This window comes from Candidatus Nitrospira bockiana, assembly GCF_965152565.1.
In genome coordinates, this window is the sequence record NZ_OZ224215.1 from 2,642,909 (window position 1) to 2,758,251 (window position 115,343).

The 115,343-nt window shown below is 64.4% G+C and carries 99 protein-coding genes and 1 tRNA gene (2 of these 100 running past the window's edge); 30 read left to right on the forward strand and 70 right to left on the reverse strand.

Going from position 1 to position 115,343, the window contains the following annotated elements; translation table 11 throughout:
- The 20 genes from ACWHYV_RS13030 to ACWHYV_RS13125 all read right to left on the reverse strand — a co-directional run.
- Positions 1-1,199: the 5' portion of an NAD(P)/FAD-dependent oxidoreductase gene (locus ACWHYV_RS13030; protein WP_447976923.1), read on the reverse strand. Its footprint begins 55 nt before the window's first position; 1,199 of the gene's 1,254 nt are visible here — the first part of the coding sequence; it begins with the start codon at positions 1,197-1,199; its stop codon lies beyond the left edge, outside the window.
- Between the two features lie 214 nt (positions 1,200-1,413).
- Complete coding sequence (locus ACWHYV_RS13035; protein WP_447976924.1) at positions 1,414-2,367, reverse strand: IS5 family transposase; 954 nt, start codon at positions 2,365-2,367, stop codon at positions 1,414-1,416.
- A 185-nt stretch (positions 2,368-2,552) separates the two neighbouring features.
- Positions 2,553-2,774 carry a YgaP family membrane protein gene (locus ACWHYV_RS13040; RefSeq protein WP_447976925.1) on the reverse strand — a complete coding sequence of 74 codons (222 nt, stop codon included), beginning with the start codon at positions 2,772-2,774 and terminating at the stop codon, positions 2,553-2,555.
- 421 nt (positions 2,775-3,195) lie between these two features.
- Entirely contained in the window at positions 3,196-3,609 is a 414-nt protein-coding gene (locus ACWHYV_RS13045) for a hypothetical protein (RefSeq protein WP_447976926.1), read from the reverse strand.
- The gene (locus tag ACWHYV_RS13050; RefSeq protein WP_447976927.1) at positions 3,599-3,994 is read right to left on the reverse strand and encodes a response regulator; all 396 of its coding nucleotides are present in this window, start codon (positions 3,992-3,994) and stop codon (positions 3,599-3,601) included. Before ACWHYV_RS13050 ends, ACWHYV_RS13045 begins: the two co-directional genes overlap by 11 nt.
- Before the next feature lie 74 nt (positions 3,995-4,068).
- Positions 4,069-4,473, reverse strand: a complete 405-nt coding sequence (locus ACWHYV_RS13055) for a response regulator (RefSeq protein WP_447976928.1) — start codon at positions 4,471-4,473, stop codon at positions 4,069-4,071.
- Between the two features lie 29 nt (positions 4,474-4,502).
- Entirely contained in the window at positions 4,503-4,718 is a 216-nt protein-coding gene (locus ACWHYV_RS13060) for a hypothetical protein (protein WP_447976929.1), read from the reverse strand.
- A gap of 223 nt (positions 4,719-4,941) precedes the next feature.
- Positions 4,942-5,574 carry a response regulator gene (locus ACWHYV_RS13065; protein WP_447976930.1) on the reverse strand — a complete coding sequence of 211 codons (633 nt, stop codon included), beginning with the start codon at positions 5,572-5,574 and terminating at the stop codon, positions 4,942-4,944.
- Positions 5,568-7,424, reverse strand: a complete 1,857-nt coding sequence (locus tag ACWHYV_RS13070; RefSeq protein ID WP_447976931.1) for a PAS domain S-box protein — start codon at positions 7,422-7,424, stop codon at positions 5,568-5,570. The genes ACWHYV_RS13065 and ACWHYV_RS13070 overlap by 7 nt, the downstream gene beginning before the upstream one ends.
- Before the next feature lie 6 nt (positions 7,425-7,430).
- Positions 7,431-7,907, reverse strand: coding sequence for a response regulator (locus ACWHYV_RS13075; protein ID WP_447976932.1), 477 nt, complete (start codon positions 7,905-7,907; stop codon positions 7,431-7,433).
- Positions 7,908-8,250: 343 nt separating this feature from the next.
- Positions 8,251-9,996 (reverse strand): sensor histidine kinase, encoded by a 1,746-nt coding sequence (locus tag ACWHYV_RS13080; RefSeq protein ID WP_447976933.1) that lies wholly within the window; start codon positions 9,994-9,996, stop codon positions 8,251-8,253.
- A 305-nt stretch (positions 9,997-10,301) separates the two neighbouring features.
- On the reverse strand, positions 10,302-15,368 hold the full coding sequence (locus tag ACWHYV_RS13085; RefSeq protein ID WP_447976934.1) for a PAS domain S-box protein: 5,067 nt from the start codon (positions 15,366-15,368) through the stop codon (positions 10,302-10,304).
- A gap of 177 nt (positions 15,369-15,545) precedes the next feature.
- A complete protein-coding gene (locus tag ACWHYV_RS13090) occupies positions 15,546-15,980 on the reverse strand; it encodes an OsmC family protein (RefSeq protein ID WP_447976935.1) in 435 nt (144 codons plus the stop codon).
- Between the two features lie 272 nt (positions 15,981-16,252).
- Positions 16,253-16,726 carry a hypothetical protein gene (locus ACWHYV_RS13095; protein ID WP_447976936.1) on the reverse strand — a complete coding sequence of 158 codons (474 nt, stop codon included), beginning with the start codon at positions 16,724-16,726 and terminating at the stop codon, positions 16,253-16,255.
- 220 nt (positions 16,727-16,946) lie between these two features.
- The gene (gene ppsA, locus ACWHYV_RS13100; RefSeq protein WP_447976937.1) at positions 16,947-19,364 is read right to left on the reverse strand and encodes a phosphoenolpyruvate synthase; all 2,418 of its coding nucleotides are present in this window, start codon (positions 19,362-19,364) and stop codon (positions 16,947-16,949) included.
- Positions 19,365-19,576: 212 nt separating this feature from the next.
- Positions 19,577-21,313 (reverse strand): alpha-glucan family phosphorylase, encoded by a 1,737-nt coding sequence (glgP, locus tag ACWHYV_RS13105; protein ID WP_447976938.1) that lies wholly within the window; start codon positions 21,311-21,313, stop codon positions 19,577-19,579.
- Between the two features lie 109 nt (positions 21,314-21,422).
- Positions 21,423-22,709, reverse strand: coding sequence for an MFS transporter (locus ACWHYV_RS13110; RefSeq protein WP_447976939.1), 1,287 nt, complete (start codon positions 22,707-22,709; stop codon positions 21,423-21,425).
- 121 nt (positions 22,710-22,830) lie between these two features.
- A complete protein-coding gene (locus tag ACWHYV_RS13115) occupies positions 22,831-25,239 on the reverse strand; it encodes a phosphoketolase family protein (protein WP_447976940.1) in 2,409 nt (802 codons plus the stop codon).
- A gap of 156 nt (positions 25,240-25,395) precedes the next feature.
- Entirely contained in the window at positions 25,396-26,061 is a 666-nt protein-coding gene (locus ACWHYV_RS13120) for a response regulator (RefSeq protein WP_447976941.1), read from the reverse strand.
- Positions 26,058-28,433 (reverse strand): PAS domain-containing sensor histidine kinase, encoded by a 2,376-nt coding sequence (locus ACWHYV_RS13125; RefSeq protein WP_447976942.1) that lies wholly within the window; start codon positions 28,431-28,433, stop codon positions 26,058-26,060. Before ACWHYV_RS13125 ends, ACWHYV_RS13120 begins: the two co-directional genes overlap by 4 nt.
- Before the next feature lie 182 nt (positions 28,434-28,615).
- On the opposite strand from ACWHYV_RS13125, the gene ACWHYV_RS13130 reads away from it, so the two are divergent.
- Together ACWHYV_RS13130 and ACWHYV_RS13135 are read left to right on the forward strand one after the other, a co-directional pair.
- The gene (locus tag ACWHYV_RS13130) at positions 28,616-29,140 is read left to right on the forward strand and encodes a hypothetical protein (RefSeq protein ID WP_447976943.1); all 525 of its coding nucleotides are present in this window, start codon (positions 28,616-28,618) and stop codon (positions 29,138-29,140) included.
- A 17-nt stretch (positions 29,141-29,157) separates the two neighbouring features.
- Entirely contained in the window at positions 29,158-29,853 is a 696-nt protein-coding gene (locus ACWHYV_RS13135; RefSeq protein ID WP_447976944.1) for a response regulator transcription factor, read from the forward strand.
- Positions 29,854-29,959: 106 nt separating this feature from the next.
- Here the strand turns inward: ACWHYV_RS13135 and ACWHYV_RS13140 are convergent, their stop codons facing one another.
- Both ACWHYV_RS13140 and ACWHYV_RS13145 read right to left on the reverse strand, forming a co-directional pair.
- The gene (locus ACWHYV_RS13140) at positions 29,960-31,318 is read right to left on the reverse strand and encodes a TolC family protein (protein ID WP_447976945.1); all 1,359 of its coding nucleotides are present in this window, start codon (positions 31,316-31,318) and stop codon (positions 29,960-29,962) included.
- Between the two features lie 175 nt (positions 31,319-31,493).
- Positions 31,494-32,009, reverse strand: a complete 516-nt coding sequence (locus ACWHYV_RS13145) for a hemerythrin domain-containing protein (protein WP_447976946.1) — start codon at positions 32,007-32,009, stop codon at positions 31,494-31,496.
- Between the two features lie 77 nt (positions 32,010-32,086).
- On the opposite strand from ACWHYV_RS13145, the gene ACWHYV_RS13150 reads away from it, so the two are divergent.
- From ACWHYV_RS13150 to ACWHYV_RS13165, 4 genes are all read left to right on the forward strand, one after another.
- A complete protein-coding gene (locus tag ACWHYV_RS13150; RefSeq protein WP_447976947.1) occupies positions 32,087-33,433 on the forward strand; it encodes a DUF3422 family protein in 1,347 nt (448 codons plus the stop codon).
- Positions 33,434-33,500: 67 nt separating this feature from the next.
- Complete coding sequence (locus ACWHYV_RS13155; RefSeq protein WP_447976948.1) at positions 33,501-34,142, forward strand: hypothetical protein; 642 nt, start codon at positions 33,501-33,503, stop codon at positions 34,140-34,142.
- On the forward strand, positions 34,112-35,143 hold the full coding sequence (locus ACWHYV_RS13160) for a substrate-binding periplasmic protein (RefSeq protein ID WP_447976949.1): 1,032 nt from the start codon (positions 34,112-34,114) through the stop codon (positions 35,141-35,143). The genes ACWHYV_RS13155 and ACWHYV_RS13160 overlap by 31 nt, the downstream gene beginning before the upstream one ends.
- The gene (locus ACWHYV_RS13165) at positions 35,140-35,916 is read left to right on the forward strand and encodes a Tll0287-like domain-containing protein (RefSeq protein ID WP_447976950.1); all 777 of its coding nucleotides are present in this window, start codon (positions 35,140-35,142) and stop codon (positions 35,914-35,916) included. The genes ACWHYV_RS13160 and ACWHYV_RS13165 overlap by 4 nt, the downstream gene beginning before the upstream one ends.
- A 52-nt stretch (positions 35,917-35,968) precedes the next feature.
- Here ACWHYV_RS13165 and ACWHYV_RS13170 read toward each other — a convergent pair whose 3' ends face one another.
- From ACWHYV_RS13170 to ACWHYV_RS13265, 20 genes are all read right to left on the reverse strand, one after another.
- Complete coding sequence (locus tag ACWHYV_RS13170; RefSeq protein ID WP_447976951.1) at positions 35,969-37,099, reverse strand: ABC transporter permease; 1,131 nt, start codon at positions 37,097-37,099, stop codon at positions 35,969-35,971.
- Between the two features lie 7 nt (positions 37,100-37,106).
- Positions 37,107-38,240 carry an ABC transporter permease gene (locus tag ACWHYV_RS13175; RefSeq protein WP_447976952.1) on the reverse strand — a complete coding sequence of 378 codons (1,134 nt, stop codon included), beginning with the start codon at positions 38,238-38,240 and terminating at the stop codon, positions 37,107-37,109.
- Entirely contained in the window at positions 38,237-39,214 is a 978-nt protein-coding gene (locus tag ACWHYV_RS13180; RefSeq protein ID WP_447976953.1) for an ATP-binding cassette domain-containing protein, read from the reverse strand. The genes ACWHYV_RS13175 and ACWHYV_RS13180 overlap by 4 nt, the downstream gene beginning before the upstream one ends.
- Positions 39,204-40,160 carry an ATP-binding cassette domain-containing protein gene (locus ACWHYV_RS13185; RefSeq protein ID WP_447976954.1) on the reverse strand — a complete coding sequence of 319 codons (957 nt, stop codon included), beginning with the start codon at positions 40,158-40,160 and terminating at the stop codon, positions 39,204-39,206. Before ACWHYV_RS13185 ends, ACWHYV_RS13180 begins: the two co-directional genes overlap by 11 nt.
- 200 nt (positions 40,161-40,360) lie before the next feature.
- A complete protein-coding gene (locus ACWHYV_RS13190) occupies positions 40,361-41,650 on the reverse strand; it encodes an IS256 family transposase (protein ID WP_447976757.1) in 1,290 nt (429 codons plus the stop codon).
- A gap of 162 nt (positions 41,651-41,812) precedes the next feature.
- Complete coding sequence (locus ACWHYV_RS13195) at positions 41,813-42,835, reverse strand: HlyD family secretion protein (protein WP_447976955.1); 1,023 nt, start codon at positions 42,833-42,835, stop codon at positions 41,813-41,815.
- Positions 42,836-42,997: 162 nt separating this feature from the next.
- Positions 42,998-46,540, reverse strand: coding sequence for an efflux RND transporter permease subunit (locus ACWHYV_RS13200; protein ID WP_447976956.1), 3,543 nt, complete (start codon positions 46,538-46,540; stop codon positions 42,998-43,000).
- 105 nt (positions 46,541-46,645) lie between these two features.
- Positions 46,646-47,581 (reverse strand): efflux RND transporter periplasmic adaptor subunit, encoded by a 936-nt coding sequence (locus ACWHYV_RS13205; protein WP_447976957.1) that lies wholly within the window; start codon positions 47,579-47,581, stop codon positions 46,646-46,648.
- Positions 47,582-47,752: 171 nt separating this feature from the next.
- Positions 47,753-47,941, reverse strand: coding sequence for a YgaP family membrane protein (locus ACWHYV_RS13210; protein WP_447976958.1), 189 nt, complete (start codon positions 47,939-47,941; stop codon positions 47,753-47,755).
- 322 nt (positions 47,942-48,263) lie between these two features.
- Complete coding sequence (locus ACWHYV_RS13215) at positions 48,264-48,875, reverse strand: hypothetical protein (protein ID WP_447976959.1); 612 nt, start codon at positions 48,873-48,875, stop codon at positions 48,264-48,266.
- 147 nt (positions 48,876-49,022) lie between these two features.
- Complete coding sequence (locus ACWHYV_RS13220; RefSeq protein WP_447976960.1) at positions 49,023-49,535, reverse strand: hypothetical protein; 513 nt, start codon at positions 49,533-49,535, stop codon at positions 49,023-49,025.
- 1 nt (position 49,536) lies between these two features.
- Positions 49,537-50,508, reverse strand: a complete 972-nt coding sequence (locus ACWHYV_RS13225) for a formylglycine-generating enzyme family protein (RefSeq protein WP_447976961.1) — start codon at positions 50,506-50,508, stop codon at positions 49,537-49,539.
- A gap of 158 nt (positions 50,509-50,666) precedes the next feature.
- Positions 50,667-51,446 (reverse strand): formylglycine-generating enzyme family protein, encoded by a 780-nt coding sequence (locus ACWHYV_RS13230; RefSeq protein WP_447976962.1) that lies wholly within the window; start codon positions 51,444-51,446, stop codon positions 50,667-50,669.
- Positions 51,447-51,659: 213 nt separating this feature from the next.
- A complete protein-coding gene (locus tag ACWHYV_RS13235; RefSeq protein ID WP_447976963.1) occupies positions 51,660-52,583 on the reverse strand; it encodes a carboxypeptidase-like regulatory domain-containing protein in 924 nt (307 codons plus the stop codon).
- 274 nt (positions 52,584-52,857) lie between these two features.
- Positions 52,858-57,774, reverse strand: coding sequence for a hypothetical protein (locus ACWHYV_RS13240; protein ID WP_447976964.1), 4,917 nt, complete (start codon positions 57,772-57,774; stop codon positions 52,858-52,860).
- A gap of 654 nt (positions 57,775-58,428) precedes the next feature.
- Complete coding sequence (locus ACWHYV_RS13245; RefSeq protein WP_447976965.1) at positions 58,429-58,866, reverse strand: CBS domain-containing protein; 438 nt, start codon at positions 58,864-58,866, stop codon at positions 58,429-58,431.
- 154 nt (positions 58,867-59,020) lie between these two features.
- Complete coding sequence (locus tag ACWHYV_RS13250) at positions 59,021-60,412, reverse strand: sigma-54 interaction domain-containing protein (RefSeq protein WP_447976966.1); 1,392 nt, start codon at positions 60,410-60,412, stop codon at positions 59,021-59,023.
- Between the two features lie 37 nt (positions 60,413-60,449).
- Entirely contained in the window at positions 60,450-60,851 is a 402-nt protein-coding gene (locus ACWHYV_RS13255; RefSeq protein ID WP_447976967.1) for a response regulator, read from the reverse strand.
- A gap of 302 nt (positions 60,852-61,153) precedes the next feature.
- Positions 61,154-63,355, reverse strand: coding sequence for a PAS domain S-box protein (locus ACWHYV_RS13260; RefSeq protein WP_447976968.1), 2,202 nt, complete (start codon positions 63,353-63,355; stop codon positions 61,154-61,156).
- Entirely contained in the window at positions 63,355-64,713 is a 1,359-nt protein-coding gene (locus ACWHYV_RS13265; protein WP_447976969.1) for a sigma-54-dependent transcriptional regulator, read from the reverse strand. The genes ACWHYV_RS13260 and ACWHYV_RS13265 overlap by 1 nt, the downstream gene beginning before the upstream one ends.
- 166 nt (positions 64,714-64,879) lie before the next feature.
- Here ACWHYV_RS13265 and ACWHYV_RS13270 point away from each other — a divergent pair, with 166 nt between their 5' ends.
- On the forward strand, positions 64,880-65,491 hold the full coding sequence (locus tag ACWHYV_RS13270) for a hypothetical protein (RefSeq protein ID WP_447976970.1): 612 nt from the start codon (positions 64,880-64,882) through the stop codon (positions 65,489-65,491).
- Between the two features lie 16 nt (positions 65,492-65,507).
- On the opposite strand, the gene ACWHYV_RS13275 is transcribed toward ACWHYV_RS13270, so the two are convergent.
- The 3 genes from ACWHYV_RS13275 to ACWHYV_RS13285 all read right to left on the reverse strand — a co-directional run bounded on the left by ACWHYV_RS13275 (position 65,508) and on the right by ACWHYV_RS13285 (position 68,745).
- A complete protein-coding gene (locus tag ACWHYV_RS13275) occupies positions 65,508-65,915 on the reverse strand; it encodes a DUF4359 domain-containing protein (protein ID WP_447976971.1) in 408 nt (135 codons plus the stop codon).
- Between the two features lie 157 nt (positions 65,916-66,072).
- Positions 66,073-66,930 (reverse strand): hypothetical protein, encoded by an 858-nt coding sequence (locus ACWHYV_RS13280; RefSeq protein ID WP_447976972.1) that lies wholly within the window; start codon positions 66,928-66,930, stop codon positions 66,073-66,075.
- 69 nt (positions 66,931-66,999) lie between these two features.
- The gene (locus tag ACWHYV_RS13285) at positions 67,000-68,745 is read right to left on the reverse strand and encodes a SagB/ThcOx family dehydrogenase (RefSeq protein WP_447976973.1); all 1,746 of its coding nucleotides are present in this window, start codon (positions 68,743-68,745) and stop codon (positions 67,000-67,002) included.
- A gap of 114 nt (positions 68,746-68,859) precedes the next feature.
- Here ACWHYV_RS13285 and ACWHYV_RS13290 point away from each other — a divergent pair, with 114 nt between their 5' ends.
- The 3 genes from ACWHYV_RS13290 to ACWHYV_RS13300 are packed head-to-tail and all read left to right on the forward strand — an operon-like array spanning position 68,860 to position 71,157.
- Entirely contained in the window at positions 68,860-69,279 is a 420-nt protein-coding gene (locus ACWHYV_RS13290) for a hypothetical protein (RefSeq protein ID WP_447976974.1), read from the forward strand.
- A gap of 10 nt (positions 69,280-69,289) precedes the next feature.
- The gene (locus tag ACWHYV_RS13295; RefSeq protein ID WP_447976975.1) at positions 69,290-70,072 is read left to right on the forward strand and encodes a tetratricopeptide repeat protein; all 783 of its coding nucleotides are present in this window, start codon (positions 69,290-69,292) and stop codon (positions 70,070-70,072) included.
- Positions 70,063-71,157, forward strand: coding sequence for a hypothetical protein (locus ACWHYV_RS13300; RefSeq protein ID WP_447976976.1), 1,095 nt, complete (start codon positions 70,063-70,065; stop codon positions 71,155-71,157). Before ACWHYV_RS13295 ends, ACWHYV_RS13300 begins: the two co-directional genes overlap by 10 nt.
- A 99-nt stretch (positions 71,158-71,256) precedes the next feature.
- Here ACWHYV_RS13300 and ACWHYV_RS13305 read toward each other — a convergent pair whose 3' ends face one another.
- Positions 71,257-71,718: a group I truncated hemoglobin gene (locus ACWHYV_RS13305; protein WP_447976977.1), complete on the reverse strand. Its 462-nt coding sequence runs from the start codon at positions 71,716-71,718 to the stop codon at positions 71,257-71,259.
- A gap of 204 nt (positions 71,719-71,922) precedes the next feature.
- Between ACWHYV_RS13305 and ACWHYV_RS13310 the strand changes: the two genes are divergently transcribed.
- Both ACWHYV_RS13310 and ACWHYV_RS13315 read left to right on the forward strand, forming a co-directional pair.
- Positions 71,923-72,513, forward strand: coding sequence for a sigma-70 family RNA polymerase sigma factor (locus ACWHYV_RS13310; protein ID WP_447976978.1), 591 nt, complete (start codon positions 71,923-71,925; stop codon positions 72,511-72,513).
- 4 nt (positions 72,514-72,517) lie between these two features.
- Positions 72,518-73,516 carry an anti-sigma factor domain-containing protein gene (locus ACWHYV_RS13315; RefSeq protein ID WP_447976979.1) on the forward strand — a complete coding sequence of 333 codons (999 nt, stop codon included), beginning with the start codon at positions 72,518-72,520 and terminating at the stop codon, positions 73,514-73,516.
- 60 nt (positions 73,517-73,576) lie between these two features.
- On the opposite strand, the gene ACWHYV_RS13320 is transcribed toward ACWHYV_RS13315, so the two are convergent.
- Positions 73,577-74,389, reverse strand: a complete 813-nt coding sequence (locus tag ACWHYV_RS13320) for an IS1595 family transposase (RefSeq protein WP_447976980.1) — start codon at positions 74,387-74,389, stop codon at positions 73,577-73,579.
- A 216-nt stretch (positions 74,390-74,605) separates the two neighbouring features.
- On the opposite strand from ACWHYV_RS13320, the gene tadA reads away from it, so the two are divergent.
- The 3 genes from tadA (at position 74,606) to ACWHYV_RS13335 (ending at position 76,857) form a co-directional block, all read left to right on the forward strand.
- On the forward strand, positions 74,606-75,115 hold the full coding sequence (gene tadA / locus ACWHYV_RS13325; RefSeq protein WP_447976981.1) for a tRNA adenosine(34) deaminase TadA: 510 nt from the start codon (positions 74,606-74,608) through the stop codon (positions 75,113-75,115).
- A gap of 82 nt (positions 75,116-75,197) precedes the next feature.
- Positions 75,198-75,287 (forward strand) — tRNA-Ser (locus ACWHYV_RS13330).
- 1,045 nt (positions 75,288-76,332) lie between these two features.
- Positions 76,333-76,857, forward strand: a complete 525-nt coding sequence (locus ACWHYV_RS13335) for a hypothetical protein (RefSeq protein WP_447976982.1) — start codon at positions 76,333-76,335, stop codon at positions 76,855-76,857.
- A 78-nt stretch (positions 76,858-76,935) separates the two neighbouring features.
- On the opposite strand, the gene ACWHYV_RS13340 is transcribed toward ACWHYV_RS13335, so the two are convergent.
- From ACWHYV_RS13340 to ACWHYV_RS13360, 5 genes are all read right to left on the reverse strand, one after another.
- Positions 76,936-78,450 carry a DUF2779 domain-containing protein gene (locus ACWHYV_RS13340; RefSeq protein WP_447976983.1) on the reverse strand — a complete coding sequence of 505 codons (1,515 nt, stop codon included), beginning with the start codon at positions 78,448-78,450 and terminating at the stop codon, positions 76,936-76,938.
- 207 nt (positions 78,451-78,657) lie between these two features.
- Entirely contained in the window at positions 78,658-79,107 is a 450-nt protein-coding gene (locus tag ACWHYV_RS13345) for a response regulator (RefSeq protein ID WP_447976984.1), read from the reverse strand.
- Positions 79,104-80,378: a response regulator gene (locus ACWHYV_RS13350; RefSeq protein WP_447976985.1), complete on the reverse strand. Its 1,275-nt coding sequence runs from the start codon at positions 80,376-80,378 to the stop codon at positions 79,104-79,106. Before ACWHYV_RS13350 ends, ACWHYV_RS13345 begins: the two co-directional genes overlap by 4 nt.
- Positions 80,375-81,550, reverse strand: coding sequence for a sensor histidine kinase (locus tag ACWHYV_RS13355; RefSeq protein WP_447976986.1), 1,176 nt, complete (start codon positions 81,548-81,550; stop codon positions 80,375-80,377). The genes ACWHYV_RS13350 and ACWHYV_RS13355 overlap by 4 nt, the downstream gene beginning before the upstream one ends.
- Positions 81,551-81,717: 167 nt before the next feature.
- Entirely contained in the window at positions 81,718-83,070 is a 1,353-nt protein-coding gene (locus ACWHYV_RS13360) for a 2-dehydropantoate 2-reductase (protein ID WP_447976987.1), read from the reverse strand.
- A 90-nt stretch (positions 83,071-83,160) separates the two neighbouring features.
- Here ACWHYV_RS13360 and ACWHYV_RS13365 point away from each other — a divergent pair, with 90 nt between their 5' ends.
- A complete protein-coding gene (locus ACWHYV_RS13365) occupies positions 83,161-83,889 on the forward strand; it encodes an SIR2 family NAD-dependent protein deacylase (RefSeq protein WP_447976988.1) in 729 nt (242 codons plus the stop codon).
- Between the two features lies 1 nt (position 83,890).
- Here the strand turns inward: ACWHYV_RS13365 and ACWHYV_RS13370 are convergent, their stop codons facing one another.
- Together ACWHYV_RS13370 and ACWHYV_RS13375 are read right to left on the reverse strand one after the other, a co-directional pair.
- Complete coding sequence (locus ACWHYV_RS13370) at positions 83,891-84,187, reverse strand: RNA recognition motif domain-containing protein (protein ID WP_447976989.1); 297 nt, start codon at positions 84,185-84,187, stop codon at positions 83,891-83,893.
- A 232-nt stretch (positions 84,188-84,419) separates the two neighbouring features.
- Positions 84,420-85,136 carry an HAD-IA family hydrolase gene (locus tag ACWHYV_RS13375; protein WP_447976990.1) on the reverse strand — a complete coding sequence of 239 codons (717 nt, stop codon included), beginning with the start codon at positions 85,134-85,136 and terminating at the stop codon, positions 84,420-84,422.
- A gap of 655 nt (positions 85,137-85,791) precedes the next feature.
- Here ACWHYV_RS13375 and ACWHYV_RS13380 point away from each other — a divergent pair.
- The 8 genes from ACWHYV_RS13380 to ACWHYV_RS13415 all read left to right on the forward strand — a co-directional run bounded on the left by ACWHYV_RS13380 (position 85,792) and on the right by ACWHYV_RS13415 (position 95,702).
- Entirely contained in the window at positions 85,792-88,554 is a 2,763-nt protein-coding gene (locus tag ACWHYV_RS13380) for a valine--tRNA ligase (RefSeq protein WP_447976991.1), read from the forward strand.
- Between the two features lie 13 nt (positions 88,555-88,567).
- Positions 88,568-89,452 (forward strand): carboxylating nicotinate-nucleotide diphosphorylase, encoded by an 885-nt coding sequence (nadC, locus tag ACWHYV_RS13385; RefSeq protein WP_447976992.1) that lies wholly within the window; start codon positions 88,568-88,570, stop codon positions 89,450-89,452.
- A 29-nt stretch (positions 89,453-89,481) separates the two neighbouring features.
- Entirely contained in the window at positions 89,482-90,321 is an 840-nt protein-coding gene (locus ACWHYV_RS13390; RefSeq protein ID WP_447980725.1) for a biotin--[acetyl-CoA-carboxylase] ligase, read from the forward strand.
- Between the two features lie 8 nt (positions 90,322-90,329).
- Entirely contained in the window at positions 90,330-91,103 is a 774-nt protein-coding gene (locus ACWHYV_RS13395; protein ID WP_447976993.1) for a type III pantothenate kinase, read from the forward strand.
- 101 nt (positions 91,104-91,204) lie between these two features.
- A complete protein-coding gene (gene grpE / locus ACWHYV_RS13400) occupies positions 91,205-91,816 on the forward strand; it encodes a nucleotide exchange factor GrpE (RefSeq protein ID WP_447976994.1) in 612 nt (203 codons plus the stop codon).
- Positions 91,809-93,722 carry a molecular chaperone DnaK gene (gene dnaK, locus ACWHYV_RS13405; protein WP_447976995.1) on the forward strand — a complete coding sequence of 638 codons (1,914 nt, stop codon included), beginning with the start codon at positions 91,809-91,811 and terminating at the stop codon, positions 93,720-93,722. Before grpE ends, dnaK begins: the two co-directional genes overlap by 8 nt.
- A 72-nt stretch (positions 93,723-93,794) precedes the next feature.
- Entirely contained in the window at positions 93,795-94,925 is a 1,131-nt protein-coding gene (gene dnaJ, locus ACWHYV_RS13410) for a molecular chaperone DnaJ (protein ID WP_447980726.1), read from the forward strand.
- Positions 94,926-94,946: 21 nt separating this feature from the next.
- Entirely contained in the window at positions 94,947-95,702 is a 756-nt protein-coding gene (locus ACWHYV_RS13415) for a 16S rRNA (uracil(1498)-N(3))-methyltransferase (protein ID WP_447976996.1), read from the forward strand.
- Between the two features lie 97 nt (positions 95,703-95,799).
- On the opposite strand, the gene ACWHYV_RS13420 is transcribed toward ACWHYV_RS13415, so the two are convergent.
- The 13 genes from ACWHYV_RS13420 to ACWHYV_RS13480 form a co-directional block, all read right to left on the reverse strand.
- A complete protein-coding gene (locus ACWHYV_RS13420; RefSeq protein WP_447976997.1) occupies positions 95,800-96,756 on the reverse strand; it encodes a WD40/YVTN/BNR-like repeat-containing protein in 957 nt (318 codons plus the stop codon).
- Positions 96,757-96,758: 2 nt separating this feature from the next.
- Positions 96,759-98,432, reverse strand: a complete 1,674-nt coding sequence (locus ACWHYV_RS13425) for an IPT/TIG domain-containing protein (protein WP_447976998.1) — start codon at positions 98,430-98,432, stop codon at positions 96,759-96,761.
- A gap of 165 nt (positions 98,433-98,597) precedes the next feature.
- Positions 98,598-99,065: a RidA family protein gene (locus ACWHYV_RS13430; protein ID WP_447976999.1), complete on the reverse strand. Its 468-nt coding sequence runs from the start codon at positions 99,063-99,065 to the stop codon at positions 98,598-98,600.
- Positions 99,062-100,237, reverse strand: a complete 1,176-nt coding sequence (locus ACWHYV_RS13435) for a phosphopentomutase (RefSeq protein WP_447977000.1) — start codon at positions 100,235-100,237, stop codon at positions 99,062-99,064. The genes ACWHYV_RS13430 and ACWHYV_RS13435 overlap by 4 nt, the downstream gene beginning before the upstream one ends.
- A 119-nt stretch (positions 100,238-100,356) precedes the next feature.
- Positions 100,357-101,046 carry a deoxyribose-phosphate aldolase gene (gene deoC / locus ACWHYV_RS13440; RefSeq protein WP_447977001.1) on the reverse strand — a complete coding sequence of 230 codons (690 nt, stop codon included), beginning with the start codon at positions 101,044-101,046 and terminating at the stop codon, positions 100,357-100,359.
- A gap of 13 nt (positions 101,047-101,059) precedes the next feature.
- On the reverse strand, positions 101,060-102,094 hold the full coding sequence (gene mltG, locus ACWHYV_RS13445; RefSeq protein WP_447977002.1) for an endolytic transglycosylase MltG: 1,035 nt from the start codon (positions 102,092-102,094) through the stop codon (positions 101,060-101,062).
- Positions 102,091-102,561, reverse strand: a complete 471-nt coding sequence (gene ruvX, locus ACWHYV_RS13450) for a Holliday junction resolvase RuvX (protein ID WP_447977003.1) — start codon at positions 102,559-102,561, stop codon at positions 102,091-102,093. Before ruvX ends, mltG begins: the two co-directional genes overlap by 4 nt.
- Before the next feature lie 20 nt (positions 102,562-102,581).
- Positions 102,582-105,215 (reverse strand): alanine--tRNA ligase, encoded by a 2,634-nt coding sequence (alaS, locus tag ACWHYV_RS13455; protein ID WP_447977004.1) that lies wholly within the window; start codon positions 105,213-105,215, stop codon positions 102,582-102,584.
- A 56-nt stretch (positions 105,216-105,271) separates the two neighbouring features.
- On the reverse strand, positions 105,272-105,838 hold the full coding sequence (locus ACWHYV_RS13460) for a regulatory protein RecX (protein ID WP_447977005.1): 567 nt from the start codon (positions 105,836-105,838) through the stop codon (positions 105,272-105,274).
- 63 nt (positions 105,839-105,901) lie between these two features.
- Positions 105,902-107,023, reverse strand: coding sequence for a recombinase RecA (gene recA / locus ACWHYV_RS13465; protein WP_447977006.1), 1,122 nt, complete (start codon positions 107,021-107,023; stop codon positions 105,902-105,904).
- A gap of 211 nt (positions 107,024-107,234) precedes the next feature.
- The gene (thpR, locus tag ACWHYV_RS13470) at positions 107,235-107,840 is read right to left on the reverse strand and encodes an RNA 2',3'-cyclic phosphodiesterase (RefSeq protein ID WP_447977007.1); all 606 of its coding nucleotides are present in this window, start codon (positions 107,838-107,840) and stop codon (positions 107,235-107,237) included.
- Positions 107,837-109,123, reverse strand: coding sequence for a competence/damage-inducible protein A (locus ACWHYV_RS13475; protein ID WP_447977008.1), 1,287 nt, complete (start codon positions 109,121-109,123; stop codon positions 107,837-107,839). Before ACWHYV_RS13475 ends, thpR begins: the two co-directional genes overlap by 4 nt.
- Before the next feature lie 37 nt (positions 109,124-109,160).
- Positions 109,161-109,751, reverse strand: a complete 591-nt coding sequence (locus tag ACWHYV_RS13480; RefSeq protein WP_447977009.1) for a hypothetical protein — start codon at positions 109,749-109,751, stop codon at positions 109,161-109,163.
- A gap of 182 nt (positions 109,752-109,933) precedes the next feature.
- Between ACWHYV_RS13480 and ACWHYV_RS13485 the strand changes: the two genes are divergently transcribed.
- From ACWHYV_RS13485 to ACWHYV_RS13505, 5 genes are all read left to right on the forward strand, one after another.
- A complete protein-coding gene (locus ACWHYV_RS13485; protein ID WP_447977010.1) occupies positions 109,934-110,641 on the forward strand; it encodes a chlorite dismutase family protein in 708 nt (235 codons plus the stop codon).
- Between the two features lie 91 nt (positions 110,642-110,732).
- On the forward strand, positions 110,733-111,374 hold the full coding sequence (locus tag ACWHYV_RS13490) for a hypothetical protein (RefSeq protein WP_447977011.1): 642 nt from the start codon (positions 110,733-110,735) through the stop codon (positions 111,372-111,374).
- Positions 111,375-111,426: 52 nt separating this feature from the next.
- A complete protein-coding gene (locus ACWHYV_RS13495) occupies positions 111,427-111,639 on the forward strand; it encodes a hypothetical protein (protein ID WP_447977012.1) in 213 nt (70 codons plus the stop codon).
- 10 nt (positions 111,640-111,649) lie between these two features.
- Complete coding sequence (locus ACWHYV_RS13500) at positions 111,650-112,738, forward strand: hypothetical protein (RefSeq protein WP_447977013.1); 1,089 nt, start codon at positions 111,650-111,652, stop codon at positions 112,736-112,738.
- Positions 112,739-112,760: 22 nt separating this feature from the next.
- Positions 112,761-113,168, forward strand: a complete 408-nt coding sequence (locus tag ACWHYV_RS13505; RefSeq protein ID WP_447977014.1) for a hypothetical protein — start codon at positions 112,761-112,763, stop codon at positions 113,166-113,168.
- Between the two features lie 6 nt (positions 113,169-113,174).
- On the opposite strand, the gene ACWHYV_RS13510 is transcribed toward ACWHYV_RS13505, so the two are convergent.
- Together ACWHYV_RS13510 and ACWHYV_RS13515 are read right to left on the reverse strand one after the other, a co-directional pair.
- A complete protein-coding gene (locus tag ACWHYV_RS13510; RefSeq protein WP_447977015.1) occupies positions 113,175-113,912 on the reverse strand; it encodes a flagellar motor protein MotB in 738 nt (245 codons plus the stop codon).
- Between the two features lie 42 nt (positions 113,913-113,954).
- The gene (locus ACWHYV_RS13515) at positions 113,955-114,728 is read right to left on the reverse strand and encodes a flagellar motor protein (RefSeq protein WP_447977016.1); all 774 of its coding nucleotides are present in this window, start codon (positions 114,726-114,728) and stop codon (positions 113,955-113,957) included.
- 135 nt (positions 114,729-114,863) lie between these two features.
- Between ACWHYV_RS13515 and ACWHYV_RS13520 the strand changes: the two genes are divergently transcribed.
- Positions 114,864-115,115, forward strand: coding sequence for a hypothetical protein (locus ACWHYV_RS13520; protein ID WP_447977017.1), 252 nt, complete (start codon positions 114,864-114,866; stop codon positions 115,113-115,115).
- On the opposite strand, the gene ACWHYV_RS13525 is transcribed toward ACWHYV_RS13520, so the two are convergent.
- Positions 115,105-115,343, reverse strand: partial view of a chemotaxis protein CheW gene (locus tag ACWHYV_RS13525; RefSeq protein WP_447977018.1) — the 3' end only. 280 nt of this gene lie beyond the right edge of the window; only the last 239 of its 519 coding nucleotides appear in the window; its start codon lies off the right edge, out of view; it ends in the stop codon at positions 115,105-115,107. The genes ACWHYV_RS13520 and ACWHYV_RS13525 overlap by 11 nt on opposite strands.

Genomic DNA, 115,343 nt, shown 5'->3' on the forward strand with positions numbered 1-115,343 from the left:
CGCTCGTAAAACGGTTCGCTGACTCCCCGTTTCATCTTGTGCAGGAAGTATTTTTCGAGCGCGATCTTGGCCAGATGCACCCACTTCCCTTTTCTCGCCCACGTCACGTTGCGCGGCGCCATTTGGGGCATGGCGACGAACGCCATGCCGGTGTCCCCCATGTCGGCAAGGCAAATCGCGTTCCATGTGGCCGTTTCGCGCTTGGCCTCGTTCTCGAGCTCCGCTTTGATGTTATGGACCGCGGCCGAGACCATGGACTCGATCATGTATCCGGTCTTCGGCGCTCCGGTCGGCACCGGCGTCTGTTCGACCGGTGGAATCGCGACGCAGACGCCGACCGCGTAGATGTTCTGGTACTTCGGGTTCGCCTGATAGGCGTCGATGTTCACGAAGCCTTTGGGGTTGCAGAGTCCGGCCGTGCTGGCCACGGCATCGACACCGGTGAAGGGAGGGATGAACATGCTGTAGCGGAATGGAATCTCTTGGCCGTCCTCGAGCAGGAGCTTCCCGGGCTGCACGTCTTTGATGGCCGCATTGGGGATGGCGTTGATCGAGTGCTCTGCGAACTCGTCTTCCATCAGCCGGCGGGACTTCCCCACCCCCGCGAGCCCCATGTGCCCGATGTACGGCTCCGGCGTCACAAAATAGATCGGCACCTTGCGCCGCAGTCGCTTCTTCCTCAGGTCGGCGTCGAGGATGAACGCCATCTCATAGGCGGGTCCGAAGCACGAAGCGCCCTGTGCGGCGCCGACGACGATCGGACCGGGAGCGTTCAGGAACGATTGGTAGGCGCCCCAGGCCTGCTCCGCATGATCGACGGTGCAGACCGACTGGGTATAGCCGCTGGGGCCGAGACCGGGGACGGCCGAGAAATTGAGCTTCGGACCGGTCGCGATCACCAGATAGTCGTAGGGCACCTCACCCTTCGCCGTGATGATCCGATTCTTTTCCGGCTCGAGACGATCGGCGGCCGCATGGATGAACTCGATTCCTTTTTTCTTGAGCACCGGTCCCAAGGGGAACGTGATGTCGTTCCGTGTCCGCCAGCCCACCGCGACCCAAGGGTTCGAAGGGACGAACTGGAAATAGTCGATATTCGAGACGACCGTCACCTGGTGTTTCTTTCCAAGCAGCGCCCGCGCTTCATAGGCGGCCGGCAACCCCCCGATCGATGCTCCGATGACCACGATGCGTGCCATAGATGCTCCTGGATGAGAAGAAGTGTTAAGTCCGTTCGGTCCGTTCAGTCCGTTAATTCAGTTAGGGAAAGTCTGATTAATTCACGTTTCCACTCGGAAATTTGTTCTTGGGCTCCCAGGGTGAATTCGGTGGGCAGCCGCTGGTCCGAGAGCCTGTTCGTGGGGTGCAGCCACCATCCGATGGCCTGTGGCCCACCTCCGGGCACACGCCCTCCTACGTTCCCGCCCACAGTCGCCGTCGCGCCACAGACAAGTTTGCCAACCCGCAACTGATCTGGAGCCAGTGGGTATTCTTCGCCAGCCCCCGGTACCGGACTTTGGCCCAGCCGAAGATCCGCTTGATCACCAAGAACGCATGTTCCACTTTGGCACGGACCTTCGACTGCGTACGATTCCGAGTCCGCTCCTCCTCACTCAGTGGCCGATGGCGATGCGCTTTCGTCTGGATGAAACTCTTGGCCTTGGGCGCATGTTGCCGAATGACGTCGCGTTGCCCACTGTAGGCCGCATCGCCCCACACCCGTGTCTCCTGGCCATGCAGCAACTCCGGTAATACCTGGCTGTCATGCACATTCGCCGCCGTGGCCGCCACGGAATGAATCAGTTTCGTCTGGCTGTCCACGCCAATATGCGCTTTCATGCCGAAGGACCACTGATTCCCTTTTTTCGTCTGATGCATCTCAGGATCTCGCTCCTTCGTCCGATTCTTCGTCGAACTGGGCGCGCTGATGATGGTGGCATCGACAAGGGTGCCTCGACTCACCTGCAACCCCTGCTTTGTCAGATACTCTCCGATCCGGGCAAAGAGCTGTTTCCCCAACTCGTGAGCCTCCCGCAGATGCCGAAACTTGCAGATCGTCGTCGCATCGGGCACGGGCTCACGGCCCAGATCAATCCCCACAAACTGCCGCATGGCGCGGGAGTCATACAGCGCTTCCTCGACCGCCGGATCCGACAGGTTGAACCACTGCTGGAGACAATGGAGGCGCAGCATGCGTTCGATCCCGACCGGCGGACGCCCCGGCCCGTCGGCCTTGGGGTCGACCGGCTCGATCACGGCCACTAATGACGCCCACGGCACCACGCGATTCATCTCATCGAGGAACCGCTCGCGTCGGGTGGACTTGCGATACTGCTCAAAGCTCGCTTCCGCAAAGGTCTGCTGCATGGGGTGCGCCTCCCGTTCCGGGCTGCGCTATCCGGAGCACATCCCGCGAGAAGAATAAATCAGACCTTCCTTAGGCCCGTTAGTTCCGTTCACGGACTAAACGGACAAAACGGACCAAAGCGACTCAACGCTCTTGATACGGACGAAACCGACCCAACCGACCTAACGGACCAAACGAGTTCAGCTTACGCCGCCTTCTTGGTGGTCTTCATTGCGCAGGTGTTGATGCCAAGCAGCATCCATGCCGGGCAGTAGCCGATAGCGCCCGTGAGCAAGGCCACGGCCCCCACGATGTAGAACGCAATCATCCACCCGCTCGGAAGTCCTCCGAACGTCGCAAGCGCCAACAGGACCAGCCCTAGAACCATCCGGATCGGCCGTTCGATTCCACCTACGTTACAGGTCATGGCGCACCTCCTCCTGGGAAAGGTTGAGGCTCAGGTTAAGGTTGAGGGGGGGAAGATCCTTGTCTCTTCACCTCAACCTTAGCCTCAACCCCTCCTGGGGAAGGGGAAGGTTCAGGTTAAGGTTAAGGGGAAGAAGACAACCGAGTCTTCTCCTCCTTTGAGACAAAGGCGCACGTTAGGATTCAGACTTCTTCTCGTAGTAGGAAGGGTTCAGGTTGAGTGGCTCGTCTTGATCTTTTCTCTCCCCCTCAACCTTAACCTCAACCTCAACCTTCTTCCTAAGCCTGTGCCAGGATCGTGCCACATAGCGTCAGTCGAGTTAATGGTGGCAGAAGCGCGACGAATCCGGCGGGCGGACGTGGCATGGCTCTCTCGTGTGTAGATAAAGGCTACAGAGTCGTCCGGCGTGTAGCGCGAGATGCTACAGGCGTGAGGCCGAGGCCGGAGCGGCGCGATCGAGGGGTTCGAGGAGCAGCAGAATACGGGGAGCGCGGAAGCCCAGGAGCCCGACTGCACGAATCAAGATCGGGCCATGAGTGGACTGGACGACACGACGTGCTTCCAGCGTGGGGCCCGCCGCGGTTTGCCCGAGAGTTTGACGACAGACGGCGCCGAGGCTTGGGGGAAGGGATCTGCCCGAAAGGTGGAGCCGGTCTTCTTGCACGATGTCGCGCAACAGGGCACGGCCTCGGGCATCGAGATAATCGATCCGGCACTCCGCTGAGGCGACGATGATCCCTGGCCGGTTGGCGGCTCGTAGACCCGCCGCTGTCCAGCGGGTGCCGGGAGGGTCCGGTGATGCGATCGACCTCGTGCGGTCGCGCTCAGGTGGCATCGAGCACCTCTCGGATCTTCGCGAGCAGCGAATCATGGAGAAACGGCTTCCTCAAGAAAGGCCGGCGGGCCTCGCTCCGGGCCTCCTCGAACAGCGCGACCTCGGAGTAGCCGGACATGAACAGCACCTTCATCGTGGGCCGTTGGGCCGAGAGGCACCGCGCGATTTCCCATCCGCTCATGCGGGGCATGACGACGTCGGTGACGAGCAGGTGGATCGGCGCCGGAAATCGGCTGCTGAGCGTGAGGGCGCGGATGCCGTCCGGCGCGGTCAGGACCCGATAACCCTGCCGCTCGAGAATCTCGCTCACGACCTGCTGGACGGTGTCCTCGTCGTCCACGAGCAGAATCGTTTCCTTGTATGGTCCGTCGCGGCATCGCGTCATGGCGCCCTCCGGGGCAGTCGTTCGAGCCAACGCTGCGGAAACGGTCAAGAGACCGCAGCCCGACGGAGACCGCATCATTGCGCGCCTCCGGGCGCGCACAGCCCCCGGACCTCGGAAGCCAACCAAGGACCGAGCGGCCGGCCGCGCAACGGCTTGACGATGCACGTCGACGGGGCGTCTTCGAGAGAGAGGGCCGCGTCCTCCCTCTCGGCATCGACCATCGTCATCATCGGCAGATGCGGATAACGGCGACGGACGGCGCGAAGCGTGTCCAACGCCGTACCGAGCGGAAGCCGAGAGTCGAGAAGGAGCGCATCGGGATTCACTTCGGGCAGGACCGCCAATCCTTCCTCCGCCGTGGCGACCGCCACCGGCTCACATCCGTCCGCCGCCAGCCAATCCGCCAGTCGAATCGCGCCCCCCACCCCCTGGCCCACCACCAGCACCCGGGTCCTGCTCCGACCCGCATTGTGTTCCATGCGTCACCTCAAGGTTGAATGATGAATAGCTAGGCTCGGATGACCGGCAGATTATGACGCGCGCGGCTCTTCCGGCGGGCGGCGGCCGCTTCCGAGTCGAGACCCCGGTTCTGAAGAATCAACGCGTCCACGATCTCCCCGCACGCGATGCAGCGAAACGCCTTGCAGTTGTCCTGTCCCGTCCCGCTCACCCAGTCGCGCAGGTCGACCGGCGCCATGAGTCCTTTGCATCGAGGGCACATCATGTCTCGTCACCTCTGTGAGAGTGCACTGCTTTGTTGCCGTCCCGCTTCACCGAGAAGGCTCTCGTCAGCGTGGTTCCTTTTACAGACGGGCGGGAACCGACACTATCGACGCCGGTGTGATTTTCTTGTCGAATGTCCCGAGCGGAGGCTGTCCTCGTTTACGCGACAGGAATTTGTCGGAAGGGGAAGCGGCTAACGGAGAGGACGAGGTCAGGAGACGGGATCAGGAGACGAGGCCGGCGTCGACGGCGTAGCGCGTCAATTCGGCGTTGTTCTTCATGTTCATCTTCTCGAGGATCCGGGCCCGGTAGGTGCTGATGGTCGTGACGCTGAGGTTGATCGTCTTGGCGATTTCCCCGACGGTCTTGCCGCTCGCGAGCAGGCACAGGACCTGGTACTCCCGGTCGGACAGCCGCTCGTGGGGCGCTTGGTCGGTCCCGCATTTCACGGTCAGGGCGAGCTTCTCGCCCAGTGATTGGCTCACGTATTGTCCGCCGCCCAGGACCTTCTTGATCGCCCGGACCAGCTCCGACGGGGCGCTGGCTTTCGTCAAATAGCCGTCGGCTCCGGCCTTGAACATCCGGATCGCATACTGATCCTCGGGATGCATGCTCAAGACGAGGATCGGCAATGACGGGCACTGCGCTTTGGCGTCCTTGAGCGCTTCCAAGCCGTTCCGCCCCGGCATCGTGATGTCCATCATCAACAGGTCCCACTTCTTGGCCTTCAGCATCTCGAGCATTTCATTGGCATCGCCGGCTTCGCCGATTTTCACGGCATCCAATCCTTCGGTCAGGATTTCCTTCACGCCCCGCCGGAACGACGGGTGATCGTCGACAATGAGAATCTTCAACACAGTTGCGCCTCCTCACGACGCTCCCGTTGCGGGAGCGAGAGCCTGATCAGGGTCCCGCACTGGGGCTGCCCGGTGATGGTCAGGCGGCCGCCGACCAAATGCGCCCGCTCGCGCATTCCCAGCAGCCCAAACGAGTGTGGGTCGGACACTTTGTCGGCCGGCACCCCGCTGCCGTTGTCCGAGATCTCGAGCACCGTCGAGGTCTGATCCTCGTTCAACAGGACGGTTACGCGCGTCGCCCCTGAGTGACGCGCGACATTGGTCAGGGCTTCTTGGCAGATGCGGAAGACCGCCGTGGCGCGGTCGGGGTCCAGGTGAATGTCGTCCTTCGAGACGATGAGCTCGCAGGCGATGCCCGTCCGGCGCTGAAACTCCTGCGTCTGCCATTCGATGGCGGCCACGATTCCCAAGTCGTCCAATATAGTCGGTCGCAGCTCGGTCACGATCCGATGCACCGCGTCGATCGTCACATCGGTGAAACCGATCATGGCCTCCAGACGGGTCAAGATCTGCTCCTGTTTCACCGGCCCGTCCTCGGCGCCCACGATGGCCTGCAGGCGTGACAGATCGATTTTCAGGCAACTCAGCCCGACGCCCAGCTCGTCATGCACTTCGCGGGCGATGCGCGCCCGCTCCTCTTCGCGGATCCCCTCGAGCCTCGCGGAGAGCGTCCGTACCGTCGCCAGCGTCTCGCGCAGCTGCTCCTCGGCGAGACGGCGCTCGGTGATGTTCTGCCCGACCGCGATGATGCCGAGCGTCCCTCCTTGGGGATCCAGCAAGCGGTTGACGTTCCAACTCACGATGTGTTCGGAGCCATCCCGTGCCCGCACGGTATTCTCGTAGCCTCGCGTCTCCTTTCCGGTCAGGACCCGGCGGATGTCTTCGGCGACGCCCGCCCATTCGGATTCGGGAAGAAACAGGCGGAAATAGTCTCGGCCCAGCACTTCGTCCCGCCGCCATCCATACAGCTCCTCCGCGGCCGGGTTCCACTCCAGAATCGTATGGTCGGGCGAGAGCACGAGGATCACGCTCCCCGCCGTGTCGATCAGAGATCGGTAGCGGTCCTTGCTTTCGATCAGTGCTTCTTCAGCCCGCTTTCGATCGGTGATGTCCGTCGACGTGCCCGCCATCCGGACCGCTCGTCCGGCCGTGTCCCAAACCGCTTGGCCCCGCGATTGAAACCAGCGGTACTCCCCGGCGCCGTGCCGGGCTCGAAACTCGACGGCATACGGGATGCGGTGATCCACATGCGCCTGCAACGCTTCATGGACCCGTTCGCGATCGTCAGGATGGACGAGCGCAAGAAAACCGTCCTGATCGCTGTCGGGGACATCTCCTGCGATCCCGAACAACTCCTTCCAACGGGGCGAGTAATAGCACGTGCGGCCGACCAAGTCCCAGTCCCAGTGTCCGTCGTTCGAGCCGGCGATCGCCAGGGCGTAGCGCTCCTCGCTCAACCGAAGCGCCTCGTCGGCTCGGTGTCGCTCGATCGCGTAATGCAGCGACCGGAGCAGCAGCGGGCCCGTGACCTGCCCCTTGACAAGGTAGTCCTGCGCGCCGGCCTGGATGAGCTGAAGCCCCAAACCCTCGTCCTCGATGCTCGTCAGGACGACGATGGGGAGCTTCGCTCCCGATCCCGCGACGACGCGCGTGACCGTGTCCAGCCCCACACTGTCCGGCAACGACAGATCGAGCAGCACGATGTCGCACGCGTCCTCCGCGAGCCGCGTCAGCGCATCGCGAAGACAGGAAACATGGATGAGCTGAACCCGGACGTCTCGCGCGTCAGCGAGGTGTTCCTTCAGCAGTTGGACGTCGCCCGGGTTGTCTTCGACCAGCAGAACTCGCATGGTCCCTCAGTGGGTGTGGAACCCGCCGAGCCCTTTCAACCCACTCGGCAGGACGACGATGCCCAGCCAGAAGTCCTCGATCGATTTGATCACTCGGATGAACTGCTCGAGATCCACCGGCTTGGTGATGTAGCAGTTCGCGTGGAGGCTGTAGCTCTTCAGCACGTCCTGCTCGTCCTGCGAGGTGGTCAGGATCACCACGGGAATGCGCTTCAACGTGTCGTCGTTCTTGATGTCCGCCAGCACCTCCCGTCCGTCCTTCCCGGGAAGGTTGAGGTCGAGCAGAATCAAGTCCGGCAGCGGGCGATCCCCGTAACGGCCTTGACGGCGTAGGATCGTCAGCGCCTCCATGCCGTCCTTGGCGACCGTGAGGTGGTTGAGCACCTTCCCTTCCTTGAGCGCCTCCATCGTCAGGCGAACGTCGGCGGGATTGTCTTCGATCAACAGAATTTCAATCGGCCTCACTAGATCGGCAACAGCCATGCTTCATCCTTTCTCTGTGGCAGGATGTTGAAAAAGGCCCCCAGCTTTGTTCTCGCATCGCTCAGGACCTCAATGTACCGCACCACGGGAACAGAGCTGTCTTGGCAGCTCGGGTGTGGGCGGGTGAAAAGGAAACGCCTCGGTCAAGACACTGCCGGCTCACCATCTCGCCGGCGCGCACAAACGTGGCGTCACTTATTCGTGACGCCGTGCGCCTCGCTGCGGCCGTGCTGGATGGCCTTTTTGAACATCCTGCGGGTTATTCTGCTCCAACACCATCTCCTGAAGTTTCGAGTTTCCGGATTCTCGAAATAGTTTTTGAACAGCTTGCTAAACTCTGCGGTCAGTGTCCCGGGACCCCATCGCCCGGGACTCCCGGCAGTGTAAAGAAAAACGTGGCCCCTTGACCGGGCTGTGATTCCACCCAGATTCGTCCCCCATGCCGTTCGACGATCTTCTTGCAAATCGCCAGGCCGATGCCTGTTCCCGGGTACTGCGCCCGGGTGTGGAGGCGCTGGAACATCACGAAGATGCGATCCCCAAACTGGGGATCGAGCCCGATTCCATTGTCACGGACCGCGAACTTCCACATGCCGTTCATCGGTTCCGCGGACACGTCGATTTCCGGCGGCCGGGCGCTCCGGAACTTGATCGCGTTGCTCAGGAGGTTTTGGACGAGTTGGACGAGTTGCCGCTGATCGCCCTTGACGGAAGGGAGGCGCCGCCGCATGACGACCGCCCCGCTTTCTTCGACGCTCCGACGGAGGTTCTCCAGGGCCAGATTCACGACCTCATCCATCGCGATCTTCGCCGGCAGGTGGCTCTGGCTGTCGATCCGTGAAAAGGCGAGCAGGTCTTGGATCAGCTTCTGCATCCGGGCCGCGCCGTCCACGGCGTACCCGATGAATTCATCGGCTTCGGGGCCCAGCTTGCCCCGGTACCGCTTCGCGACCAACTGCGTGTAGCTGGAGACCATTCTCAGCGGCTCTTGCAGGTCGTGAGAGGCGACGTAGGCGAACTGCTGCAGGTCCGAGTTCGATCGATGAAGCTCCGTGACCGTCTGCTGGAGCTCGCGCTGGACCGCCCGGAGCCGCCGCTCTTCGAGCACGGTCTTCCAGGAGGACCATACGCCGATCAGCGCCAGCGGCGCCGCCCCCAGGAGACCGACGACTCCCACGGTCACGACGAGGCGGTTGATGGGCGCATAGGCGTGATCACGGTCCATGCGGACCAGCACGGTCCAGTCGAACCCGGTGAATCCTCCGTATCCCCGTAACTTCGCGTAGCCGGTGATCACCGGAACTTGGCGCCGCAGGTGCATTTCTTCGGTATAGCCGACTCGGTTGTGGTCCGATTGCGCGACCGTGAATCCGAGCGGGACCGTCTGCGGCGGCAGCGGCGCCGCCTGCGGCCGGGCATGCCCGATTTCGAGGAGGACGGCGCCGCGCGAGTCCATCAACAACCAGTCGAACGGCTCGCCTTCATGGGACGCCAACTGCCCTTCCCGCTCGAGCACCGTGGGGAGCGCGGCGAGCGACACCCGCGTGCTGACCGCCCCTTGAAACCCGTCGCCGTCGGCTCGAATCGGCGCCGAGAAGCCGATGGTCGGGATCGTCCCGGGTCCCGGCCGGTCGGGCTCATGGACATGGACCCGAGGAGTCCGGTGGATCTCCTGGAACCAAGCCTCTTGGCTCACGTCCTCGGGGACGCGGGGCGCATCGCCGGACGCCGCCGTCGAGGCGAGCAGTCTGCCGTCCGGTCCCATGAGCGCGATCCAGACGTAGTAGCCATACACGTCCTTGTAGAACTCCAACCGTTGCCGTCGTTGTTCGTCGCTTCCAGTACGAAGCGCGAGATCCGAGGCGAAGACCCGAACGTCCCCGGCTCGTTCGAACAGGATGCGATCGAGGATATCGGCCACCCGTGCCGCCGCGCGCGCCAATTCCGTCCCTTTTTCTCGAACGAGGACGTCTCGCAACGTCACGAGGGCATAGAAGCCGATGCCGACCGCGAGGGCCAACGACAGCATCAGGAGCAGGGGCAGCACGGGTACGGACCAGAGCTCTTGCGGCTCACATACGTCCGTCATCGCATGATCACTCTTCACCACGGGGCGTCCATGCAATCATTTGCCCGCGCCGCGTGTACGCCGAGGAGCCCTGTGGGGGCTACCGAGGCCATGGAAGCGGACGCAGGCCGAGCAGGAGGATCAACCGCGAAGCGTCGATTCAGGCGCACATGGTGGGGAAGTGGTGCGGACAACGACAACCTCGTCGGGGTCATGCATCATGGCGACCGGCCCCTGGGTCCCGCGAACGGCTGAATGATAACAAGGGCTTTCCGGGCGAGCAAGACAAGTTTTCGGTTGCCGAACCATCGGGCCGCTGCGGCATGTCACGGCCTTTCCCGGGCGGTGGGAAGCCGGAGGCTGACGGTTGTGCCGCCTTCCGGGCTTCGCCTGACCAAGACCTCCCCGCCGACGAGATCGGCACGTTCCCGCATGCCGAGCAGCCCCAACGAGCGCGGGTCCGCAAGCTTGTCCGGTGGGATGCCCTGCCCGTCGTCCGTGACATCCAGGCAGACGACCCCGTGCTCCTGCGTCAGCCGCACGCGGACCTGGCCCGCCTTGGCGTGGCGGGCGACGTTGGTCAACGCCTCCTGGCAGATGCGGAAGATGGCCGTCGCACGTTCGGCATCGACCGAAATGTCCGCTTCATCGACCTGAAGCCGGCACGGGATGCCGGTCCGTCGCTGAAAATCCTGCGTCTGCCATTCCAACGCGGCGACGAGCCCGAGATCGTCGAGCACGGTGGGACGAAGCTCCGTGACGAGCCGCTGGACCGAGGCGATCGTGGCGTCGACGAACTCGGTCATGGCGTGAAGCTTGTTCAGCAGGTCTTGACGCGACGTACCCTCCGAGACGTGCTCCACCTTGGCCGCCAACCGGCAGAGGTCGATTTTCAAGCAGGTCAGACCGACGCCGAGCTCGTCGTGAAGCTCTCGGGCGATCCGCGCCCGCTCCTCCTCCCGAATGACCTCCAAACGTCCCGACAGCGTCTTGAGGCGCTGCATGGCCTCTCGCCGCTCTTCATCGGCCAGCCTCCGCTCGGTGACGTCCTGGACCGTTCCCAGCATGCGCGCCGGTCTGCCGCCGACGTCCCGCAGCACGGCGCCCTTGCAGGCCACCCAGCGCACGCCTCCATCGGGCGCGAGGATGCGGTGTTCGAGGTCGTAGTCCGCCCCTTCATGGAGCGCCGCGTCGATGGCGTGCAGGACTCGATCTCGGTCTTCCGGGTGAATGCGCGCGACATACGCCTCATAGCGTCCCTCGAACTCCCCGGGCGAAAGACCGAAGATGTCGGCCACGCGGGGGCTCCATACCACGCGGTTCGGGGCGACCTGCCAATCCCAAATTCCGACGCCGGTGGCGGTGACGGCGAGCCGGAGGCGTTCTTCGCTTTCCCGGAGCGCGGCTTCGGCGTGCTTCCGTTCCGTGACATCGATGTGCGAGCCCGCGACGCGGTAAGCCTTGCCGTCGGCGTATCGGAGGCAGACCGCCTGGGAGAGCACCCACCGATACGAGCCGTCCTTGTGGCGAACGCGATATTCGATTTCATAGCGAGGACGTGCGCCGTCGACGAACTCGCTCAAGGTAGACAGCGCCGCCTCGCGGTCGTCGGGATGAATCCGGCTCTCCCACGCCTCCAAACTGGAGTGGACCTCATCGTCCGTGTAGCCGAGCATCGACTTCCACTTGGGCGACAGATACACGCGGTTCGTTCGGAGGTCCCAGTCCCAAATCCCGGCGTTGGACCCGTCGACGCAGAGTCGAAAGCGTTCTTGGCTCTCCTTTAGCTCCGCCTCGGCTTGCTTTCGCTGGGTCATGTCGCTCACGGTGCCGATGACCCCGATGATGCGCCCCTGACCGTCGTCATGGGGGGTGAACCGCGCCGAGAGCCATGCCGACCGGCCGGTCGCCGGTATGCGGACCTCGAGATCGCCGGTGGAGACGACGTCGCCCCCCAACGCCCGCGCCAGCAGGTCGAGCCCGCCTTGCTCGGCCAGGAACGGAAAGATCTCACTTGCGTGTTTCCCGATCACGTGTTGCGCCGAGAGGCCCGTGAGCCGTTCCATGAACGGGTTCCACAGGACGTAGCGAAGATGGCGATCGTACACGACGATGCCTTCACCGGCGTTCGCGATGATGCGCCGGTTGAACTCGCTCGAGGTCCGCAACGCGTCTTCCGCGCGCTTGCGCTCGGTGATGTTCTCGAGGATCCCGAGGGCGAGCTGGCGGCCGGTTTCCGGGTCCTCGATCGGGCTGAACGCCGTGCGCACCCAGAGCGTCTCGCCCGCCGCGGAGACGTAGCGGTGCTCGGCGGAGAATCCGCCGGACGCCCGGCTGAACAGGGTCTCCAAGGATTCACGGTATTGGCGGAGGTCATCGAGAGAGACCCAGACGTCGCACGCCGTCCCGACCAGGCTGTCCGAAGGCGCGCCGATCAGGGCGCAGAAGGCGTCATTGACCCGGACGAAGCGCCGTCCTTCTCCGATCAAGCACATCGGGGTCGCCGCATGGTCGAAGAGACGGCGGAAGCGGGCCTCGCTGGTGGTCAGGTCGATCTCGGCCTGCTTCCGCCGCGTGATGTCCCGGGTGAAGCACCGCGTGTGGACGAAGCGCCCGTGTTCGAAGCGGACGTTCGAGTTGATGAGCACGTGTTTGATCGCGCCGTCCTTGCAGCGGAGGCGGGCCTCGTGGTTCTCCAGCGTCTCGGCCCGCTCGAGGCGTCCCAGGATGTCCGCGAGCACGTCCTGATCGACGTGGAATTCGGCGATATGATGCCCAACGTAGTCCTCGGGCTCGTACCCCAGCATCTCGAGCTCGGCCCGGTTCGCCCGAAGAATCCGGCCGTCCGGGCCGACCCAATGAAGGCCGAGCGGCGCATTCTCGAAGAACTCCTCGAGCTCGGTCTGCTTCTGGACGAGCGCGTGTTGTGTCTGGATCCGGTCGAGCTCGAGCCCCGCCCGGGTGGCGAAAATTTTCACGATCCGCACGACGTCGGTTTCATTGAGGAGCGGCCTGTCATGGAGCACGACGAGCAGGCCCAGGAACTGCCCCGTCCGGGTGAAAATCCGGCTCCCGCAGTACGACTCCGCTCCCATCTCGCGCAGCAGGCGATCCTCGGGGAAGAGCGCCGCTACATTGCGGCCGTAGTAGCAGACGGTGTTGTCGAGGACCGCGGCGCAGGGGGTGCCCTGCAGACGATAGGTGAAATTGGCCGCCCGTGCGCCGTCGGCATAGACGACACGGGTGGTCACCTCGTCCTCGGCTGCCGAGACCTCCCCCAGAAAGGCCCATCGGGCATTCAACGCCGTGGCGAGATGGCTGACCAACGCCTCCAGGAACGTCTCGCTCTCACCGGAGACGGTGTCCGCGGCCAGGGCCCGTAGGGCCTCCTCGGTCCGCTTGCGTGCGGTGATGTCCCGCAACACCCCCGTGAAGAAGACACCGGTCCGGGTTTTCCACGACGCGAGACTGAATTCGATGGGGAATTCCGTCCCATCCCGCCGCATGCCGATCAGCTCCAGCATGTTCGCGTCGACCGTGAGCCGACCTGCGGCTGCGGCGCGTTTGACGCCCAATTGATGCTGTTCGCGGAACCGCTCGGGTACGATCCGGCTCACCGGCTGCCCCAGCATCTCTTCCGCCGAGTATCCGAACATATCGTGGGCCGCCTGATTCCAGAACACGACGTTCCCGTCGCCGTCGATCGAAATGATGGCGTCCGTCGTCGATTGCATGACGGCTCGGAGTCTGGCCTCGCTCTCGCGCAGCGCCTCCTCGACCAGCTTCCGCTCGGTGACGTCCCGGGCCATGCCGAGAATACCGACGAGGCGTCCCTGCTCGATCTGCGGTGTGCCGACGAATTCTCCGATCAGGTAGCCGCGATCCTTGCTGCGAATCCGGAAGGTGGCGCTTGCCGGTTGGCTGTTCTCGAGCATGAACCGGAAGAGATCCACGGCTGCAGGGACATCATCGGGATGGAGGATCGACACGAAGGATTGCCCGATCCATTCCGGGCAGGACCAGTGCGTGACCTGCTCGAAGGCCGGATTCAGGGAGGTGATCATCCCATCGCCCCCGATCGTGAAGATCACATCGGGGGCGTAGTGCACGAGGCCCCGGAAGCGCGCTTCCGATTCTTCCAGGGCCGCTTCGGCGCGTTTCCGGTCGCTGATGTCGCGAATGATCGCGTTGAAGAAGACCGTGTTGCGGACATGCCAGGCGGCCAGCGTGACGTCGGCGGGGAACGAGCCGCCGCCTTTGATGCGGCCGGTGGCTTCGAAGGTCCGGCTCGAAATGTCGGCGCGTGGCCCGGCATCGGCTTCGGCCACGATCTGCTCGAACGACTCGCTCAATCCACCGGAGATGAGGGTCCCCAACGGCCTGCCGAAGACGTCTTGGACCTGATATCCGAACAGGGCTTCAGCTGGCGGGTTCCAAGAACGGATGAGGCCGCGGCGATCCAGGAACAGCACCGCATCTTTGGTCGATTGCACGACCGCGCTCAGGCGGGCCCGGCTGGTGTGAAGGGCCGCTTCCGCGCGGCGCCCGCGCTCCGCGTAGGTGGCGACGGCTCGTTCATGGACGGTCAGCAGCTGCGACAGCACCTCAGCTTGGACCGCCCGGTCGGGAGGGGCTTGCGCGGGAGCGTCCACATCGGCACCCCCGGCCGCGCTCGCCTGCCTCTCATGGGCGAGGAGCGCGAGCTTGGCGCTCAAGGCCAAGGGCTTGAACAGCTCGGCGGTGTGGTGCGGCACCGGCACCTTGGTGAACAGCACGAGCACGAACAGGTGGCGGGACGGCAGGATTCCGCCGAACCCGAGCACGGAGCGGATCCCGACCGGGATCACGAAGTCCTGTTGCACCGGCACGAACGGGCTGCCCAGGGCCTCGGGAATATAGAAGACGTTGTAGGTGGTTTCGTCCCAGTCGACCAAGAGATCGGAGTCGGGGTGGAGGGACGTCTCCAGCGGCAAGCCGAGCTGTTTGAAGAGATGAGAGAACATCGGAAACTGCGCGATGAAGCGCTCGCCGGCGAGCGGAATGGCCTTATAGTGGTGAGACCGTTCGACCTGATTCCATTCCGGGCGCTCCCCGGCGCTCGCGACCAAGGTCAAGCACTTCAATTGGGGGGTATACGGCTCCCGGCCCAAGGCCTCCCTGACACACGCCTGAAAGGCCGGAGACAAGCGCTCGTAGGCTTCGGTCCTGAAGAGCCGCACCAAGGCGCAGGCCGGTCGGCCGGTCTCCGTGTCCAGACAGCTGTCGTAGAAAAACCGGACGAGTTGATCGGCGGTATCGGTGAAGCTCGGGGCCTGCGCGCCGAGCGTGCGCAGCCGTGCCGAGCACTCGCTCATCTCGTGTAAGGAAAAGCGCTGGAGGTCATAGGATGTCATGGCAAGACCTCCATGCACTGTTTGACACGACGCCAGGAGCGCAGCGGTCGCTCATCACGAGCCACGCGACTAGCGAATTCAACGTAAAACGTGCGGAGGGTAAACTCAGGGCAGTCTAGGAAGGCCAGGATGCCTTGTCAAGGTGCCGACCTCACCTACGAGGACTTCTAAAACCGCCTACATCATAACGACGTCAAGGCTGATATGGCTCTTCACCGACCTGGAGATCAGGCAGTGGCGTTCGGCCTTTTCCATCAGTTCCTTGGCCCGATCCGCGTCCGCGGCCCCCGCGAGCCTGAGCGCGACTTTGACGGCGACCGACGTGACTTGAAGGGCCCCGTCGACCAACTCGACGCGCCCCTCGCCCTCGCTTTCATAGCCTTGGAATCCAAGGCCGGCCCGCTCGGCAAAGGCCAAGAACGTGCTCATGATGCACACGGTAATCGACGCGACGAACAGGTCCTCGGGCGACCAGATGCCCGCGTGCCCTTTGAATTCGGGCGGCGTCGCCACCTGAAGGTCCGGCTTGCCTGCCGACGACAACGTCCCCTTCTTGGCCTCCGTCCATTTCAAGCTGGTTCGATACGTATACACCTTGCTGCGGACTTCCATAGATCACCCCCCAAAGATAGTGATGAGTGCAGAGTGATGAATGATGAGTTGAGGAAGCTCCACAGATAGTGATGAGTGCAGAATGATGAATTGCCCATCCTCCATTCATCGCGCATCATTCATCATTCATCACTCGTTATTCTATGCCAAAGATAGTGATGAGTGCAGAGTGATGAATGATGAGTTGAGGAAGCTCCACAGATAGTGGTGAGTGCAGAATGATGAATTGCCCATCCTCCATTCATCGCGCATCACTCATCATTCATCACTCGTTATTCTATGTCGCCGATCCACTCGCCGATGTAGTGGGTCAGTGCGACGACGAGACAGGCGATCCCGACGTGCTCCGCCACGACTTTCCACGGCCTGATCTGCTGCTGGTTCGCGAGGTACACGCTGAACGCGGTCAACAGCACGAGCCCCCACAGCACGCTGACGGCCACCGCCGTCGCCAACGGCAGTAGCGCAATCGGCAGAATGAACGTGATCGCCACCAGAAACTTTGCGAGGAACGTGGCGATGGTCGATTCCCAGATCTCCGCCGCCGTATGGAGATTGCGCGACTCTTCGGAAATATGGATGCCGAGGGCGTCGGAGAAGGCATCGGCGATCGCGATCGTCAGAATGCCGCCGACGACGGCGGGCGTGGAGCGCGTGCTGGAATGCAGACCGACCATAAGGCCGAGCGTCGTGATGATCCCCGAGGTGAACCCAAAGCTGACGCCTGTCTTGACCGAAAGCTTCATGCTTCTAAATAAGAAAGACGTTGAGTCCGTTAGGTCCGTTGAGTCCGTTTTGTCCGTCAAGGGAACGAAGATGCATGAAAGACGTTGAGTCTGTTGAGTCCGTTTATTGCGGTGGTAGAGGGACCGTTCCTCCCCTTCGTAAGGGGAGGCTAGGTGGGGTCGAAGCCGTTCGGCTCCCCCACCCCTCCTTATCAAAGAGGGGCTTCTGGCGTCACGGACCTCACGACGTCACTGTTTTCTGCTCCATCTCGACAATCGCCTTCGTGGTCTTCAACACCGCATCGGGATTCAACGAGAGACTGTCGATGCCTTGCTCGACGAGAAAGCGTGCGAACTCCGGATAGTCGCTCGGGGCCTGCCCGCAGATGCCGATCTTCCGCCCGGCGGCCTTGGCACGCCGAATCACATCGGCGATCATGCGCCTGACCGCTTCGTCGCGCTCGTCGAAGATCGGAGCGATGATTTCCGAGTCGCGATCGACGCCGAGGATGAGCTGCGTCAGGTCATTGGAGCCGATCGAGAAGCCGTCGAAGATCTCCGCGAACCGCTCGGCGAGGATCACGTTGCTCGGGACCTCGCACATCACGTACACCTCGAGACCGTGCTCCCCGCGACGCAGCCCGTGCGCGGCCATTTCCTCCAGCACCCGGCGCCCCTCCTCCACCGTCCGGCAGAACGGGACCATGAGCTTCACGTTGCGCAGCCCCATCTCGTCGCGCACTTTCTTCATGGCCCGGCATTCCAGCGCGAAGCCCTCGCGGTACCGCGGATCGTAGTACCGGGAGGCGCCGCGGAAACCGAGCATCGGGTTTTCTTCGTGCGGCTCGTACCGCGCCCCGCCGACGAGGCCGGCGTACTCGTTCGACTTGAAGTCGCTCAGACGGACGATCACGTCTTTGGGATAAAAGGCCGCCGCGATCATGCCGACGCCTTGCGCGAGCTTGTCGACGAAAAACGCCGGCTTGTCGCCATACCCGGCCGCGATCCGGTCGATCTCGGCCTTGACCGTGCCATCGTCCAACCGCTCGTACTCCAGCAGCGCCAACGGATGGACCTTGATCGAGGTCCCGATGATGAACTCCAGCCTGGCAAGGCCGACGCCGTCGTTGGGGATCGACGCGAGCGCGAACACCTCTTCGGGGTTCCCGACGTTCATCATCACCTTGGTCTTCGGCCGCGGCAGGCCCGACAACGGGATTCGCTCGACGTCGAACGACAACCGCCCCTCGTAGACGTATCCCGTGTCGCCCTCGGCACACGAGACCGTCACGATCTGACCGTCCCTGATCACCTGGGTCCCGGTGTCGGTTCCGACGATCGCCGGGACGCCCAACTCGCGGCTGACGATCGCCGCATGGCAGGTCCGGCCGCCGCGGTTCGTGACGATCGCCGCCGCCTTCTTCATGATCGGCTCCCAATCCGGGTCCGTACGATCCGTGACCAGCACCTCGCCGTCGCGAAACTCGTGCAGCCGGTGCGCGTCGGGGATGACGCGGACCGGTCCCGCGGCGATCTTCTCGCCGACGCTCCGGCCGGCCGCGAGCACGCGGCCGCGCGACCGAAGATGAAAGATCTCGACGACCTCACGGGACTTCTGGGACTGCACCGTTTCAGGCCGCGCCTGCACGATGAACAATTCTCCGCTGCGGCCGTCCTTGGCCCATTCCATATCCATCGGCGTGAAGCGGCCCCGCTTGGCGCTGTAGTGGTCTTCGATGAGGCAGGCCCAGCGGGCGAGCGTGAGGATCTCATCGTCGGTCACGGCGAACCGGACACGGTCAGGGGCCGGCACGGGAACGGTTTTCGTCATGCGTCCCCCGCCGATGTCATAGACCAGCTTGAATTCCTTGGTGCCCAAGCGCTTCTGCACGATCGGCCGGAAGCCCTGCTTGAGCGTCGGCTTGAACACATAGCATTCATCGGGGTTGACCGAGCCTTGGACGACCGTTTCCCCGAGGCCATAGGCGGCGTTGATGAGCACGACGTCCTGGAATCCGCTTTCGGTATCGATCGAAAACATGACGCCGGAGGCGGCCAGATCGGAGCGGACCATCCGCTGGACGCCAATGGACAGGGCGACCCGAAAATGATCGAAGCCCTTGTCCGTGCGGTACGAGATGGCCCGGTCGGTGAACAGGGAGGCGAAGCACCGCTTGCAGGCGTCGAGGAGAGCCTGATGCCCCTGTACATTCAGATACGTTTCTTGCTGCCCGGCGAAGCTCGCATCGGGCAGGTCCTCGGCGGTCGCACTGCTGCGTACGGCGACGTCCGCCTGCTCCCCGACCTCCGCGCTCAAGCGATCGTAGGCCTCGACGATCGCCTGCTCCAACTCCCTCGGCAGGGTCGCCGACAGGACGGCGTGCCGGACCGCGCGCCCGCGGCGACGCAGGTTCTCCATGTCCTTGGTATCGAGGTCGCGCAAGAGCTCGCGGATGCGCCGATCGACTCCGGCGTCCTCGAGGAACATCCGATAGGCCTCGGCGGTGATCGCAAACCCGTTCGGAACCTTGACGCCCTGCCCGCTCAACTCGCGGTACATTTCGCCCAACGAGGCGTTCTTCCCGCCCACGAGGGCGACATCATCGAGCGTGATCTCGTCAAACCATTGAATCGCGCTGGTCGTGCGATCGGTCGGCATGAGCCCTCCGCTGGAAGGTGAGATCCATGTGATTCCGTCCTACCTTCTCGTCTGCATTCTCGATGCCAACACAGCGCACCGCCTGATCGTCCAGTTGCGGAAAGAGGCCCGTGGCGTGAGGCCTGTCGGGACTGCGCCTCGGGCTCTACCGTTCGCGTCCTCGAAAGCAAGCACGTCGGCAGGAGAGGCTACGGACCGAAACAGCCGTCGTGTCACCCCGCAGGCACGGCACGGCGGACGGAGTCTTGTAAGTAGGCTCCGACCATGCGATAGGCGTTGTGCACGTACTGCGCGACCATGCGCTGGGTGTTGAAGAAGCTGCCGTTCAACGCCATGGCGTGCCGCATGATGTCGATGTAGCGCGCGCGATCCTTGTAGAAGCATGGGATCACGGTCTCGCCGAGCTTGTGATACAGGGCCTCGGCGTGGCAGGCGTCCATCCCCGCCTTCGGCTCCAGGCAGGCTTCGACGCGATCACCGATCGACCAGCCGGTGACGCCTTCGATGTGTCCCTCCACCCACCATCCGTCGAGGATGCTCAAGCTCGGCACTCCATTGACGGCCGCCTTCATCCCGCTGGTGCCGGACGCTTCGAGGGGCGGCAACGGCGTGTTCAGCCACACATCGACGCCGGAGCACAGGAGGCGCCCGAGCGCCATGTCGTAATTGCCGAGGTACGCGATCGCGATGCGGCCACGGAGGGCGTCTCGGACCCGGAACACCTCTTGGATCAATTCCTTTCCCTCGCGGTCTCGCGGGTGCGCCTTGCCCGCAAAGACGAGCTGAAACGGCCCCACCCGCTGGGCGAGATCGTTCAGCCGGTCGAGGTCGCGGAAGATCAAGGTGGCGCGCTTGTACGCGGTCGCACGGCGGGCGAACCCGATCGTGAGCACCTTCCAATCGAAACCGGCGTTCGCCTCGTGATTGACGGTATCGACCAGCATCCGTTTCGCGGCCAGGTGCGCCTCCCAGATGGGCTCGTCGGGAATGCTGATCGCGTAGCGCAGCGACAGTTGATCCCGCCGCCAGTCCGGGAGATAGCGATCATAGAGCGCATGGAACGAAGGGGCCGCCCATGTGACCGCGTGGATGCCGTTCGTGATGGAATGGATGGGGTAGCCCGGGAAGAGGGTTTGCGAGACTTCGCCGTGCTTCATCGCCACGCCGTTGATATAGCGCGAGGCGCGAAGCGCCAGGTCCGTCATGTTCAACCCCGTATCCTGCCCGCACGCCTTCAGTCGGTTCCAGAGCGTCTCCCCCAGCACCCGCCTCGCCATGTCGGCGCCGAACTGGTCATGCCCGGCGGGAACCGGCGTGTGGGTGGTGAACACGCACGACTCGCGCACCCGTTCGAGGGCCGCGGGGACCGTGGCGCCGTTGGACAGCTCTTCGTCGAGCCGCGCGAGGACGAGCAGGGCCGCATGCCCTTCGTTCATGTGATACCTCGGCACCCGTTCGTAGCCGAGCGCGCGGAGCATCCGAATCCCGCCGATGCCGAGAAGGACTTCCTGGCAGAGCCGCTCGTAGGCCTCTCCGCCGTACAGCTCGTCCGTCAAACGCCGGTCCGCCGGCGAATTGTCCGGCATATCGGTATCCAAGAGAAGGACCGGAACGTGAAAGCCCGAGACGCCGACGACGCGATACCGCCAGGCCCGGATCCGCACCCGGCGGCCTTCGAGCTCGACCGTCGCAACCGTCTCCACCGGCTCCACGAAGTCTTCCACGGTCCAGGCGACCGGCTCCTCCCGCTGCCGCCCCTGCTCGTCGAGCCGTTGATAAAAGTATCCGTGCCGGTGCAGGAGCGTGACCGCCACCATGGGCACTTCGAGATCGGCGGCGGAGCGAATGGTGTCGCCCGCAAGGATGCCGAGCCCGCCGGCATAGGTCGGCATGGAGGGCTCCAAACCGATCTCCATGGAGAAGTAGGCGACGAGCGGCTGATCGGGCATGGCATGACCAGATTGTGCAAGCCCTGGGCCCGGCTACCCAAGGCCACAAGGCCGTGGAATCCGGGTGGATCGGCCCGGCACTGGGGAATCGTGCCCCATCGCGGCTTCTTCAGCGGAGATGAGTGGTGCGGGATGCTACACCCGAGGGGATCGCATGCCTAGCTGCGTGATTCCCGGCCGGCGGAAACTGGAGCGCCAGTAGACCGGCCGCGAGCAGGGCCATCCCAGCGCCGAAGACGAACGGCGCCGACGGGCCGAAGCCCGGCCAGGTCCCGACCCCTTGCCAGAGCACTCCGGCGATGACCGAGGCCGGGAGATCGAGGATGCCGACGACCGCGCTATGGGTGCCATAGGCCGTTCCCCGCAGCGGCTCGGGAACGAGGTCGGCGATCAGGGCCTTGGCGGTGCCGTAGGTCAGCCCATAGTAGGCGCCGTAGAGGAGATACAGCACCCAGACGTGTCCCGGATCCTCGATGACCGCGAACCCCGCATAGACGGCGGCATAGAGCAGCCATCCGGCGAGGATCATACGGCGCCGGCCCAGCCGATCCGAAAGGTGGCCCGCCGGCGTCGCGACGAGGGCATAGACGAGGTTGAACATGGCCAGGAGGGCCAAGATGCCGACGACGCTGACCCCGCGCTCTTGTGCGCGGAGGACCAGGAAGGCGTCGGACGAATTGCCGAGCTCGAAGACGCCGACGATGAGCATGAACAGGGTGAACGGCCGGCCGAGCCCGCGGAACCCCAGATGCAAGGAACTCTCCCCACCTGCGGCCGGGACGTCGCGCGCGCCCCAGGCGAGCACGGCGACTGCCAGGGCGGCGGGAACGAGGCTCATGACCACCAAGAGGCGAAACGCCGGCTCGCCCAGCTCGACCTGAGTCGCCTGCGCCCACCAGACGAGGCCGAGCGCGACGAGCACGCCGGTCGTCGCGCCCGCCGTATCCGCCGCGCGCTGAAACCCGAAGGCCAGGCCGCGCTGCTCGGCCGCCACCGATGCGGCGACGAGCGCGTCGCGGGGCGCCGTCCGGATGCCTTTACCGAGCCGGTCGATCCACCGGACGCCGGCGACGAGCCCCCAACTGCTCGCGAAGTAGAAGCCGGGCTTGGAGAACGCCGACAAGGCATAGCCGGCGACCGCCGGCCACTTGCGGGTCCGCCAGCGGTCCGAGAGCTGGCCGGAGACGACCTTCAACAGGCTCGCGGTCGCCTCCGCCACCCCTTCGATGAGGCCGATGACCGCGGTCTTGACTCCCAGCACGTTGGCGAGAAAGAGCGGCAGGACGTTCAGGATCATCTCACTCGAGATGTCCATGAAGAAGCTGGCCGCCCCCGCCGCCCAGACGTTCCGGGGCAGAGCGGCGAGGCCGGCTGATTTTTCAGTCGTCGCGGCCACGAGGACGGCCGCAGGTTAAGGTTAAGGTTGAGGGTGAGGTGTGAAAGATGAGACTCGGGATGGCCAACCTAACCCTCTTCTCCCCCATTCATCACTCGTCACTCATCACTCAGCACTCTCTTCACGCCTCCCGCCACTGCCAGTCGGTGATCTCCGGTGGATCGATGCCGTGTTGCTGAATGTAGACGCGATGGTCGGCCAACTTGCGTTCATACCGCACGACGAGGCTTTCGGCGTGCGCCGCCCGGTGCGGGCTGTGTGCGGCGATCTTCTGAGCGGCTTGGATGACGAGATGGTAGCGGCTCGTCCGGTTCCGGACCTGCATATCGAACGGTGTGGTCGTGGTCCCCTCTTCCCGGTAGCCGTTCAGATCGAAACGTTCGTTGTGCGGCCGTTCCCAGAGCAATTGCTTGATCGCCGCGGTATAGCCGTGGAAGTTGTACACGACCGGGCAATCCAACGGAAACAGCCGCTGGAACCGTCCTTCTTCCAGGCCATGCGGGTACTTCTGGGGGATCCCGAGCACGAGCAGGTCGGTCACGTTCACGACCCGGACTCTCCACTCGGGGGCCTCCTCTCTCAAGATCGACGCCGCGGCCAGCACCTCCAGTGTGAGATTGTCTCCCGAGCACGCGAAGAGGATCTCCGGGTCTTCTCCGTCGTGCGTGCTGGCCCACCGCCAGATCGACGCGCCGACCCGGCAGTGCTCGCGCGCCTCGTCCAAGGTCAGCCACTGCGGCATCGGCTGCTTCCCCGCGATCACGAGATTGATGAAGTTCGTCACCTGGAAGCAATGCTCCATCGTGACCAGGAGCGAGTTGGCGTCGGGCGGCAGATAGATCCGGTAGATGTGGCCCTTCTTCGTCAGCAGATTGTTGATGAATCCCGGCCCCTGATGCGAATACCCGTTGTGCTCCTGCCGCCAGGCTTCGGAAGTGAGCAGGTAGTTCAACGACGAGATCGGCAGCCGCCAGGACACCTCCAGGGAGGACTTCAAGAACTTCGCATATTGGTTCATCATCCCGTCGACGATGTGGAGAAAGGCTTCGTAGCACGGGAAGACGCCGTGCCGCCCCGTGAGCAGGTAGCCTTGCAGCCACCCCTGGCAGTTGTGCTCGCTGAGCACTTCGAGGACGCGCCCGTCCCGGCTCGTCTGTTCCGTCCCGTCCGGGAGCGGCCAGACGTACTGCCGATCCGTGGCCTCGAGCACCGCGCCCAAGCGATTGGATTCCAGCTCGTCGGGGCAGACGATCCGAAAGTTCCGCGCCGCTTCGTTGAGGCGGACGACGTCCCGGAGATACCGCCCGAGCTGTCCGACGTTGCCGACCAAGGGCCGCCCGCGCGCCGTGACCTCGACGGCGTGGTCCGCCACGTCGGGAAGACGGAGCGGCCGCCGCATCCTGCCGCCCAACGCATGCGGATTCATGGCCATCCGCTGCTCGCCGGCCGGACACAGGGCCCGGATATCCTCGGCCGGGCGCCCGTCGCGATCGAACAGCTCCCAGGGCCGATACGACCGCAGCCACTCCTCGACGACGTTCAAGTGCGCGGGGTTTTCTTTCGCATCCTTGGCCGGCACCTGATGCGAGTGGAACGTCCCCTCGATCCGCGTGCCGTCCAGCCGGCCGGGTCCCGTCCAGCCCTTGGGCGTGCGGACGATGAGCATCGGCCACCGCGGGCGCGCGGGCGGCGAGCCGGCCCGCGCGCTCCGCTGCAAACCGCGGATCTCCTCGTACGCCCACTGCATCGCGGCGTCCATGTCCTCGTCGATGTGCTCCGAGAAGGAGACGATGCGGACTCCGTACCCGTATCCTTCGAACAGGTTGGTCAATTCGCCGTCGTTCATGGAGCCGAAGATCGTCGGGTTCGCGATCTTGAAGCTGTTCAGATGCAGGAGCGGCAGCACGGCGCCGTCGGTGTGCGGATTCAGAAATTTGTTGCTGTGCCAGGCGCCCGCCGTCGGCCCGGTTTCCGCCTCGCCGTCGCCGACGATGCAGGCGACGATCAGGTCGGGATTGTCGAACGCCGCGCCGAACGCGGTCGCCAGCGCGTAGCCCAGCTCGCCCCCTTCATGGATGACGCCCGGGTACATGGGGCTCAAGTGGCTGGGGAACGCGTCGGGCCACGAAAACCACGTCACGAAACGCTCGAGTCCTTCCCGGTCCTGGGTCAACGCGGGAAAGAACTCGGTCAGCGTGCCCTCCAGGTACATATTGGCCAGGTTCGCGGCGGCGCCGTGGCCGGGGCCCGTGATGAGCAGGATGCCCGCGCCGGTCCGAAGGATCAGGCGGTTGAGGTGCAGATAGATCAGGTTGATGCCCGGGGCGGTGCCCCAATGACCGAGCAGCCGATCCTTGATGTGTGCGGGCTCGAGGGGCGCTTCGAGCAAGGGGTTGGCCCGAAGATAGATTTGCGCCGCCGCCAAGTAATTCACGGCCCGGCGGTACCGCTCCATCGCCTCCAGGTCCTTGCGAGCCTCGATCCGGGCGCCTCCCGCGCGCCCCGTTGCCAGTCCGTCCACGGGCTTCATACGTCCTCCTCGTGCTGTCACGGGTCCTCGGCCGCTCCGAGCACTGTACCAAGGTCCCCGGAGCCGCGTGAGGGGGCGTTCGGTCGTCGAACGGTCGTACTTCGGCTGACAGCCCGGGCTCCGTCCTGGCGCACAGGGACCACGAGCTGTCGGGGCTCAGGGGCTGACCAGCCCTTCTGCAATGGCGTACTTGATCAACTCGGCCGTCGAGTGCAGGTCCAGCAGATCCATGATGCGCGCCTTGTGGAATTCGACCGTCTTGATCGAGATGCTGAGCAGCCGGGCGATGTCCTTGGTCCCTTTGCCCTCGGCGACGAGCTGAAGGACCTCCCGTTGCCGCGGCGTGAGGCTCGCGAGCGTCGGGCGCAAACGCGGGCGCTCCGGCGGCTGCAGGATCGACTCCAGGACGTCCTTGGTGATCAGCGGGGTGATGTAATGCTGGCCTTTGAGCACGGCCTGAATGGCTTGGGTCAGCTCCGCCGCCGCGGATCGCTTGAGCAGGTAGCCGCTCGCCCCGGCCTTGAACGCTTCGGTCGCATACGAGGGACTGGCATGCATGGTGACGAAGATGAGCTTGCTCTCGGGGACCAGTTTCCGGATCTGATGGGCGGCGTCGAGGCCGTTCAGCAGCGGCATCGAAATGTCGAGCAGGATAATGTCCGGACGAAGGCGCTGCGCCGCGTCCACGAGCGCGCGGCCGTCTTCGATCGTCCCGACCACCTCGCAGCGGCACTCTCCGGCGGCCTCGCTCTCGAGCAGGCGCTGGAGGCCGGCGAGCATCAAGGAATGGTCGTCGGCCAGGAGCACGCGGACCTTTTTCATGCCGGGGGCTCCCGCCAGGGGATCCAGGCGGCCAGGCGCGTGCCTTTCGTCGGCGAGGACTCCATGCGATAGAGGCCCTTCAGCAGCCGCACGCGCTCCTCCATGCTCAGCAGGCCCAGGCCCTTGTGCTTCGCCCGCTTGTCCGCCAGCGCGAAGCCGCCTCCGTCGTCGGCCACCCACAGGGCGATCCCCGACGGCGAGCCGGTCAAGTGGACCTCCGCACGGGTCGCCCGGGCATGCTTGAACACGTTCTGCAGGCTTTCCTGGACCAGCCGGAACAGGCAGGTGGCGATCTCGAGCGGCACGTGGCTTGGGACCTCGCGCGCGACGAAGGCCACCGGGATCGTGGTCCGCCGGCTGAACTCGCCCACGTGATCGCGGACGGCGGCTTCCAGCCCGGCGTGTTCCAGCAGCGAGGGGTGCAGTTTGTAGGCCAGATCATGGAGGTCGTCCGACAAGGCGCCCAACTGTTCGCGAAGCCCGCGCAGCTCGGCTCCGATCCCGCTGCGCGGCAGTCGCCGATTCCGCTCCAACGTCTCCATCCCGACCGCCAACGCCGCCAACCGCTGATTGAAGTCGTCGTGGAGCTCGCGGGCGATCCGCCGCCGCTCTTCTTCTTGCGCGGTGATGAGCTTGCCCGTCAAGACTTCGAGCTCATCCCGCTTGTCCTTGAGCGCCGACTGGCTTTGCTCCAGCGCCAACTCCATGCGTTTGCGCTCGATGATGTTGATGATCGAGATGACGACGCCCCGCGCGCCCATGAGCGGGCTGACCTGCATCAAGAACCAGCGCGCTTCTTCGGCCGCATGGCAGGGATACTCGGCCGAGAAGCTGCTGCGTTCACCGGACAGGACGGACTCGACGCCGGCCAAGATCCCCTCCGCGTCGGCGTCGCCCGCGGCGATCGCCCGTCTGGCGACGTCGAAGTAGCTCTGCCCCACGGCGAGGCGCTGGAGCAGCGGCGCCTCGTCCCGGCCGGCGAATTTCTTCCAGGCCTCGTTGGTGGCGATCGTCGTCCCCGTGCCGTCCAGCACGCAGATGTGCGCGTCCAATGAGTTCAGCACCCCCCGCGTGAACTCTTCGGCGCGGCGGAGGGCCCTCTCGGCCTCTTTCAGCGAGGTGACGTCCACGACGAGCACGAAGCACCCCTTGACCTCGCCGCGATCGTCCCGGTCCGGCACGTAGTTCACCTGCATCCAGCGCTCGGCGTCGGGGTCCATCTGCATCGGGTACTCGAAGGAGACGCCGATCCCGGCGAGCGCGCGCTCCAAATGCGGGGCGACCGTCGCGAAGTTCACGTCGCCGACCACATCCACCACGCGTTGTCCGACGATGTCGGCCGCCGGACGTCCGAAGAACTGCTCGTATTGCTTGTTGACGAATCGATACCGGTGACTCCGGTCCACGTAGGAGAAGAAGGCCGGGACGTTGTCCGCAAGCACCCGCAGCTCGTGTTCTCTGGCCCGCAGCGCCTCTTCGACCTGCTTGCGTGCGGTGATGTCGCTCAGCGCGCCCGCCATGCGGAGCGGCCGCCCCTCGGCGTTCCACAGCGCCTGCCCGCGCGAGAGAAACCAGCGATACTCGCCTCCCTTGGTTCTCAGCCGATGCTCGATCGCGTACGTGGATCGGTCGGCCAGGTGTCGAGCCAACGCCTCCTGCACCCGGTCGGCATCGTCCGGATGGAGCCGCGAGAAAAACGTGTCGGCCCGGTCCGGCGGGCCGTCCCCCTCGTCGTAGCCCAGCAGCTCCTTCCATCGGGGCGACAGGTAGGTCTCCCCGGTCAGCACGTTCCAATCCCAGATGCCGTCGTTCGCCCCGAGCACGGCGAGCGCATAGCGCTCTTGGCTTTCCCGCAGCGCGTCCTCGGCATGGCGCCGCTCGGTGATATCGAGGCACGACCCGATGAAACCCAGGCACCGGCCGTCGGGACCGAATCGCGGCGTCGCCATTTCGAACATCCACCGATAGCATCCGTCGGCCCGCCGGAGCCTGAACTCCATCGTGAAGGGACGCCGCGCGTCGAATGCCTCGGTGCACTGCGCCAGGCAGGGACCCCGGTCGTCCGGGTGCAGCCCCTCGACCCAGCCGTCGCCCAGTTCCTGCTCCGCGGTTCGGCCGGTGAACGCCAGCCACGCCTTGTTGAAGAACACCCCGCGGTTGTCCTCCCCCGACATCCAGATCATCATGGCGCTCGCATCCGCCATCTCGTGGAAGCGGGTGTCGCCGTGCGAGCAGAGCCCCTGAGCGGGGCCCTTGGTGTGGTCCCGCCGTTCGGACCTCGCCTCCGTGCTTCGACCGGACGCGCTGTCGGGTGCCGGCTTGCGGGATGGCTTGGCGCCGGCCGGTGCTCGTCTCTTTCGTCCTGGCTTCATGCGGCTGGTGATCACTCGAGGCGGAGCCGATTGACTGGCCGATTCTAGGGAGAACAGAGGGCGGCCGCAAGCAACTAGTAAACTCCCGCGCCCGGACTGGGACAACCCCCGGTTCTGTCCCATCCGGCCCTACCGGTAGAGTACGAGTCGATTTGGCGGAGCGGTGGCGGAAGGATCATGACATGGACCACGCGTTCGAGAGGGCCGGCATTCACCCGGAGCGTCGCATGCGGAGCATACCCGCCCTCATCGCAGAGTTCCTGCAAGACGGCGGAGAGAGCGTGAGCCGGCCACCGAGCGACCCGTGTCGAGAGAGCGGGATTCTCGTCCTCTCGGATTCTCTGGCCCTGCTCCACGCCAATCGGCAAGCCCTGGATCTGCTCCGGATCGCGCACGGATGTCCCGCGGACACCCCCGCTCTGACCTTGCTCTCCCCGGTCCTCGATCGCCTTCGCCGGGACCTGGAGCGATTTCGACAGCAGCCGCGCCGTCAGGACGAACGCCTCTGGACCCGCCGGATCATCGGGTCGGGTGAGACGAAGATCCTGCTTCGGGGATTCGAGTTGCGGGCGTCGTCCAAAGCGCGCTTCCTGCTCGTCCTGTCCTGCGACCGCCCCGAGTCCACTCAAGGGTCCCCGACGGCGGGGGACGCACGGAACGAACGGTCGAGTATCAGGCCCAAGCCCTCGCCGAACGACTCCGTCTAGCGCCGAGGGCCGTACTGATGGAGCTGCCGGACAACCCACCCCTTCCACCCTGCCGCGGTCGCCGGCGGGTCGTGCTGGTCGACGACAACGACTTGGTCCTCCAGCTCCTCAAGACGATGCTGATACGAGCGCATCCCGAGCTGGTCCTGGAGGTGTTTTCCTCCTCGCGGGATGCCCTGACCCACCTGGAGAGCCACGATCACGCGGTCCTCGTCACCGATTTCCACATGCCCGTCGTCGATGGGTTGACCCTCGTCGCCGCGGCCAAGCGGCGACAGCCCGAGATCCAATCGATCGTCGTGACCGGAGACCCGGACAACGGCATCGTTCAACGGGCGCTCGCGGCCGGAGTGTACGATCTCTTGAAGAAGCCGCTCGACTGTCAGGATGTCACGGCGGTGGTCCTGGAAGCCTTGGAGCTGCACCGCCTCGCTCGCCGCCAGAAAGCCGACCACCTGCGACTTGAACGCTGGCGGGCGAGGCTGACCGAGCCAGAGAAGAGCGCCGGGCACAGCGGTGCCCCGCCGTGCGGCGGTCGGACTTCCGGCCGCCGGACGGCCGATGGGAAGGACGGCCGAGGCATCGGCGCCGACGAGATCCGCCGGCGTCTCGAGTCCCTGACTGCGGCGGTACGGGCCCGAGAAGTCGAGCGCGACGCGGCGTATGCGCGGGCCGAGCAGCGCCTGCGGCAACGAGTACGGGGAGACCGGTAAAAGCGGTGCGCCTCACCGTCAGCGCTGTCAAGAGCTCTCGATAGCGCCCGTGCCCGCCGACCCGAGTTCCATGCGGTCATCGCCACGCTCGCATCACGGCCGAGCTTCAATACAGGGCATCAAGACGGCCCTGAGCGCGCGCCAGGTTGATCCGCGAGGCGTTGAACCGGAACAGTGCCTCGGTCACGTTGTCCCGCGCCCTCGCGAGCGAGGCCTGGGCGTTCGTGACCTCGATATTGTTTGCAATGCCCGCAGAGAACCGATCGCGGGCCAGCTCCAATTCCTTCATGGCGAGCCGCAAGCCCTCTTGCGCGACGGTGACCTGCCGGCGGGTGGAGGCGAGCGTGAGCAGCGCATCCCGGACCTCCAAGCTCACCTGATCGGACACGTCTTGCATCCGGATCGATTCCTGCCGAACCTTGCTGCGGCTCTCCGAAATCCGTCCTTCCCGCTGCCCGCCGTCGAAGATCGGCACCGAGAGCGTGACTCCCACCGTGCGCGTGGCCAGCGCTTCATCGGGCTTGAGGCCGATCCACCCGTAATCCCCGTTGAACGCCAAGGACGGTAAGCGCTCGCTGGTGATCGAGCTGAGCGTGAGCGAGGCGAGCCGCTCGCGCTTCGCCTGCAGTTTCAGCTCGACCCGGTGCTCTCGGGCGACGCCGAGCGCTGCCTCGGGCGCCTGCTGCTCAACCTCCATGAGCTTCAGCTCATCGGTAAGCACCAGCCGGACGTCGAAGCCGACGCCGAGCGCACGTAAGAGCGTGAGCTTCGCCCGGTCGCGGTCGCTCTCCGCGACGAGCAGACGCTGCTTTTCGTTTTCCAGTTGGACCTGTTCGCGCGTGACGTCGATGCCGGTGGCGATGCCCACCGCTTTCCGGTCCTGCGCCAGCTTCAGCAGTTGCTGGTTCAAGTCGAGGTTCGCCAGGCTCGCGCTCACGGCCGCGTCCGCCCGCAAGGCTTCGACGTACAACAAGGCCACCGTCGCCACCGTATCGCGTCTGGTCACCTCGGCGTCCAGCTCGGCCACTTCCAAGCCGGCCCGTGCCGCCTTCCAGCGCTGGAGGAGACTCAAGCTGAAGATGTTTTGCACCAATGTCGCTCGCGCGTCGTAGACATCGAACGGCTCGGTGACCGAGCCGGGCACCCCTAACTGTCTCACGCGGTCCGGTGGAATACCGAAGGCGGCGAGGTTGACGGTTTGGTTGCGCGCGTTGACGAATCCGGACAGGTTCGGCAAGAGTGCGCCCCGGCTCGTGTCCGCCACGCCCTGCGCGGCGAGAATCCGCTCCTTGAACAGACGAACGGTCGGATTGTTGTTGAGCGCCGCTTCGATGGCGTCATGGAGACTCAACCGCAGCTCGGGCGGCTCGGGCTGGACCTCCTGTTGCGCCTGGGCTTCATTGACCCACAACGACCACCAGACACACCACACCGCCGTCGCCACGACCATGATCTTGCCCATCATCGACCTCCCGCGGAAATGTAGGGTCCAATCACAAAACGCAAGGCCAGTGCCATGTATACCTCGATTGGAGGAACCACGCGAGAGACTCCTCACATTCGGAACGCCGCCCACGCGGCCGGCCGCCGGAAGGCAGGGGTATCCTGCTACAGTCCGGCCGGCGGGGTGCTGACGAACGCTACAGCAAGTCGGGCGGAACCGAGCAGCCGGCGCGCTCCAGCGCTCGGCGAACAGTCTTGGCCACGGCGGGTGTGTCGGCAGGGGGCAGGACGTTGACGTCAGGGACCTCGTGCAGGCGGGCAAGGAGCGCTTCCACCTCGGCGGCAGGCAACCGATCGGCCGCTTCGTAGAGACCGTGGGGCCCTTCTTCCAATTCGTTGTGGCTGGCAAGAATCGTGCGGATCATCGTCACGATCCCGGGCTTCGGGGACGGCATCAGGAGCGCCGCCAACGCGCCGTGATCCAGACGAAGCCTTGCCGCCTGACCATACGGCTCTCCGGACGTCCGCTGGATCGCGGGCACGAGGAGCTTTTCTTCCATGCCGATGTGCCTGAGCAGGCCCGAGCGGAAGCCATCGTAAGCCGCCTGATCGACGGCCCCTTCCGGCGTGAAGGCGCGGATGAGCAGACCGTCGAGCCGCCGGTGATCGGCGGCCAGATACTGTGAAACCGGTCCCGGGGGACGAGCGGTCATGGTTCTCTCGCCGTTCAGTTGCACACGAGTGAACCCTTACGGTACAAGGGTCCAGACCATCCGAAAAGGGACGTGCCATGACGAGCGTGCATCGGGCCGATGAGGAAGACTTTTTGCGCCGCCTGCATGAGCGGCCGCACAGGAACGTGGAAGAATGGCTGGAAGCGCCCGCCCATGTCCATCACGTCGCGTACCGCATGGCGAATCCTCCTCTCGACCGCCCGAAGAGCCGCGAGGAATTTCAACACCTCCTGACCTGTCTCGACATCCCGCCGACCGCCGCCGTCGTCCATGACAAGTTCGGATACGGCGTCAAGACCGACGCCGGCGGGGACCGGCTGGTGGTCGTCTGGGAAGCGCATACCGAATACTACAGCTATCAGGTCTGGCATGTCCCGTCCGATCACACCAAGCCGCTGGCCTTCGGCCCGCTCGTCCTCCCCAATTATCTCTTTCCGCTGTCGCCGTTGGGATTGCGCGTCAACGCGCTCGACATCCTCATCACCGGCGAGCCGCAGCCCGCCTTCCAGATCGTCAGAGGCCTGATGCCCGGGCCCACCGTCTACGGCAGCCGAATTTTCGGCGACGCCGTCGCCGTCACCACGACGTTCACGCCCGACGAGCACGGCCGTGAACGGTATCTGGTCGCCGGGCCATCGTTGCAGGCGCCGACGACCCGGCTCATGCAGGTCGTGGATGCGATCGTCAAGATCGAGACCTACTACCATTTGATCCTGATGCAGAAGCCGACATTCGCGGTCGCCGTCGATGAAGTCTACACGTTCGAGCAACGCCATTTGAAGCAGCGTGAGGTGATCAGCGCGCAGATCAGCACGGCCACCTCGCTGTCGCTGCAGAAATGGCTCAACGCCTTGACGTATGACTTGATGAGCGTCAATCGGCTCGCGGGAAGGATGTACTATGAGCTGTCCGCGGCGGTGCCCTATGACAAGATCGTCCACCGCACGATGCAATCGCTCCAAGAAGAGGCCCTGCCGCCGCATCCCCTCTTGTCGGATTACCTCGTCGGCGGCGTGACTGGAGCGGCCGAGGGCTATCAGCAACTGCTGAGGCGGATCGAGACGCTGCGGAACGGCTTCGAGGGCATCATCGGGATCATCCGCGCCCGGATCGACCTGCTGCTGGAGAGTCAGAATCTCTCGCTGTTGTCCAGCGTGGATCAGACCACCAAGAGCCAAGCCCTTCTTCAGTACACCGTCGAAGGGCTCTCGATCATCGTCATCGCCTACTATCTCAGCGGCCTGGGCGGGTACCTCTTCAAGGGTCTCCATGAAGTCGGATGGCTGCACCATCCCGCCGCATGGACCGCGGGGTTCGTTCCGGTCGCGATCGCGCTCTCCTTCGCGCTCACCACGCTGAGCCGGAAGATTATTCACAGGCGATTGTTCAAGAAGGGTGACTAGCCTCCGGACTCTGCTGTGGCGGCGTCGTCTCGTCCGAGAAGGGGAACGGTTGATCCTTGGGGGCGACATGGCTGAGCCCGCCATGGGATCGGCTCTCGCGCTCCGCTGCGTCTGCGTCCTCTCCCGGCCGCTCTCGGTGGCCGTCCTGATCCTGGCCCTCACGTCGGCCGCCTGCGCGGACGATCTTCCCCCGGAATGGTTCCCCATCCGTCCGTTGAATTTTGACCTCGCGCTGCGGCAGCAGACGTTCGCGCCGAATGATCGGGAGGTGACGATCCAGGCGGGGGTGACGGCGTATCGGGCCGGCAACGTCGAGGTCCGGGCGATCTATCAGTTCTTCAGCGTCCATACCGAGGAATTCAAGACGGACCAGCACGCGGTCTTTCTCAACCCTCGCTGGAACAATTTCATCGATCTGCTCAATTTTCCAAGAGGAAAGCCGATCAACAGAGTCATTCGCCATATCCTGTTCGGGCCCCTGGAAGACCGGGCGGTTCCCTATGTCGGCGTGCTGGCCGGCGCGATCATGCCGGGGCCGGGGCACGGGACACCGGGGCATTTGTACGGCGGCCAAGTCGGCGTTCGGTTTCCCGTGGCCCGTGCGCTCGCGCTGGACCTCGGGCTCCAGTATTCCCGCTATGCGGTCGAGTTCCGCGGCGAAGGACATGAGGCGCAGCAATGGGTGTTCTTGACGGGTGTGCGATTCTGAGGCCCGCGCGCGGGTGGATCGGCCTCTGGCTCTGCATCGTGGGCCTGGCGCTCCAAGGGTGCGGCTTGGTGTTCGACGCCGTCCGCTATGTCTGGCCCCTTGCCACCGATGAAGTCGATGCGATCTGTGTCCGCGGCCGGCTGCGGGTCGGGATGGCCGTGGAGCCGTTTCGTCCCTTCGTGTTTCCGGCCACGTGGACGGATGAAGGCGCGAAGGTCACCGGCTTGGACGTCGAGCTCGTCCAAGAGATCGCCGGCGCCCTGTCTCGCACCTGCGGAGATCGCCCGGTCCGGCCGGTCGTGTCCCTCGTCCGCTTTCGCGACCTCTTCGTCGAGCTGCACGAAGGCAAGCTCGATCTGTTCGTCTCGGCGGTCACCGCCAATCTCCCGGCGCCGGCCCGCGCCGGCCTCGCCTACTCGATTCCGTACTTCATGGACGGGGGACTGAGCGCGCTGGTCCGCGAGGAGCAGGCAGACGCGCGCCTGCGGGCCGCCCTCGGAGCTCCCCGCGTCACGGGCGCCCGGCTCGATGGGGTCGCCGGGCTCACGATCGCCGTCCAGGAAGGGACCGCCGCTCATCTGTACGCCGAATCCACGCTGCGCGGCGTCCGGCTTCTCGTCTGCGATTCCCTTCCCGCCGCCTTCGAGTCCGACGATCCTCGGCCGGACGTCATCCTGGGAAGCTATCCGATCCTCGACTTCATGGCCCGCCGGGTTCGACCCGGGTGGCGGCTCGTGCAGACCGAGGGCGGCGGCGTCCTTCTCTTGAGCCGCGGGCATTATGCGGTCGTCCTCGCCGAAGAGACCTACCGGCTGCGAATGACCGTCGACGACGTGCTGTTCCGTCTCTGGCAATCGGGGCGGCTCGAGGCCATGCGCCGGCGGTGGCTTCTCGACGAGTACGCGTACCCGCGCCGGGCCGCCGCGGAAGGCCTCCCCTTTACAGCCGAGCAGGTGCTCCAGCATTATGACCAGGGCCGATGTCGAATGGACGCATCATGAGCGCATGGGCGGCGGGGTGGCGGGGGGCTTGGGGGCGTCGTCTGCTCGGCCTGAGCTGCGCCCTGCTGCTCACCGTGTGGGGCGACGGCCACGCCGTCTCGATCGAGGAGGCGGAGCGTTCGGCGCACCTGTTGGCGGTGCTCTTCGATTCGGGCCGGGTCGTCGTGGATCGCAACGAGGGTTTGATCGATGATCCGCACAAGGGTCCCAAGGGATTCACGGAGGACGTGTTCGAGCACCAGGTGCGGGACGAGTTCCTCCGGCGAACCGGCCTCGATCTGTTTCACCTGGACAAGGGTGCCGTGCCGGCCCCGGCCAAGGAGTTGCTGCCGTGGCTGCTCGAATCCAGCAAGCAGGTCGTCGATGAAGCGCAGCTCGTGATCAATCAGCGCGGCATCGGGTACAAGAACTTCATCCCGGCGACGTTCGGAAGCCGGACCGCGGCGCGCTTTTCGAGCCGCTCCCACGTCCGGCTGAAGCAAACGGCGCTGCGCCCGAGAAACCCGAAGAACGCGCCGGACGCCTACGAAGCCGCGGTGCTTCGCCGCTGGGCCGCCCAAGCGGCCGACGGGACCGCCGAGACCTCCCGAGAGGTCGTGGAGGACGGACGGATGCTTCGCGTCATGACCCCGATCTTCTACCATGCCCACTGCCTCGCCTGTCACGGGGAGCCGGCCGGCGCCATCGATGTGTCGGGGTTTCCCAAGGAAGGCGCCCGCGAAGGCGACTTGGCCGGCGCCATCAGCATCAGCATCCCGTTGGACGGCCGATAGCGGCGACCGACCCTCCGGACGAGAGCCGGGCTCGACACGGCCCCGTGACGGCTCACGCCAGCGTCTTCTGAAACCGCCTCGTCGCCACCCACAGCGTGACGGCTCCGAGCAGGAGCAGGGCCAGCATCTGCGGCCACAGGATCGCCGGCCCCACGCCTTTGAGGAAGATGCCCCGGATGATCACGAGAAAGTACCGGAGCGGGTTGAGATAGGTGAGCCATTGGACGGACTCCGGCATGTTGGCGATGGGGAAGACGAAGCCGGAGAGGAGCATGGCCGGGAAGTAATAGAAGAACGCGCTCATCATCGCCTGCTGTTGGGTGCGGCTGATCGTCGAGATCAAGAGACCGATGCCGAGCGTGCTCATCAGGTAGAGCCCCGTGGAGAGCAGCAGGAGGAGGAGGCTGCCCCGAACCGGGACCTCGAACCAGTAGGCGGCGATCAGGGCTACGAGGATGACGTCGGCGAACCCGATCAGCGCGAACGGCAGGGTCTTGCCGAGGATGAACTCGGCTTGCCGAATCGGCGTCACCATGATCTGCTCGATGGTGCCGATCTCCTTCTCCCGCACGACCGCCATGCTCGAGAGCATGAGCGTGACGAGCGTGACGATGAGCACGATGACGCCCGGGACGTAGAAGTTCCGGCTCTCCAGATTCTCGTTGAACCACGCCCGCGTCTCCAGGACCACGCGCGCGGGAGGCGCCGGCTGCCCGGTCGCCCGGATGAACCGCGTCTGCAACACCGTCTCGCTGAACCGGCCCGCGATCCGCCCGGCATAGTCGAGCACGATGCCGGCCGTGTTGGAGTCGGTCCCGTCGACGATGATCTGCACCGGCGCGGTCTGCCCGGCGCGGAGGTCGTCCCCGAACCCCTTGTTCATCCGCAGCACCGCTTTGACTCGGCCGCGGTCGAGCAGGTCCCGCACGTCGGCCTCCCGATCGAGGTAGGCCACGACGTCGAAGTAGCCCGACCCGGTGAACCGGGCGATCAGCTCGCGGCTGGCCCGGCTGTTGTCCAGGTCGAAGACGGCGGTGGGGATGTGCGTGACGTCGGTGGTGACGGCATAGCCGAAGACCAGCGTCTGCACCAGCGGCATCACGAAGATGACGGTCCTCATCCGTGGATCGCGAAAGATCTGGATGAATTCCTTGATCAGCATGTGCGTGATCCGTTCGAGCATCGTCCGCTCACGCCATCTTTTTCTTGAAGACCAGATTCGCGGCCAGGAGCACGATCACGCCGAAGACCGCCAGGAGCCCCGCCTCCATCATCAGCAGCTCCAGCCCGATCCCCTTGAGATAGATCCCCTTCAACAGCGACACGAAATACCGGGCCGGCACGACATGGGTGAGCGCCTGGATCACGGCCGGCATGTTGCTGATGTCGTACATGAATCCGGAGAGCAGGAACGCCGGCAGGAACGTGACCACCATGGCGAGTTGGCTCGCCAACAACTGGGCTTTGGTGACGATGCTGATGAGCATGCCGAGTGCGAGGGCCCCGGCCAGAAACACGGCCGCCAGCCCGAAGAGCAGCGCGACGTTGCCGCGAAGCGGCACCTGGAAGACGAACTCGCCCATGAGGACGGCGACCAGGACGTCGAGCATGCCGATGCCGAAGTACGGCAACAGTTTCCCGAGGATCAGCTCAGGGACCTTCAACGGCGTTGAGATCACCTGCTCCATCGTGCCCGTTTCCCACTCCCGCGCCACCGTCAGCGAGGTGAGCATGGCCGCGATCACCATCATGATCACCGCGATCAGCCCGGGGATGATGTAGTTCTTCGACTCCATGTCGGCGTTGAACCAGACGCGCGGACGCAGATCGAGCGGAACCGCTATGGTCCGGCGGCTCGTGCGCGCGGCCTGCTCGATGGCCAGATCCTGGTTGTACGTCCGCGCGACCGTTTCCAGATAGCCCAGCACGATCGTCGCCGTGTTGGAGTCGCTGCCGTCCACGATGGCCTGGGCCCGGGCGACGCGCCCGGATTCGACGTCCATGGCGAAATCCGCCGGAACGACCAGGGCCACCAGGGCCTCGCCGGCGTCGATCGCCCGCTCGACCTCCGCATAGGTCTGGACGAACCGGCGGAGAGCAAAATAGGGCGACCCTTCCAAGCGACTGATGAAGTCGCGGCTGGCCTGCGTCCCGCTTTGATCCCAGACGACGAGCGGCACCTCGTCGACGTCCAGGGTCAGCGCGTAGCCGAACAGGATCAACAGCAGGATGGGGATGGCGATGCCCATGACCAGGCTGCGCCAGTCCCGCATGATATGGATCGCCTCTTTGCGGGCCACCGCCCGGATCCGCCGTGCGTTCACCCGGCGACCTCCGCTTGGGGCCGCTCCAGCCGGTCCCGTGCCTCGATCAACGAGACGAAGACATCCTCCAGCGACGGCACGATCCGCTCCGCCCGCGCCACCGCGAGGTTGTGCTCGACCAGCCGTTCCGTGATCGCCGGGATCACGCCCTCCACCGCGCGATCGACCACCACGTGCAGGCCTTTCCCGAACAAGGCCGCTTCCTTGACCCCCTTGACCGTCCCGAGGAGCGGCATGGCGTCCTGCGGCTGCTCGCAGAGCACGTCGATCACGTCGTCCTGCATGTACCGGGTCTTCAACTCGTCCGGTGTGCCCGAGGCGATCAACTCCCCCCGGTAGATCAGCCCCAACCGATCGCAGTACTCGGCTTCTTCCATGTAGTGCGTCGTGACGAACACGGTCACCCCCCGCCCGGCCAGCTCGTAGATCAGATCCCAGAAGCTCCGGCGGCTGATCGGATCCACCCCGGAGGTCGGCTCATCGAGGAAGATGATCGGCGGCTCGTGCAGGATGGCGCAGCCCAATGCCAGCCGCTGCTTCCAGCCTCCCGAGAGCACGGCCGTTCTGGAGGCGCGGTGCCGAGCCAGCCCGGCCATCCCGATGACCCATTCTTTCCGCTCCGCTTTCTTGCCCTCGGGAATCCGATAGATCCCGCTGTAGAAGTCGATGTTCTCCTCCACCGTGAGGTCTTCGTACAGGGAGAACTTCTGGCTCATGTACCCGATGTGCGACTTGATCCGTTCGGCCTCAGTGCGGATATCGAAGCCGGCCACGCGGCCGCTCCCGCCGCTCGGGGCGAGGAGCCCGCACAGCATCCGGATGGTCGTGGACTTGCCGGCCCCGTTCGGACCCAGAAATCCGAAGATCTCGCCGGGCTTGACTCGGAGACTGATGCGATTGACCGCGACGAACGACCCAAAGCGCTTTTCCAGGTCGTGGATCTCGACCGCATAGCCGTCAGGATCAGCGTGCATGGCTCGGTTCCTGCTCGCCGACGGCCTGTTCACGGGTCAGCACCGAGACGAAGACGTCCTCCAAAGACGGCTCGATCGGTCGCAGCCCGTGGAGCGTGAACCCCGCGTCCCGGAGCACCGCCGGCACCTCCCGAGCGGTCCGCGCCCGATCCATCGTCACCACATGGATGCGGTCCCCGAAGAGCCCGATGGACTCGGCCGCGACCCGCCGCTTGAGCACAGCGGCCGCCTCGCGAGCCCGAGGGACGCGGACTTCCAGGATGGTGCCCCGCATGAGGGCCTTGACCCGGTCCGGTGTGTCGCAGGCCAGCAGGCGGCCCCGGTGCAACAGCGCCACGCGGTGGCACCGTTCCGCCTCGTCCAGGTAGGCGGTGGAGACGAAGATGGTCACCCCCTCCTTGAGGAGCGCATAGAGAATCCGCCAAAAGTCACGGCGTGAGACCGGGTCCACCCCGTTCGTCGGCTCGTCCAGGAACAAGACCTTCGGGGTATGGATCAACGCGCAGGCCAGCCCCAGTTTCTGCTTCATGCCGCCGGACAAGCGGCCCGCTTGCCGCTTCTTGAACGGCGTGAGGTTGCTGAACGAGAGCAGCTCATGGATCTTCCGCTCGCGGCCTTTCGTGGGAACGCCGTACAGATCGGCGTAGAAATGGATGTTCTCTTCGACCGTGAGATCCGCATACAGCCCGAACCGCTGGCTCATGTAGCCGATGTCCTCCTTGACGGCCTCGGCCTCCCGCACCACGTGTTTGCCTCCGACCCAGGCCTCGCCGCCGGTCGGCTCCATCACCCCGGTCAGCAGGCGCATCGTGGTCGTCTTGCCGGCGCCGTCCGGTCCCACCAGGCCGAAGATTTCTCCAGACGCGACCGTGACGCTTAGGTGATCGAGGGCGACCACGTCGCCGAAACGCTTCGTGAGCCGTTCGATCGTGATGGCGTCAGGCATGTGGTGATGAATGCAGAATGATGAGCGATGAGTGATGAGTGGCAGTCAAGACACTCCCCAGAGAATGATGGGCGATGAATGATGAGTGATGAATGAAGCAATCAGTAGCGGGCACACCGAGCAAGGTTCTTTCCCACTACGCACCACTCATCATTCGCCCTATCACTGGAGATATTGTCAAATGTTGTGGATTGAGGTGATTAGGCGGCGACCTTTCCTGTGTTCTTCTCTGACTGTTCTTCCTCTCGCTCGACTTGCTGCCCATCCTTGAACACACGCCCCGCCCGGACCAACGGCAGCAGCTCATGGGCATCGAGCCGGCGCCACGATTGCTGCGCCGCCTCCAGCAGCTTGAACGCCATTGTCAGGCCCGCGGTCCGCGAGCCAGCCCCCTTGGTGACACGCGTCCGGAGCTTCACCGTAGCGAACGTCGATTCAATCGGGTTGGTCGTCCGAATATGTTTCCAGTGGGCCGCCGGGAACTCGAAATGGGTCAGGAGCCGAGCGACATCGGTGGTCAGGGAGTTCACGGCTTTCGGATACTTCGCCGCATAATCCTGGGCGAACCGGTCGATCGCCTGCTCGCAGGCGGCCCGGGTGTCCGCATACATCATGTCGTGCAAGGCGCGCTTGGCCTGGGGCTGCAGCCGGGTGGGGAGCTTGTCCAACACATTGGCGATGCGATGGACCCAGCACCGCTGCTCCCGTGTCTCGGGCCAGACCTCGCGCACGGCGGCCCAGAACCCCAGTGCCCCGTCCCCGATGGCCAACGCGGGGGCCCGCATCCCCCGGCGTTTGAGGTCTCGCAGCACGGTGAGCCAACTCTCGGTGCTCTCGCGATAGCCGTCCTCGATCGCGATCACCTCTTTCGTCCCATCGGGGCGGACGCCCACCACGACTAAGGCCGCCAAGCGATCATCTTCCAGCCGAATGGTGAAATGCACCCCGTCTACCCAGATATAGATGAAGTCGCGATCCGCCAGGGGGCGCTCACGCCACTGGTCATAGTCGGTCCGCCAGGTCGCCGTCAGGCGTGTGATCGCGCTGGGCGAGAGCCCCGCCGCATCGGCGCCGAGCAGCACCGGAAGCGCCTCCCGGAAATCCCCGGTGGAGAGCCCATGGAGATAGAGCAGCGGCAGGACCGCGCTGACCTGCGGCGAGCGACGCAGGTACGGCGGGAGAATCGCACTGGTGAACTTTTGTCGGGTCCCATGCAGCACGCGTTGATCATTCACCCGCGGCGCTCGAATCGTGACCGTCCCCGCGCCCACCGTCACGCGCCGAGGCTGGGCCTGCCCATTGCGGACCACCAACGCATGGCCGCGGCTGTCGCGCGCCTCGTGGTGCTGCCGCCGGTATTCCTCCACTTCGACTTCCAACGCCGCCAGGATCATGCGGCGGGCGCCCTCGCGGGCCAAGGCATCCAGCGCCGTGGCCACCTCCGGCTCCTGCTCTTGTGCTCCCGTGGTCGTTCGGACTATCGTCATCATCGGCGTGCCTTTCCCCGGCCTGCCAGCCGGTGTGTGGGTTCGTGTTCACCCGGAAAGGTACGCCACCTCTCTCACCCCGTTCCACAACTTCCGACTATAGCTCCTATCACTGCAGGGGGGTCCCCTACTCATCACTCATCATTCATCAGTCATCACTCTTCCTCAATTACTGCCTTCTGCCTCCGCGAGGACGATCTCCGCATCGGCCGGCATCCCCGGCTTCAGATCCATGTTGGGATTGTCGACGGTGATCTTGACTCGATAGACGAGCTTCACCCGCTCCTTCTCGGTCTGAACGCTTTTCGGCGTGAATTCGGCCTGGGACGCGATGAAGGTGAGGCGCCCGTGGTAGATCCGTCCCGGATAGGAATCCATCCTGACCTGAGCCGCCTGCCCCACCTTCACGCGCCCGAGGTCGGTTTCGTTGATATAGGCGCGCAACCAGATGTGCTCGAGATCCCCCACCGTGACGATCGGCGTTCCGGCCGCGACGTACTCACCGGGCTCGATATGGTGAGAGAGCACGAGACCGTCGAGGGGCGACGTGAGCGCGGCATAACCCAACCGGGTCTCGGCAAGCGCCAACGCCTCCTTGGCCTGTTGGAGTTGCGCGCGCGCCCGTTCGATTCGTTCTTTGCGGGGGCCCTTCGTGACGAGCCGCTGCTGCTCGAGCGCCTCCCGATACCGCGCCTCGGCCATCTCCACCGCCGTTCGGGCCGCGTCGAAGTCCTGCACGGAAATACTGTCCTTCTCATAGAGCGTCTTCACGCGCGCAAGGTCCGCCCGCAGGCGGTCGAGATCGGCTTTGGCCCGTCGGGTGACGGCTTCGGCCTGCGCGATTTCCTCGGGTCTCGATCCGGCCTCCAATTCCGCCAGCGCCGCTCCCGCCGCTTGGACTTCGGCCTTCCGCAGGGCGACCTCCTGGGCCAACTCACCCGTGTCGAGCCGCGCGACGACCTGGCCTTGCCGCACCGCCTCGCCCTCGGAAACCAGACGTTCCGCGACGCGCCCGGGAATCTTGAAACTCACTTCGGCGTCCGTGATCTCCATATTGCCTGAGACGCGCACGACCTCGGGCTCGGCCGGGGGGCGCGCATGGAGGTACAAGAGCGCCGCCGTCGTGAGCACACCCACGACGACCACGAGCATGGTGAGGCGCGTCAGAAGGCGGGGTTTGCTCGGCATGATCCTACCAGTGATGAATGCAGAATGATGATCGGTAGTGATGAGCGATGAATGATGAGTGATGAATAGGGGAAGGCCCGGCAGAGGAGGCATTCCTCGGGTCTGTCCTCAATTATTCATCACTCATCATTCTCTAGGCATCTGTCCCCAATTCATCATTCATCACTCAACATTCATCACTTTCTGCACAGTGCTCTCTTCCGTCCGTAACTCATCACTCATCACTCGACACTCATCACTCTCTTCCGGCGGTCGCGGGCGGGTTCGTTCGCCGACGAGCGTGTAATACAGCACCGGGATCACGACGAGCGTCAGCAGCGTGGCCGCGCCGACCCCGAACAGCAGCGACACCGCCAATCCTTGAAAGATCGGGTCGAGGATGATCACGAACGCCCCGACCATGAGGGCGGCCGCCGTCAGGAGGATCGGCCGGGTTCGAATCGCTCCCGCGCGAATGACGGCTTCACGGAGCGCCATGCCGTCCTGCTGCTGCAATTGGATGAAATCGACGAGCAGAATCGAGTTGCGGACGATGATGCCGGCCAAGGCGATGAACCCGATCATCGACGTCGCCGTGAAATACGACCCCGTGAGCCAATGGCCGGGCAGGATTCCGATCAACGTGAGCGGGATCGGCGCCATGATGATGACCGGCGTGAGGAAGGATTGGAACTGGGCCACGATCAAGAGATAAATCAAGACCATGGCGACGGCAAAGGCGATACCCATGTCCCGAAACGTCTCATAGGTGATCTGCCACTCGCCGTCCCATTTCAGTGATAACGTTTCCTCGGACCATGGTTGGGCGGCGTAGTATTGCTCCATCGTATAGCCCTCCGGCAGCCGATACGCGTCGAGTTGCTTGCCCACACCGAGCAGGCCGTACACCGGGCTTTCCGCCTTCTCGGCTCCCGGCCCACCAACGTCGGCCACGACGTAGACCACCGGCTTTTGGTTCTTGTGGTAGATCGACTTCTCTTGCGTGGTCTTCTCGACCCGCAACAATTCGGAAAGCGGCACCGGGCCCGAGGGCGACGGCATCGCGAGCTCGCCGAAATGCTCGAGGTTCGTTCGCTCTGCGATCGGCAACCGAAGGACGATCTGCACCGGGCTCTTCTCCTCCGGGACGTGCACGAGCCCGACCTTGGCGCCTTCCACGGCCATCTGAAGCGTCTTGACGATGTGATCGGATGAGAGACCGGCCAACGCCGCTTTTGTACGGTCGACCGTGAACACGTACTTCACCTGATCGGCTTCGATGGAGTCGTCCACGTCCACGACGCCCGGTGTGGATTCGAAGAGGGCTCGGACGTCCTTCGCCACCTCCATCTGCCGTTGGTAGTTCGGACCATAAATCTCGGCGACCAACACGGACTGGACCGGCGGCCCCGGCGGGACCTCTACGACTTTGACGTTCGCGCCGTATTCCTTTGCGATGCGTTGAATCTCGGGCCGCAGCCGCTGCGCAATTTCGTGGCTTTGGGCGGAACGCCGATGTTTGGGCAGCAGATTGATCTGAATGTCGGCTTCATGCGGCTGATTGCGGAGATAGTAATGTCGGACCAGGCCGTTGAAGTTGAACGGCGACGCCGTGCCGACGTACGCTTGATAGTGCTCCACCTCCGGCACCGTCCTCACGTACCGCGTGAGGGCCTGGGCCACCCGTGCGGTCTCCTCCAATGTCGTGCCTTCCGGCAGATCGATCACGAGCTCTAGCTCGCTCTTATTGTCGAACGGCAGCATCTTGACCACGACGTGTCGGGTATAGAACAAGACCATGGAGCCGACGAGCAGCAGCGCTACGACGCCGAGGAAGGCATACGCGATCAGCGGATGCGAGAGCAGCGGTGAGAGGACCCGCTGGTAGAAACGATACGCCGCGCGCTCATCAAGTGTTGAGTGCTGAGTGCTGAGTGCTGAGGCGCCCGGCGTCACGAATAAGTGACGCCACGTCTGGGCGCGCCGGCGAGATGGTGAGCCGGCCGTGTCTTCCGGAGCGGCGCCCTGGTCTGGCCGCTCCCGATAACATTGTTGGCAGAACCACGGAATCACCACGAACGCGACCACGAGCGAGAAGAACATGGCGATCGAGGCGTTCACCGGGATCGGCCGCATGTAGGGACCCATCAGGCCGGAGACGAACGCCATCGGCAAGAGCGCGGCAATGACGGTCAGCGTCGCCAAGATCGTCGGATTGCCGACTTCATCGACCGCGTAGATGGAGGCCTCCCGATGGGGGCGAATCCGGAGGAGGAGATGCCGATAGGTGTTCTCGACGACGACGATCGCGTCATCGACGAGAATGCCGATCGAGAAAATCAGTGCGAACAGCGTCACGCGGTTGATCGTGTAGCCGATCAGCATCGAGGTGAAGAGCGTGAGTGCGAGCGTGAGCGGGATGGCAACGGACACCACGAACGCGGGGCGGAGCCCCAGGGCCACGCTGAGGAAGACGACGACCGCCACAACGGCGATCAACAGATGCCAGAGCAGTTCGTTCGCCTTCTCGTTCGCGGTCTCCCCATAATCACGCGTCACGGCCACATGGACGTCCGAAGGAATCAGAACACCCTTCAACTCATGAACCTTGTCGAGGACCTGACGGGCGATCATGACGGCATTGGTGCCGGCCTGCTTGGCCACCGCAATGGTCACGGCGGGAGACTCCGTTAGTCCTGAGTGCTGAGTGCTGAGTGCTGAGTCCGGAATGCTCGGTCCTGAGTGCTGAGTGCGGAGCCTGGAGTCCGGAGTGCTGAGTGCTGAGGCGCCCGGCGTCACGAATAAGTGACGCCACGCTTGGGCGCGCCGGCGAGATGGTGAGCCGGCCGTGTCTTCCGGAGTGCTGAGTTCCGCACGTTGCACGGACGGTCCTTGCCCGAACCAGACGTAATGGCTCGTTTCGGCCGGGCCGTCGATGACATCGGCCACTTGGCGCAAGTAGATGGGGCGCTGATCCCGGACCCCGACGACCAGCGACTCCAAGTCTTCCTTGGATCGGATGAATCGACCGGTCTCCACCAGGTAGCTCTGATTGCGGCTTTCAAAGCGCCCCGCCGGCAGCGCGAGGTTTTCATGTCGAATCACACCCGCCACCTGAAGCGGCGTGACGCCGTAGGCCTTCATCCGTGCCGGGTCGATCTGAACCCGCAGCTCGCGCTCGCGGCCGCCGACAATAAAGCCACCGGAGGTGCCGGGTATCTTTTTCGCCTCTTCCAAGACCTGCTCGGCAAGCTGGCGGATCTGAAACTCGCTGTATCGATCGCTCGACAGCGTCAAGGTGACGATCGGGACGTCATTGATATCGCGCGGCTTGACGAGAAACGGCAGGGTCCCCGGCGGGAAGAGGTCTTGATTCGACATGAGCTTGTCGTAGAGATCGACCAGGCTCTGCTCCATCGGCTGCCCGACGTAGAATCGCACGATGAGCAAAGCGCCGCCCGGCCGTGAAATGGAATACAAGTATTCGACCGTCTTGATCTCGGAGAGCTTGCGCTCGATCGGCCGGGTGAGTTGCTCTTCGACAACCTTGGCGGAGGCGCCGGGAAACGGCAGCCAGACGTCGGCCATCGGGACGACGATCTGCGGCTCTTCTTCGCGTGGGGTGAGAAGCACCGCGAACAGCCCGAGCAGAAGCGCCGCCAGCATGATCAACGGCGTCAATTTGCTGGTGATGAATTGAGCGGCAATGCGGCCGGCGAGTCTCATGGTTGGTCGTGCATCGTTCATCGTTGTTCGTGAATCGGCGGAAGGCCCGTGAATCGGTATCCCTTCTTCATACATCGTCGGGGCTTCACGATTAACGATCCACGATCAACGTGTAACGGGTGCCGGCGCCGCGACCGCCTCCATCGTTTCCACCGAGGCGCCGTCAAGCCCTTTCGCCGCCTGGAGGAGCACGTTTTCTCCGGCATTGGCCCCCGCCAGCACTTCGACTTGGTTGTCGAACCGCCGCCCCACCTTCACCCAGCGCAGCCGAGCGATGTGGTCCTCCCCAACTGCGAACACACCGGTTAACGGACCCCGCTCCATGACGGCAGACGCGGGCACAACCAACGTCTCACTGCTGCCCTTGACGAGCAGCAGACGCCCGAACATGCCGCTTTTCAAACCGGGCGCCTTCGGCACATCGACCTTGACCAAAAACGTGTGGGTCTGCGGATCGCCGGCCGGAATGATCTGGGCCACTGTTCCACTCAGTGCGCTGCCGCCCAACGCATCAATGACGACGGGAATCCGATCCCCGTGCGATACCGCTTTCAAGTCGCTCTCGGCGACCGTGGCTTCGATCCGAAGGCGATTCGGATCTTCTAGCCGCAGCAGCGGGCGACCCGGCGTCGTCAATTCCCCGATCTCGGCCTTTTTTTCCGTCACGACGCCGTTGAACGGCGCCTTGATGACCGTATACCTCAGTTGCGCCGCCGCGGACCGACGCTCCGCCTCGGCGACCTTGTACGCACGCGTCGCATCGTCCAAGTCCTGCTTCGAGGCCGATTCCCGTCGAAACAGCTCTTGAATCCTGGCGAGATGGGCACGCCGGTTCTCAACGTCGGCCTCCGCTCTGGCCACATTGGCCCGCAAGTCGCGACTGTCGAGCACGACCAAGACTTGATCCTTCGAAACCTCCGCCCCTTCTCGAACACGGATTTCTTCGATTGTGCCCTGGACTTTGCTGGACAGCGTCGCGTGGGAGACCGCCGTGACTTGACCGGTCACCTCGACCGTGATCGGCATTGTTGCCAAGGTCACCGGAGTCACAGCCGCCTGAATCGTCGCAGGCGACGCAGCCGGTAGAACGGCAGGGGGTGTCTCTTCGCCGCGACTACAACCGGCCAGCGACAGTACGATGAGGATGCTCAAGAACCTCAAGACTCTCCTTGTTAATACAGCTATCAGCCATCAGCAATCAGCAATCAGCTGTTATTCCTCCACCCCGAGCTTTCGCAAGAGCGCCATCATCGGACACCAACCGGTAAACCCTGACTGGATCAGGTTGACCGCAACGAACGCCGCAACATAGTTCCAGTACGGATGCACGGTGGCTCCAAGAAACACCGCGACGAGCACGAAGACACCTGCAATGACACGTAACCATGCCTCGAGCTTCATGGTTGTCCTCCATTATGTCTAGACCCAGAGAGACAAGAAAGCCGAAAAAGATTCATCGGCTAAAGCAAGGACGGTACTAAGAGCCTGTCCGCATCATGCTGCGTGGCGAGATGCGAGATGAAGGAGGCGTGGGCAGATGCGAGGCCGTAGGTGTGAAGAAAGAGGGATGGCGTGAAAGCCAAGCGAAGGGACTCATCCGTCTTCGAGAAGCTCTGCGGGGTCGTCGGCTATTTCACCCGCCTGCCCCGGCGCGCCGGGACGCGCCTTTTCCCGAGCGCGCGCTTGGCCCTCGCCTCCGAGCGAGGGCCAAGCCACAGAATCCTCAAAACCCGATGCCGAGGTAGGCGCCGACGGTGCCGTAGTTGTTCACGGTATTGGTCTGGTTGGAGGCCAGGTGGTAGCGTCCGTCCACGCCCAGCTTCAACTCCTTCCATACCCGATACTCGGCGCCGGCGCCGAACTGAACCCCGATATCCAGGTAGGTCGTCTGGTTCGAGGGCGGGCTGATGACGTGAAAATCGAGTCCCACGGGGATGATCCACGGCTGGAAGTCGGAACCCTGCATGAACTTGATCTTCGGAGCGATGTCGACCGTCAGCATGGTGATCTGAGTTTTGGCCGGGCCCGTGAGCGCCAGGGCGCTCGCGGGGCTCGTGACCCGTTCCGAGCTAAACCGCTTGAACTCCACGCCGATTTCGCCCAGCGCGGCGATCTTGTCTATCATACCCCAGAGGTTCTTGGACAGCATGAGGTCCAAGCCGCCGCCGACATAGTAGCCGGAGCTGCCGTCGTTGAGCCCCGAGGCCCCGCCGACATCCGTGAAGACTTCACCTCCCCGATTGCTCGTCAGCCCGGCCCAGCCTCCTCGGAAGAAGACGAGGTTGCCGGTCTTTTCCGGTTCGCCATTCGCCGAAGCGAACGCCGGTGGAATCATGCTACCCGCAACCAAGACGATGAGAGCCAACCAGAGTCTGGCAGTGCCGAGGCCTTGTCCATGACACATCATACCCCTCCACAAAGAGATGAAGAGTGAATTGCTCCAGGCATTCGCCTGTGGACCGGCCTTGGTCGTCGTCTGCGCTCACAGAGGTGTCTCGTCTCTCGCGACGGTCAGGTTCGGGCACCATTCGACCTCCGCCTGTACGGCGATCGCTTCCAGTTGCGCCGCCAGCGGCGGGCTGCCTCGTTCATGGACAATGCTCAAACAGCGCGTGCAGATGAACTGGCAGGGGGACAGGCATGTTCGGTTCGGGCATCCGGCGGCGTCGCTGCACTGGGCCGATTTCTGGGCGCAATACGTCCGCGCATCCGGCTCGTCCAAGCTGTCACGGTAGCAAATCAGCGCGCTCCAGAACCGCGTCGGGCTGACGACGCGCCTGGCATTGATGCTGATCCAGACATCGGGGACCGGCACGACCTCGGCGATCAGACGAACGGCGAGATCGAGGTCTTCCGGGAGGCGGTCGAACGTCGCGACCAGCGCGCGCTGGTCGCCCTCCCCCTCCAGCCGGGCATTGGGCGCCAGCCTGGCGACGCATGCGGCGTCCGGATAGGTTTGGCAGGACTGCTCCGGTATCCGGACGACGAGCCGCATCTCACTCAGGCTGCCTTCGAGACACCTGCGCGCCGGAGGGCTGGGCCTCGGCGGGCAGGTCCTTGGCACAGCGGAATCCCAACCAGTTGATCTTCGTGTCGGGATCGGCCCCGTTCCTCATCGCCGCGCGCATGGTGGTCGTGCTGTCCATCCATCCGCCGCCGCGAAAGGCCCGTTGCGTCCCGGTTGCCGGCCCCTTGGGATTTCGCTCCGGCGCCACGCTGTAGTAGTCCTTGTCGTACCAATCCGCAACCCACTCCGCGACGTTCCCGATCATCTGATGCACGCCGTACGGGCTCACGGCGTTCTCGTACTTGTCCACCGCGATGATCGGCGGGTAGAGCATCAGACGCTCGGGACGATCCCGCACCGGACCCGAGAGGCCGGTCCGGCCGAAGTTGGCGCGGGTCAGCCCGGCCGGTTGGTTGCCCCAGGGATTGACGCGGCCGTCCTCCCCGCGCGCCGCTTTCTCCCACTCCGCCTCGGTCGGCAAGCGCTTGCCGGCCCACCGGCAATAGGCGTCGGCGTCGTACCAGGAGACGTGCATGACCGGATGATGGGCCATGGACTCCTGGAAGTTGCCGCCGTCATAGCGCCAATCAACCAAGGGCGGCCGATCGGTGGCGAGCACGAACTTCAGGTACTGGAGCGCGCTCACCTCGTATTTGTCGATTTCGAACGCGTCCAAGTAGACCGAGCGTTGAGGGAACTCGGTGACGTAGGCGTTGCGATCGACCCGCTTCGAGCTGCCCATCAGGAAGGGCCCTGCGGGTACGAGCACCATGGCGTCCTTGGCCGGCATCTGGGCGCGCTCCATCGCCAGCTTCTTCCCCTCCGGCGTCCACTGGGCGGTGATCACATCCGCCACATCGAGGCCCCATGCGGCCGTCGCCATGGCCACCGCCGCCGCTCCAATGAGCAGAATGTCGATCATTCGATTGAGGGATCTCCACGCTCTGTTCGGTTCGCCCATCGTGGCCTCCTTCTTCAAGAAGCGATGAATGCAGAGTGATGAGTGATGAATGATGAATGGAGGAGCAGCCGCGCTCGTCGCCTCACGCTAAGATCTCTTACTCCATCACTCATTGCTCTACATTCATCTCCTTACTCCGTGTCCCCTATCATCATTCATCACTCTGCACGAGTTGATACCGCGCATCGAAATCCGATCAAATACGAACGGTGATCGACGGTCCGCGCCCCGCGGCCGGCCGACCGGGCGACTTCCGGGTCCTCGTTCCACGAGCCGCCGCGGAAGACCTTGAGCTCGCCGACCGGCGGCCCGTCGGGGTTGTAGCTCGTGCCGTACTGGTAGTACTCGGGATCGAACCAGTCCGAGACCCATTCGGCGACGTTCCCGGCCATCTGGTATACGCCGTACACGCTGCGCCCGCGGTCGTACCGATCGACGTTCGCGAGCGGCGGATACTTGAGCCCGCGCTTGGACCCCGGATGGGCGATATTGCTGCGTCCCCACCCGGCCGGTTGATTGCCCCAGGGAAAGATCCGCGCGTCCGTCCCGCGTGCAGCCTTTTCCCATTCCGCTTCGGTCGGAAGTCGCTTGCCGACCCATCGACAGTAGGCGTCCGCCTCTGCCCAACTCACCCCGATCACGGGATGCAGGGCCGTCTTTTCGGGGAACGGTGCCTCCTTCCAATAGGGCGGCCACGCCGCCCCGGTGGCGAGGACGTACCGGAGATACTGGACGTTCGTGACCTCATAGCGGTCGATCGTGAACTCATCCAGGTACACCCAGCGCTGCGGCGTCTCCTGCGGGCCGGCGTCGACGTCGATGCGCGGGTCGCTCCCCATCACGAACCAGCCCGCCGGAACCGTCGCCACGCCCTCCGGCCCCGGCAACGCCGCCAGCCGCTCCGCCTCGAACTGCGGCGACCACGGCGCGCGGACCACTCGCTCGTGGTCGGCAAAAGCGAGCGATGTGCAAAAAGTGAGCACACAAGCAAGTACAAGTTCTAGTCTCAAAGGGTCCGCTCTACGGAAGAGACTGCTCAAAATGGTCCTGCAGCGAGGCCGCAGGGCGGTCGGCGACCGAGGCGTAGCCTTGCGCTACGTCGCAGGGAGACGACCGACTGAGAACGAAGCGGCAGGCCATTTTCAGCAGTCTCAATAACTCTGCTTTTCCAGCGTCGGCACGATCTGCACACTCCCCATGATCCCCAGCCCAAATCGAGGATTGTCCACCGCCTCGTTCGCATAGAGCCGGCCGGTGGGGGCTTCGAGCGTGACGTTCAGGGTGGCGCGGCCGTTCGGCTCGATCGTCACCATCTGTTCCCGTTCGCCGATCCGGGGATGCCACACGGTGACCGTATAGGTGCCGGGTGGAATCTCGCCGATCTCGAAACGGCCGGATTCGTCCGTCACCGCGAAGTAGGGGTTCTCCACGGCCAACCCCCAGCTTTCCATGTACGCATGGAACCCGCACTGCATGACGAAGCCGCGCCGGCCTTTCGTCATCTTCACGGTCTGTCGCACCGGCTCGCCCGGCAAGTGCTTGTGATATTGGGCAGCCTGACTCATCTCGCGGGGATGCAGCGGGTTCATCGGCAACGGGACGTTGAACAGGACACGCGGGCCCAATTCCGACGTCTCATAGGCTTGAATGTCGTGCATGACCGGGTCCATGTTCACGACCTCGACCGGCATCCGGTCGCGAACCACGGTGATGAACGGCTTGAACATGCAATCGATCGCCTCGATCCGCGGCGTCTGAAACGTGAACGGCTTGCCTTTCTCCACGCTCTCGATCAGGACCACCACCCCCTGAAAGGCCTGCTGCGCGCCAACTTGAAAGGACTGCAGCAACCGCCAGCCCTTGCCGTCGGAAATCCGGCCGCAATACACGGGATCGGGAAACGTGACCAGGTTGTACCCCTTGGGCTTCGGGACCGCGCCGGTCAACGTAATCGTGCCGGTCAGCGCGCCGCCATCCGTGACCGTCGTTTCCTCATACGCGTGAACCGGCTCGCTTATCGCGGCGATCGCCAGCAGCCCGACCATCAGTATCCGCCACATTCGCTTCGTATCCATCCCCCGGCCTCCTCTGTTCGCGTATCAGCACGTGAGTAACTGAGTAATTGAGTAAGTAAGTAATGAAGGAATCAACCAATCACTCGGTCGCTCAATCGCTCATGGACCATCGACTGCCCATATGACAGCGAGGCAGCGCCGCTTTCCAAGCCGACGCTGCCTCTTCTTTCACGATCCCTCTTCTTCTCTCTCTGTGCCCTATCGATCGGCGCCCGGGTGGAAAGGATGGGCACGGAGGTGTTGCCGCCCACCCTTCCTCACCCCAAGGCCTCCCTTACTTCAGCGCCGTCGGCCGCGCTTTCACTTCCGGCTGCGGCTGACCTTCCGCGCGCTTCCCACCGACCCCGTCTTGCGACAGCGGGAGGATCCGCTGATCGCCGGCCGGCAGCACTCGGAAGTAGCCCCACTGCCCGGACTGCGTGTAGGGCAGCCGCTGGTTCGACCAGAGGAAGTCACCCACCTGACGGAACGGACCGCCCGCTCCGCCGCGGAGGAAGACGTCCAAGGTTTCCGAACCCGCGTACTCCACGACGCTGATCATGTCGGCACCCGGCATGTATGGTTCGATCGGCCACTCGTGGCCTTCGACCGAGAACATGCCGTTCTGCTCGCTGTTCGCCCCGATCACATGGATCCGGACCGGATCACCCGCGTGCGCCTCGATGGTCGGCGTCACGGGATCTTCGGGCTTGTCCACCGCGCACGGCTGGAAGATCTTGCCGAGCGAGCAGCCCTGCTCTTCACGGAACTTGTACGGTTCCGCGCGGTAGTTCACGGCGGTGAGCCCGGCGACGTTCTGCACATAGGGCATGAACGCCGTCCCGATGATGTTGTCCTCATCCTGGAAGAAGAGGGCGACGTCCCGGTAGTTCACCTTGCCCGCGTTCTCCGGCAGGCTGCGATCGATGATCACGTCCGCACGCCAGGCATTCTTCTGCGACAGGTCTTCGCCGGTCACCGGATCGCGATACAGCGACCCGCGAGGTCCGACGATGACCGCGCCGAACAAGCCGTTGCGCGGATTCGTCACGATGTTGCCGCCGTCCCACACCAACGACGTCGTCTCCTTGTTCTCAGGGTGCGCGTAGTAGGTGTAGGTCCGCGCTTCACCCGAGGCGATGGTCTGGTCGCCGGGATTGTTCCCGACGTTCAGGCCCAGACTGTCCTTCGGATCGAAGGCCAAGCCCGGCGCGAAGAACGACGCCCGGCTGTCCTTCATCTTGTTCTTGAGGTTGACCTTGACGCAGTCGCCGAGGTTGACGCGGAGCGTGAGCGGGTTCGGCATCACGCTTCCGGCCACCTTGGTCACTTCATCCTCGAGCGCGAAGATCTTGCCTTCCGGCACGCGCATTTCGATCTTGCGCTCGAAGTCCACCTCGATCGCGTCCGGGGCCTTCGGATTCAGGTTCAACGGGCGGTCCAACGCCACTACGTTGAACGTCTTCACCGGGGCATCGGCCGGACACACGGACTTCGACACCGCCGGGATTTCCTCGGACTTCGTTCCCGACGGCAGCGGCTTCAGATCCGCCACCGGCTTGTCCAACACGCGGAAGATGCCCCATCCCCCTTCGGCGAAGTGGGAGCTTCGGCCGTTGAAGTGGATGTAGTCTCCCGGCATGCCTTGGAAGCCGCCCGCCTTGGTGACCAGGTCATACCGCTCGGCGATCCCGACGTGGATCGAGTTCTTCCGATTGGCGTCCCCGGCATACCGCTCGGTGAGGAAGGTATGGCCGGCGATGGTCCAGACGTGCGACTCGTTCATGAGCTGATGCAGCAGGCGGAACACCACGGTGTCCCCGACGTACGCGCGGAGGAGCGGCGTATCGGGATCTCCGTGGATCGCGCTGCTGAACAGCTTGGAGGTATCCGGATTGTTGGCCAGACGCTGGGCAAAGGGCTCGGCGCGGAAATTCAAGCCGCTCCCCGTCGTATGCGTCCCGCCGTTGATGTACTTGTTCGGCGCCGCCAAGATCTTCTCCGGCATCGCGAACGACACCGTCTTCCCGGCCTCGAGCGCCACTTCGATGGGCTGTCCGGGCGGATTCCCCGCCTCCACCGTGTTCACGGTATGGGGCACCGTGTCGTGGATGGACACCATCAATTCACGGAAGCTGCCGTTCACGCCGTATCCGATCGGTTCCGTCGTATGGATGTCGGCGATCGGGCCGCTGTAGACCGTCTTGCCGGTCTTCGGATCGTGGTAGGTCGAGCCGTAGGGCTCGATGATCACGCTGCCGAACCCGCCGTGCGGCCAGGTGGTGGCGCCGAAGGCGTGGTCGTGCCAGAAGACCGTCCCGAGATCCGAATCGACCCACCACCGGTACCGCACGAACTCGACCGTGGCGATGTCGTTCTTCGGGTGATCGTACTTCAAGGGCTGAGAGAAGGTGATCGTATTGCCCTTGATCTCCTTGATCCGCGCCACCTCCGAGCAGGAGACGTCGCGCTTGATGGCGCTGGAGTCATCCTTGCTCGGCTGCAGGCAATCCGCGCCGACGAGGAGCTCCGTGTTGAGGTGGAACTGCGCCGCGTTCTTCACCGTGATGGACTTGGCGCCCTTCTTGGCCGCCTCGGTCAACACCGTGTTCATCGGCGCCGGCAAGCCGTGCTTGCCCTTCTTCTCCAGCATCGTGAACGGCCGCATGGACTGCTCGTAGGAGAGCCCGCTGATGACGCCGTCCGACGCCTGGTTGTCGAACTGCATGAAGTGGGGATGGATGTTGATCTTTGACGACTGGAAGTTGGTGTAGTCGTCGTCATCCCACTCGCTGGTCAGGAGCACGTCCACGCAGTCATACACGTTCGCCCGGATGACCGCGGGATACTTGAGATCGTCATTGGCCCGGATCGCCCGCTCTTCCTCGTGGATGACGTAGATCAAGCCATCCTTGTCGGTGATCGCGGGCTCCTTCCCCTGCGGCTTCGACAGGGTGATCGGCAGCCGAATGAAGTGCAGGTTGTAGAACTTGCGGTTGGCGTTCTCCGGACAGAGGCTCCAACGCCCCTGCTCGCCGGGTTGCGCCGGTTCCGCCGTCCGCTCGCCGTTCGCATCCTGGTGGATCTGCTCCAGCCACGGTGCGCCGTTGTGGTTCGGCGGGAACATGATGCGCTTGCCGAAGTGCGGCTTCACGAGCGGGAAGGAGACTTTTCCGGTCTTCGGCTCGAAGAGAATCGCCGGCCGGGTGCTGTCGTCCCACTTGGCGGCCGCCGGGTACTTCGGATTCTGGGCGGTGCTTTCACGCTCGCCCAGCGCCCGATTCCCGTCCCATTTCCAGTCCCACACGGTGGCGTCGTAGGCCAGGATCTGGCCGCGCTCATCGTCCTTGTGACCGGGCTTGCCCATGGTCGGCACCTGCATCTCGACCCAGTCCTTGATGGTGACGATGCCCGCTTTCCAATCGGTCTTCTGGTTCTTGTCCACGATCTTGAAGGTCTTCCCGAACCAATCGACGGTCTTCCCGACCAGTTGATCGGACGTCACGCCGACCTTCATCCGGCCCGCCCGATCCGGCAGCTCCCGGAGATCCGGCATCGTGTCGGTGTGAGACTGGCCGACCTGCAGCGTGTTGTACGTGCGGCCGTAGCCCCACATGCCGGCCACGTAGTGGTGCGCGACGTGGCAGTGGAACAGGAAGTCGCCCGCCAACTGCTGGCAGAGCCCCGATCCGCACTCGTTCTCCAGATCGAGGGCTTCCGACGGTCCGATCACTTCGACGTCCACGCGGTCCGTCTTCGTGCGGACGACCGGATATTTCACCGGGCCGTCCTTCGCCGTCGCCCACAGCTCCTGATCCACGGCGCGCGGGCTGCGCGGCCAGCGGATCGATCCGCCGTGGGGGTGGTGGGAATGGAACACTTCGGAGCCGCCGTGTACGATCCGCCACTTGACGGGATCGCCCAGGTAGGCGCGCGGGATCGTCGTCGGCGGATCGCCGAACGTATAGGCGCTGTAGGCCAACGACTCATCCTCGAACCCGAAGTATTCGTGCTGCAGGTGCATCTCGTCGATCCCGAACGGCTCGCTGCGATAGTTCAACGCCCGGCCGCCCGGACGGTAGGCATCGGTCAGCGGATCGCGCTGCGGAAGGAAGTCGCCCTTCTTGTTCAAGGGCCGGAAGGCTTCGTCACCGATCTCGTGATAGAAGATCACGTGCTCGCGGAAGTCGGGTCCCGACCCGTTGTCGATCATGACCTGCCATCCGCTCTTGGCCTCCGTCGCCGCGCCGGTTCCCAGCGGCTCCAAGTACTTGGACCCTTTGGGCTCGACGACGAACGCGCCGAACAACCCGAGCACCGTCAGCTCACGGTCGTTGCTGTATGAGTGGAACTGCCGCACCCCCTCCTGGATGCCGGGATGCAGGTACCACTCCAATTCGACGCTCTTCCCCGGCTCGACGATCGAATCGGGGTTGGTGGTCGTCGCCGCCTTGCCGCTCGCGCTCACGACCATGCTGGAGGCCTGGATGTGCAGGCTGCCCGCCTCATCCTGCATCCGATTGCGGAGCGTGATCTTGATGCAATCGCCCTGATTGCCGCGGATGACCAGGGGCTGGATCATGTCGCCCTGCAACCCCGTGCTCACCGCGCCTGGATCCCACTCCTTCTCGCGCGCCGCCTTGTTCTTCGCCTCCTCGGCTCGAACCTTGTCGATGTGCTCCGTCAAGACGTACATGTACCCGGGGTAGTAGTCCTGCCACCGGTTCAAGGTGATCTCGACGTTGATCATCGACACGTCGTAGTGCTTCGTCGGCACGGCGGCCGGGCACTTGCCGCCCGAGAGCGACACCGGCTCGGCCTTGTTGTCGGACATGAGCAGGAAGCTCGACCCGTCCTGTCCCATGTATTGGTGCATCATCGACATGCCGTTGTAGCCGCCCGATGTCCATTGGGATTGCGCCTGGCTCGACATCTGCTGCTCCATCTGGCGCATGAGCCGATGGTGCTGAAGCTCGACTTGTTCGGAGCGGCCGGCCCGTCCCTCCAGGGCCTCTTCCACCACCGTCTGTCCCTTCAATGCCTGAGTCCAACCCGGCATCGAGGTCGGCGTGGCATGCCCCTGGTGGGACTGATCGCCGGGCCCCGCCGCCAGAACCGGCCAGGCAGCCAGGCTGCCCGCCAGCACCGCGGCTTGCAGACCCCTGGCCACGGGCGTGGCCACGCGTCTGTCTTGTGAACGCCTACTACTCATCAGATGGCCTCCTTTCTGTGAACCAATGATGAATGATGAGTGATGAACGATGAACTGAATGAAGTTCAGTTCCTCGATCCTCTGAGTGTCGTGACGGCCTCGAAGAATTGCATGTCGTTGACGAGTGGCGGACGCTGAATGTGCCTTTCATTCATCACTCACCGTTCATCACTCATCACTTCCTCTTGAGGAAGGGGCCGGTGAAGGGCGTTCCCTTCTTTCGTCGGGCGGGTCATACGGAGGCCGGTCCTATGTACCCAACCCTTCACCGGCTTGCAGTGGACTCCGCAACATGCGTGCCGCCGGGGATCATCAACCGTGGAACGAGGAAAAGCGGCAGCACGACGGCCACTTCTGGTGTCTTGAGGCGGAAGAGCGCATCATGCGGGGACAGGCAAAGTTCCACAGGGTTGGACAGCAGCGGTGGAGACCTGGCAAGAGGATCTGAGAAATCAGGCCCTTAGCGCTGTCTAACAACTTAGACAGCCGAGATCGGAACTGTGGCGGGAGGGGGCAGGCTTCTCACGAGCGGAAAGCAACGACAAGAAGGTGATGCACGTGAGGTGATGAAGCAGGCTCAGGCGAAGGGTGGCCGAGAAGACGCGCGGGCTCGCACCCTGGAGCGCGAGCCCGCGGGGGAGTCGCGTCGTGCGGTTAGCTGTGACCGAACGCCTCCATGTCGGAGCCAAAGCCGATCGTGGCCCGGAGCAGATCGTGGCGTGTGACCGAATAGCTCACCTGGCCCTCTCGTTGGACCGGCAGGTTCAAGAGATGACAGGCGTCCATGATATCGATGGCCTCCGAGATGGTCGTGTGCTCGCTGACGGAGATCGGGCAACGCGTCATGATGTCTTCGGCCCGGAGCTTGCGCAGGTCGCACCCGCCTCTCGCCGCACGGAGTAGATCGATCTCGCTGATGAACCCGACGATGCGTCCTTGGGCATCCACCACCGGCGCTCCCGTCGTCCGCTCCCGAACCAATTCGGTGGCGATATCGGCTGCCTCCTGATCAGAGCGGAACCGGACGCCGTTCGTCGGGGTGATTTGTCCGACCGTTTTCAACCCTTCTGCTGGAACTCCTGGCATTCCCATGGTGCCTCCTGTTGACGTATCGACAGACCCGTCCTTTGTTCTTCTTGTAAAAGGCGCGGCCGCGGCCGGCAATCGGCTCCTGATTCGTATGCTGTAGTCCGAGACCGAACGCACCGGTCAGAAGAAGGTCAAGGGGAGCGGGCACCAACGGGAGCTAGAAGCTGCTCGGTTCGATGCCGTAGGCTTTGAGCTTGTTATAGAGGCTGGCGCGGCTGATGTTCAGTAAGCGGGCCGCCTTGACGCGGTTCCCGTCTGCATGGCGCAAGGCTTCGAGGATGCGAGCCCGCTCGGCCGACCGCACGGCCTGTCTGGTGATGCTCGGGAGGTCGGTTTCGGCGACGTCCGAGACCGAGGCGCCGAAAAAATCGGCCGCCGTCAGGCGCGGCTCGGTGGAGGTCACGATGGCCCGCTCGACGACATGCTGCAGTTGGCGGATATTGCCCGGCCAGGGGGCTTCCATCAAGCGATGGAGCGCCTCGTCCGTCACCTCCTTGAGCGGCCGACGATGGCGGATGCAGGCGGACTCGACGAAGTGTCGAACCAGCAACGGAATATCATCCGCCCGTTCCCGCAGCGCCGGCAAGGCGATGGGGAGGACGGCCAGCCGATAATAGAGATCTTCGCGAAAGGCGCGGGCCTTCACCAGGTCGAAGAGATCCTTGTTGGTCGCCGAAATGACTCGGACATCCACCTTGACCGACCGCGTGCTGCCGACCGGCTTCACCTCCCCCTCCTGAAGCACGCGCAACAGCTTGGCTTGGAACTGCGGGGAGGTGTCGGCAATCTCATCGAGGAAGAGCGTGCCGCCGTTCGCCGCTTCGAACAGGCCTTCCTTGCCGGCGATCGCCCCGGTGAACGCACCTTTGACGTGGCCGAACAGCTCGCTTTCCAGCAGCGTCTCCGGCAGCGCCCCGCAATCGACGACGATGAAGGGCCGGTCACGTCGCGGGCTCAAGCGGTGCACGGTCTTGGCCACCAACTCCTTGCCGGTCCCGCTCTCGCCCTGCACGAGCACGGTCGCCTGACTGTCGGCGACGAGGCGAAGCATCTCGAACAGCCGCCGCATGGCAACGCTGCGCCCGATGAGCTCCCCCAGCCGGTCGCTTCCGACCTGATCGGCCGTCGCCGCGGATCCGGGTGCGCCATTCCGAGGCAGAGACAAGGGCTTCAGCAACACGAGGACCGATTGCGTCCGGCCTTCGCTGGCTTGCAGCGGCAGCGCTTGATGAATCCCGCAGGCTCTCGCCTCCTCATCGGATGAAGCCGACCGGATGGTCTCGGTTTGGAAGACCTCCGTCGCCGGGCAGGTGCGGCACGCTTCGGGGTCGCTTGAAAACGTCTCATAGCATTTCGGCTCTCCATCACCCGCCCGGTGAGGCGCCGATTTCCAGACCGCCTGGTTCGCGTACAGAATCGTCAGGTCCGGACCCAAGACCATGACGTGTTCCGAGATCTGTGCGGCGAGCAGCTGCAGGGCTTCGATCCGTGCGGCAAGGATCGGGTCCTTGATCGACCTGGGAGGAGGGACTGATGGAGATCCGGCCATCTCTCTCATCTCGACTCTCTGTGCGACGACGGGCGGCTCAGGCATGGGCCGCGCCGGGGGGCCCGTCACGTCCTGCCAAGATATGGCGGATGGCGCTCTTGAGCTCGGAGATCCGCACCGGCTTGTCGAAGTACGCCGACACCCCCTGCCGAAGGGCCTCGGCCTTCGTGATTGCGTCGCCGAACGCGGTCATGAGGATGATCGGGGAAGACGGCGACAAGGTCCGAAGTCGAGCGACGTAATCCAGCCCGCCGGCCGGCATCCGGAGGTCGGTGAGGATCAGATCGGGCGTGAGGTCGTCCAATCGTTGCAGCGCTTCGTCGCCATCGGCCGCTTCGACGATCCGATATCCCATGTCCCACAGCTCATCGCACAGCAGACTGCGCATCGCGTGATCATCCTCCACCACGAGCAATACGAGAGCGGGATTGGGTGTCACGATACTCCTCTTGTCGGTCTGGGAAGTTTCCATATATTCCATAGATCGTTACCTAAGATCGTTGCCTGCAGTAACAGCAAAGCCCGTGCCTGAGCGGTGGTGTCGTTTCGGCCCATTTTTCCCCCTTGTCCCCATCGGCAGGGACTCCGGGAGGGCCGGGAGTGCAGCCTAACACCACATTGGGCGGGAGAGACCTGGCGCGATACGCTACAGGGGCGTTACGTCAGTTGGTTAGGTTAGGTCCGTTGGGTCCGTTATGTCCGTTAGTCTGTAGACGGACGGCTGGGCCATTGGCCCGGGAGTCACGACGCACCGTCGATCGGCAGCGTGATCGTGAACGTCGTCCCCCGCCCTTCCTCGCTCGCGACCTCGATCGAGCCCCCGTGTTCCTGGACGATCCCGTGTACGACGGTCAGGCCAAGGCCCGTGCCTTTCCCGACTTCTTTGGTCGTGAAAAAGGGGTTGAAGATCCTGCCGAGGTCCGCCTGGGGAATCCCGTGCCCGGTGTCCGCCACCGTCAACGTCAAGCTCCGGTCATGGCGCGCCAAACCGAGGGTCAAGATGCCGCCGTTCGGCATCGCGTGGATTGCGTTGATGATGAGATTGAGGAGGACCTGGCTCATCTGGTCCGGGTCGACCGACGCCAGAGGCAGCGGCTCCTGATACCGGGTTTCGATCCGGATCCGATGGCGGCTGGTGCGTTCGTGAACCACTTCAAGCGTGTCGGCGATGATCTGGCGCAGATCGGCCGGACGCCGGTCGGTCGGACGCCGGCGCGCAAACGTCAGGAGTTGGTTCATGATCTTGGTGATGCGTTCGACCTGGGTGATGATGATTTCGAGCCCCTTCTTCGTGCGTTCATCGGCGGCCCGCTGCATCAAATGTTCGGCGCGCCCCAGGATCACGTTCATAGGGGTCCCGATTTCGTGCGCCATGCCGGAAGCGAGCGTCCCCAATTCGGCCAGGCGTTCCGTCCGCCGGAGCTGTTCCTCGAGCCGCTTGCGCTCCGTGACTTCGACCGCCACCCCGCCCAAGTATCGTCCTCCGGACGCATCCGGCACCGGGAACTTCAACACCAGCCAATGTTGGACCTCGCCGTCGGGACCGGCGACCGCCTCGATCCCTTCGATGGGATCCGTGGCCTCCAGCGCTTCACGGTCGTTCCGTCGAAACTGTGCCGCGGTTTCCGGCGGCCACAGCTCATCGTCCGTCTTGCCTCGCCAATCCTGTTCGGATTTCTTGAACCGCAACTCGAACGGGCGGTTCACATAGAGATAACGCCCCTGCTCGTCCTTCAGAAACGCGACGGCGGGGCTGTTGTCCATGAAGGCCTTGAAGCGGGCCTCGCTGAGCTTCAGCGCCGCTTCCGCCTGCCGCCGTTCCGTCACGTCGGTGATGAAGCCCTCCACCGCCAGCAGCTCGCCCGATGGCGAGAATACGCCCTGGGCCTGATCCCAGACCCATTTCGTGCTTCCATCGGCGGCCACGATCCGATATTCCATGCTGAAGGGCCGCTTCTCGACCAGGCTCTTCTGAAAGGACTCCCAGACCGTCTGGCGGTCTTCGGGGTGGATCAGGTCGCCGAACGAGCGCGATCGACCGGTGACGAGCTCAGCCGGGTGGTACCCGGTGAGCTGGAGGCATCCATCGCTCACCAACTCCATCGTCCGGTCCTTGTCGTTGCGGCAGCGGTAGGCCATCCCGCTCAGATTCGAGAGCAACGTCTTGTGGACCCGTTCGCTTTCACGCAGCGCTTCTTCCGCCCGTTTTCGCTCGGTGATGTCGACGACCGAGGCCAGCACCAAGAGCCCTTCCGTCGTTCGAACGGGATTGAGCCCGATCTCGACCGGGAATTCGCTGCCGTCTTTGCGGACGCCGTACAGGTCGCGCCCGTGTCCCATCGGCCTGGCGCTCGGGGAATGAACATACCGGCTGCGGTCGGTCGGATGCGAGGACTGGAACTTCGCGGGCACGAGGACTTCGATGGATTGTCCGATCAGTTCTTCCCGCTCGTAGCCGAACTGTTGCTCGAGTTGGTGATTGACCAGAAGGATCGTCCCGCGCTGATCGACCATCACCATCCCGCTCGGCGACGCTTCGACGGTGAGTCGCAGACGCTCCTCCGCACGGTAACGCTCGCTGAGATCTTTCGTGATCTTCAGATACCCGAGCAGAGTCCCGTCGTCTTCACGGATCGGCGTCACCGCGACGTCCGCCCAGAATCGGCTGCCGTCCTTGCGAATCCGCCAGCCCTCCTCTTCGAAGCGCCCCTCGCGCTCGGCTGCCCGCAGGACGCGATCGGGCTTGCCGGTCGCGATGTCTTCGTCCGGGTAGAGCCGGGCGATCGGCTGCCCGAGGATTTCCGTCTCCGTGTAGCCCGTCATGCGCTCCGCCCCGAGGTTCCAGGTCGCGATACGGCCTTCCGGATCGACGATGACCATCGCATATCCGGCGACCCGGCCCACGAGCCTTGGAAAGGCTTCTCGAGCGATCGACACCCCCACTACTCGGCTCCTTTGCCTTCGATCTCGGCCAGCTTCCGATACAGCGTCTTACGATCGATACCGAGGACGTGGGCCGCCTGATACTTGTTGCCGCCCGTCTTCTCCAAGATGCGCAAGATGTACTCCTTCTCGACATCGGCGAGGGGGAGGGTGCGTTCCGCCGCGTCATCGATGACGCGGCGCTCGCCGCGCGCTCCTTGGACCGCGGTGGGAAGGTCCTCGGGCACGATCTTCTCGCCGCGGGTGAGCGTGACGGCCCGCTCGATCACGTTCTCCAGCTCACGGACGTTGCCCGGCCACTGGTAGTCGATCAAGAGCGCCAGGGCCGGCTCCGAAATGCCCTGCACCGGTTTCCGGCCCGCTTCCGCGCAGCGGCGCAAAAACGCCTCGACCAGTAAGGGGATGTCCTCCTTGCGCTCGCGGAGCGGCGGCAGCCGGATCTCGATGACGTTGAGGCGGTAGTACAGATCCTCACGGAACCGCTTCCCCTTGACCTCCTCCGTGAGATTCAGGTTGGTCGCGGCGATGATCCGGACGTCCACCGAGACCGGCCGCGTGGCCCCCACCCGGCGGATCTCGTGCTCCTGGATCGCGCGCAGCAGTTTCGCCTGCAGCATGAGGGGCAATTCACTGATTTCGTCCAGGAACAGGGTGCCCTTGTGCGCCTCTTCGAACAATCCGCGCTTGTCGGCCTTCGCATCCGTGAACGCGCCTCGGACGTGGCCGAACAGCTCGCTCTCGAGCAAAGCCTCGGGGATCGCCGCGCAGTTCACGGGGACGAACGGCGCGTCCCGCCGATCACTGTTGTAATGGATGGCCTTGGCCACCAACTCCTTGCCCGTGCCGCTCTCGCCGGTGATCAACACGTTCGTCGGGCTGTCGGCCACGCGCCGGATGAGATCGAAGAGATCCCGCATCGCCTTGCTCTTGCCCAGGATCTGATGAAAGCTGTACTCCTTGAGGACTTCCCGGCGCAGGCGCCCGACCTCGCGGCGCAGCGCGGCATCCCTGGCGGCACGCTCAGTGACGAGCACCAACTCCTCGTTCTTGACCGGTTTGGTGAGGTAGTCGTAGGCCCCCTGTTTCATCGCCTCGATCGCCGTCTCCACCGACCCGAATGCGGTCATGAGGATGACATTGACGTCCGGATAGGAGCGCTTGATCTCGGAGAGCAACTCGATGCCCTGCATTTCCTTCATACGCAGATCGGTGACGACGACGCCGTAGCCTTGTTCACTCAGGCGTTTGAGCGCCTCACGGCCGCTTTCCGCGACCTCGACGCTGTACCCGTGCTCCTGAAGAACCTCCTGTACCAGCGAGCGCATTTCCGGCTCATCGTCGACGACGAGTACACCCACCCTCTCCTCTTGCATCGCGCAGTTCCTTCTGGTTGGCGAAAAAGTGATGGTAGCCTAGCGAGTTAGCGCATTCCGGTCAAGGGCACGGTTGAGTCCCACCCGGATGCGGCTTACAATCTGCTTACTGTCGGATGGAAAGATGTCCTGAGGTGAAACAGCGGGAGGGGTGATCGCGGCCCTGGCTGCGGCGCTGCCGGGTGGTGAGGTGAACGGGGCGCAGAGACTGACCGTCCTGGCAATCTGCTTCTGGGCTCTGAGCGGATGCACGTCGACGATGCACTGGGTCGCCGATCCTCCGGAACATCCGACCTGCATTCCCGATCGACTGCTGACCTGGGAGGACTTTACCCCGAAAGGGGTGCGCGGCCGGCGTGCGGCGGAAACGGCGGTGCGCTTCCGCTTGATCCAGGGTCCATCGGCGCGGATCCTGGCGGAGTTCGATCCGAGACTGTCGTGGGTCCGCTCGGACTTCGCCTACGCGTGGAACCCGTTTTTGTCGCGGTTCTCGGCCCGGCTCCTCCGCCATGAGCAGTTGCATTTCACGATCAGTTGCTTATTAGCGCGGGAAGCGAACCTCTCGCTGGCGAACGGCGGGGACCCCCAGGCGATGCTCATGCTGCTCAATTCGGTGGCCACGCGCCTGAACGTGCAGTACGATTCCGAAACGAATCACGGCTTGAACCGAGAAAAGCAGATCGAATGGGAAGAGGCGATTCAGGCGAGGCTGGCGGCGGGACCGGTGACGAAGCCGTCGGTGGTCTCCGGGGGCGATCGATAGAAGCCCGGATCTCGATCTAGCTCTGGCTCGGGCACTCTCCCTTTTCCAGCGTGTAGAACTTCCCGGCAATCCCCAGCGACCGACCCACCGCCCGCGTGCTGCTCTCGCAATAATCGTATTCGGTCGTGTAGACGGAGAACACGACGTAATTGGCGCGCTTGGTCCGGTTCGCGAGCAGCGAGACCGGGGTGGCCGTGTTCGGCCCTTCCTGACCGCGCGGGAGCGAGATCGACTGGAGGACGGATGCGAGCATGGCATCGGAGGGGCTCTGCCGGTGCTTGGCCGCCTCGGTCAAGACCTGGGCCTCGTAGTCGGGCAGTGCCGGGTTTGACACCCCGAGCACGATGAAGGCCCCGCTGAGCGCCACCAGCCCGGCGATCACGCCGATGCTCGAAGTCTTCTTGTTGCTCGATGCCGGATGCATCACGCACTTAATGGGCAAATTGTGTGCCCGGCGTCGAAAGGGAAACGGCGAGAGGAACCGGGCGGAAGCATGCGGGAAATTGCCGTGGCGCGCCGGTGGGTGGCCGGAGGGGTCCTGCACGATTTTGTACGGTCCCGGCCGAAGTGTGGCAGGAACGTCAGGGGATCCGTTGCTCGAGCCGCTTGAGCGCTCGCATCATGGCCGGATCGGCCAGTCCGACTTCGCTGAGGGCGTCCATGATGTGGATCTGTTTGGCTGCCGCAATCTCTTTGGCCTTGTCGTACTGCCGCCGATTGAACCGCGCCACGGTCGGCTGGGCATTGACGATCTGACAGGCCAAGACCTCACCCTCACCGACCTCGAGGATGCCGCCGTGTTCCACCAGTCGCTTCGCCTCGCTGATCGACACCCCGTGCAGCGCGGCAAACTCGCCGAGCCCTCCGGTTTCCACCAACCGCCCGTCCGGCATGATGCACAACCGTTTGAAGTGCGGTGACCAATCTTTCCGGAAGTCGATGTAGGTGATGTCCCCGCCCTTGGCGACGGCGCGCTCCAACGTGCTGTCGTCCAAGCCCAGGTTCTTCTGTGCCAACCGTTCCTTCAGCTCCGGCGGGAGCGTCCGATGGAACACCCGCGCGCTCGCGTCTTCCAGCGACAGCCCATAGGAGCGCACGAGCTGTTCGGCTTCCGCATACTGCATGACGTCGAGCATCCAGGTCTGCTTGGGCGCCGCGCCCGTGGGATCGATGCGGCAGGCAAAGAGACCTTGCGTCACGAGGAGGCCGGTTTGCGGATAGACATACACACCGCCCTCGGTCAACAACCGCGTCATGGTCTCGACGGGGATCTCATAGCTTTCCGCCAAGACTCGCGCGTGCCCCGGGAGGTCTTCGCGCTCGGTCATGGCACAAACGGTCACGTTCCCCGGCGGGTCGAACTCGGTATAGTCCTCGATGATGTTGTACAGGACCGGCGCCTTGTCGGATTTGGTCGGCTTCTTTTTGATTTTGTACATGTGGAGCCCCGTTGGGTCGGTTAGGTCCGTTCGGTCCGTTAGTTCCGTTCAGTCGTTGAATTCAACGGACTAAACCGACGAAACGGACCTAACGGACTCAACCTCTTCCTCATACGCCGGCAAGGTGGTCAAGCGCGGATCCTCGACGTGCCCGCCGATCGTGAAGTGATACAAGGACTGATAGCGTAGGTCCTGGAGGCCAAAGACTTGATGGACCGGGTCGTCAAAGAAGCACCCGATGCCGGTCGCACGGAGGCCGGCCGCCTCGGCCTCGAGGTAGAGGACCTGGCCGATCACCCCGGTCTCCCAAAACAGCCGGCGGTAAAACCATGCGCCCGTTTGCTGGAGCGTTCGTTCGAAGTCGGCGATCATTCCCAAGGAAAAGCAGCTCTGTCCGGCGATGTCCTGATGACAGCTCACCTGCGTTGCGAGGTCCCTCGCATCGCCGTCCTGCAAGAGGAAGAGCGGCAAGTCGGAGGGGCAGCCGGGCGGCCGTTCCCACAGAAACTCGCCGTGCATCGCCTCCCGCAGCTCCGGCCCGGCCGAGGGGGCACGGACGAGACAGTACAAGCCCGGAGGGATCCCGTCGACCCGGTGCACGAACAGACCGAGATGGATCGCCGGCTCCCATGGCATGCCGTCCCACGGCATCGGCCGTCGGCACAGCGGGCGGTCGGCATGGGGCATCACCCGCGTCAGCATTGCGAAGAACGTCGGGGCCGGAACGGATGTCTTTCCGTCGAACGCCAGCGCGCTCCGCCGCTGCCGGATGATCTCGCCGGCCGAGACCGGCCGATGAAGTCCTGCGACCGGAGCGGGGGGAAGAGCCCCACCCAACCGGCAGGTGGTCGGGCCGGTCGGCGGCTTCTCACAGGCCTGCGTGACGACGTCGATGATGTCCCAAGGATCCGGCTCTCCACGGCTCAACCGATTGGCCGTCCCATACCAACGCCCAGCCTGGAGGTGGCGGACGTCGTCGTGAGGCAGGCCGAGCGGAAGCACGCGCTCGTCTTCATGCTCCGGACACACGACCGCCAGGCAGTCCGGCTGCTCCCGCTCGGCCTCGTGATAATCGCCGTCACGGTCCAGGCCCAGCAAGAGGCTGATCTCGCCGTCGGCCAGATCCTCCAGCAGGATCATGTGCCATCCAAGCGCCTGCGCGGCGATCCGAAGCGCGCCGACGGCATGGCCCGCGTCGTGCTGGCAATAGCGGTAGGCCCGCTCCCCGTATTTCCAGGACTCGCGCCAGTGGATGGAGGTCAGACCCACGAGGAACGCCTGCGGCGGAAAGGCGTGCATCAGCCGCCGGAACGATTCGGGAGCCCAGTCGGCGCGACGCTCGAGGAGATGGTGTTGCGGCGCATAGTGGTACAAGGCCGGGTGGTCGGCCAATCCGGGAAGACGATCGATCAGCAGGTAGCCTTCCGTCGGATGGAGGTTCCCGCTCGACGGGTTGCTCCTGAGCGCCCACCGCACGCCGCCGGCCTCCTTCCAGGCGGTAATGGCCAGTGCATAGGCGAACAGCCGCGACAGCGAGTGGAGCGTGAGCGCCTGCGCGGGAACCGTTCCCGCCTGATACAGAGCGTCGTACCGCGGCGGACGAGGCTCTTGGTTCACGCGCAGGATCGGCAACCGATGCTCCGGAGCGCCGGCATACCGCCGAAATGGATTCGGCTGATTGGCCCAGTCGAGATACCCGCGGGAACGGGCGTATCGAAAAAAGTGGTGCTTGGTCTGCTGATGGTACCCGATCGCTTGCAGCACGCGCGCGTCGGTCTCGGCCGCAGACGTGCCGGCCGCAGTAGTGTCCGCCATGCGCCCAGTCTACCGAGGCGCGTCCCGGAAAGTAAACGCCGTCCGATCGATCACGCCGCCGTGTTGATTGACCGGTCGGAGTCCGATGGGTATGCTGGGCCTCCGGAGTCGGCCATGACCTTCGATCCGTCGATCGCCGCACAGCGGGCCTTACGGCGCCTTCAACACGAACACGAGCTGGGCGCGGACCTCGAATCGGTCCTCGACGCCGAGGCGGTCTTCTCCTCGACCGCGGGCCCGCACGCGTCGGCGGCGTTCCATCGCCTCCACGCCATCGGCGACCGCCACCCGTCCGTGCGTCCCCTGCAGGAGTTTTTGATCTTCATCACGTGGCAGCAACTGACCGAGGAGACGATCCCGCAGCATTGCGAGACCGGGGTGCGATTGTGCGAGCGCTACCTGGCCGCCTGGGGGCCGGACGGCGAGGCCGCAGGACAGGTCGCGGAGTTGCACCGGTCCTTCCGCGCCGCATTGGGGCTGGCGGACGATGATGACGACGACTACGACGCGGATGTGTTCAAGGGAGGCGATTGACGGAGGCGGCGTGTCCGACGGCGACAAGCATCAGGCCCGCATCTTTCTCCACCGGGGCGACCTGGCTCGGGCCCGGACCTGCTACGAGCGTGCCCTCGAGGACGATCGACGAAGTGCGGACGCGGCGGCGCTCTCCGAATCCCTGGGGAACCTCGGGAACGTCTATGCCATGCTGGGCGAGCACGACCTCGCCATCCGGTGCTACGAAGAGCTGCTCGCCCTTCAACGTCCCTCGCCCAACCCCTTCGCGATCGGGCAAACCCTGGTGAACCTCGGAAACGTGTCGCTCGAGTCGGACCGCCGCGAACAGGCGCGCGCCTATTATCTCGAGGCGCTCGCGCTGCTCGAGCCCCTCGACGACCATCGTTCGCTCGGCATCCTCTATTCGAATCTCGCCCTCTTGGCGGAGCGCGACGGCGACCGCGAGTCGGCCGCCCGACACTTCCAACGCGCCCTCGACTATCATCGCCGGGTCGGAAACGAAGACGGCTTGGCCGTCACCTACGGCCAACTCGGCCGCGTGTTGATGAGCGCCGGCGACGACCGCCAAGCTGAAAAGTGCCTCAACAATGCCTCCGAGCACTTCATCAAGCTCGGCAATCCTCAAGGAGAGGCGGGTGCCCTCCGCCTGTTGGCCGAGCTTTATCAGCGCCGCGGGGACCTCATTTCGGCCGCCCGATGTCTGGAGCGGCTCCTCCTGCTCGCCGAGCGACACGGCTGGCCCGGAGAGGCCGAGAGCCGGACGCTCGCGGCGCTGCGGGCCAAGCGTGATCGCACCGGGCCATGCCGCTGATCTGGTGTGCCATCTCGGGCCACGGGTTCGGCCACGCGGCACAGGTGGTCCCGGTGCTGAACGAGCTGGCCGATCGCATCCCGGGCGCCACGGCGATCCTGCGCACGACGACCCCGGCGAGCTTTTTTCGCGGGCGGCTTCGTCTTCCCTGGGAGCTTCTCCCGGGCGAGCAGGATGTCGGATGCGTGCAGCAGGGGCCGCTCCACATCGACGTCGCCGCGACGTGGGCGGCGCATCGCGTCTTTCATGAGACGTGGGCGCAGCGCCTCGAGCAGGAATGCGAGGCGCTCCGAAGCCGAGCGGCCGCCATGGTGCTGGCCGACATTCCCTATCTGGCCCTGGAAGCCGCCCGACACTGCGGGATCCCGGCGGTGGGTCTGAGCTCGATCTCGTGGGATCAGGTCTTGGTGCGCCTGCAAACGCCGGGGGACGACGAGCAAGAACAGCTCGTCCAAGCGATTCGGCGGAGCTACGGCCATGCGGCGATGATGATCCGACTGGCACCGGGCATTGCCATGCCGGCGTTTCCACGACTCGTGGACGTGGGACCCATCCTCGGGGAGGTGCACGTCGACAAGGCCGGCCTCCACCGGGCGGTCGGCGCCACTTCCGGGGAGCGGATCGTCGTGGTCGGGTTCGGAGGCATCGAGCTCACGACCCTGCCCTGGCCGGCTCTCGACGCCATGAAGGGGTACCGTTTCGTGGTCCCCGGGCGGGTCCCGGGGTCCCTCACCCGGGTCCACTCCGCGGATCCGCTGCCCTTTGCCTTTCGCACCATCATGGCTTCCGCCGACGTGCTGATGACGAAACCGGGCTATGCGACCGTCATCGAAGCCGTCGCCGCCGCGGTCCCCACGGTGTACGTCCGCCGCTACAACTTCGTCGATGAAGACGCGCTCGTCGACTACCTCCACGCCTATGGCCGGGCCGTCGAGCTTTCGAGCCAGCATTTTGCCGCCGGTCGCTGGGCGGCCTCGATCGAAGCCGCCCTCCTGGCCGCCCCGCCGCAGTTACAGGCCCCCAAGCCCACCGGCGCCGCCGAGGCGGCCGAGGTGATCGTGCAGGCGCTCAGAAGAACGGGTTAGAGGGGTAATGGGGTAAGTGGTAGGGGCAGAGAAAGGATCTCTCATCCTCTGGTGCCCACACCCTATCACGTACCCCGCTCATCCCCTACCCCCATGTGCTCACATCGCCGTGACGATGTCCTTCTTCATCGGCCCCAGCGCGCCCAACAGCTCGTTCTTTTCACGTTCCGGGACCTTGAATGTGTTCAGCGTGGCGACCAGATCGCCGACGAGGGCATCGAACTGCTCCCCTGTGATCCCCATGCCGGCGTGCGCGGATTTCATGTCCCGTCCCGTGTAGGTGCATGGTCCGCCGGAAGCGGCGCAGATCTGCTCGACGAGCAGGGACTTGAGCCGCGGGAGATTGGCATTGGCAAACTTCCCATTGATCCGGCTGTCGTTCGCCACACGGGCCACGAAGTCGTCGACGACCGCAGTGATCGCCTCTTTTTTCCCCAGTCGCTCATAGAGCGACGGAGCGGCCGCCCGATGAGACGTGCCCGTCATCGTCCCCTCGCTCGCACAGCCCGCCGCCGTCAGACATGCGCTGATCAGAACCCATCGTGCGATCTGCCTGTGCATGGTGCACCTCCATTCAGAGAGTTGTGCCGACAACGCCGCCCCCCACGGCGGCTCATTCACTCACGGCACTCTACGGAGGCGCCCCGCGTTTGGATCTATCCCAACCGGGACCCTCTGGACGCATCGGTTGGGATGGATCGTTCGTAGGGTATGGTATGATGCGCCTCTTGTGACGATCGCTCGCTTGGCACCCAGGCACGGCGCGTGGAATCGCTGACAGGATCCGCATCAGAGCCCCTTCATTCAGACCTGCTGGCCGCGGTGGCCAAGGGAGACCGCCGCGCGTTCGGGCAGCTCTACGATCGATCCGCGCCGGTGCTGTTCGCACTCTGCTTGCGGATGCTGGGCGACCGCCAGGACGCTGAAGACCTCCTGCAGGAGGTCTATGCCGAGGTCTGGCGCAAGAGCGTGCGCTATGATGAACGCCGGGGGTCTCCACTTGCCTGGCTGGTCACGCTCACGCGGAGCCGGGCGATCGATCGCTTGCGTGCGCGGACGTCCCGCGGGTACGGCGCGGTCGAATCCATCGACGATCGGCCTGAAACGGATCGGGAAGGATCGGAGCCCACGCCGTTCGAGCACCAGGCGACCGCCGAGCTGCGAACGCTCGTGACGAAGGCGTTGGAGGAGCTCCCCGCACCTCAACGACAGGCGCTGGAGCTGGCCTACTACGACGGGTTGTCTCACACGGAGATCGCCCAGCGGCTGAAAGAGCCCGTCGGCACGATCAAGACTCGTATCAAGTTGGGGATGAGCAAGCTTCGGGCGGCGCTCGGCGGAGCGTGGAACGGTTGACGGCATGACGCACGAGCAGATCGAAGAGGCCTTGCCGCTCTACGCCGTCGGGGCCTTGGACCGCCAAGAACGCCATGCGGTGGAAGCGCACCTCCTCACGGGCTGCACCACGTGCCATGCTTTGGTGAAGGATTATCATGGCGTCGCCGGGCTGCTGCCGTTTGCGCTGCCGGCGGCCACGCCCCCGCCGAAGTCGGAGCTCCTGGGGCGGATCTTCCAGCAGAGCCGCCCGGGCGAGAGCGACAGACCCAGCATCCGTCTAGGCGGCTGGGTGCGCGGCGTGCTCACTCCATTCATCTCGCCGACCTGGCAGCCCGCTGTGTCCGTCGTCCTCTTGGTGCTCGTCGCGGCGGTCGGCGGCTATGCCTGGTTCGCGCATACCGAAGCCGTCTCGGAGCGCGAGCTGCGCGCCAAGATCGAGACGGTGCTGCAAGAGGCGAGCGCGCGCACCGCCGCGCTGCAGGGTCAGCTCACACAACAGGAGCAGACGTTGGCGGCGCTTCGCCGGGAGTTTACGGAGCGATTGGGGACCTTGAGCGACGCCGAGGACCGGCTGATTCAGCGGGAGGCCGAGCTCGACAGCCTCAAGAGCGAGTTGGCCAAGCATGAACAAGAAGCCGCTCGCCTCCGCAAGGCTCTGGCTCAACGTGACGACATGCTGACCTTGCTACGGTCGGCCCACGTCACCGTCGTCTCGTTGAGCGGGCTGGAACACGCCAAGGGCGCGGGCGCGTTCCTCCTCTACGATCGCGAATCTCAAAAGGCCTTCTTGTATGCCTTCAACATGCCGCCCCTGCCGCCCGGGAAGACCTACCAACTCTGGGCGATCGTGGACAAGCCGATCAGTGCGGGGACCTTTACGCCGGACAGCGGCCAGAAGGGCCGGATCGTCGTCAAGAATCTTCCCGCTCTCTCACGGATCACGAAATTCGCCGTGAGCCTGGAGCCGGAAGGCGGGCGGCCCCAGCCGACCGGACAGATCTACTTGGCGGGGCAAGTATGAATGGTGTGATTCGTTATACGTTAGGTGATTGCTAAATCTTGGGCCAAGGCCTCTTTTTCCTTAGGTGGAATAGCCAATCGGATACTCGAACAAGACCTTCAACAAGTGAGTCCCAAGCAACTCGAACAGATCATCCCGGCGATGATTGAACCGAAATTCCATTTCCTTCAGATAGAGCGGGAAGTGCAAGCGGCTGACGCCATGATACTTGCGCAAGCGTTCCTTGGCGTAGCTCCAGAACCCTTCAATGCCGTTGATGTGGCGAAGGTAATGACGCCCCCGCTGCACATAGGTCTGCCCATGGTCGACCGGCAGGTGTTTGCCGTAGCGCCGCAGGGATTTATAGCTGCTAAAGCGATCCGTGTAGAAGACGGCACCTTTGAGCGCTCGACGTTCGATTTCCCGCATCAGCGTCGCTGCATCGGCCTGGGGGACGACGACGGTGCTGACCCGGCCCTGCCGTTCCAAGATGCCGAAGACAATGACTTTTGGGCCACGGGCGCGCCCCCGCCGCCCTCCGCGGCGACGGCCGCCGAAATAGCTCTCATCGCATTCCAGTTCCCCGGTCAGCGGCCGGGCTTCCGTCTCGGCCATCGTGGCCATCCAGCGGCGGTAGGCCATAAAGCGCTGCCAGATCGGCAAGGGACTCATGCGCAGTTCTCGCGCCGTCCGCAGCGCCGAGATCTCCAAGCAGAAGAGCTGCAAGATCTGCAGCTCACGGGCGACCCGATCGGGTCGATACCGCCACCGGCAAGCGAGGCAGCGGGTGCGCGCCCCCGGACGATACTGCCGATGCGGTGTCCCGCACCGCACACACTGATGTCGTCTCAATCGTTCGTCGACGAGCCGAACCGACAGCGCCGTCTGTGTCATGGGCCAAGGCCTCCATTTTAGGCCTGGCCCAGAAATTAGTAATCACCATACGTTATTTGTTAAACGAGAAGCCCGGCAGAGACAATTAACTTTGCACGATTAACGATTAACGCAGGGCTACGCCCTGTGATATGATACCGCCCGTTTTGCGTTTTGATCCGTATTTCCTAACGGACTCAACGGATCTCACTGACTAAGGGACTCGACCTTATTCTCATGTCGTTCATCACGGACAAAGACCTCGAGTTCATGCAGATGGCTTTGGAAAAGGCCAGGCTGGCGCCCGCGCTGGGCGAAGTGCCGATTGCGGCGGTGATCGTGATGGATGACCGGTTGCTGTCCCATGTGCACAACTTTCGCGAAATCTGGCAGGACCCAACGGCCCATGCCGAGGTGGTCGCCATTCGCGAAGCCGCCAGCCGGCTCGGGACCTGGCGGCTCACCGGCACGACGCTCTACGTCACCGTCGAGCCGTGCTCCATGTGCATCGGCGCGATCATCCAGGCCCGGATCACGCGCTTGGTCTTCGGGGCACGCGATCCCAAGGCCGGTGCCTGCGGCTCGGTCTTCAATATTCCGAGTGAACGTCGGCTGAACCATCGCGTTCAGGTGGTCGGCGGCGTCCTCGAACAGGAAAGTCAGGAACTGATGCAGAGCTTTTTCCGGCGCCTCCGCCAGGACGTCGGGGAGCGAGGAGCCAAAGGCCCGTTAATGGTTAATCGTTAATCGTGAACCGGGAGTCGATAGGCAAGAGAGCTGAGCGCATTCACGTTTAACGAACAACGATTCACGATGAACGTCTCTACACGGAGAGGTGCGAGAGTGGCCGAATCGGGCGGTCTCGAAAACCGCTGTCCGGGTAACCGGACCGGGAGTTCGAATCTCCCCCTCTCCGCCAAAAAACAGCGATGAACCTTGAGCGCTGAACGATGCATGCAGGTTCGAAAGACGAAGCACTACAGGAGGGAGATTCGAATGGGGGGTTCTGAAGAGGGTGCGCTCCCTTCATGGGGACCTACAAGGGGCGGGCCCCTCTCGTAGGCGTGCGTGCACAGTATCGAGGCGCGACCGAATCTTCCCTGTCGCCACACCAAGCTTCGCTTGAGCCGGTCCCTGCGACATCGTCTCCAGCCGCAACGGCTTCACGGCGTCGCCTTCCTCACCCATCCGAGAACCCATCTGAGAATCTGAGACATCGTTCCGGAACTCCCGCCCTGCTCCCTTTTGTTATCTCATCGCCCCTCGTTGAGAAGCAATGATGCTCTCAAGCGTTACTTGAAGTATCCGTGCTAACCAGTTGTGGAATAGCGACTCTCACTCCTCATCAATGCCAGCCGCTCATTGTCCGCCCGGAGCTCCACCGATGTCTCCCATCCCGCCGCCGCCCGCTCCGGGCGTGGTCCCCAGTCCACTATCGGTCGATCCGCTGCGAAGGTTGGAGCTCGGTCCTCCGTAACCCGGATCTCTCGTGCCGGACGTTCCACTTGGCGGCGTGCCGATGGGCGGGCGCGAGTCGGGGGTCGATCCTGGAGGACCAGGAGGGAGCCCGCCGCTCGGCACGCCCGGGACTCTTGTCATTCCCGGTGTCGAGGATGGGCTCATGGCCGATCCACCGCTGCTGGATCCCCCACTACCGGATTGAGCAAAGAGCATCGAAGCCGACAGGACAAGCGCCGTCGATGCGCCGGCGAAGAGTCTCATCACGTGTGTCATGTGCCCCTCCTTCGCCCTATCGTACCCTCTGCCTCCGGCGTCCACTGTCGGACGCGGCGAGGATGGGCATCACCGGGAAGGAGCGAGCCTGTCAGCCGGGTGGACCGGCAGACGGTTCAAGGAAAGGCCGTCCAGACCAAGGTCCAGTTGCACCGCCCTCCGCGAACCTGTAGACAGACGCCATGGGCTCGCTGCCATACAGGCTCCGGTTGCTCAGGGGCGTGGGGCTGATGAGCGCGGTCGTGCTGGCCGGCTGTACGCTCCAGACCCCGTCGATGCCTTCAGCCCCCGCTGTCGTGAATCGGACCGAATTGGGCCCCGCACCCGTCCTGCTCGACGTGCGGACGCTCGTGGTCGGGAAACACCCGGGCGCGGTCGCGCAGGCAATGGCTGACTTGGAACAACTGGGGTTCAGCGTCATCAAACGGGATCGGGTGGGTCTGATCTTGGACGACCTGGATCTCGGGCAGCCCGAAGATTCACCTGCCCGCCTGATTCATTCGGGTCTTCTCTCAGGAGCCGAGGTCGTCGTGCTGGTGGAGGTCGAGAAGGCGGGCGGGGTGTCCGCGGTCGTGGTCAGAGCCATCGAAACCGAAAGCGGAGCCGTCCTGTGGTCCGGCGGGACGATTGCCACCGGCGTGGAGCTCGAGCGAGACCCGCATCAGCTCGTGCAGGCTCTCACCCATGAAGCGGTCTTGAACGGACTGACCAACTCAGGGCCTCAGAGCCAGGCTTTGCTCTTTTCCCACCCCTGAGCCGCCAGCGGCCAACGGCTCAAGCGTCCCTGGATCCCATTCTGGAGGGGCAGCAAGACCGAGTGGTCCTGCCCCCTCTTATCGCTCCACACACCGACGATAGAGCGCTCGCCGCAGCTCGACCATCGCGAGCGTGTCGCGTGCACAGTATTGAAGCAGCGCTTCCCTCAGCCGGATCTTTTCGATCAAGTCGGTCTCCTCGAAGACCATACGATAGTAGGCCTGTGCGGCCGTTCCCCCATCCCGGATGTCGAGATCGTCGTAGCCCAACGTCGGGACGACGGCCGGGAGGACGGCCTTGATCGAGTAGGACCCGGAAAAGCCCGGATGATAGTAATGGTCGCGGATGATCGGAAAGAGATCCCAGAGGCGCCCGATCACCCGCAGGAGATCATCGCGGAGCGTCGGGAACGCCTCGGCAAGCCGCTCGAGAATCGCCCGTTCATATCCGGAGTAGACGCAGATGCTCCCTTCGTGACCGAGCGCATCGAGCAGGGCTGCCACCAGGTCTTCGCGGGGGTCCCGGGGATCGAGATGCAGATGCTCCCGGTGCTCGACCGTGCCATCGCCCTGCTCGATGTGGTTCGACCATTGCGTGGGAATGGTTTGATACGGCCGGGTCCTTGGAAACTTGGGGACCGCGGGCATGAAGGTTTCGAAATCGAGATGATGAACCGGATAGCGCACCGTCTCCAGCAGCGTCTTCAATCCCGGGCTCACCCATTCCACGTTCTCTTTCATCCGGCGCTGCGGGATCGACAGGGAGAAGCCCGTCGGGATCTCATCGATCGTCTCGACGCCCAGTCTCACCAAGGCCTGGAAGGTCTGATCTCCGCCCGGCAGATGAAAGATCCACCGTTCCGGCTTGTCCTTGGTGCAAAAATCCCAGAATGGGCAGTCATAGGGGACCTGACAATGACTGCCCGGGGTGATCGCCGGCGGGGCGGGCTGAGCCAACATCGTTTTCATGGCGGCCAGGCGCAGCGCCACCGACGGCTGCTTGAGGGCGACGGGGCCGGAGACGTCTTGTAGCGCAAAGAGCTGCATCAGGTCGACCGCGCCGCCGTCGAAGACGTACTGCGTGTTGATGTGCATCAAACAGGAGGCCGCTAGGCGGAACCCCAGGCCGTTGAGCACATAGGCTTGCAAGGCGAGGTCCTCGATGTGCACCTCCTTCACGCGTGTGGCGGATTTCACCTCGATCAAGCGCCACGCGGTCCCGCCGTCCACGTCTGCAACCCGCTCGAGGACGTCGACGCGAATGAGGATGTGCTCGAAGACGAAGGCCCCTTCGAAAATCGCCGCGACGGTCGGATCCTCGACGAGCGCCTGCGTCCGCATCAAGGCGTCGGTCGAGTGACGGTGGTCGGCCTCGACCAGGATTCCGCCCGGAAACCGGCGGCGGGCGAGGCTGCCGATCTCGGTCCCCATGTCGAGGATGGCCTGCGTCGAGGCATCGGGCGGCGTCGCCAGCTCGGGGGCATGGACTTCGAGGTAGAGCCGCTTATGGCACTGAAGACCGGCGACGAATTTGGATTTCGACAGGCGAACGGAGGAAGGCAGGACAGCCGGACGTGACGGGATGCCGATCATGGCCGGCGCCAGGCTACACAAGAGGAGAAGAAATGTCCAGCGTCGAGGAAGAAGCCGTCAGCGGTCAGCCGTCGGCTTTCTGCTTAGGAGCAAGAGGAGGCATGAAGCGACAAGGAGAACCGGACGCGGTTCTCTCCGCTCGTGGGTCTCTCGTCAGAGCCGAGAGCTGACGGCTGATCGCTGACAGGCTCGGCCTTCCCAGGCATCTCACGAATGGGAGGGCTCCGTCACGCGGATGATTTCCATGATGGAATGCATGAGGTCCTTGGTGATCAGGGGCGTCACGTAGCAGCGACCTTCCAGCACTTCCTGGATTGCGCAGCGGAGCTCCGAGGTCGCCGAGCGCTTGAGCAAATACCCCGAGGCACCGGCCTTGAACGCTTCCGTGACGTAGGTGGGATCGGTGTGCATCGTCAGAAAAACCAACTTGGCGTTGGGGACGATCTTGCGTAGCTGGCGGGCGGCCTCGATCCCGTTGAGGTGCGGCATCGAGATATCGAGGAGGATGAGGTCCGGTTGGACCTGCGGCGCCAGCTTGATGAGAGCCTCCCCGTCTTCCACCGCGCCGACCAACTCGAAATCCTGCTCCAGGAGTCTGCGAAATCCCTCCAGCACCATCGTATGATCGTCAGCCAGCAGCAAGCGCGGCTTGCTCATGTCACACCATCGCTCAGCGGGACTTTGATGAAGAGCGAGGTGCCGCGGCCGGGGCGAGAGCGGACCGACAGGGTTCCCCCGACCAGACGGACTCGTTCATGCATGCTGACGAAGCCCAAGCCTTGCAGTTCCTTGCCCTTGGGGGGGCTGAATCCGACCCCGGAATCAAAGATCGAGAGGCGCAGGACGTCCCCCCAGCGGGCGAGGCGGACCGCCACTCGGGAGGCCTTGGCATGCTTGGCCACGTTGCGCAAGGCCTCCTGGGCGACCCGATACAAGCAGGTGGAGATCGGCTGCGGGAGTGTCTCGGGCAGGTCGCGCTGGGTGAAAAACGCCTCGATCCCTTCGCGTTTGCCGAACTCCTCCACATGTGATTGAAGGGCGATGGCGAGCCCGAGATGATCCAAAATCGACGGGTGGAGCCGATAGGCGAGCCGCCGCACGTCGTCGGACAGCTCGGCCAACTCGTTTCGAAGCGTCCGCAACTGTTCGCGGTTTTTCTGCACGTCGGGAGACAGGCGCCGCTCGATCGCTTCCACGTTCATCACCAGGACCGCCAGCTTTTGGTTCAGGTCGTCGTGCAGCTCGCACGAGATCCGCCGGCGTTCTTCTTCCTGCACGGTCAGCAGTCGCGCGGTGAGGCCGCGGAGCTCTTCCCGGCTCTTGTGAAGGGCTTCCGTCCGCTCGGCGACGCGGCGCTCCAGCTCCTCGTTCAGTTTTTGGAGCGCCTCTTCCGCTTTCCGGCGCTGCGCAATCTCCTCGTTCGCCTGGATCAACGCCGCGTCCTTCGCCGCGTTGGCGGCCACCAATTCGCGCGTACGTGCCTCGACGAGCTGTTCCAGGTTTTCAGCATGGCGCGCCAGCGCGCGCTTCTGCTCTTCGACCTGCCGCTTCAGTTGGTAGACTTGAACGGCCCGGCTCAAGGAGGCGACGAAGTAATCGCGGTCGATGGGCTTTTGGATGAAATCGTACGCCCCGCCGCGCAAGGCCTGGATGGCGAGGTCGTGCTCGCCGTGACCGGTGATCAGCAACGTGGGTGTATCGGGTCGAAGCGTGCGGATCTCGCTGAGGAGCGCCAGGCCGTCCATGCCCGGCATCTTGATGTCGGTGATGATCGCATCGAAGTCGCTGTCGGCGATGCGTTTCAAGGCTTCGCGCGCCGTATCGGTCGTCTCGACGGAGACGTCCTCCATGCGCGTCCGGACCGTCTCCGGGAGCGCGTGCAGCAGCGCAGGGTCGTCGTCCACGATCAACACCCGGGTCCCCATCATCTCCTCACGTCATGCGGTCCGGGCGGGGCCGGGCGCTCGCTCGGCGTCTCCCCCTCGAGCGGCAACTGGATGACGAAACACGCGCCGGCGCCCGGGCGACTCGACACGGAGATGGCGCCGTGGTGGTCTTTGATGATCCCGTACGTGATCGACAGGCCGAGCCCCGTCCCCGCGCCGACGTCTTTGGTGCTGAAGAACGGGTCGAAGATGCGCTGCTCCAGCCCGGCGGGGATACCCGGTCCGCTGTCCTGCACCGTGACCTCCACCATCCCATCGTTCACGACGGAACGGATCAAGATCCACTTGCGGTCCGCCTCGGCGACGGCGTCCCGTGCGTTCGTCAAGAGATTGATGAACACCTGCTCGAGCTGGATGGAGCTGCCTCGGACGACGGGGTTGGCGGGGGAGAGGTCCAGTTGGGTTTCGATCTGGTGGAGGCGCAATTGTTCCTGAATGAGGGACACGGACTGCAGGATGATCTCGTTGAGGTAGAGCGGCTCCCGGCTGACCGGTGCGGCTCGGCCGAACGTACGCAGATGGGTGATGATCGCCGTGGCCTTGCGGACCTGTTGCATGGCGCTCCGCAGGTCTCGAAGGATCCGCTCTCGTTCCACCTGGTTCGCCTCGAGATGATCGACCACGTTGCCGATGAACAGGCCGATATTGTTCAGAGGGTTGTTCAGCTCGTGCGCGATCCCCGCCGTGAGCTCACCGAGGGTGGCGAGCTTTCCGGCCTGCACCAACTGTTCCTGCTTCTCCCGGAGCTCCTGTTCCCGGCGTTGCACCTCCTCCGTCGTGTCGCGGAGGTTGCCCATGATGTGGATCATGGCCTTCCGGCTGCGCTCGAGCCGGGAATTCGTCTGATGGAGATCCTGCAGCATGTGGAGGAGCGCACGGCGGGAATTGTCGAGCCGGATCGTCTGCTGGGCCAAACGATTCCGATCCTCCTCGTGATCGGCGAGCAGATGCAGCATGGCCCGACGCTGCTCGACGAGGCGACGATTGGCTTCTTTGAGATCGCTGAGAATGTGGATCAGGGCCCGTCGTCGCTTTTCACTTTTTTGAACCCGCCCTTCGAGGTGGGCCAGTTGGGCTCGGAGGCGGCGGTTCTCCTCCTCCAAGTCCTGCTTATCGACGGTGGTGTCGGACCAGACGGTCGGATGTGCATCCATCAGCGGAACGCCTCGGACGGCAGGCGCCGACGGCCCACGGCCCGGCCGGCCTCACTGTTCGTCACGGGAAGCCCTTAGATCCTCACGGTCTCGACAGTGTAGAAAAAGTCCGACGCCGGCTCAATCAGACAAAGGCCTACGTACACGAGAAACCCGTTGTTTTCTCGTCAACAGGCGGCCGCCCCTTGGGTCGACGGCCGCGTGTCTTTGCCGCGCCCACGGCGGACCTCGATCCGCCCGACGCCTTTCACGTTCGCGCAGAGATCGCCGAGCCCGGGGGTGATGAGACGGAACGGCCCCCCGCGCTCCGGCGGCAAGGGGCCCTCGTCGAGCTGATACACCAGGATGCCGTGCTCCCTGGCCTGCTCCAGCGTCAGCGTCGCCGCAAACCGGCCGTCCGTCGCGTGGAAGGTGACATGATCGACCCCGATGGCCAAGGCGGGAATATCGAGGACGCCGCTGACGCGGATACCCCGTCCCTGCATCCCAGGCTGCAGCCGGCTCACGTCCTCGACCTGGTGCTCACGGGGCAGTTGCGCGAGCGCCACCCGGTCGAGCGTGATCGGCTGGATGACCTCGCCGTCGATCCGAAGGACGTCGGCGCCCGTCTTGTCCCGACCGGTGATGACCTTGATCAACGCGGTGAGCGCCGCGTTGACGGGCGTCGGGATCCCCAATTCCCGCCCGCGGGCCGCAATGTAGCCGTTGAGGGAGTCGATCTCGGTCGGCCGGCCCGCCTTCCAGTCGTCGTACATGGACGTATGGATATCGCGGATCTCCTGCGTCCACCGAAGGACGCGGTCGGCGATATCCGCGGGCAACGGCACCTTTGAAGCCGCCGCCACGGCGGCGACTTCCCCGACGATCTGCCGGATCGTCTCCAGCATCTCCGGATGATCGAGCGCCTTCGCCACCCGATCATCGATCAGGACGGTGATCGGATTGAACACGCAGTTCCAACACATCTTCTCCCATTTGCTCCGGCGGATATCGTCTGAGATCTGACAGGGAATCCCGGCCTGCTTGAACAACTCGACGATGCGGGCCAGCCGCTCGCTCGTCTGGCCCATCAATTCCCCGATCGCCACCGCACCGCGCTTGTAGTGATCGATGACGCCGGGCGCGGCGATCTTGGAGTAGATGTAGGCGACGCCGCCGATCACACACTCTCGACCGAAGCGTGCGATGAGGCGGTCCTCCACGTCGACGCCGTTCTGCAGCGTCAGCACGAGGGTCCGCTCCGTCATCACCGGCGCGATCTGATCGACGACCCCATCGAGGTCATACGTTTTCATCGCCAGCACGATCAGGTCCGGCACGGGGAGGGCACGCGGATCGGCGGCGGCTCGTGGATGAACCGTGAACGTCCCGCCGGCGCTCCGGACCGTCAGACCGTGCTCGCGGACGGCCGCGAGCGTACGGGGGCGCAGCAGAAAGGAGACGTGCGGGTGGTGCCTGGCCAGATGCGCGCCGAAAAATCCGCCGACCGATCCGGCCCCGACGATCATGACGTGCTGCATGGGATCCTCCGGAGCGCCGAGTATAGCAAGCGACCGTGGGCGGAGAACAGGGCTCGGCGCGGCCCGCATGGCGCTGCTATGATGGTGGCCATGGCTTCCGATCCCCACCTCGACCTGGCGCGCGCGCGGCTGCACCACGCGGCGAGCATCGCCGTGCTCACCGGCGCCGGCGTCTCCGCGGACAGCGGCGTGCCGACCTTTCGCGGCCCCGACGGGCTCTGGAACAATTACCGGGCCGAGGATCTCGCCACGCCTCAGGCCTTTGCTCGAGATCCCCGGCTGGTCTGGCAATGGTACAACTGGCGGCGCGAGCTCATCGCGATGAAGGCCCCGAACCCCGCGCATGATGCGCTCGCCGAGTTGGAGCAGCGCTGCGATCGCTTCTGGCTCATCACACAAAACGTGGATGGGCTGCATGCAGCGGCCGGCTCACGGCGACTCTCGGAGATTCACGGCAATATCTGGAAAGTGCGGTGCACCGCCTGTGGAGTCGTCGAGGAGAATCGAGAGGTACCGATCGCCATACCACCCACGTGCCGCTGGTGCCGCGCGCTGCTTCGGCCGCACATCGTCTGGTTTGGAGAGGCGTTGGATGCGGAGGACGTGGAGCGGAGCTACGCGGCGGTCCGGGCGTGCGAGGTCTTCTTAATCGTCGGAACCTCGGGCGTCGTGTACCCGGCCGCGTCATTCGCGCCGGCGGCGAAGGCCGCCGGCGCCTTCGTGATCGAGGTCAACCTCGACGTCGCGCCGTATGCCGGCGTGGCTGATGTGTCGTTGCAGGGTCGGGCCAAAGACCTCGTCCCCGCGCTGGTGCGCTAGATCAGCGGAATCGGCTCGATCCGCCTCGGCCGCCTCCGCCCGTGCGCGTTTCCTGAGGACGCGCCTCGTTCACCGTCAACGTGCGCCCGCCCATTTGCGTCGCGTTCAACGCCGCGATGGCCCGTTGGGCTTCTTCATCCGTGCTCATCTCCACGAAACCGAACCCCCGCGACTTCCCGGTGAACTTGTCCGTGATGACGCGCGCCGACCGCACGGTGCCGTGCGCCGAGAACAAGTCGCTCAGTTCCGCTTCCGTGGCCGAATAGGGCAAGCCGCCGACGTAGATCTTCGCACCCATAACCTCTCCTTAACGCTGAACGATATTGTTTTGGACTCGAGATTGGCAGACGGAAAGGAGCGGGCCGAAGACGCAACGAGCGAGGCGGCTTGGTCGGACCTCCGACGACATTCCCGGCAAAACAACATCCGTGACCGGGCCCTCCTGATTGGCGGTTTCATCATGGGCCCTTACTGATGAAACTACGCAGACCGTAGCATAGGCCCCACCCCAAAGCAAGTTGCCATTTGTCCTACAGCCCGCCGAGGAGCGGGGGCAATTGATCGAGCGCGCGCAGCGTGGAGCAGCCCAGCGGAGGGACGGCCGTGGACGCCGGATCGCGGTCGAGCAGCACGGCGCGAATCCCCGCAGCGAGCGCCCCGTGCACGTCGTCACGAACACTGTCCCCCACGTGGACGGCGTCCGCCGGGTCCAGGGCATGCTTTTCGAGCGCGCAGCGAAAGATCGCCGGCGACGGTTTTGCGGCATGGGCCAGGCTGGAGATCGTCACCGTCTCGAAGAACTCCGCCAAGCCGAGCCCCCGCAGCACATTGAAGAGGCGTGAGTCGAAGTTCGATATGATGCCCAGCTCGTAGCCCGCGTCCTTCAAGGTTTTCAACACGGCGAACGTCTCCGGGTAGACCGTCCAGAGCGCCGGACCGTCGAAGGCCTGATACACCTCGTCGAAGTAGTCGTCGAATCCCTCGAACATGCCGACGCGATAAAACACATGGTGCACGATATCGAACCACCACAGCCGTTCGCAGCGTTTGATCTCCGATGGATCGGTCACGGCGAAAGCGGGAGGCGGAGCATCGTGGAATGCGCGACGAAAGGCAGCCGCGACCGCGGCCGACATCTCGGGTGATCGCTTCACGCCGTAGCGCTCGGCGTAGGTCAGATAGATGTCCGCGACCGACCCCTTGACATGGAAAAGGGTGCCGGCCGCATCGAAGAAGACTGCGCTCACCGGGCTCATGCCGCGTCTGTCCGTCCGCCTCGTGCAAGGTTGCCTCGGCAATCGGGGCGCGCCGCCCGTTGGGTCGGCGCACGGAGCCCCGGCCCTTCGTCTTCAATAACGGTGGCGCTGGAATCCGGACGCCTCCACGGGCCGGAACGCAGACGAATCCTCCGTGCCTGATGATCACGCCGTCGATGTTGGATGACCGGGAGGGAGGGCATGCCCTGATTCTGGCGTCGCACGGCCGGCTCGGCAAGAGGGAACCGGCAATCGAAAGGTCCGAGGGGGCGCTTCGTTACTTGCGCTTGGCCTTCGCAGCGGCCGCCCGCCGGGCGCGGGCCAATCGTTTCAACCGGGCGACGTTCTTCCGGTGCTTGCGGCGGGTTGCACGATCCTTCTCACGTCCTCGCGCCATGCGTCCTCCAAAGCAAGAGAGCGAGCGTGTATAGCACAGTTCGAGCGGCGGCCACAAGGGCGCATGGTCACGGCCGTTTCTTGGGCGGTAAAGACCGGCGCTCCACCCTGCCTTCCGCCTGCTTTGCGAGCACGAGGTGCTTCTGCGCATCGCCGGAATCACGCCGTCCACAGGGAGCACGCGCCGACGGTTTCTTGCGACCCCCTACCCTGCGTGTTAAGATACGCACCCGTTTCGACCGTTGCTGCGATGTCCTCACGACAACTCGACAAAACGTATGATCCGAAGCAGACCGAGGAGCGCTGGTATGGCTTCTGGATGGACCGGCGCTACTTCCATGCCTCGTTGACCCATCCCGGTGAGCCGTACTGCATCGTCATTCCGCCCCCCAATGTGACCGGCTCCCTCCACATCGGCCACGCGCTCAACAACACGCTCCAGGACATCTTGATCCGCTGGCGCCGTATGCAGGGCCGCAATGCCCTCTGGGTCCCCGGCACCGACCATGCCGGCATCGCGACCCAAAACGTCGTCGAGCGCCACTTGATCGCTGAAGGCTCTTCCCGCGAGGCGCTCGGCCGCGACGCCTTCATCGAGCGCGTCTGGCAGTGGAAAGCCCGGTCGGGCGGGACGATTCTCCAGCAGCTCAGGCGACTGGGCGCCTCCTGCGATTGGGATCGCCTCCGGTTCACGATGGATGAGGGGCTCTCCAAGGCGGTCCGGGAAGTCTTCGTCCGGTTGTACGAAGAAGGGCTGCTCTATCGCGGCGAGCGCCTGATCAACTGGTGCCCGCGATGCCTGACCGCCCTCTCCGACATCGAAGTCGAGCATGAAGACACCAGGGGGAAGCTCTACCACATTCGCTATCCGGTCGCCGATGGTTCCGGGAGGGAGTTGATCGTGGCCACGACCCGCCCCGAAACCATGTTCGGCGACACGGCGGTGGCCGTGCACCCCGACGACGCCCGCTATCGAGACGTCATCGGCAAGATGGTCCGGCTCCCGCTCACGACGCGCAAGGTTCCGATCGTGGCCGATGCGATCCTCGTCGATCCAGCCTTTGGGAGCGGCGTCGTGAAGATCACGCCGGCGCACGACTTCAATGACTTCCAAGCCGGCGAACGGCATGCACTGCCCCGCCTGGCGATCTTGGACGCCCATGCGAGGCTGGATGGCGAGGCCCTCAGGAAGGCGCAGGTCGAGCCGAGCCTCGTGAATGCCGTGCAAGGGCTGCCCGTGGCCAAGGCCCGTCCCAAGGTCGAAGACGCGCTGAAGGCCGCCGGACACCTGGCGAAGATCGAGGACCATACGCTCGCGCTCGGGCGGTGCTACCGTTGCAAGACGGTCGTCGAGCCCTACCTTTCCCCACAATGGTTCGTGAAGATTCAGCCGCTCGCCGATCCCGCCATCCGGGCGGTCGAGGACGGGCGGATCCGGATCATCCCGGAGAACTGGGTCAACAATTACCTCGGGTGGATGCGCGACATCAGGGACTGGTGTGTCTCCCGCCAAATTTGGTGGGGACATCGCATTCCGGCATGGTACTGCCGTGCTTGTAATGAAGAAGCGATCCTCCAGGCGACCACCGCCGGAGGCGCCCGGTCGTACACGTGGTCGGCCAAGGCGGTCCCGCTGGTGGCCAGGCAGGCACCGACCCATTGCCCCGACTGCGGTCAGCATGACTTCATCCAAGACCCGGATGTGCTCGATACCTGGTTCTCGTCCGCCCTGTGGCCGTTCTCGACCTTGGGCTGGCCCGAACGGACGCCGGAGCTCGAGACGTTCTACCCGACCTCCACCCTCGTCACCGGCCTGGACATCCTGTTCTTCTGGGTGGCCCGCATGATCATGATGGGCCTCAAGTTCATGGGGGACGTGCCGTTCCGGGACGTCTACATCCATGCGCTCGTGCGCGATGCCGAAGGTCAGAAGATGAGCAAGTCCAAGGGCAACGTGATCGATCCCCTGAGCGTGATGGAGACGTACGGCACCGATGCCCTCCGGTTCACGCTGGCCGCGATGGCGTCGCCCGGCCGGGACATCAAGCTGGCGGAGGAGCGCATCGAGGGGTACCGGAACTTCGCCAACAAGATCTGGAACGCCGCCCGCTTTATCCTAATCCACGCCGACGGACGGCGAGCGGCGCTGCACCCGCAAGAGCAGGCGTTCCACGACCGCTGGATCCTGAGCCGTTTGAGTCGAGCGATCCGTGACGTCACCGCAGCCCTGGAGACCTATCGTTTCGACCAGGCCGCCGGGGTTCTCTATCACTTCATCTGGCACGAGTACTGTGATTGGTATCTGGAGCTGAGCAAGCCGGTCCTCCAGGAGACGGATTCGGAGCAGGCGGCCGCAACCCGTGAGACGATGCTGCAGGCATTCGAGATCATCATGCGGCTGCTCCATCCATTCATGCCGTTCATCACCGAAGAGATTTGGCAGGCCCTGCCGAAAGCGCCGGCCAAGGGCAAGAGCATCATGATCGAGCCGTATCCCGCGCCGGTCCCGGCGTGGGACTCCAAGGACGCCGAGGAGCGATTCGCACAACTTGAACGAGCCGTGACGCTCGCCCGGACGGGACGGGCGCTCCTAGCCTATCCGCCCGGCAAGTGGCTGGAGCTCTATGCCACCGCCGCGGACGGCCAAGAACGGGCCGTGCTCGGCGGACTGAAGCCCCACTTGGAACCGTTGGCGCGCGGCACCGTGACACTCGCGCCGGCCGAGGCATGGCCCCCCCGAACCCTGCGGCTCGTTGCGGGCGGTCTGACGGTCGGCCTGACGGTCGAAGGCGACGTGGCCCTCGAGACGATCCTCGCTCGTCTCGAAACCCAGCGTGACGCCGCCGTGAACGAGATCGCGCGCCTGGAAGGCAAGCTGGCGAACGCCGGGTTCGTGTCCAAGGCGCCGCCCGAGGTCGTGATGGAGCACCGACAACGGCTGGCGGTCCTCAACGCCGAGCAGGCGATGCTCGGCGACAGCGCCCGGCAGATCCGGACCATGATGGCGTCATAAGAACAGCTTCCGCATGCTGCCCCCGCCGCGATATCACATCCGATCGCTCGCCGTCAGGGCCCTGACCGAGGACTTGGCGGCGGGCGACGTCACCACCGAGAGCCTCTTCCCCGAGCCGGTCCCGGCGCGCGCCACGATTCTTGCTCATCAACCCGTCGTGGCGGCCGGCATCGCCGTCGTGCGCGAGGTCTTCGCCGCCGTGGACGGCGGCATTCGCATCACCCGCGCCGTCCAGGACGGGACCAGGGTGGACGAGGGGCGGACGATTGTGATTGCGGAAGGAGACGGCCGTTCTCTCTTGATGGCGGAACGCACGGCGCTCAACTTCCTCCAACGCTTGTCCGGCATCGCCACGATCACCCGCGCGTTCTGCGAGGCGGTCCATGGCTTCCGCGCCCGTATCGTCGAGACCCGCAAGACCACACCCGGTCTGCGTGTGCTGGAAAAGTGGGCCGTCCGGCTCGGCGGCGGGCACAATCACCGGGCGTCGCTCGCCGATGGCGTGTTGATCAAGGACAACCATCTGGCGTTGCTCCGCGGACAAGGCCGCTCGCTGGCCGACGCCGTCCGTGCCGCACGCGATCGGGCCCCGCATGGTCTTCGCCTCATCATCGAGGCCTCCTCGCGCGCCGACGTGGAGGAAGCGCTCGCCGCCGGCGCGGACACCATCTTGCTCGATAACATGAGTGCGAACCAAGTCATCGACGCCGTCGGGATGATCAAACGGCGCGCAGTCGTCGAAGTGTCGGGAGGAGTCACGCTGGCCACGGCACGCGACCTGGCCGCCGCCGGCGCCGATTATCTCTCGATCGGGGCGCTGACCCACTCGGCGCCGGCGGTCAATCTGAGCATGGACATCGTTGCTCTTGGTCGCCGGCATCGGGGTCCTGCTCGATGACGGGCGCTCTTCCAGATCAGCCCTTGACGGTGGAAGCCGTTCGGCGAGCGTTCGGTCCTCATGGGGCGAAACGCCCGATCCAGGTCCTCCCCGAGACCGACTCGACCAACCGCGCGGCCTTTCAGCTGGCGCAAACGGGGGCGGCGGACGGCACGCTCGTGCTCGCCGACGCGCAAACGGCCGGCCGGGGGCGACTCGGCCGAGTCTGGCATTCCCCGCCCGGCGCGAACCTCTACTGTTCGCTCGTGCTCCGGCGCGAGGTCCCGCCCGACCGCCTCCCAGACTGGCTCTCGTGGATCCCCCTCCTCTCCGCCGCCGGGGTGGCCCAAGCCGTCCGGCAGGCTTCGAATCTCCACGCAACGGTCAAATGGCCCAACGATGTGCTGGTCTCCGGGCGGAAGATCAGCGGGATCTTGTGCGAGAGCGCCGGCGTGGGCACCACCGACATCTTCGTCATCATCGGCGTCGGTCTCAACGTCAATCTGCCCGCACACCGGCTTCCGGACGAGTTGCGCTCGACGGCCACCTCTCTGGCGCACGAAGCGGGGCGTCCTTTCGATCGGGCTGTGCTGGCCGCGCTCCTCATCGGCGAAATTGAACGGCGTGTCGACTGGCTGAGAGCCGGCGAGCGGGATCGCATGCGCGAAGAATATCGGTCCCTGTCGGCCACGATCGGACAACGGGTGCGGGTGGAGCTGGCGCACGGCGCGGTCATCGAGGGATCCGCGGAGGATGTCGCCGGGGACGGTGCCCTGCTCGTGCGTTCGGAGGCTGAGGATCCGACACGACCCGCCCGATATTTCGAGGTCCGGGCCGGCGACGTCACCCATCTCCGGTCCGCCCCAGGGCGGGCGGCGTCCCCGGTGTAGGTGAAGCCATGCTGCTCGCCGTGGACGTCGGCAATTCCAACATCGTCTGTGGCCTGTTCGAGGGTCGGACGCTCAGGGGACATTGGCGGCTCGCCACGGATCCGTCGAAGACGGCCGATGAGTACGGGCTCATCTTCCTTGGTCTGCTGAGCACGGCCCGCTTGGGCGCCGGCGACGTCACCGGCGCCATCCTGTCGAGCGTGGTCCCGTCCGTGACTCGAACCTTCGAGCAGATGATCGAAACTTTTTTTGGTCATCTGCCGCTCATCGTCTCGGCCGATCTCGATCTCGGCATCACCGTCGTCTACCCCAATCCCGCTGAAATCGGCAGCGACCGTCTCGTCAATGCGGCCGCCGCCTATGCCCACTACCGAACCGGGCTGATCATCATCGACTTCGGGACCGCCACGACCTTCTGTGCGGTGACCGCCGATGGGCGGTACGTGGGGGGGGCGATCGCGCCGGGCCTCGGCATTGCGGCCGAGGCGCTGTTCTCCCGGACCGCCAAGCTGCCGAAGATCGATCTGACCCGTCCGAAAACGGTGATCGGCACCGATACTATCGGAAGCATGCAGTCGGGAGTCATTTTCGGCTACGCCGGGCTCGTGGACGAGTTGGTGGCACGGATGCAAGCCGAGCTCGGGCAGAAGACCAAAGTGATCGCCACCGGCGGGCTTGCCTCGCTGGTCGCGCCGGAGTCCCGGACGATCCAAGAAGTCCGCCCGTATCTCACGCTCGAAGGCCTCGAGCTCCTCTACCGGCGTACGCGCGGCGAAGACTAGATTCAGTCATGGCGCCGCCTCGGCGCCGATCAACAAAAAAATCCGCTCCTGGTTGACTTTAGACCTCAGGTGGCTATCTCGGAGGCTCGTAGGGAGACGTCGTGGAACACAAAGACGAAAATATTCACACAATCAGCGGCTTTGATGGATCCGAGCAGCAGTCGAATGCACCACCGTCAAGCGGACAGGGCCAGGATCAGGACGCCGCGACCAAGGACCAGATCAAGGAAAAGGAAGAAGAGTTGAAGGTCTTGCAGGACAAGTACCTCCGCCTGGCCGCCGAGTTCGAAAACTACAAACGGTTGGCGCAGCGAGATCAGCGCGAGCAGGCCAAGTTCGCGAACGAGTCCGTGTTGAAGGAGTTGTTGCCCATCGTGGACAACCTTCAGCGAGCGATTCAATTTTCGAAAGAAACAACGGCCGACAACGACAGCCTGACCCAGGGAGTCGAGTTGACTCTCAAGCAATTCCTGGAAACGTTGGGACGGTTCGGCGTCAAGCCGATCAGCAGCCGAGGAGAACCGTTCGATCCCTCCCGCCATCAGGCGGTGGCGAGCGTCGAATCGACGGATGCCCCGCCCCACACCGTGTTGCAGGAACATCAACCGGGTTACCTCCTGCACGATCGCATTCTCCGTGCGGCGATGGTGACCGTCGCTGCACCCCCAGCGAAGCCGAACCCCGAGCCAGAGGAAGGAGAGCATCATGGGTAAAGTGATCGGAATCGATTTAGGGACCACCAACTCGTGCGTCGCGATCATGAGCGGCGGCGACCCGGTGGTGATTGCCAACGCGGAAGGCAGCCGCACCACGCCGTCCGTCGTCGCGATTACCGACAAAGGGGAGCGGCTCGTCGGACAGATCGCCAAACGGCAGGCAATTACGAATCCGGAGAATACGATCTTCTCCGTCAAGCGGCTGATGGGCCGCAAGTATCGATCTCCGCAGGTCCAGGACGCGATCAAGCGGCTGCCCTATAAGATCGTGGACGGCAGCAACGGCGACGCGTACGTGGAGATCCGCGGAAAGCGGTACAGCCCGCCCGAAGTGTCCGCCATGATCCTGCAAAAGATGAAACAGACGGCCGAGGACTACTTGGGCGAGAAGGTGACCGAAGCGGTCATCACGGTCCCTGCCTATTTCGACGACAGCCAGCGGCAGGCGACCAAGGACGCGGGCCAGATCGCGGGCCTGAACGTCCTGCGGATCATCAACGAGCCGACCGCCGCGTCGCTCGCCTACGGACTCGACAAGAAGAAGGACGAGCGGATCGCCGTCTATGACCTCGGCGGCGGCACCTTCGACATCTCGATTCTCGAGATCGGAGAGGGCGTCTTCGAGGTGAAATCGACCAACGGCGACACGTACCTGGGCGGCGACGACTTCGACCTCCGGATCATGGACTGGCTGGTCGACGAGTTCAAGAAGGACCAAGGCATCGACCTCCGGAAGGACCGGATGGCCCTGCAGCGGCTGAAGGAAGCGGCGGAGCGCGCCAAGATCGAGCTGTCCTCGTCGCAGGAGAGCGAGATCAACCTGCCGTTCATCACCGCGGATCAGAGCGGCCCCAAGCACTTGGTCATGAAACTGACGCGGGCGAAGCTCGAGCAGTTGGTCGACGACCTCATTCAGCGGACGATCGAGCCGTGCAAGAAGGCGCTCGCCGATGCCGGCGTCACCGCGCGCGACATCAATGAAGTCGTGCTCGTCGGCGGCATGACCCGCATGCCGAAAGTGATCCAGGTCGTCCGGGATTTTTTCGGGAAGGAGCCGCACAAAGGCGTCAACCCCGACGAGGTCGTCGCGATCGGCGCGGCGATCCAAGGCGGGGTGCTCAAGGGCGAAGTGAAGGACGTCCTTCTGCTGGACGTCACGCCGCTCACGCTGGGCATCGAGACGCTCGGCGGCATCTTCACGCACCTCATCGAACGGAATACCACGATCCCGACCAAGAAGAGCCAGATCTTCTCGACCGCCGCCGACAATCAGACAGCGGTGACGATCCGGGTCTTCCAGGGCGAACGCGAGATGGCGAACGACAACAAGCTGCTGGGGCAGTTCGACCTCGTCGGGATCCCGCCCGCGCCGCGAGGCGTGCCGCAGATCGAGGTGACGTTCGACATCGACGCGAACGGGATCGTCCACGTGTCGGCGAAGGATCTCGGCACGCAGAAGGAGCAGTCGATCCGGATCACCGCATCGAGCGGCCTGACCAAGGAAGAGATCGAGAAGATGGTCAAGGAGGCCCAGGCGCACACAGAAGAGGACAAGAAACGGCGCCGGCTGGCCGAGGCGAGGAACCAGGCCGACACGTTGATCTACTCGACCGAAAAGAACCTCACCGAGCACGGCGACAAGATCGGCGAGGACGAGAAGACCAAGATCAAGGACGCGATCGCGTCCGTCCGGAAGGCCATGGAAGGCGACGATCCGGCCGCGATCGAATCCGCCATCCAGTCGCTGACCACGGCCTCGCACAAGCTGGCCGAGGAGATGTACAAGAAAGCATCGGCCGGCGCGACGGCGGGGACCGGCGCCGAGCAAGGCAACGGCGGCGCCAAGACCGAAGAAAAAGTCGTCGATGCCGAGTTCGAAGAGGTGGACAAGGACAAAAAGTAAGGTAGAATAGCGACCGGTTGACGCCGGGTCGTGTCGCTGCACGGCCCGGCGTTTCTTCACATCCTGTTCCACATGGCTCCTGTGGGCAAACGCGACTACTACGAAACCCTCGGCGTCGACCGCAACGCGTCCGACGACGATATCAAAAAGGCCTTCCGCAAGCTCGCGCGCCAGTACCACCCCGATCTCCAGAGCGGCGACCATCAAAAGAAAGCCGCGGAGGAGAAATTCAAAGAGATCAACGAAGCCTACGAGGTCCTGAGCGACCAGGACAAGCGCCGCCGGTACGACATGTTCGGCCATGCGGGCGCAGGACAGGGCTTCGGAGGCGCGGAAGGGTTCGACTTCGGCCGCGGCGGCTTCGGGGACATCTTCAACGACATCTTCGAGGACTTCTTCGGAGCGGGCGCCCGCGGCGGCCAGCGGGCGGAACGGGGCTCGGACCTTCAATACAACCTCGAGTTGTCGTTCGAGGAAGCGGTCTATGGGAAGGAAGCCAAGCTCAAGATCCCGCGCTGGGAGGTGTGTACGGACTGTAAAGGCAGCGGGGCACGCTCGGCGGGGGCGCTCAAAGTGTGTCCGACCTGCAAAGGCACCGGCCAGCTTCGGTTCCAGCAGGGCTTTTTCAGCATCAGCCGGCCGTGCAGCCAATGCGAAGGGGCGGGACAGATCATCTCCGATCCATGCCCGACCTGCCGAGGGCGGAAACGCGTGCACCGTGAACGGACGCTTTCCGTCAACATCCCGCCCGGCATCGAGACGGGGATGCGGCTACGCTTGGCGAACGAAGGCGAGCACGGCATCAACGGCGGCCCGCCCGGCGATCTGTATGTGGCGGTCACGGTCAAACCCCACCCGGTCTTCACTCGAAAGAACAACGACCTCTATTGCGAGGTCCACGTGCCGTTCGTCACCGCGGCCCTCGGCGGTAAAATCGAGGTGCCGACGCTGGCAGGACACACCGTCGTGAAAATCCCCCCCGGCACTCAGCCCGACAAGACCTTGCGCCTGAAGGGCTTGGGTGTGCCGAGCCTCAAGGGGCAGCAGACCGGAGATCAGGTCATCCGGGTCAAAGTGCAGGTCCCGACCAAGCTCACGGCCAAGCAGAAGGAATTGCTCACCGAGTTCGCCAAGGAGAGCGGGGTCTCGCTGGACACCGAGGGCGACGGCTTTTTCGACAAGATGAAGACCTTTTTCGAATAGTCGTGCCGCCCCTCTGCCTTCATGCCCGTCTTCTTCCTTGATTCGCCGCGCGTCCAGGGCGGCACGCTGACGATCACCGGACCGCTGCTGGACCATCTTCGAAAGAGCCTCCGCGTTCAGATCGGTGAAACCCTCCTGATCGGCGACCCACTCCATCGACGACGCTATCGGGTGCGTGTCTGCTCCGTCGGCGGGCATGGCCTTGAGGTTGATATTCTCGAAGAACGATCCGCGCCTCCGCGGCTCCAGCCTGCGGTCATCCTCGCACAAGCCATTCTCAAGGGCGACAAGATGGACTGGGTGATCCAAAAAGCCACCGAGTTGGGAGTGGCTGCGGTCGCCCCGCTCGTGACCGAACGGGTGATCGCCCGCCCGCGGAGCGAGCGGCTGGAGGCCCAGCTCGCCCGTTGGCAACGGATCGCGCTGGAGGCGGCGCAACAGTCGGAGCGTTGGGAGATTCCGGTCGTGCACGCGCCCCGCGATGTCGCCGATTGGGTGAGGACCGTCCCCGCCTTCCCGAAGCTGATGCTTGCCGAGCGCGTCGCCGCCCCGCCGCTCGGATCGGTGCCCTTACCGGACGATCCCGAGGCGACCATCGCCCTGTGCCTTGGGCCTGAAGGCGGGTGGACGGACGCGGAGCGGACGACGGCGATCGAGTCGGGAGTGCGTCCCGTGACGCTGGGCCCGCGCATTCTCCGAGGGGAAACCGCCGCCATCAGCGCGCTGGCCGTCGTTCAGCACAGAATCGGAGCGCTGAGCGAGCGAAGCGATCCGTGAGGAGGCGTGCGAGGGTACGTCGCGTAGAGGTGGCGCCGGATGGGCCTATACGGCTCGACACGTAGAAACCGAAACACCGCGATCGCGGCGTTCGGCTCTACTGCGCCGCGATATGGACGATGGTGCCCCGCTCGCCGCTGGCCCAGCCGTGAGAGGGGTCCGGAAAGGTGAGCCCATAGAGGGAACGCTTCACCTGGCTGTCGAGGACCGACCAGGAAAAGCCGGCGTCCTGCGTTCGATAGATGGCCCCGTGCTCGCCGACGATCCAGCCCGACTTGGCGTCGGTAAAGCGGACCCGGAGGAGGTCGGTCAGCCGCGAGCAGCCCTTCAGACAGGGTAACGTGCGATCCACCCAGCGGGCGCCGTTCTCGACCATTTGAAACATGGCGCCGGCGTTGCCGACGGCCCACGCGCTCCCCGGCGCATTGAAGAAGATATCGAAGAACGTCGCCGAGCTGTTCGTCTCCTGCGGCGTCCAGGTCTTGCCGCCGTCCGTCGTCACCAGAATGGTGCCAAGCGCTCCAGCCGCGCCGCCGTGATCCCGATCGGCGAAGTGGACGGCGTAGAGGATCGCGTTGGTGTTGCTCGGCTGGTCCGTCCATGTGGCCCCGCCGTCCGTGGTCGACAAGATCGTGCCGGCCCCTCCCACCACCCACCCCGTGGAAGTGTCGAGGAAGTAGGCGCCGTAGAGCGGCGACTGCGTCCCGCTCATCTGATGCGCCCACTTCTCGCCTCCATTCTCCGAGTGGAGGATGGTCCCGTTCGCACCGACGATCCATCCGGTCGACTCCGTGGCAAAAAAGACGCTGGTCAGCAGGGTCCTCGCGGGACTCGGCACTGCCTTCCACCGTTTGCCCCCGTCGACCGTCTTGAGAATCGTTCCCCCTGAGCCGACGGCCCAGCCGCGTTGCGGGTCATGAAAGTGAATCCCCATCAGCGTCACCTCGGTGCCGCTCTTCTGAGCGGCGGCGATGACGCCGGGGCTTCCGGCTGCGAGCCAGGCGGGAAGGAAGACCACGGAGAGCATCGCAACCAGGACGGGCCATCTGCTCATCGCTATTGGCTCGCACTCGCTTCCGGACGCTGATCCTTGAAGAACTGCTGGTTCGGCAACCCTCTCGCCTCGATCGTGAACGGTCCGGCTTCCGCGGTCACCCACTTCTTTCCGGTGCAGCAACTGCCGTCGGGCAACAAATCCCATGAGCCCCGCCGGACGACCAAGGGACCGGTGGTGAGATCCGACGAGAATCCGCCCGGTTTTCCCACGCCGAACATCGGTCGACGGGGTACCCGGGCCTTGATCTCCGTATCGGTCCACGAGACGACCATCGCGGCGATGCCGTTGAACAGGACCTCACTCCTGGATACGTTCTCGCCCAGCTCGTATTGCTCGAAGTCATGGCCCTGCTCGTTCAAACCGGGCTGGGTCGCCTCGTCCGTCCTCAAAAAATTGCCGAACCCCGTTCCCTTGATCGTAACGATCTCGTCGAGGCCGGCGCTGGTCGGCGTATAGGACTCCACCTTGGGCGTCACCAGCGTGAACGGTCCGGCTTCGACGGTGATGATGCCCCGTTCAGCGCAGCACGAGCCATCGGGCTTGGGTTTCGTCCCCCCGCGCTTGACGACGACCGGACCGCTCTTCGCGCTGTAGGGAACCCAGACATCGATCTTGTCGTCGTGCCAGCGATAAATCACGGCCGGCACACCGCCGAACTCCACGGCGTTGTCGCCCTTGTTGAAGTCGGTAAAGGCGAACGGCGTCGAGCCGCTCTCGGAGTAGAAGCCGAAGTTTTCGCCTTTGATCCGAACGAGACTGCCGATCGGGGCACTCGTGGGCGTGAGACTCGTGGCTTTCGGCACCACGACCTCGAAATGCCCCAACACCCGCTCCGTGTCCTTGATCTTCAGGGTCAGCGCGCCGCTGGTCGCATCCAACGGGACGTGGGTGACGATCATCTGATCGGTCCACTGAGCGATCGTGCTCGGCTGGCCGTTGAACAGCACGGCGTCGCCGGGCGCTTTCTCCTTGCCGAAGCCCTTGCCGAACAGGACGACCTTGGTGCCGATCGGCCCTTTCATGGGATCGACGCGGATGGAGGGGATCACCTTGAGCGGCTGAGCATTGCTGACGACGTATTCGACCGGTGCGCAGCACGACCCGTCGGGCAAGGGATCGGACGAGGCCAGCCGGACCACCACATCCCCCGATACCGCGTTGGCCGGCACTTCGACTTCGATCCGGTCGTTTCGCCATTTCCTGATCTTCGCCGGGACGCCGCTGATGAGCACGTCATTGACGCCGAACATCGTGTTCGGGTCCTTGGAGCCGGCGGTGTTCGTGAAGTGTTCGCCGGTAATCTGGACGATCGTCCCCGGTTCGGCTTCGGCGGGAGTGATGTCGTGAATGGACGGCCGCTGCACGTGAAACTGCCCGACCGCCGTCTTCTTCTTCCCCTTGATGACTTCGACCGGGCCATCGGTCGCGCGCAACGGGACCTTGACGACGATCACATCCGGCTCCCAGCGTTGAATCAACGCCGGGACGCCATGGAAGAGGACGCGATTTTCCTGGGCGGATCGGAACGACCCGAACCCGCTGCCGCTGATCGTGACGATGGAGCCGGCCGGCCCGGCCTCGGGCATGAGCCGGGGAGCCGCAGCGGGAGCCGCGTGCGCGGGAAGCGGAACGATGACGAAAGACATCACGAGACCGACGATCAAGAACCACATGCATCGACTCCTTTGAGGGACATGGCAACGGCGTGCGTGAAGCGCTCACTCTCCGGAGGCGCCGTACGAGCGGGGCAAGGCACGGGGCGTGTTGCACTATATCAACGGGATTTTTTCAGTGTCAAGGCGAGAGCCGCCGGGCCAACCAAGCCCCGACCCATGGGCCTACTCCGTGACTTCGACGATCAACTCGATTTCGACCGGGGCATCGAGGGGGAGCTGAGCGGCGCCGACCGCGATCCGGGCATGACGCCCGGCGTCACCGAATATCTTGACGAGCAGGTCCGACGCTCCGTTGACGACAGCCGGTTGCTGGGTAAAGTGCTCCTGAGAGGCGACGTAGCCGACCAGCCGCACCACCCGGCTCACCCGATCCAGGCTTCCGAGGGTCTCTCGGACGACGGCGAGCGCGTTCAGGAGACAGAGCTTCGCCGCCTCATAGCCTTGCTCGACCGTCACCTCGGCGCCCAGCTTGCCGGTCACCGCCAGCGTGCCGTCTCGAAAAGGGATCATGCCGCTGAGAAAGAGGAGACTCCCTGTTTGGACCGCCGGGACGTACGTTGCGACCGGCTTCGGCGGCGCCGGCAACGAGAGCCCCAGCTTGACCAGTTGCGCCTCGAACGACATGATCACCCATGACCTCCGAGGGCCGCGAGAAAACTCTGGCCGGCCCCAAGCAGGGGGGCACGCAGGGCTTCGGCAATCGTCTGCCCCACGTCCGCCGCCGTCCGCCGAATGCCCAGATTGACGCCTCTCGCCAGCCGCGGTCCATAGACGAGCAAGGGAACGTACTCCCGGGAGTGGTCGGTGCTGGGCGTCGTCGGATCGTTCCCGTGATCGCCCGTCACAAACACGGCATCGTCCGGTCGCAACGCTTCCATGATCTTCACCAAGACGGCATCCATCGTCTCCAGCGCCCGGGCCCAGCCGCGGGCGTCGTTGCGATGCGCGTACCGAGTATCGAAGTCGCCCAGGTTGACGAAGATCAGGCCTCTCGGGACTGTCTTCAGCAATTTCAACACGTCGTCGAGGTGCTCGGCATCCGAGCCTGCATGGATCGACCGGGTCAAGCCTCGCCCGGCGAACAGGTCGTCAATTTTGCCGACCCCGACGACGGGCTGTCCCGATGCGTTCAGCCGATCGAGCAGGGTGTGATCGATCGGCGCGACGCTGAAGTCCTTACGGCGGGGGGTGCGGATGAAGTGCCCCGGTTCCCCGATGAACGGTCGGGCAATCACGCGGCCGACGAGATGGGGCGGCTTCAAGAGTTTCCTCGCCGCCCGACACATGGCATAGAGTTCGTCGACGGGAATCACGTCTTCATGGGCGGCGATTTGAAAGACGCTGTCCGCGCTCGTATAGACGATGGGGCGCCCCGTCCGAAGGTGCTCGGCGCCGAGATCTTTGATGATCTCGGTCCCCGACGCGGCGCGGTTGCCCAAGACCTTTCGGCCGATCACCCCTTCGAAGGCCTCGATCAGGTCGGCGGGGAACCCATGCGGATAGGTCGGAAAGGCGCGTTCGACCACCACGCCGCAGAGCTCCCAATGCCCGGTGACCGAATCCTTCCCTTTCGACAGGAAGGCCATCTTGCCAAAGCACCCGTCCGGATCCACCGTCCGGCGTATCCCCGCAAACGTCCCGACGTGTCCCAGACCCAACATCTCCAGTCCGGGGACCCGAAGGCCTCCGACCGCGTCGGCGACATGCGCAAGCGTGTTCGTCCCGGCATCGCCGTATCCCTCGGCATCGGGCAACGCCCCGACCCCGAACCCATCGACGACGAGCAAGATCACACGAGTCATTGCGCGCGGATCATAACAGAAGCCATGGGAACCATCCACGTCCCGTCGTCTTCATGTGCCCCCTCGGCAAGAAACGGCCGTCTCCTGCCCTCAGCGTCCAGGAAGGATCCCTCGGCGGGTCACGGTCGGCCCGGCTGCCGGCTCTTCCACTCTTCCATGATCGCGACGCCCGCGCTCGTCCCGATGCGATCCGCGCCGGCCTCCAGCATGGCGAGGACCGTTTTGAGATCCCGAATCCCGCCCGAGGCCTTGACCTTCGCCCGGCCGGCGACCGCCCCCTTCAAGAGTCGGACGTCCTCCACCGTGGCACCCGCCGCACCGAAGCCGGTCGACGTCTTCACGTAGCCGGCGCCCGCCTCGACGACCAACCGGCAGGCGCGGACCTTCTCTTGTTCGGTGAGATAGCAGGTTTCCAGGATCACCTTGTGCTCGGCCGACGGGGTAGCGCGCACCACTTCGGCGATCTCGGTCCGCACCGCCTCGTCATCTCCCGATTTCAGCCGGCTCACATTGAGAACCATGTCGAGAATCGCCGCGCCCCGCTTCACGCCCTCCATCGCTTCCGCCACCTTCGTCGCGGTGGTGTGGCCGCCCAAGGGAAATCCGACGGGCATCCCGACCTCGATGTCTGTGCCGTGAAGGCGTTGGACCGCCTCCTCGACGTAGCACGGCGGTACGAAGACGACCCGAAAGCCGTACCGGATCGCCTCGGTGCAGACACGACGGACGTCGGCCCGCGTCGCCTCGGGCCGAAGCACGGTGTGATCGATGCGGGAGGCGAGGTCCGCCTCCCATCCCTTCGTGGTCATGCGACCTCCTCCCTCAGGACACCCGCTTGGCCGGCCGCTTCTGATAGCGGTCGACCGCGGCGTTGTGCTCGGCGAGCGTGGCCGAGAAATGATGGGTGCCGTTGTTCTTGGACACGAAATACAAGTAGTCGGTGGCGGCCGGATAGAGCGCGGCCCAAATCGATCGGGCTCCGGGATTGGCGATGGGACCCGGCGGCAGTCCGGCGATGCGATAGGTGTTGTACGGGGTGGTTTTTTGGAGGTCTTTCCGGCGGAGGTTGCCGTCGAAGGCACTCAACCCGTAGATCACGGTCGGATCGCTTTGCAGGGGGATGCGTTTCCGCAGGCGGTTGTGGAACACGGACGAGATGAGCTCGCGTTCCCCTTCCGCACCCGTCTCCTTTTCGATCACGGACGCCAGCGTGAGCACCTGGTGGGTGGTCATGCGGATATCTTGGGCCCGTGCCTGCCATTCCGGTGAGAACACCCGCCAGAATCCTTCGACCATCGCGGTCAGGATGTCCTTCGTCTTCGTGCCGCGGGCGAAGTGGTAGGTATCGGGAAAGAGGTACCCTTCGAGGGTCGGAACGTCCAGGTGAAACGTGGCGAGGATGAAATCCGGATCGTGCGCGAGCGCGATGAACTCCGAGGCCTTCGCCAGTCCCTTGTCCTCCAGCAACGCGGCGATCTGTACGAGGGTATACCCTTCCGGAACCGTGACGGGGTGCAGCACGACCTGACCGCTGATGAGCTTCGCCAGAATCTCCCGCGGCGCCATCCCGGGGTGAAGGGCGTACTCGCCCGGAATTACCCGGCGGTCGGCGGCCGTTACCCGTCCCAACAGCACGAATCCCCAGTGGGTCCGGATGATGCCTTCCTGCTCCAGCAAGGCGGCGATGTGGCGGAACGTTGCGCCTTCGGGGATGGTGATGAGTCGCGGCTCGCCGGCACGGAGATCGCCGAGGGGAGCCGTCATCCAGTGCAGCAGCAGCGCTGCGGACAGCACGAGGAGGCCGAGCGTGAGCAGGACGAGCCACAACAGCGATCGCCGCGTCACGGATGCGCTCACGGCCGGAGATCCGTCTCCATGGGATCGGCGCCGGGCGCATCCCCCGGCGTCAAGGACTCCAGGTAGCTCTGCAGCAGGATCGCCGCCGCCACGCGATCGACTGCGCCTCTTCGCTTCTTGCGGCTGACGTTCGCTTCGATGAGGAGCGACTCCGCGGACTTGGTCGTCAAGCGCTCGTCCCAGGCGATCACCGGGACCTCGAGCACGCGCTCAAGCTCATCCTTGAAGACCTGGACCCGCTCGGCCTCGGGCCCCCGTCTCCCGTCCATCCGAAACGGCATCCCCATGATCACCCGGTCCACGTCATGCCGCCGGACGAGGTCCTGAATATGCCGGACGTCCTGCTCGGGCGAGCGACACTCGAACGTCTCGAGCGGCTGGGCGATCCAACCCAGCTCATCGCTGATCGCGACGCCGATCCGTTTGGTCCCCGGATCGAGCGCCAGAATTCGTTTGGTCGCAGCCATGGTCGACGACGCCGGGCGCGTTAGCTCCCGGCGGCCTTCTCCACCAACTCGAAGATTTTCCCCAGCGCGGGATCCACGCGCTCGGGATGCTTGCCGCCGGCCTGGGCGAGCTCCGGCCGACCGCCCCCCGTCCCGCCGACTTCCGCCGCCATCTCTTTGATGAGGTCCCCGGCGCGCACCCGCCCGACGAGATCCTTCGTCACCGCCACGATCAGCGAGACCTTCCCGTCCTGGACGGCTCCGAGCGCGACCACCCCGCTCTTGATCTTGTCACGCACCTGGTCGGCCAGCGCGCGGAGCTCGGCGACCGCCAAGCCGTCCGCGCGCTGGACATGGACGCGGATGCCCCGCACGGTCTTGACCGTGGCCTCGTCCTTCGCTCCGCTCGCGAGCTTCAGCTTGACCTGCTCGAGCTCGCGTTCCTTGTCCTTGAGCTGCGCCAGCACCTTCTTCGTCTTCGTCACGAGCTCCGAGGGGCCGACCTTGAGGAGGTCCGAAAGCGCACGGATTTCACGTTCCAGTTGTTTCACATACGCCATCGCCCCGCTGCCCGTGAGGGCTTCCAGACGCCGCACGCCGGCGGCGACGCCGGTTTCGGAGATGATCCGGAAGGTCCCGATTTCCCCGGTCTGACGACAATGGGTTCCTCCGCACAGCTCCTTGCTGAACGTGTTGATGCTGACGACCCGCACCCGGTCGCCGTATTTGTCGCCGAAGAAGGCCAGCGCCCCTTCGGCCACCGCCTCTTGGACGCCCATGACCTGCGTGCGCACGGCGGCATTACGCCGTACCTGCTCGTTCACCAGGGATTCGGCCTCGTCCACGTCGCGCGAGGAGAGCGGCTTGAAGTGTGCAAAATCGAATCGCAGTCGATTCGGCGCCACCAAGGAGCCGTACTGCTTCACGTGCGGCCCGAGGATCTCGCGAAGCGCGGCGTGGACCAAATGCGTGGCCGTATGGTTTCGCGCGGCGTCTTGCCGCCACCGACCGTCCACCGCGGCGCGTACGCGATCGCCTTGTCGAATCCGACCGCTGCGTACGATTCCCTTGTGGAGGATGACGTCGGGCGCCGGCCGTGTGGTGTCCCGAACCTCGACGCGACCGTCGGGGGCAACCAGGACCCCTTGATCCCCGACCTGACCGCCGCCTTCGGCATAGAACGGCGTAACGTCGAGCACGAGCTCGACGTCGTCCCCTTCGACGGCGTCCTTGGCCAGCCGCTCCTGCTTGAGAATCGCCTGGACGGTCGCCTCCGCTTCCAACTGCTCGTAGCCGAGGAACTGGGTCGGCCGCACCTGTGCGCCGAGCTCCGTGATGACCGGTTTGGCCGTCATCACCTCGAAGCCGGCGGACTTGCGGGCGCGCTCGCGCTGTTCCTCCAAGGCCCGTTGAAAGCCCGGTTCATCCAGCGACATCCCCTGCTCTCGAGCCGCCTCGGTGATGAGGTCGAGCGGAAACCCATAGGTGTCATACAGCTTGAAGACGTCGGCGCCCGCCAAACTCTTCCGCTGTGCGGCCTTTGCCTTGGCAACCAGGTCGTTCAGGATCGGAAGCCCTTGGTCGAGCGTCGCGATGAATCGCTCCTCTTCTCCCTCGGTGACCTCGGCGATCGTCGGCGCCGCTGTGCGCAGCTCCGGATACACCCCGCCCATCTCCTCGACCACGATGTGCGTGAGGCGATGCATGAACGGCTCCGCCACTCCGAGCAGGCGGCCGTGCCGGGCCGCGCGGCGCATGATCCGCCGCAACACGTAGCCTCGCCCTTCGTTCGACGGCAGCACCCCGTCCGCAATGAGAAACGCCATGGCCCGGAGGTGATCGGCGATGACGCGCATCGAGCGATCCATCTCCGGCTTCTCCCCGTATCGGCGACCCGTCTGCCGCCCGATCCCGGCCAACAGGCCCCGGAACAGATCGGTGTCGTAGTTGCTCGTGACGCCCTGGACCACCGCCGCGAGCCGTTCGAGGCCCATCCCGGTGTCGATGCTGGGCCGTGGCAGCGGCGTCAAAGTCCCCGTCGCGTCGCGGTTGTACTGCATGAATACCAGGTTCCAGATTTCCATCACCCGATCCCCGGCGCCGTTGGGCACCGCGTCGCCGGGGACGTGCTCGCCCTGGTCATAGTGGATTTCCGAGCAGGGACCGCACGGACCGGTGTCGCCCATCTGCCAGAAATTGTCCTTCTCATCGCAGCGCATGATCCGCCCCGGGGACACGCCGATGTCCTGCTCCCAAATCCGTGCGGCTTCGTCGTCTTCCCGAAAGATCGTGACCCACAGCCGGTCCTTCGGGAGGCCCACGACCCGGGTCAGAAATTCCCACCCGAAGCGAATCGCCTCCTGCTTGAAGTAGTCGCCGAACGAGAAGTTCCCGAGCATTTCGAAAAAGGTGTGGTGGCGCCCCGTATACCCGACGTTCTCCAGATCGTTGTGTTTGCCGCCCGCCCGCATACACTTCTGGACCGTCACCGCGCGCGTGTACCCGCGTGTCTCTTCACCGAGGAAGATCCCCTTGAACTGATTCATCCCGGCATTGGTGAAGAGCAGGGTCGGGTCCGCCTGAGGGATCAGCGGCGAACTGGGGACGTGCTGGTGCCCATGGTCCCGGAAGTACTGGATGAACGCCTCTCGTAGCTGCTGCGCCGACTGGGTCATGATGCTCCGTATAGAAGAATGAGAAGGATGAGAGGGCCACGGGCAGCCGTCAGTCCTCAACCGTCCGTTCGTGGATGGGCTCTTCGTCGTGCAGCCGGTGACCGGCGCCCGTCATCCCAGGTCCCCTCCACATCATCCGAATCCCCGGCCGCTGCGAAGATCGATTCGATCGTCTCCTCTGAGAAACCCCGGCGCCGGAGCGCGGCCGGTCCGGCCCGCTTGCCGCTGACGAGACGCGCCGCGAGCTCGCGTTCGTCGACTCCATCATAAAGCTCGCGGGCGGCCGCGGCAATCGTTCGGTCACTCAAGCCCAACGCCTCCAACTCGGCTTCCAAGCGCGCACGGCCCATCGGCTTTTGCGCCAGACGGGCGCGGCCCCACCGCCTGGCGAAGGCCGCGTCGTCGACATAGCCAAGCCGGCGCCACCGGGCAAGCAACGTGCTGATGCGGGAAGCCGAGGCGCCGAGGCGCGTGAGATACGATCGGAGTTGCGCCTCGGACCGATCACGGCGGGCCAGGTAGCGGAGGGCGGCCTCTTCAATCCGATCGGGCCGATCGGGCCGATCGGGCCGATCGGGCCGATCGAGGGGCAGTGGGGCGCGAGACCGGGGGCGCGAAGACACGTGGCTCACCGAGCGGGAGCGGTTCCATGACGGCTGGAGCGCTTCGACACCGCTGCCCGTGGATTATTTCCCCAGCGATCGGGCCGCCTCCCGGCGCGGCTCCGAGAGCGGCCGTTTTCCATCGGCCTTGTCCTCGACCTTGATTTCTTTGCCGTCCGGCCGCTTGTCGCCCGCCCGAACGGGCACGCCGGAAGCCTCCCGGATGCGCACCTCGATGTCTTTCGCGATCGTGGGATTGCTCTTGAGGAAATCGCGCGCCGCTTCGCGTCCCTGTCCGATCCGGTCGCCCTTGTAGGAATACCAGGCGCCGGACTTTTCGATCACGCGTTTGTCGACGCCGAGATCGATCAACTCACCCGCCTTCGAAATCCCTTCCGCGAACATGATGTCGAACTCGGCCTGCTTGAACGGCGGCGCCATCTTGTTCTTGACGACCTTCACCCGCACCCGGCTGCCCGTGACATCCTGGCCTTCTTTGATCGATTCGGTGCGCCGAATGTCGAGCCGGACGGAGGCGTAGAACTTGAGCGCATTCCCCCCGGTCGTCGTTTCCGGATTTCCGAACATGACGCCGAGCTTCATCCGAATCTGGTTGATGAAGATGACGGTCGTGAGGCTCTTGGAGATCGCTGCGGTCAATTTGCGCAACGCCTGCGACATGAGGCGCGCCTGCAGCCCCATATGCGCGTCGCCCATCTCACCTTCGATCTCGGCGCGCGGCACGAGCGCGGCAACGGAGTCCACGACGATCAGATCGACGGCGCCGCTCCGCACCAGCGTTTCAGCGATCTCCAAGGCCTGCTCGCCGGTGTCCGGTTGCGACACCAGCAGATCGTCGGTGTCGACGCCAAGCTTCTTGGCGTACCCGAGATCGAGGGCGTGTTCGGCGTCGATGAAGGCGGCGATCCCGCCGGCCTTCTGGGCTTCGGCGATCGCATGGAGCGTCAGGGTGGTTTTGCCGGACGCCTCCGGGCCGAAGATCTCGATCACTCGTCCCCGCGGAAGGCCTCCGATGCCGAGCGCAACGTCGAGCCCCAGCGAGCCGGTCGGGATCGCCGGGACATCCGCCGGTGCTTCGGCGGTGCCCAGCTTCATGATCGCGCCCTTGCCGTATTGTTTTTCGATCTGGGACAGCGCCAGGTCCAGCGCTCGCTTCTTCTCCGTCGTCTCGGTTCGCTCGGCCATGAGCCCTCCTTGAAAGAAATGACTCGGATCGTGCCTGAAGGCGACGGGAACCGGCGCCCTGTGCCGGCCGAGCCCAAAAATCGGCCAATTATACTGAATTGCCCTTCGGAAACCTAGCCGAATCCGTGCGGGAAACGCCCTCGCGTCGGGCCGGCCGCATCCGCGACGCTGCACCACGCCGGACGGATCGGCGGCCGGCGCAGAACGTCGGTCAGTCGCCTTCCCGTCCCTCTGAGACAAGGGGGATCGAGGCGAGCCGGGTGTAGACCGAGCCGGACGGCTTGAGCTCGCTCTTCATTAGCGACACCATGGAGATATCGAGCCGCCCGATGGGGGACGCAGTCTTGAGGATCCCGAGATCGGTGAGGGCGCGGCCGGTCTGCCTTGCGCCGTCCTTGATCCGTGCGAGGGTGAGATGAGGCGTAAACGGCTTCCGCTCCGCGTCGAACCCGAGCGGGACCACGGCGCGTTCGACCTCCTGGGCCAATCCCACGAGCCGGGACACCTCGCCCGACAAACCGACCCAGAGGACGCGCGGCTCCCGGGCGTCGGGGAAGACCCCATAGCCGCCGACCTCGAGCGCAAAGGCGGCTTTGCGGCTCAGGGCTTCGGACAAGGCCGTCGCGACCGGCTGGATCCGAGGCTCGTCGACGTCGCCGAGAAACTTCAGCGTCACATGGACGGCTTCCGGTCGGACCCACTGGATGCGTGCTTCCCGCGAGGCCGCCCCCAGTTCACGCTTGAGCGAAGCTTGGACGCGCGCGATCGCGGTGCGGAGGGGTTCGTCGAGCTCGACCGCGATGAAGGCGCGGATCATCGGCGAGCCTCCGGCAGCCCCACGAGCCATCGGCGGAGCAGATCCAACGCGGCTTGAGAAGCACGGAGCTTGATCGTGGCGCGATCGCCGTGAAACCGCCATTCGCGCGTCATCCTGACGGCGGCCCTGTGCCTCGTTCGGCCCGCGTCGAGTCCGATGAACACCAGGCCGACCGGCTTCCGTGCGCTTCCCCCACCCGGACCGGCGATCCCGGTCACGCTCAAGCCGATCCGCGTTCGACTGCGGAGGCGGACGCCGCGCGCCATTGCCGCCGCCACCGGGTGGCTGACCGCGCCGTATCGTGCCAGTAGACGTTCGGGCACGCCCAGCAGCTCCGTCTTCGCTGCATTGCTATAGCAGACGAGGCCGCGGTCGACGTACGCCGAGCTGCCCGGCACCTGCGTCAGGCGATGGGCGATCAGTCCCCCGGTGCACGATTCGGCCAAGGACAGCGTCAGGCCTCGTTCGACGAGATGTCGCCCGACGATCGCCTCCATCGTCTCCTCACCTTCACCGTATAAGAACGTGCCGAGCCGCCGCTTGACCTGCCGGGCGGCTCTGTCCAGCACGGGGGCCATCCGATCCGGCGGCCCGCATGCCGTCAGGGAGACGCTGACCCCGAGCGGGGAAGCCACTATACCCACCTGCACCGCGGTCGCTCCCGCGGCCATGCCGGCAAGCCGGCGATCGACTTCGGATTCGATCAATCCGAAGGTATGGAAGACCCGGCGTTCGATCCGGCCGGCGTCGTCCCCCCCAAGATGACCCGAGAGCGAGACGTCGAACATCTCCTCCGCTTCTTTCGGGACACCCGGTAACGCCGCGATGAGGCGGCCCCTCCACCGAAGCGCGAAGCCTGGCGCCGTTCCCACGGGATTGGGCAGCAGCACGGCGCCCGCCGGGATCAAGGCTTGGCGGAGTTGTCCGCTGGTCGGTGTTCGGCCCCAGGCGGCCAGCCGTCGCGTCATGGCCTCGACGGCCTCACGCCGCCTGCGCAACGGCCTCGCCGTGATCCGGGCGAGCGCGTGCCGCGTACGGTCGTCCACCGTCGGTCCCAGTCCCCCCGTCAGGAGAATCACCTCGGCGCGGCGCACCGCGACCGACACCGCCGACGCGATGTCGGCGTCGTCGTCGCCGACGACCGATTTGAACCGGACTTCGACACCCAGCCTCCCGAGCCGCTCGCCCAGCCATACGGAATTGGTCTCGACGCAGCCGCCGACCAAGAGCTCGGACCCGACGGCGATGATCTCCCCGACCGGCATGGGCGCGGATGCTAGCATCGGCGCTCGTAGGGGTCAACGCGCGCCGGAGCGGCGTCTAATCGATCGTGGAGAAATCGAGATCGAACGAGAGCTCACCACCGCCGGCGGGAAAGACCGAGATGCGGGTCTTGGCGGTGGGATCGATCTCCGCGTAGGGGAACGAGGCGACGACCTTGGCTTGAAACGCCGGAGACCGGGGCCAGGCCGAGGAACGCCGGGCTCGGCCGTCGGATCGGATCTTGATCGGCTTGATCAATCGATCCCCTTGCAGCAACAGCACGTAGGCATCCACCGCGAACGTCGGCCGGTCGCCGTAGAACGTGACGCTCACGAGCAACGACGGCTCGTCGAGCATCTTCTCGATCTCGGCCTCGGTCGGCGTCTCGCCCCGGAGCGCAAAATGGGTGGCCATGACGCGGAGGCCGACGAGCTTCGTCATCAGAAAGCCCTTGGGCTCGAGGTCCTCGCCCGACCCGAACCAGGCGTAGAGACGGTCCGGCGGGACCCGATCGCGCGCCGCCCGTTTCCCCTCCTCGAGGGCCGCCGACACGCGCTCTCGCGAAGGCGCGAGGTCGATGGCGTGCACCGGCTCGTGCAGCCCAAGCACAAGAAGAAGGACCAGGCCGTGCATGCGGCAGGCGGTCATGACGGGCCTCGGATGCATCCGACGTTGCGGCGATCAGCAGGGGCTATCAAAGGCAAAACTCCCCCGTCCTGTCAACGCATGGCGCCGGACCTGTGAGCGCGTGAGGGCCGCCGTTCGATTGACAAACAGCGAATGAAATGCTAAGTAACCCGGCACTTTCAGTTCCTGATGAGGAGGAAGGCATGGCCGGCGAGCAACAGCCCCAGCGGCGCCAGTATGTGAACTTTGGCTTCTATAAACTCGACCCCGCCTGGCGGCGATTACCGGAAGATGAACGCACCCGAGGGAAGCAGGAATTCGCGCGCGTGATCGACGATTATGCGTCGCGTGTCATGGTGATCCCCTATACGATGGTCGGTATCCGCGGAGACGCGGATATCATGTTGTGGCGGATCAGCTACGAGCTCGAGCTGTTCCAGGAGATGAGCACGAAACTTCTCTCGACCGGTCTGGGCACGTACTTGTCCACCCCGTACTCCTATCTCTCGATGACGAAACGGTCCATCTACGTCGATCATCATACACATGAGGGGCAGGAGAGCAAGCGGCTCACCATCGTCCCCGGTAAGAGCAAATACATTTTCGTCTACCCCTTCGTGAAGACCCGCGAGTGGTTCCTGCTCACGAAGGCCGCCCGCCAAGGCATGATGGACGAGCACATCGAGGTCGGCCACCGCTTCCCCTCGGTGAAGCTGAACACGACGTACTCATTCGGGCTCGACGATCAGGAATGGGTGGTCGCCTTCGAGACCGACAAGCCGGAAGACTTCCTGGATCTCGTGATGGCGCTGCGGGAAACGGAAGGAAGCCGTTACACCCTGCGGGACACTCCGATTTTTACCTGCATCCACAAGAGCTTGAAGGAAGTCCTCGATACGCTCGGCGGCTGATTCCACTCCCCTCAGGCTTCCACGCCAACGCCGGCCGCGGCGCCGGGTCGTTCTCATCTCTATGGACCAGGACACCTGAGTCACGGGTTCGATGACTTCCGCCCTGTTGTCTGCCGCCATCCCGGGCTTGGGACAACTCCTCAAGCGCCAAGGCCGCCATGCGGCTCTTATCTTCGCCATCACCGTGGTCCTGGTGGCGCTGGCGTGGGCGCTGGGGCGCATGGGGGGACCCGGCGCCGATGTGTTCTTCCTGATGATCATCGTCCTCCCGTGGTGGATGATCCAGGCGTACGACGCCTACCTGACCGGCGCAAGCGGCTCGCCTTCCCTGCGGAGCACCTTGCGCACGATCTCGAAGCGCGCACACGATATCCGGTTTCTGGGCGCCCTCTTCCTCCTCACGGCCGCGACGGACTTCTACATCATCGTTGCCAATCCCGAATATGCCCTGACCGTCTTTTGCTCGAAGCCCACCGGGTTGCTGGGCGTCCTGGTCAAGGCGCAATCGCCAACGCTGCACGTGCTGATCGGCTACGGGTTCCTCGGCCTGCGGCGCTGGTCGCTGTTCCTCTATCTGGCCTACGCCGCGTTCGGGCTGCTCAACGCCACGGCCAACTTCGCCTGCTTCGGCTACGGGAGGGTCCGCCTGGTCTTCCTCCTCACGCTCATCGGGTTCACCGCCTACGTGCTTTTGAGACGCCGGTGCTTCGGCCCGGCCCTCGGGCGACTTTGACACTGGCCGCCGGCGTGTGTTATCTCAGTTCACCTGACGACGTGAAGGCCTGATGGACGATTCACACGCACTGTACGCCGTCCGCCACGCCGACGGCTCCGTCAGCCTGTACGTGGACGAGGCTTACGCGCTGGACCGCGGCGTGGACCCGGGCAAGCTCCAACGGGTAGAGATCCCCCGCGAGCTCTACATCAGCGGGACCGTGCAGCAGATCCGCGAGTACGTGGCCACCTATCTGGAAGCGCAAGCAGCCGGCTCATCCTAAGATGTCCGCCTTGACCCGAGAGCACATCGAGTCGGTCATCGCGACCCTCCCCCTTCAGGGCAGGGTCATGCTGCACCTGCTGATGCTCCAGTACTTCGACGTCCCGCACGAGGAAATCGAATACATCGCCGCCGACCGCCCCGACCCCCGACTTCAGGCGGGCGCCAAACCGCTGCATGCCGTGATTTCACGGGAAGCGCTCGACAGCATCACGGCGCGGGTCGAGCAGTACCGGTCAGCCGTCCGCCAGCGGCGCGAGCGCTACTGGCTGCAGAGCGAATACCTGCGCCGCCAGATCACGCGGACGGAGACGCTCTCGACGATCGCCGCCCGGCTGTTGACGGAGCGATTCGGGTTTTCACCTGATCAGGTGCGTGAGTGGAAGACCACGGCGCGGACCGCCGTCCCCAAGCCGATGATCCGCGAGCTCGAGGCGCGCTGGGAGCAGAATGAGATCGGAGAGGAAGAATACCGGGGGCGTCGCTTGGCGATCGAGTACCAGACCCTGCTGCGGCGGCTCGAACGGGATCGCAAGCGCCTCGACGTCACGAAGCGGGAGTTCGAGACGGCCAGCCTGGCACCGCTCCAGGACCATGAGATCGCCCACATCTGGGGAATCCCGAACAGCACGCTGACGGCCAGGAAGGTCAAGTACCTCCAGCAATTCCTTCAAGGCCTCCAGGCGGCACTGGTCGCGGCGGATCCCGGCGCCGCCTGTCCGAACCTCTGGAAAGAAGCCTTTCTCGTGCTGTCCAGGGGGCCCGTCCAGCGGTCGGTCGCGGCCTACGACGGGCTCGAACATACGGAAGAGGCGCTGCTCGCGAAATTGTCCCTCTTCGCCTCGGGCGCCATGCCCGATGACCTGGAGAGTCGCTCGTGGCCGATCGTCTCGCGCTCGTTGTTCGCCCTGCAACGCCTCTCGGCGATCCAGAACGAATGGGAGCTCTCGCCCGACACACTGGAGCAGGAGCTACTGGACCGTATTGCACCGGCGCCCAAGGAGCCGGTGGCGGAGCTCGAAGGAGACAAACCGGTCGAGCTCGGCGAGATGGGAGAGCACGTCCTCCGCAGCATGATGGGCGAGGAACGCCGACTGTAGATTTCCGCTTATGGAGGCCCGCATGCCGACCACCCGACGACCGAGTATGGCCGCAGCCCTCTTCCTCGCCGGCGTCGCGATCGCCATGGCCTCCCCCGCCGTCTTCGCTGGGATGTTGGAGGTCGCCGACCTCGTCTCGCATCCCGATCACTACGACAAGCAAATGGTGATCGTGGTGGGTCGCGTGACGAATCTGCAGACCGCCGAGAACCGGCAAGGGCAGACGGCCTACGGCTTCCTGCTCAAGGACAGCAACGCGACCGTAAAGGTGGTCGGCCTCGGCAAGACGGACGTGCGGGAAGGCGAGCAGGTGATCGTGGAAGGCATCTTCAACCGGCTGCGACAAGCGGGACGCGCCATCGTCTACAACGAGATCAAGGCGACGGTCATCCGTCCGGTCGATCGCCTCAGCCCCGACTTCGTCGGCTGACTCCCGTCACAACCGGCGCTGCTCCTCGTCGTCGATCAGCACCAGCAACTCCACCCGCCGGTTCTTGGCCCGGTTCTCGGGCGTCAAGTTATCCGCCACCGGCCGATACTCGGCGAAGCCCGACGCCGACACCCGCGTAGGATCGACGCGATAGAGCTGGGTCAAGACCCGCGTAACCATCACCGCACGGACGGCCGACAGCTCCCAGTTCGACGGGAAGATCGGCGACCGGATGGGCACGTTGTCGGTGTGGCCTTGCACCCGGACTTCATCGACGCGGTACAAGGGATCTGAAAAGAGCTCCGCAAGACTTTCGAGCACCGGCAGCACCTCCTGGCGAATTTCCGCACGCCCGCTCTCGAACGCCAAGCTGTCCGCGATCGTGATCACCACGCCGTGTTCGGTCGGCACCACGGTCAGCTTGTCCTTGAAGGGGATTTCCTTGTTGAACTTGTTCAGCACCTCTTGGATCTGCCGGACGAACTGGACCTTGCGGCCGATGGTCGGGACGAGTGAGGACTTGAAGTCGCCGAGATCGAAATGCACCGGTGAGGCCGGAGGGCTGACGATGGGCCGGAGGGCCGCTTGAATCGATTCGCTGACGGTTCGAAACTTCCCCTCGTTGACCGATGAGATGGAGTACATCACGACGAAAAACGCGAAGAGCAAGGTAATGAAGTCGGCGTAGGACACCAGCCACCGCTCATGGTTCTCGTGCTCCTCGTGTTTGACCTTCTTCGCCACCTCGGCCCCTTCCCTGCTGGCCCTTCCCCGTCCCCGGCGGCGCTACCCCTTGTTCGGCTCCTTCGAACGCTGCGAATCCGGGAGGTAACTTTCCAGTTTTTCCTGTAACATGCGCGGGTTGTCGCCTTGCGCCACGCCGACGAGCCCGGCCACCAACATTTCCTTGGCCGCCGTGTCCTGCTTGATCTTCCACTTGATCTTGTTGCCCAACGGCAGGAAGAACAGATTGGCCGCGCCCACGCCGTAGACGGTCGCCACGAACGCGACCGCGATCCCACTGCCCAACTTGGATGGGTCGGCGAGGTTCTCCATCACGTGGATCAACCCCAACACGGCCCCGAGGATCCCGACCGTCGGCGCATACCCCCCGGCGGCGTCCCACACCTTCGCGGCCGTGATCGCCTCTTCCTCGTGATGCATGACTTCGACGTCCAGGATCTCTTGGATCATCTTCGGGTCGGTGCCGTCTACGATGAATTGGATGCCCTTCTTGAAGAAGGGATCCTCCACCTCCTTGAGCTTCCCCTCGAGCGCCAGCAAGCCTTGCTTCCGCGACAGATTCGCCAATTCGATGATCTTGCCGATATCGGCCTTGATGTCCGCCCTCGGGTTGAACAAGGCGAGCGACAGCAGGGACAGGGCCTTCAACACCACCGAAAGGGGGTTTTGGATGCAGACGGCGCCGAGCGTTCCGCCGATCACGATGACGAAGGCGGTCAACTGCATGATCGAGCTGACGTGGCCGCCTTCCAACACCTGACCGCCGAGGATCGACCCGACGGCGATGACCACGCCCAAGAGTGTCAAGATGTCCATGCGACAGATCCATCATAGGGCGAGAACGAGCACCAACGGAGTGAACCGGGCGGTCCCGGCGCCCTTCTCCACGGAAACTTGCACTCCCTCCGCGACTCTGGTAGCGTGCCGGCCACGTGGCTAAGGAGAGAGACGATGAGCGCCGTTCACAGTCTGATGCTGGACGCCAAGAAGGCCATCCTCGAGGAACAGCACCGGCGGTTCGAGGTGCTCCGCCGCGAAGGTCGTTGGGAAGAGGCGCTGCGCCAGCTCCACGTGACCTTGAACTGTGCCGCCGATCTGCTCAACGACTCCATCGCCTTGCTCCACCATGCGTTGCCGCAATTAGAACCACCGGCCTCCGATGACCGCCCTTCCACGCCTCCCTCCGAATCGCCTACGCTTTGAGCGCTTCCAGCGCGCCGTGTTCCCCCGGCGTCAACAAGTTGTGCAGGTCGATCAGGATCAGCAACCGGTCCTTGATTCGCCCCACGCCTTGGATGAACTCGGCGCCGATCGCCGTCTCCAGCGACGGCGGCGGCTCGATGGCGTCCTTCGAGATCTGCAGGACCTCGGACACCGAATCGACGATCAGGCCCACTGTCCGCCCCTTCACGTTCACGACGACGATCCGTG

Excerpts from the sequence above, each read along its gene's own strand:
- ruvX (WP_447977003.1), bottom strand. The coding sequence starts at position 102,561 with ATGGCTGCGACCAAACGAATTCTGGCGCTCGATCCGGGGACCAAACGG.
- ACWHYV_RS13360 (WP_447976987.1), bottom strand. The coding sequence starts at position 83,070 with ATGCAGCACGTCATGATCGTCGGGGCCGGATCGGTCGGCGGATTTTTC.
- ACWHYV_RS13150 (WP_447976947.1), top strand. The coding sequence starts at position 32,087 with ATGACGAGCGTGCATCGGGCCGATGAGGAAGACTTTTTGCGCCGCCTG.
- ACWHYV_RS13185 (WP_447976954.1), bottom strand. The coding sequence starts at position 40,160 with ATGCCTGACGCCATCACGATCGAACGGCTCACGAAGCGTTTCGGCGAC.
- dnaJ (WP_447980726.1), top strand. The coding sequence starts at position 93,795 with ATGGCTCCTGTGGGCAAACGCGACTACTACGAAACCCTCGGCGTCGAC.
- ACWHYV_RS13035 (WP_447976924.1), bottom strand. The coding sequence starts at position 2,367 with ATGCAGCAGACCTTTGCGGAAGCGAGCTTTGAGCAGTATCGCAAGTCC.
- ACWHYV_RS13340 (WP_447976983.1), bottom strand. The coding sequence starts at position 78,450 with ATGATCGGCATCCCGTCACGTCCGGCTGTCCTGCCTTCCTCCGTTCGC.
- ACWHYV_RS13040 (WP_447976925.1), bottom strand. The coding sequence starts at position 2,774 with ATGACCTGTAACGTAGGTGGAATCGAACGGCCGATCCGGATGGTTCTA.
- ACWHYV_RS13210 (WP_447976958.1), bottom strand. The coding sequence starts at position 47,941 with ATGAAGCTCGAGGCATGGTTACGTGTCATTGCAGGTGTCTTCGTGCTC.
- ACWHYV_RS13290 (WP_447976974.1), top strand. The coding sequence starts at position 68,860 with ATGACCTTCGATCCGTCGATCGCCGCACAGCGGGCCTTACGGCGCCTT.
- ppsA (WP_447976937.1), bottom strand. The coding sequence starts at position 19,364 with ATGCCGACCGATCGCACGACCAGCGCGATTCAATGGTTTGACGAGATC.
- ACWHYV_RS13080 (WP_447976933.1), bottom strand. The coding sequence starts at position 9,996 with ATGACGGACGTATGTGAGCCGCAAGAGCTCTGGTCCGTACCCGTGCTG.
- ACWHYV_RS13095 (WP_447976936.1), bottom strand. The coding sequence starts at position 16,726 with ATGAAGCTTTCGGTCAAGACAGGCGTCAGCTTTGGGTTCACCTCGGGG.
- ACWHYV_RS13395 (WP_447976993.1), top strand. The coding sequence starts at position 90,330 with ATGCTGCTCGCCGTGGACGTCGGCAATTCCAACATCGTCTGTGGCCTG.
- ACWHYV_RS13190 (WP_447976757.1), bottom strand. The coding sequence starts at position 41,650 with ATGATGACGATAGTCCGAACGACCACGGGAGCACAAGAGCAGGAGCCG.
- ACWHYV_RS13275 (WP_447976971.1), bottom strand. The coding sequence starts at position 65,915 with ATGCATCCGGCATCGAGCAACAAGAAGACTTCGAGCATCGGCGTGATC.
- ACWHYV_RS13125 (WP_447976942.1), bottom strand. The coding sequence starts at position 28,433 with ATGAAGCCAGGACGAAAGAGACGAGCACCGGCCGGCGCCAAGCCATCC.
- ACWHYV_RS13335 (WP_447976982.1), top strand. The coding sequence starts at position 76,333 with ATGAGCGCGGTCGTGCTGGCCGGCTGTACGCTCCAGACCCCGTCGATG.
- ACWHYV_RS13200 (WP_447976956.1), bottom strand. The coding sequence starts at position 46,540 with ATGAGACTCGCCGGCCGCATTGCCGCTCAATTCATCACCAGCAAATTG.
- dnaK (WP_447976995.1), top strand. The coding sequence starts at position 91,809 with ATGGGTAAAGTGATCGGAATCGATTTAGGGACCACCAACTCGTGCGTC.
- ACWHYV_RS13495 (WP_447977012.1), top strand. The coding sequence starts at position 111,427 with ATGGACGATTCACACGCACTGTACGCCGTCCGCCACGCCGACGGCTCC.
- deoC (WP_447977001.1), bottom strand. The coding sequence starts at position 101,046 with ATGACCACGAAGGGATGGGAGGCGGACCTCGCCTCCCGCATCGATCAC.
- ACWHYV_RS13180 (WP_447976953.1), bottom strand. The coding sequence starts at position 39,214 with ATGCACGCTGATCCTGACGGCTATGCGGTCGAGATCCACGACCTGGAA.
- ACWHYV_RS13415 (WP_447976996.1), top strand. The coding sequence starts at position 94,947 with ATGCCCGTCTTCTTCCTTGATTCGCCGCGCGTCCAGGGCGGCACGCTG.
- ACWHYV_RS13380 (WP_447976991.1), top strand. The coding sequence starts at position 85,792 with ATGTCCTCACGACAACTCGACAAAACGTATGATCCGAAGCAGACCGAG.
- ACWHYV_RS13140 (WP_447976945.1), bottom strand. The coding sequence starts at position 31,318 with ATGATGGGCAAGATCATGGTCGTGGCGACGGCGGTGTGGTGTGTCTGG.
- ACWHYV_RS13435 (WP_447977000.1), bottom strand. The coding sequence starts at position 100,237 with ATGACTCGTGTGATCTTGCTCGTCGTCGATGGGTTCGGGGTCGGGGCG.
- ACWHYV_RS13085 (WP_447976934.1), bottom strand. The coding sequence starts at position 15,368 with ATGACATCCTATGACCTCCAGCGCTTTTCCTTACACGAGATGAGCGAG.
- ACWHYV_RS13240 (WP_447976964.1), bottom strand. The coding sequence starts at position 57,774 with ATGAGTAGTAGGCGTTCACAAGACAGACGCGTGGCCACGCCCGTGGCC.
- thpR (WP_447977007.1), bottom strand. The coding sequence starts at position 107,840 with ATGATCCGCGCCTTCATCGCGGTCGAGCTCGACGAACCCCTCCGCACC.
- ACWHYV_RS13050 (WP_447976927.1), bottom strand. The coding sequence starts at position 3,994 with ATGACGCGATGCCGCGACGGACCATACAAGGAAACGATTCTGCTCGTG.
- ACWHYV_RS13130 (WP_447976943.1), top strand. The coding sequence starts at position 28,616 with ATGGACCACGCGTTCGAGAGGGCCGGCATTCACCCGGAGCGTCGCATG.
- ACWHYV_RS13220 (WP_447976960.1), bottom strand. The coding sequence starts at position 49,535 with ATGCGGCTCGTCGTCCGGATACCGGAGCAGTCCTGCCAAACCTATCCG.
- ACWHYV_RS13135 (WP_447976944.1), top strand. The coding sequence starts at position 29,158 with ATGGAGCTGCCGGACAACCCACCCCTTCCACCCTGCCGCGGTCGCCGG.
- ACWHYV_RS13235 (WP_447976963.1), bottom strand. The coding sequence starts at position 52,583 with ATGGATACGAAGCGAATGTGGCGGATACTGATGGTCGGGCTGCTGGCG.
- ACWHYV_RS13345 (WP_447976984.1), bottom strand. The coding sequence starts at position 79,107 with ATGAGCAAGCCGCGCTTGCTGCTGGCTGACGATCATACGATGGTGCTG.
- ACWHYV_RS13490 (WP_447977011.1), top strand. The coding sequence starts at position 110,733 with ATGACTTCCGCCCTGTTGTCTGCCGCCATCCCGGGCTTGGGACAACTC.
- ACWHYV_RS13355 (WP_447976986.1), bottom strand. The coding sequence starts at position 81,550 with ATGGATGCACATCCGACCGTCTGGTCCGACACCACCGTCGATAAGCAG.
- tadA (WP_447976981.1), top strand. The coding sequence starts at position 74,606 with ATGTCGTTCATCACGGACAAAGACCTCGAGTTCATGCAGATGGCTTTG.
- ACWHYV_RS13045 (WP_447976926.1), bottom strand. The coding sequence starts at position 3,609 with ATGCCACCTGAGCGCGACCGCACGAGGTCGATCGCATCACCGGACCCT.
- ACWHYV_RS13300 (WP_447976976.1), top strand. The coding sequence starts at position 70,063 with ATGCCGCTGATCTGGTGTGCCATCTCGGGCCACGGGTTCGGCCACGCG.
- ACWHYV_RS13165 (WP_447976950.1), top strand. The coding sequence starts at position 35,140 with ATGAGCGCATGGGCGGCGGGGTGGCGGGGGGCTTGGGGGCGTCGTCTG.
- ACWHYV_RS13315 (WP_447976979.1), top strand. The coding sequence starts at position 72,518 with ATGACGCACGAGCAGATCGAAGAGGCCTTGCCGCTCTACGCCGTCGGG.
- ACWHYV_RS13075 (WP_447976932.1), bottom strand. The coding sequence starts at position 7,907 with ATGGCTGTTGCCGATCTAGTGAGGCCGATTGAAATTCTGTTGATCGAA.
- ACWHYV_RS13160 (WP_447976949.1), top strand. The coding sequence starts at position 34,112 with ATGGGTGTTCTTGACGGGTGTGCGATTCTGAGGCCCGCGCGCGGGTGG.
- recA (WP_447977006.1), bottom strand. The coding sequence starts at position 107,023 with ATGGCCGAGCGAACCGAGACGACGGAGAAGAAGCGAGCGCTGGACCTG.
- ACWHYV_RS13480 (WP_447977009.1), bottom strand. The coding sequence starts at position 109,751 with ATGACCGCCTGCCGCATGCACGGCCTGGTCCTTCTTCTTGTGCTTGGG.
- ACWHYV_RS13170 (WP_447976951.1), bottom strand. The coding sequence starts at position 37,099 with ATGCTCGAACGGATCACGCACATGCTGATCAAGGAATTCATCCAGATC.
- ACWHYV_RS13055 (WP_447976928.1), bottom strand. The coding sequence starts at position 4,473 with ATGGAACACAATGCGGGTCGGAGCAGGACCCGGGTGCTGGTGGTGGGC.
- ACWHYV_RS13285 (WP_447976973.1), bottom strand. The coding sequence starts at position 68,745 with ATGGCGGACACTACTGCGGCCGGCACGTCTGCGGCCGAGACCGACGCG.
- alaS (WP_447977004.1), bottom strand. The coding sequence starts at position 105,215 with ATGACCCAGTCGGCGCAGCAGCTACGAGAGGCGTTCATCCAGTACTTC.
- ACWHYV_RS13515 (WP_447977016.1), bottom strand. The coding sequence starts at position 114,728 with ATGGACATCTTGACACTCTTGGGCGTGGTCATCGCCGTCGGGTCGATC.
- ACWHYV_RS13505 (WP_447977014.1), top strand. The coding sequence starts at position 112,761 with ATGCCGACCACCCGACGACCGAGTATGGCCGCAGCCCTCTTCCTCGCC.
- ACWHYV_RS13120 (WP_447976941.1), bottom strand. The coding sequence starts at position 26,061 with ATGAAAAAGGTCCGCGTGCTCCTGGCCGACGACCATTCCTTGATGCTC.
- ACWHYV_RS13090 (WP_447976935.1), bottom strand. The coding sequence starts at position 15,980 with ATGGAAGTCCGCAGCAAGGTGTATACGTATCGAACCAGCTTGAAATGG.
- ACWHYV_RS13115 (WP_447976940.1), bottom strand. The coding sequence starts at position 25,239 with ATGAAGCCCGTGGACGGACTGGCAACGGGGCGCGCGGGAGGCGCCCGG.
- ACWHYV_RS13425 (WP_447976998.1), bottom strand. The coding sequence starts at position 98,432 with ATGTGGTTCTTGATCGTCGGTCTCGTGATGTCTTTCGTCATCGTTCCG.
- ACWHYV_RS13305 (WP_447976977.1), bottom strand. The coding sequence starts at position 71,718 with ATGCACAGGCAGATCGCACGATGGGTTCTGATCAGCGCATGTCTGACG.
- ACWHYV_RS13250 (WP_447976966.1), bottom strand. The coding sequence starts at position 60,412 with ATGGCCGGATCTCCATCAGTCCCTCCTCCCAGGTCGATCAAGGACCCG.
- ACWHYV_RS13060 (WP_447976929.1), bottom strand. The coding sequence starts at position 4,718 with ATGATGTGCCCTCGATGCAAAGGACTCATGGCGCCGGTCGACCTGCGC.
- ACWHYV_RS13195 (WP_447976955.1), bottom strand. The coding sequence starts at position 42,835 with ATGCCGAGCAAACCCCGCCTTCTGACGCGCCTCACCATGCTCGTGGTC.
- ACWHYV_RS13155 (WP_447976948.1), top strand. The coding sequence starts at position 33,501 with ATGGCTGAGCCCGCCATGGGATCGGCTCTCGCGCTCCGCTGCGTCTGC.
- glgP (WP_447976938.1), bottom strand. The coding sequence starts at position 21,313 with ATGCCCGATCAGCCGCTCGTCGCCTACTTCTCCATGGAGATCGGTTTG.
- ACWHYV_RS13420 (WP_447976997.1), bottom strand. The coding sequence starts at position 96,756 with ATGAGCAGATGGCCCGTCCTGGTTGCGATGCTCTCCGTGGTCTTCCTT.
- ACWHYV_RS13485 (WP_447977010.1), top strand. The coding sequence starts at position 109,934 with ATGGCCGGCGAGCAACAGCCCCAGCGGCGCCAGTATGTGAACTTTGGC.
- ACWHYV_RS13520 (WP_447977017.1), top strand. The coding sequence starts at position 114,864 with ATGAGCGCCGTTCACAGTCTGATGCTGGACGCCAAGAAGGCCATCCTC.
- ACWHYV_RS13245 (WP_447976965.1), bottom strand. The coding sequence starts at position 58,866 with ATGGGAATGCCAGGAGTTCCAGCAGAAGGGTTGAAAACGGTCGGACAA.
- ACWHYV_RS13070 (WP_447976931.1), bottom strand. The coding sequence starts at position 7,424 with ATGCGAGTTCTGCTGGTCGAAGACAACCCGGGCGACGTCCAACTGCTG.
- ACWHYV_RS13475 (WP_447977008.1), bottom strand. The coding sequence starts at position 109,123 with ATGCTAGCATCCGCGCCCATGCCGGTCGGGGAGATCATCGCCGTCGGG.
- ACWHYV_RS13320 (WP_447976980.1), bottom strand. The coding sequence starts at position 74,389 with ATGACACAGACGGCGCTGTCGGTTCGGCTCGTCGACGAACGATTGAGA.
- ACWHYV_RS13365 (WP_447976988.1), top strand. The coding sequence starts at position 83,161 with ATGGCTTCCGATCCCCACCTCGACCTGGCGCGCGCGCGGCTGCACCAC.
- ACWHYV_RS13370 (WP_447976989.1), bottom strand. The coding sequence starts at position 84,187 with ATGGGTGCGAAGATCTACGTCGGCGGCTTGCCCTATTCGGCCACGGAA.
- ACWHYV_RS13350 (WP_447976985.1), bottom strand. The coding sequence starts at position 80,378 with ATGATGGGGACCCGGGTGTTGATCGTGGACGACGACCCTGCGCTGCTG.
- nadC (WP_447976992.1), top strand. The coding sequence starts at position 88,568 with ATGCTGCCCCCGCCGCGATATCACATCCGATCGCTCGCCGTCAGGGCC.
- ACWHYV_RS13225 (WP_447976961.1), bottom strand. The coding sequence starts at position 50,508 with ATGGGCGAACCGAACAGAGCGTGGAGATCCCTCAATCGAATGATCGAC.
- ACWHYV_RS13215 (WP_447976959.1), bottom strand. The coding sequence starts at position 48,875 with ATGATTCCACCGGCGTTCGCTTCGGCGAATGGCGAACCGGAAAAGACC.
- ACWHYV_RS13280 (WP_447976972.1), bottom strand. The coding sequence starts at position 66,930 with ATGTACAAAATCAAAAAGAAGCCGACCAAATCCGACAAGGCGCCGGTC.
- ACWHYV_RS13145 (WP_447976946.1), bottom strand. The coding sequence starts at position 32,009 with ATGACCGCTCGTCCCCCGGGACCGGTTTCACAGTATCTGGCCGCCGAT.